The sequence below is a fragment of the Streptomyces daghestanicus genome, assembly GCF_020521275.1.
Taxonomy (GTDB): domain Bacteria; phylum Actinomycetota; class Actinomycetes; order Streptomycetales; family Streptomycetaceae; genus Streptomyces; species Streptomyces griseoviridis.
In genome coordinates this window covers 463,822-577,497 of sequence record NZ_BNDX01000010.1, presented here as the reverse complement: position 1 = coordinate 577,497, position 113,676 = coordinate 463,822, and the positions used below count along the sequence as shown (strand labels likewise).

At 71.3% G+C, this 113,676-nt stretch carries 107 protein-coding genes, 3 tRNA genes and 1 pseudogene (2 of these 111 cut by a window edge); 50 read left to right on the top strand and 61 right to left on the bottom strand.

Annotation, left to right across the window (positions count from 1 at the left end; all coding sequences use genetic code 11):
• The 6 genes from Sdagh_RS21680 to pdhA all read right to left on the bottom strand — a co-directional run.
• On the bottom strand, window positions 1-840 hold the 5' portion of the coding sequence (locus Sdagh_RS21680; RefSeq protein ID WP_189416681.1) for a potassium channel family protein. It extends 258 nt beyond the left edge of the window; 840 of the gene's 1,098 nt are visible here — the first part of the coding sequence; the start codon lies at window positions 838-840; the stop codon falls past the left edge of the window.
• Window positions 837-2,273, bottom strand: coding sequence for a molybdopterin molybdotransferase MoeA (locus tag Sdagh_RS21675; RefSeq protein WP_189416684.1), 1,437 nt, complete (start codon window positions 2,271-2,273; stop codon window positions 837-839). Before Sdagh_RS21675 ends, Sdagh_RS21680 begins: the two co-directional genes overlap by 4 nt.
• Window positions 2,270-3,226 (bottom strand): NTP transferase domain-containing protein, encoded by a 957-nt coding sequence (locus Sdagh_RS21670; RefSeq protein ID WP_189416687.1) that lies wholly within the window; start codon window positions 3,224-3,226, stop codon window positions 2,270-2,272. The genes Sdagh_RS21675 and Sdagh_RS21670 overlap by 4 nt, the downstream gene beginning before the upstream one ends.
• A 79-nt stretch (window positions 3,227-3,305) precedes the next feature.
• Window positions 3,306-4,829 (bottom strand): dihydrolipoamide acetyltransferase family protein, encoded by a 1,524-nt coding sequence (locus Sdagh_RS21665; RefSeq protein WP_189416689.1) that lies wholly within the window; start codon window positions 4,827-4,829, stop codon window positions 3,306-3,308.
• Window positions 4,829-5,854, bottom strand: a complete 1,026-nt coding sequence (locus Sdagh_RS21660) for an alpha-ketoacid dehydrogenase subunit beta (RefSeq protein WP_226535509.1) — start codon at window positions 5,852-5,854, stop codon at window positions 4,829-4,831. Before Sdagh_RS21660 ends, Sdagh_RS21665 begins: the two co-directional genes overlap by 1 nt.
• Window positions 5,851-7,023, bottom strand: a complete 1,173-nt coding sequence (gene pdhA / locus Sdagh_RS21655) for a pyruvate dehydrogenase (acetyl-transferring) E1 component subunit alpha (RefSeq protein ID WP_190076937.1) — start codon at window positions 7,021-7,023, stop codon at window positions 5,851-5,853. Before pdhA ends, Sdagh_RS21660 begins: the two co-directional genes overlap by 4 nt.
• A gap of 174 nt (window positions 7,024-7,197) precedes the next feature.
• Between pdhA and Sdagh_RS21650 the strand changes: the two genes are divergently transcribed.
• Window positions 7,198-7,818, top strand: coding sequence for an Lrp/AsnC family transcriptional regulator (locus Sdagh_RS21650; RefSeq protein WP_226535500.1), 621 nt, complete (start codon window positions 7,198-7,200; stop codon window positions 7,816-7,818).
• A 6-nt stretch (window positions 7,819-7,824) separates the two neighbouring features.
• On the opposite strand, the gene Sdagh_RS21645 is transcribed toward Sdagh_RS21650, so the two are convergent.
• Window positions 7,825-8,415, bottom strand: coding sequence for a TetR/AcrR family transcriptional regulator (locus tag Sdagh_RS21645; RefSeq protein ID WP_189416697.1), 591 nt, complete (start codon window positions 8,413-8,415; stop codon window positions 7,825-7,827).
• Complete coding sequence (locus tag Sdagh_RS21640; RefSeq protein ID WP_190076936.1) at window positions 8,412-9,929, bottom strand: 3-hydroxyacyl-CoA dehydrogenase; 1,518 nt, start codon at window positions 9,927-9,929, stop codon at window positions 8,412-8,414. Before Sdagh_RS21640 ends, Sdagh_RS21645 begins: the two co-directional genes overlap by 4 nt.
• 160 nt (window positions 9,930-10,089) lie before the next feature.
• On the opposite strand from Sdagh_RS21640, the gene paaN reads away from it, so the two are divergent.
• On the top strand, window positions 10,090-11,784 hold the full coding sequence (paaN, locus tag Sdagh_RS21635) for a phenylacetic acid degradation protein PaaN (protein ID WP_190076935.1): 1,695 nt from the start codon (window positions 10,090-10,092) through the stop codon (window positions 11,782-11,784).
• Here paaN and Sdagh_RS21630 read toward each other — a convergent pair.
• From Sdagh_RS21630 to Sdagh_RS21600, 7 genes are all read right to left on the bottom strand, one after another.
• The gene (locus Sdagh_RS21630; RefSeq protein WP_190076934.1) at window positions 11,781-12,533 is read right to left on the bottom strand and encodes a TrmH family RNA methyltransferase; all 753 of its coding nucleotides are present in this window, start codon (window positions 12,531-12,533) and stop codon (window positions 11,781-11,783) included. The genes paaN and Sdagh_RS21630 overlap by 4 nt on opposite strands.
• Before the next feature lie 165 nt (window positions 12,534-12,698).
• Window positions 12,699-13,916 (bottom strand): HTTM domain-containing protein, encoded by a 1,218-nt coding sequence (locus Sdagh_RS21625; protein ID WP_226535499.1) that lies wholly within the window; start codon window positions 13,914-13,916, stop codon window positions 12,699-12,701.
• Window positions 13,913-14,698 carry a DUF5819 family protein gene (locus Sdagh_RS21620; protein ID WP_370594969.1) on the bottom strand — a complete coding sequence of 262 codons (786 nt, stop codon included), beginning with the start codon at window positions 14,696-14,698 and terminating at the stop codon, window positions 13,913-13,915. Before Sdagh_RS21620 ends, Sdagh_RS21625 begins: the two co-directional genes overlap by 4 nt.
• Window positions 14,699-14,725: 27 nt before the next feature.
• A complete protein-coding gene (locus Sdagh_RS21615; RefSeq protein ID WP_189416703.1) occupies window positions 14,726-15,073 on the bottom strand; it encodes a rhodanese-like domain-containing protein in 348 nt (115 codons plus the stop codon).
• Window positions 15,070-15,918 carry a hypothetical protein gene (locus Sdagh_RS21610; RefSeq protein WP_189416705.1) on the bottom strand — a complete coding sequence of 283 codons (849 nt, stop codon included), beginning with the start codon at window positions 15,916-15,918 and terminating at the stop codon, window positions 15,070-15,072. The genes Sdagh_RS21615 and Sdagh_RS21610 overlap by 4 nt, the downstream gene beginning before the upstream one ends.
• 34 nt (window positions 15,919-15,952) lie before the next feature.
• Window positions 15,953-17,368 carry a DUF2252 domain-containing protein gene (locus tag Sdagh_RS21605; protein ID WP_189416707.1) on the bottom strand — a complete coding sequence of 472 codons (1,416 nt, stop codon included), beginning with the start codon at window positions 17,366-17,368 and terminating at the stop codon, window positions 15,953-15,955.
• Between the two features lie 124 nt (window positions 17,369-17,492).
• Window positions 17,493-17,576: transfer RNA gene (locus Sdagh_RS21600), tRNA-Leu, on the bottom strand.
• Window positions 17,577-18,049: 473 nt separating this feature from the next.
• Here Sdagh_RS21600 and Sdagh_RS21595 point away from each other — a divergent pair.
• The 6 genes from Sdagh_RS21595 (at window position 18,050) to pknB (ending at window position 26,245) form a co-directional block, all read left to right on the top strand.
• Entirely contained in the window at window positions 18,050-18,916 is an 867-nt protein-coding gene (locus Sdagh_RS21595; protein ID WP_189416709.1) for an FHA domain-containing protein, read from the top strand.
• A gap of 10 nt (window positions 18,917-18,926) precedes the next feature.
• Window positions 18,927-19,454, top strand: a complete 528-nt coding sequence (locus Sdagh_RS21590; protein ID WP_189416711.1) for an FHA domain-containing protein FhaB/FipA — start codon at window positions 18,927-18,929, stop codon at window positions 19,452-19,454.
• Between the two features lie 143 nt (window positions 19,455-19,597).
• Window positions 19,598-21,127: a Stp1/IreP family PP2C-type Ser/Thr phosphatase gene (locus Sdagh_RS21585; protein WP_189417213.1), complete on the top strand. Its 1,530-nt coding sequence runs from the start codon at window positions 19,598-19,600 to the stop codon at window positions 21,125-21,127.
• 27 nt (window positions 21,128-21,154) lie between these two features.
• Window positions 21,155-22,588, top strand: a complete 1,434-nt coding sequence (locus tag Sdagh_RS21580) for an FtsW/RodA/SpoVE family cell cycle protein (RefSeq protein WP_189416714.1) — start codon at window positions 21,155-21,157, stop codon at window positions 22,586-22,588.
• A complete protein-coding gene (locus Sdagh_RS21575; protein WP_189416717.1) occupies window positions 22,585-24,057 on the top strand; it encodes a peptidoglycan D,D-transpeptidase FtsI family protein in 1,473 nt (490 codons plus the stop codon). Before Sdagh_RS21580 ends, Sdagh_RS21575 begins: the two co-directional genes overlap by 4 nt.
• Window positions 24,058-24,247: 190 nt before the next feature.
• Window positions 24,248-26,245: a Stk1 family PASTA domain-containing Ser/Thr kinase gene (gene pknB / locus Sdagh_RS21570; protein WP_189416720.1), complete on the top strand. Its 1,998-nt coding sequence runs from the start codon at window positions 24,248-24,250 to the stop codon at window positions 26,243-26,245.
• A 76-nt stretch (window positions 26,246-26,321) separates the two neighbouring features.
• On the opposite strand, the gene Sdagh_RS21565 is transcribed toward pknB, so the two are convergent.
• Genes Sdagh_RS21565 through Sdagh_RS21545 form a run of 5 tightly spaced genes read right to left on the bottom strand, consistent with a single transcriptional unit; the run spans window position 26,322 to window position 29,761 of the window.
• The gene (locus Sdagh_RS21565; protein WP_190076933.1) at window positions 26,322-27,083 is read right to left on the bottom strand and encodes a class E sortase; all 762 of its coding nucleotides are present in this window, start codon (window positions 27,081-27,083) and stop codon (window positions 26,322-26,324) included.
• 13 nt (window positions 27,084-27,096) lie between these two features.
• Window positions 27,097-28,107, bottom strand: a complete 1,011-nt coding sequence (locus tag Sdagh_RS21560; RefSeq protein WP_190076932.1) for a class E sortase — start codon at window positions 28,105-28,107, stop codon at window positions 27,097-27,099.
• Window positions 28,104-28,742: an aminodeoxychorismate/anthranilate synthase component II gene (locus Sdagh_RS21555; RefSeq protein ID WP_189416729.1), complete on the bottom strand. Its 639-nt coding sequence runs from the start codon at window positions 28,740-28,742 to the stop codon at window positions 28,104-28,106. The genes Sdagh_RS21560 and Sdagh_RS21555 overlap by 4 nt, the downstream gene beginning before the upstream one ends.
• Window positions 28,739-28,948, bottom strand: coding sequence for a hypothetical protein (locus Sdagh_RS21550; RefSeq protein ID WP_189417299.1), 210 nt, complete (start codon window positions 28,946-28,948; stop codon window positions 28,739-28,741). Before Sdagh_RS21550 ends, Sdagh_RS21555 begins: the two co-directional genes overlap by 4 nt.
• Window positions 28,949-28,981: 33 nt before the next feature.
• On the bottom strand, window positions 28,982-29,761 hold the full coding sequence (locus Sdagh_RS21545; RefSeq protein WP_189416732.1) for a DUF881 domain-containing protein: 780 nt from the start codon (window positions 29,759-29,761) through the stop codon (window positions 28,982-28,984).
• A gap of 101 nt (window positions 29,762-29,862) precedes the next feature.
• On the opposite strand from Sdagh_RS21545, the gene crgA reads away from it, so the two are divergent.
• The gene (gene crgA / locus Sdagh_RS21540) at window positions 29,863-30,117 is read left to right on the top strand and encodes a cell division protein CrgA (protein WP_189416735.1); all 255 of its coding nucleotides are present in this window, start codon (window positions 29,863-29,865) and stop codon (window positions 30,115-30,117) included.
• Between the two features lie 257 nt (window positions 30,118-30,374).
• Here the strand turns inward: crgA and Sdagh_RS21535 are convergent, their stop codons facing one another.
• The gene (locus tag Sdagh_RS21535) at window positions 30,375-31,295 is read right to left on the bottom strand and encodes a rhomboid family intramembrane serine protease (RefSeq protein ID WP_190076931.1); all 921 of its coding nucleotides are present in this window, start codon (window positions 31,293-31,295) and stop codon (window positions 30,375-30,377) included.
• A gap of 114 nt (window positions 31,296-31,409) precedes the next feature.
• On the bottom strand, window positions 31,410-31,943 hold the full coding sequence (locus Sdagh_RS21530; RefSeq protein WP_189416740.1) for a peptidylprolyl isomerase: 534 nt from the start codon (window positions 31,941-31,943) through the stop codon (window positions 31,410-31,412).
• A gap of 356 nt (window positions 31,944-32,299) precedes the next feature.
• On the opposite strand from Sdagh_RS21530, the gene Sdagh_RS21525 reads away from it, so the two are divergent.
• A complete protein-coding gene (locus tag Sdagh_RS21525; RefSeq protein ID WP_189416743.1) occupies window positions 32,300-32,998 on the top strand; it encodes a DUF5324 family protein in 699 nt (232 codons plus the stop codon).
• A gap of 97 nt (window positions 32,999-33,095) precedes the next feature.
• Here the strand turns inward: Sdagh_RS21525 and Sdagh_RS21520 are convergent, their stop codons facing one another.
• Together Sdagh_RS21520 and Sdagh_RS21515 are read right to left on the bottom strand one after the other, a co-directional pair.
• Window positions 33,096-33,872 carry an isoprenyl transferase gene (locus Sdagh_RS21520; RefSeq protein WP_189416745.1) on the bottom strand — a complete coding sequence of 259 codons (777 nt, stop codon included), beginning with the start codon at window positions 33,870-33,872 and terminating at the stop codon, window positions 33,096-33,098.
• A gap of 355 nt (window positions 33,873-34,227) precedes the next feature.
• Window positions 34,228-34,300, bottom strand: a tRNA-Ala gene (locus tag Sdagh_RS21515).
• 180 nt (window positions 34,301-34,480) lie between these two features.
• Between Sdagh_RS21515 and Sdagh_RS21510 the strand changes: the two genes are divergently transcribed.
• Both Sdagh_RS21510 and Sdagh_RS21505 read left to right on the top strand, forming a co-directional pair.
• The gene (locus tag Sdagh_RS21510; RefSeq protein ID WP_189416747.1) at window positions 34,481-35,029 is read left to right on the top strand and encodes a helix-turn-helix domain-containing protein; all 549 of its coding nucleotides are present in this window, start codon (window positions 34,481-34,483) and stop codon (window positions 35,027-35,029) included.
• A 117-nt stretch (window positions 35,030-35,146) separates the two neighbouring features.
• Window positions 35,147-36,532, top strand: coding sequence for a serine/threonine-protein kinase (locus Sdagh_RS21505; RefSeq protein ID WP_189416750.1), 1,386 nt, complete (start codon window positions 35,147-35,149; stop codon window positions 36,530-36,532).
• A gap of 35 nt (window positions 36,533-36,567) precedes the next feature.
• Here Sdagh_RS21505 and Sdagh_RS21500 read toward each other — a convergent pair whose 3' ends face one another.
• The gene (locus tag Sdagh_RS21500; protein WP_226535497.1) at window positions 36,568-37,905 is read right to left on the bottom strand and encodes a hypothetical protein; all 1,338 of its coding nucleotides are present in this window, start codon (window positions 37,903-37,905) and stop codon (window positions 36,568-36,570) included.
• Between the two features lie 222 nt (window positions 37,906-38,127).
• Complete coding sequence (locus Sdagh_RS21495; RefSeq protein ID WP_003999697.1) at window positions 38,128-38,256, bottom strand: DLW-39 family protein; 129 nt, start codon at window positions 38,254-38,256, stop codon at window positions 38,128-38,130.
• Window positions 38,257-38,594: 338 nt separating this feature from the next.
• Between Sdagh_RS21495 and Sdagh_RS21490 the strand changes: the two genes are divergently transcribed.
• Complete coding sequence (locus tag Sdagh_RS21490; RefSeq protein WP_190010029.1) at window positions 38,595-38,966, top strand: DUF6344 domain-containing protein; 372 nt, start codon at window positions 38,595-38,597, stop codon at window positions 38,964-38,966.
• Window positions 38,967-39,040: 74 nt separating this feature from the next.
• On the opposite strand, the gene Sdagh_RS21485 is transcribed toward Sdagh_RS21490, so the two are convergent.
• Window positions 39,041-39,247, bottom strand: a complete 207-nt coding sequence (locus tag Sdagh_RS21485; protein ID WP_190010030.1) for a ferredoxin — start codon at window positions 39,245-39,247, stop codon at window positions 39,041-39,043.
• Window positions 39,248-39,599: 352 nt separating this feature from the next.
• Between Sdagh_RS21485 and Sdagh_RS21480 the strand changes: the two genes are divergently transcribed.
• Window positions 39,600-40,397, top strand: a complete 798-nt coding sequence (locus tag Sdagh_RS21480) for a GntR family transcriptional regulator (RefSeq protein ID WP_189416757.1) — start codon at window positions 39,600-39,602, stop codon at window positions 40,395-40,397.
• Window positions 40,394-41,167: a glycosyltransferase family 2 protein gene (locus tag Sdagh_RS21475; RefSeq protein WP_189416758.1), complete on the top strand. Its 774-nt coding sequence runs from the start codon at window positions 40,394-40,396 to the stop codon at window positions 41,165-41,167. The genes Sdagh_RS21480 and Sdagh_RS21475 overlap by 4 nt, the downstream gene beginning before the upstream one ends.
• Before the next feature lie 60 nt (window positions 41,168-41,227).
• Here the strand turns inward: Sdagh_RS21475 and Sdagh_RS21470 are convergent, their stop codons facing one another.
• Entirely contained in the window at window positions 41,228-42,151 is a 924-nt protein-coding gene (locus tag Sdagh_RS21470) for an FkbM family methyltransferase (RefSeq protein WP_190076930.1), read from the bottom strand.
• Between the two features lie 268 nt (window positions 42,152-42,419).
• Here Sdagh_RS21470 and Sdagh_RS21465 point away from each other — a divergent pair, with 268 nt between their 5' ends.
• Both Sdagh_RS21465 and Sdagh_RS21460 read left to right on the top strand, forming a co-directional pair.
• Window positions 42,420-42,962 carry a hypothetical protein gene (locus tag Sdagh_RS21465; RefSeq protein ID WP_226535495.1) on the top strand — a complete coding sequence of 181 codons (543 nt, stop codon included), beginning with the start codon at window positions 42,420-42,422 and terminating at the stop codon, window positions 42,960-42,962.
• 260 nt (window positions 42,963-43,222) lie between these two features.
• Entirely contained in the window at window positions 43,223-47,218 is a 3,996-nt protein-coding gene (locus Sdagh_RS21460) for an nSTAND1 domain-containing NTPase (protein WP_190076929.1), read from the top strand.
• 252 nt (window positions 47,219-47,470) lie between these two features.
• Here Sdagh_RS21460 and Sdagh_RS21455 read toward each other — a convergent pair whose 3' ends face one another.
• On the bottom strand, window positions 47,471-47,707 hold the full coding sequence (locus Sdagh_RS21455) for a GntR family transcriptional regulator (RefSeq protein ID WP_190076928.1): 237 nt from the start codon (window positions 47,705-47,707) through the stop codon (window positions 47,471-47,473).
• Between the two features lie 156 nt (window positions 47,708-47,863).
• On the opposite strand from Sdagh_RS21455, the gene Sdagh_RS21450 reads away from it, so the two are divergent.
• The 3 genes and pseudogenes from Sdagh_RS21450 (at window position 47,864) to Sdagh_RS21440 (ending at window position 50,265) form a co-directional block, all read left to right on the top strand.
• Window positions 47,864-48,082, top strand: a complete 219-nt coding sequence (locus Sdagh_RS21450) for a hypothetical protein (RefSeq protein ID WP_189416767.1) — start codon at window positions 47,864-47,866, stop codon at window positions 48,080-48,082.
• A gap of 111 nt (window positions 48,083-48,193) precedes the next feature.
• Window positions 48,194-48,784: a hypothetical protein gene (locus tag Sdagh_RS21445; RefSeq protein WP_189416770.1), complete on the top strand. Its 591-nt coding sequence runs from the start codon at window positions 48,194-48,196 to the stop codon at window positions 48,782-48,784.
• A 624-nt stretch (window positions 48,785-49,408) separates the two neighbouring features.
• Window positions 49,409-50,265: pseudogene (locus Sdagh_RS21440) on the top strand (IS5 family transposase).
• A gap of 25 nt (window positions 50,266-50,290) precedes the next feature.
• Here Sdagh_RS21440 and Sdagh_RS21435 read toward each other — a convergent pair.
• The 3 genes from Sdagh_RS21435 to Sdagh_RS21425 form a co-directional block, all read right to left on the bottom strand.
• Window positions 50,291-50,740 carry a DUF6228 family protein gene (locus Sdagh_RS21435; protein ID WP_189416775.1) on the bottom strand — a complete coding sequence of 150 codons (450 nt, stop codon included), beginning with the start codon at window positions 50,738-50,740 and terminating at the stop codon, window positions 50,291-50,293.
• Window positions 50,741-51,292: 552 nt separating this feature from the next.
• Entirely contained in the window at window positions 51,293-51,856 is a 564-nt protein-coding gene (locus Sdagh_RS21430; RefSeq protein WP_189416776.1) for a GNAT family N-acetyltransferase, read from the bottom strand.
• A complete protein-coding gene (locus Sdagh_RS21425; protein WP_189416777.1) occupies window positions 51,853-52,626 on the bottom strand; it encodes a GntR family transcriptional regulator in 774 nt (257 codons plus the stop codon). Before Sdagh_RS21425 ends, Sdagh_RS21430 begins: the two co-directional genes overlap by 4 nt.
• A 157-nt stretch (window positions 52,627-52,783) precedes the next feature.
• On the opposite strand from Sdagh_RS21425, the gene Sdagh_RS21420 reads away from it, so the two are divergent.
• From Sdagh_RS21420 to Sdagh_RS21370, 11 genes are all read left to right on the top strand, one after another.
• Window positions 52,784-53,116, top strand: a complete 333-nt coding sequence (locus tag Sdagh_RS21420) for an SCO3933 family regulatory protein (RefSeq protein ID WP_189416778.1) — start codon at window positions 52,784-52,786, stop codon at window positions 53,114-53,116.
• A gap of 2 nt (window positions 53,117-53,118) precedes the next feature.
• A complete protein-coding gene (locus Sdagh_RS21415) occupies window positions 53,119-54,465 on the top strand; it encodes an FtsK/SpoIIIE domain-containing protein (RefSeq protein ID WP_190076927.1) in 1,347 nt (448 codons plus the stop codon).
• Between the two features lie 14 nt (window positions 54,466-54,479).
• Window positions 54,480-55,169, top strand: coding sequence for a DUF2637 domain-containing protein (locus Sdagh_RS21410; RefSeq protein ID WP_189416780.1), 690 nt, complete (start codon window positions 54,480-54,482; stop codon window positions 55,167-55,169).
• A gap of 21 nt (window positions 55,170-55,190) precedes the next feature.
• On the top strand, window positions 55,191-55,370 hold the full coding sequence (locus Sdagh_RS21405; protein WP_189417304.1) for a hypothetical protein: 180 nt from the start codon (window positions 55,191-55,193) through the stop codon (window positions 55,368-55,370).
• A 5-nt stretch (window positions 55,371-55,375) separates the two neighbouring features.
• A complete protein-coding gene (locus Sdagh_RS21400) occupies window positions 55,376-55,564 on the top strand; it encodes a mobile element transfer protein (protein ID WP_190076926.1) in 189 nt (62 codons plus the stop codon).
• A 12-nt stretch (window positions 55,565-55,576) separates the two neighbouring features.
• Entirely contained in the window at window positions 55,577-55,732 is a 156-nt protein-coding gene (locus Sdagh_RS21395; protein ID WP_189416785.1) for a hypothetical protein, read from the top strand.
• A gap of 24 nt (window positions 55,733-55,756) precedes the next feature.
• Window positions 55,757-56,056, top strand: coding sequence for a SpdD protein (locus tag Sdagh_RS21390; RefSeq protein WP_190076925.1), 300 nt, complete (start codon window positions 55,757-55,759; stop codon window positions 56,054-56,056).
• A gap of 93 nt (window positions 56,057-56,149) precedes the next feature.
• Window positions 56,150-56,332 carry a hypothetical protein gene (locus Sdagh_RS21385; protein ID WP_226535556.1) on the top strand — a complete coding sequence of 61 codons (183 nt, stop codon included), beginning with the start codon at window positions 56,150-56,152 and terminating at the stop codon, window positions 56,330-56,332.
• Complete coding sequence (gene repSA / locus Sdagh_RS21380; RefSeq protein WP_308288756.1) at window positions 56,329-57,720, top strand: replication initiator protein RepSA; 1,392 nt, start codon at window positions 56,329-56,331, stop codon at window positions 57,718-57,720. The genes Sdagh_RS21385 and repSA overlap by 4 nt, the downstream gene beginning before the upstream one ends.
• Window positions 57,717-57,905 carry a helix-turn-helix domain-containing protein gene (locus Sdagh_RS21375; protein WP_190076924.1) on the top strand — a complete coding sequence of 63 codons (189 nt, stop codon included), beginning with the start codon at window positions 57,717-57,719 and terminating at the stop codon, window positions 57,903-57,905. The genes repSA and Sdagh_RS21375 overlap by 4 nt, the downstream gene beginning before the upstream one ends.
• Entirely contained in the window at window positions 57,905-59,062 is a 1,158-nt protein-coding gene (locus tag Sdagh_RS21370; protein WP_190076923.1) for a tyrosine-type recombinase/integrase, read from the top strand. Before Sdagh_RS21375 ends, Sdagh_RS21370 begins: the two co-directional genes overlap by 1 nt.
• A 68-nt stretch (window positions 59,063-59,130) precedes the next feature.
• On the opposite strand, the gene Sdagh_RS21365 is transcribed toward Sdagh_RS21370, so the two are convergent.
• From Sdagh_RS21365 to dnaA, 9 genes are all read right to left on the bottom strand, one after another.
• Window positions 59,131-59,207 (bottom strand) — tRNA-Ile (locus Sdagh_RS21365).
• A 90-nt stretch (window positions 59,208-59,297) separates the two neighbouring features.
• Window positions 59,298-60,041, bottom strand: a complete 744-nt coding sequence (locus Sdagh_RS21360; RefSeq protein WP_189416795.1) for a DUF3566 domain-containing protein — start codon at window positions 60,039-60,041, stop codon at window positions 59,298-59,300.
• An 18-nt stretch (window positions 60,042-60,059) separates the two neighbouring features.
• Window positions 60,060-62,654: a DNA gyrase subunit A gene (gyrA, locus tag Sdagh_RS21355; RefSeq protein WP_189416796.1), complete on the bottom strand. Its 2,595-nt coding sequence runs from the start codon at window positions 62,652-62,654 to the stop codon at window positions 60,060-60,062.
• A gap of 42 nt (window positions 62,655-62,696) precedes the next feature.
• The gene (gene gyrB, locus Sdagh_RS21350) at window positions 62,697-64,745 is read right to left on the bottom strand and encodes a DNA topoisomerase (ATP-hydrolyzing) subunit B (RefSeq protein WP_189416797.1); all 2,049 of its coding nucleotides are present in this window, start codon (window positions 64,743-64,745) and stop codon (window positions 62,697-62,699) included.
• Window positions 64,746-65,200: 455 nt separating this feature from the next.
• Window positions 65,201-65,755, bottom strand: a complete 555-nt coding sequence (locus Sdagh_RS21345; protein WP_189416798.1) for a DciA family protein — start codon at window positions 65,753-65,755, stop codon at window positions 65,201-65,203.
• Window positions 65,752-66,873, bottom strand: coding sequence for a DNA replication/repair protein RecF (gene recF, locus Sdagh_RS21340; protein WP_189416799.1), 1,122 nt, complete (start codon window positions 66,871-66,873; stop codon window positions 65,752-65,754). The genes Sdagh_RS21345 and recF overlap by 4 nt, the downstream gene beginning before the upstream one ends.
• 34 nt (window positions 66,874-66,907) lie before the next feature.
• Window positions 66,908-67,786, bottom strand: a complete 879-nt coding sequence (gene gnd / locus Sdagh_RS21335; protein ID WP_190076922.1) for a phosphogluconate dehydrogenase (NAD(+)-dependent, decarboxylating) — start codon at window positions 67,784-67,786, stop codon at window positions 66,908-66,910.
• A 254-nt stretch (window positions 67,787-68,040) separates the two neighbouring features.
• Entirely contained in the window at window positions 68,041-69,171 is a 1,131-nt protein-coding gene (gene dnaN, locus Sdagh_RS21330) for a DNA polymerase III subunit beta (protein ID WP_189416806.1), read from the bottom strand.
• Window positions 69,172-70,062: 891 nt separating this feature from the next.
• On the bottom strand, window positions 70,063-72,066 hold the full coding sequence (dnaA, locus tag Sdagh_RS21325) for a chromosomal replication initiator protein DnaA (protein WP_189416809.1): 2,004 nt from the start codon (window positions 72,064-72,066) through the stop codon (window positions 70,063-70,065).
• A gap of 396 nt (window positions 72,067-72,462) precedes the next feature.
• On the opposite strand from dnaA, the gene rpmH reads away from it, so the two are divergent.
• The 9 genes from rpmH (at window position 72,463) to Sdagh_RS21280 (ending at window position 79,413) form a co-directional block, all read left to right on the top strand.
• Entirely contained in the window at window positions 72,463-72,600 is a 138-nt protein-coding gene (gene rpmH / locus Sdagh_RS21320; RefSeq protein ID WP_003949374.1) for a 50S ribosomal protein L34, read from the top strand.
• Between the two features lie 21 nt (window positions 72,601-72,621).
• The gene (rnpA, locus tag Sdagh_RS21315; protein WP_189416812.1) at window positions 72,622-72,993 is read left to right on the top strand and encodes a ribonuclease P protein component; all 372 of its coding nucleotides are present in this window, start codon (window positions 72,622-72,624) and stop codon (window positions 72,991-72,993) included.
• Window positions 72,990-73,364, top strand: a complete 375-nt coding sequence (gene yidD / locus Sdagh_RS21310) for a membrane protein insertion efficiency factor YidD (RefSeq protein WP_189416814.1) — start codon at window positions 72,990-72,992, stop codon at window positions 73,362-73,364. The genes rnpA and yidD overlap by 4 nt, the downstream gene beginning before the upstream one ends.
• Window positions 73,365-73,367: 3 nt before the next feature.
• A complete protein-coding gene (gene yidC / locus Sdagh_RS21305) occupies window positions 73,368-74,711 on the top strand; it encodes a membrane protein insertase YidC (RefSeq protein ID WP_189416817.1) in 1,344 nt (447 codons plus the stop codon).
• Window positions 74,712-74,726: 15 nt separating this feature from the next.
• A complete protein-coding gene (locus tag Sdagh_RS21300; protein ID WP_189416819.1) occupies window positions 74,727-75,239 on the top strand; it encodes a Jag family protein in 513 nt (170 codons plus the stop codon).
• 135 nt (window positions 75,240-75,374) lie between these two features.
• The gene (rsmG, locus tag Sdagh_RS21295; protein WP_189416822.1) at window positions 75,375-76,094 is read left to right on the top strand and encodes a 16S rRNA (guanine(527)-N(7))-methyltransferase RsmG; all 720 of its coding nucleotides are present in this window, start codon (window positions 75,375-75,377) and stop codon (window positions 76,092-76,094) included.
• 338 nt (window positions 76,095-76,432) lie between these two features.
• Entirely contained in the window at window positions 76,433-77,506 is a 1,074-nt protein-coding gene (locus tag Sdagh_RS21290; RefSeq protein WP_189417222.1) for a ParA family protein, read from the top strand.
• Window positions 77,503-78,597 (top strand): ParB/RepB/Spo0J family partition protein, encoded by a 1,095-nt coding sequence (locus tag Sdagh_RS21285; RefSeq protein ID WP_189416825.1) that lies wholly within the window; start codon window positions 77,503-77,505, stop codon window positions 78,595-78,597. Before Sdagh_RS21290 ends, Sdagh_RS21285 begins: the two co-directional genes overlap by 4 nt.
• Before the next feature lie 198 nt (window positions 78,598-78,795).
• Complete coding sequence (locus tag Sdagh_RS21280; RefSeq protein WP_189416828.1) at window positions 78,796-79,413, top strand: GNAT family N-acetyltransferase; 618 nt, start codon at window positions 78,796-78,798, stop codon at window positions 79,411-79,413.
• Window positions 79,414-79,492: 79 nt separating this feature from the next.
• Here Sdagh_RS21280 and trxA read toward each other — a convergent pair whose 3' ends face one another.
• The 7 genes from trxA to Sdagh_RS21245 form a co-directional block, all read right to left on the bottom strand.
• Window positions 79,493-79,825, bottom strand: a complete 333-nt coding sequence (trxA, locus tag Sdagh_RS21275; RefSeq protein WP_189416831.1) for a thioredoxin — start codon at window positions 79,823-79,825, stop codon at window positions 79,493-79,495.
• Window positions 79,826-79,867: 42 nt separating this feature from the next.
• Window positions 79,868-80,836: a thioredoxin-disulfide reductase gene (gene trxB, locus Sdagh_RS21270; RefSeq protein ID WP_189416833.1), complete on the bottom strand. Its 969-nt coding sequence runs from the start codon at window positions 80,834-80,836 to the stop codon at window positions 79,868-79,870.
• Between the two features lie 154 nt (window positions 80,837-80,990).
• The gene (locus Sdagh_RS21265) at window positions 80,991-81,854 is read right to left on the bottom strand and encodes an anti-sigma factor family protein (protein WP_190076921.1); all 864 of its coding nucleotides are present in this window, start codon (window positions 81,852-81,854) and stop codon (window positions 80,991-80,993) included.
• Entirely contained in the window at window positions 81,851-82,576 is a 726-nt protein-coding gene (gene sigM / locus Sdagh_RS21260) for an RNA polymerase sigma factor SigM (RefSeq protein WP_189416835.1), read from the bottom strand. Before sigM ends, Sdagh_RS21265 begins: the two co-directional genes overlap by 4 nt.
• A 27-nt stretch (window positions 82,577-82,603) precedes the next feature.
• Window positions 82,604-84,298 (bottom strand): protein kinase family protein, encoded by a 1,695-nt coding sequence (locus tag Sdagh_RS21255; protein ID WP_189416837.1) that lies wholly within the window; start codon window positions 84,296-84,298, stop codon window positions 82,604-82,606.
• Between the two features lie 137 nt (window positions 84,299-84,435).
• Window positions 84,436-86,976, bottom strand: coding sequence for a murein biosynthesis integral membrane protein MurJ (gene murJ, locus Sdagh_RS21250; RefSeq protein WP_189416840.1), 2,541 nt, complete (start codon window positions 86,974-86,976; stop codon window positions 84,436-84,438).
• Between the two features lie 43 nt (window positions 86,977-87,019).
• Window positions 87,020-89,410, bottom strand: coding sequence for a DUF6049 family protein (locus Sdagh_RS21245; RefSeq protein ID WP_189416843.1), 2,391 nt, complete (start codon window positions 89,408-89,410; stop codon window positions 87,020-87,022).
• Window positions 89,411-89,639: 229 nt separating this feature from the next.
• Between Sdagh_RS21245 and Sdagh_RS21240 the strand changes: the two genes are divergently transcribed.
• Window positions 89,640-91,085: a CCA tRNA nucleotidyltransferase gene (locus tag Sdagh_RS21240; protein WP_189416846.1), complete on the top strand. Its 1,446-nt coding sequence runs from the start codon at window positions 89,640-89,642 to the stop codon at window positions 91,083-91,085.
• A gap of 126 nt (window positions 91,086-91,211) precedes the next feature.
• Here the strand turns inward: Sdagh_RS21240 and Sdagh_RS21235 are convergent, their stop codons facing one another.
• The 3 genes from Sdagh_RS21235 to Sdagh_RS21225 form a co-directional block, all read right to left on the bottom strand.
• A complete protein-coding gene (locus Sdagh_RS21235; protein WP_189416849.1) occupies window positions 91,212-92,474 on the bottom strand; it encodes an MFS transporter in 1,263 nt (420 codons plus the stop codon).
• 79 nt (window positions 92,475-92,553) lie between these two features.
• A complete protein-coding gene (locus Sdagh_RS21230) occupies window positions 92,554-93,636 on the bottom strand; it encodes an inositol-3-phosphate synthase (protein ID WP_190076920.1) in 1,083 nt (360 codons plus the stop codon).
• A 44-nt stretch (window positions 93,637-93,680) separates the two neighbouring features.
• Window positions 93,681-94,358, bottom strand: coding sequence for a PadR family transcriptional regulator (locus tag Sdagh_RS21225; RefSeq protein WP_189416855.1), 678 nt, complete (start codon window positions 94,356-94,358; stop codon window positions 93,681-93,683).
• Between the two features lie 361 nt (window positions 94,359-94,719).
• On the opposite strand from Sdagh_RS21225, the gene Sdagh_RS21220 reads away from it, so the two are divergent.
• Window positions 94,720-97,392 (top strand): transglycosylase domain-containing protein, encoded by a 2,673-nt coding sequence (locus tag Sdagh_RS21220; protein WP_189416858.1) that lies wholly within the window; start codon window positions 94,720-94,722, stop codon window positions 97,390-97,392.
• A gap of 131 nt (window positions 97,393-97,523) precedes the next feature.
• Window positions 97,524-99,053 carry a glycosyltransferase family 87 protein gene (locus Sdagh_RS21215; protein ID WP_226535493.1) on the top strand — a complete coding sequence of 510 codons (1,530 nt, stop codon included), beginning with the start codon at window positions 97,524-97,526 and terminating at the stop codon, window positions 99,051-99,053.
• 94 nt (window positions 99,054-99,147) lie between these two features.
• Here the strand turns inward: Sdagh_RS21215 and Sdagh_RS21210 are convergent, their stop codons facing one another.
• From Sdagh_RS21210 to Sdagh_RS21200, 3 genes are all read right to left on the bottom strand, one after another.
• Window positions 99,148-100,179: an alanine racemase gene (locus Sdagh_RS21210; protein ID WP_190010064.1), complete on the bottom strand. Its 1,032-nt coding sequence runs from the start codon at window positions 100,177-100,179 to the stop codon at window positions 99,148-99,150.
• Between the two features lie 49 nt (window positions 100,180-100,228).
• Window positions 100,229-101,350: a peptidoglycan bridge formation glycyltransferase FemX gene (femX, locus tag Sdagh_RS21205; protein ID WP_189416868.1), complete on the bottom strand. Its 1,122-nt coding sequence runs from the start codon at window positions 101,348-101,350 to the stop codon at window positions 100,229-100,231.
• Between the two features lie 177 nt (window positions 101,351-101,527).
• On the bottom strand, window positions 101,528-101,842 hold the full coding sequence (locus Sdagh_RS21200; protein ID WP_189416871.1) for a hypothetical protein: 315 nt from the start codon (window positions 101,840-101,842) through the stop codon (window positions 101,528-101,530).
• A 276-nt stretch (window positions 101,843-102,118) separates the two neighbouring features.
• On the opposite strand from Sdagh_RS21200, the gene rpsF reads away from it, so the two are divergent.
• From rpsF to rplI, 4 genes are all read left to right on the top strand, one after another.
• Window positions 102,119-102,409, top strand: a complete 291-nt coding sequence (rpsF, locus tag Sdagh_RS21195; protein WP_003991486.1) for a 30S ribosomal protein S6 — start codon at window positions 102,119-102,121, stop codon at window positions 102,407-102,409.
• 74 nt (window positions 102,410-102,483) lie between these two features.
• The gene (locus tag Sdagh_RS21190) at window positions 102,484-103,080 is read left to right on the top strand and encodes a single-stranded DNA-binding protein (RefSeq protein WP_189416874.1); all 597 of its coding nucleotides are present in this window, start codon (window positions 102,484-102,486) and stop codon (window positions 103,078-103,080) included.
• 71 nt (window positions 103,081-103,151) lie between these two features.
• On the top strand, window positions 103,152-103,388 hold the full coding sequence (gene rpsR / locus Sdagh_RS21185; protein WP_003949403.1) for a 30S ribosomal protein S18: 237 nt from the start codon (window positions 103,152-103,154) through the stop codon (window positions 103,386-103,388).
• Window positions 103,389-103,406: 18 nt separating this feature from the next.
• The gene (rplI, locus tag Sdagh_RS21180) at window positions 103,407-103,853 is read left to right on the top strand and encodes a 50S ribosomal protein L9 (protein ID WP_189416877.1); all 447 of its coding nucleotides are present in this window, start codon (window positions 103,407-103,409) and stop codon (window positions 103,851-103,853) included.
• A 136-nt stretch (window positions 103,854-103,989) separates the two neighbouring features.
• Here the strand turns inward: rplI and Sdagh_RS21175 are convergent, their stop codons facing one another.
• Entirely contained in the window at window positions 103,990-105,327 is a 1,338-nt protein-coding gene (locus tag Sdagh_RS21175) for an MATE family efflux transporter (RefSeq protein WP_189416879.1), read from the bottom strand.
• 459 nt (window positions 105,328-105,786) lie between these two features.
• Between Sdagh_RS21175 and dnaB the strand changes: the two genes are divergently transcribed.
• Window positions 105,787-107,265 carry a replicative DNA helicase gene (gene dnaB, locus Sdagh_RS21170; RefSeq protein WP_189416882.1) on the top strand — a complete coding sequence of 493 codons (1,479 nt, stop codon included), beginning with the start codon at window positions 105,787-105,789 and terminating at the stop codon, window positions 107,263-107,265.
• A gap of 169 nt (window positions 107,266-107,434) precedes the next feature.
• Here the strand turns inward: dnaB and Sdagh_RS21165 are convergent, their stop codons facing one another.
• From Sdagh_RS21165 to Sdagh_RS21140, 6 genes are all read right to left on the bottom strand, one after another.
• A complete protein-coding gene (locus Sdagh_RS21165; protein ID WP_189416886.1) occupies window positions 107,435-108,235 on the bottom strand; it encodes a MerR family transcriptional regulator in 801 nt (266 codons plus the stop codon).
• A gap of 15 nt (window positions 108,236-108,250) precedes the next feature.
• A complete protein-coding gene (locus tag Sdagh_RS21160; protein ID WP_189416888.1) occupies window positions 108,251-109,012 on the bottom strand; it encodes an ABC transporter permease in 762 nt (253 codons plus the stop codon).
• 9 nt (window positions 109,013-109,021) lie between these two features.
• Window positions 109,022-109,825, bottom strand: a complete 804-nt coding sequence (locus Sdagh_RS21155) for an ABC transporter ATP-binding protein (protein WP_189416893.1) — start codon at window positions 109,823-109,825, stop codon at window positions 109,022-109,024.
• Between the two features lie 127 nt (window positions 109,826-109,952).
• Window positions 109,953-110,360, bottom strand: a complete 408-nt coding sequence (locus Sdagh_RS21150; protein ID WP_189416896.1) for an arsenate reductase ArsC — start codon at window positions 110,358-110,360, stop codon at window positions 109,953-109,955.
• Entirely contained in the window at window positions 110,353-111,450 is a 1,098-nt protein-coding gene (gene arsB, locus Sdagh_RS21145; RefSeq protein ID WP_189416900.1) for an ACR3 family arsenite efflux transporter, read from the bottom strand. The genes Sdagh_RS21150 and arsB overlap by 8 nt, the downstream gene beginning before the upstream one ends.
• A complete protein-coding gene (locus Sdagh_RS21140) occupies window positions 111,447-111,833 on the bottom strand; it encodes an ArsR/SmtB family transcription factor (RefSeq protein WP_189416902.1) in 387 nt (128 codons plus the stop codon). Before Sdagh_RS21140 ends, arsB begins: the two co-directional genes overlap by 4 nt.
• A 94-nt stretch (window positions 111,834-111,927) precedes the next feature.
• Here Sdagh_RS21140 and arsM point away from each other — a divergent pair, with 94 nt between their 5' ends.
• Window positions 111,928-112,692: an arsenite methyltransferase gene (arsM, locus tag Sdagh_RS21135; protein ID WP_189416906.1), complete on the top strand. Its 765-nt coding sequence runs from the start codon at window positions 111,928-111,930 to the stop codon at window positions 112,690-112,692.
• Window positions 112,693-112,750: 58 nt separating this feature from the next.
• A protein-coding gene (locus Sdagh_RS21130; protein WP_190076919.1) for a serine hydrolase domain-containing protein crosses the window boundary here: on the top strand, window positions 112,751-113,676 show its 5' portion. The gene runs 460 nt beyond the window's last position; 926 of the gene's 1,386 nt are visible here — the first part of the coding sequence; the start codon lies at window positions 112,751-112,753; the stop codon falls past the right edge of the window.

The following is a 113,676-nucleotide window of genomic DNA, read 5'->3' as shown; positions in this document are numbered from 1 at the left end:
GGCGGCGGGGCTCAGCACGGAGAGCCCGAGCAGCCGGCCCGCCGCGCTGGCGCTGGTGATCACCGCGTCGGCGCCGGACTGCTTCAGCAGCGGCGCGTTCTCCTCCTCGCGGACCGCCGCCACGATCTTGGCGCCCTTGTTGAGCTGCCGGGCCGTCAGCGCGACCAGCACCGCCGTGTCGTCGCGCTGGGTCGCGATGATGATCTGCCGCGCCCGGTGCACCTCGGCCCGCTTCAGCACCTCGCTGCGGGTGGCATCGCCTATCACCCCGGCGAAACCGTCGGCCGTGGCGGCCTCGATCGCCTTGCCGCTCGGATCGACGACCACCACCTGCTCCTTGCGCAGGCCCGTCGCGCAGACGGTGCGGACCGCCGACCTGCCCTTCGTGCCGAAGCCGACGACGACGGTGTGATCGCGCAAGGTGGACCTCCAGCGGTTCAGTCGCCACTCCTCCCGGGTGCGTTCGGTGAGGGCTTCCAGCGTGGTGCCGACGAGGATGATCAGGAAGAGCACGCGCAGCGGCGTGATGACGAAGATGTTGGTCAGCCGGGCGGCGTCGCTGACCGGGGTGATGTCGCCGTACCCGGTGGTGGAGAGGGTGACGGTCGCGTAGTAGAAGGCGTCCAGGAGATCGACGGACTGATCGGAGTTGTCGGTGTAGCCGTCGCTGTCGGCCCAGACGATGAGCGCGGTCGCCACCAGCACGACGAGCGCCCAGGAGAGCCGTTTGCCGACCTGGCGGATCGGGTGCTCCACCAGCTTCCTGGGCAGCTTCACCTTGTGGGTCACGAGGTGCTCGTCCGCCTGGCGCGCGATCGCGTCGTGGCCGGGAAGTTTCACGTGAAACACGCTCCGGTTCCGCTGGTGGCCCACGGCAGTTCCAGCACCTCGGCCTCCTGACCCGGCCGTGCGCCGCCGGGTGGTACGACCGCCAGGGCGTCGGCGGCCGCGATCCCGCGCAGCATGGCCGGTCCGTTGTAGCGCAGCGGCACGGCGGCGTCCCCGCGCAGGACCACCGGGACGAGCCGGGTGTCGTGCGGGTGCCCGTGCACCTCGCCCCGCAGCGGCAGGGCGTACGGCTCCGGGCCCGGACGGGCCGCCAGGGTCCGCAGCAGCGGCTCGGCGAGCGTGAGCAGCCCGGAGACGGCCGCGAGCGGGTTCCCCGGCAGCCCGACGAGGTGCTGGGCCTCTCCGGTGCGGGCCAGCAGCATGGGGTGGCCGGGCCGCACCCGCACACCGTCCACCAGGAATTCGGCGCCGACGCGGCGCAGCGTGGGGTGGAGGTGGTCGACCGGGCCGGCCGCGGTGCCGCCGGTGGTCACGATCAGGTCGGCGCCGGACGCGGTCACCGCCCGGTGCAGGGCGCCGGCGTCGTCGCCGAGCCGGCGGACCCCGGTGACCTCGGCGCCGCAGGCGCGCAGCCAGGAGGGGAGCATGGGGCCGAGCGCGTCCCGGATGAGGCCGTCGTGCGGCAGGCCCTCGGTGAGGAGTTCGTCGCCGAGGACCAGGACCTCGACGCGGGGGCGGGGCACCGCGGTGAGGGTGTCGTACCCGGCCGCCGCGGCCAGCCCCAGCACGGCCGGGGTCACCGGGGCACCGGCCGGCAGCAACTGGTCGCCGCGCCCGCACTCCTGGCCGCGGGGGCGGATGTCCTGGCCCTGGGTGACCGGACGGGTCGCGTGCAGGCGGTGCTGGGCGTCGGTCCGGCCGTGTTCGCTGCGGAGCACGGCCGTGGTGTCGGCGGGGACCCGGGCGCCGGTGGCGATCCGGACGGCCTCGCCGTCGGCGAGGAGCGGCTGTCCGGCGTGGCCCGCGAGCACGCCCTCCTCCCGTACCGCCCAGGGGCCGGGCCCGGCGACCGCCCAGCCGTCCATCGCGGAGGTGTCGAAGGAGGGCAGGTCGGTGAGGGCGGCGAGCGGCACGGCCAGGGTGAGCCCGAGGGCCGCGTCGAGGGGGACGGAGACGGGGGTCCGGCCGGCCGCGCGGGCGGCGGCCCGCCCGGCCCGGGATGCGGTCGCCCGCGCGTCCGCCCAGGCGGCTGCCCGGTGACGGGGGCGGCCGGGTCCGGCCGGGGTGCCGCCGCCGTCCCGCACGGCCCCCTGGTCCGCGTCCTCCCCGTGCGGGGCGGGGTCCCGGCGGGAGCCGTCCCGGCGGGTGCCGTCCCCGTGCGCGTCGTCCGGGGCGGGGCCGCGGTGGTCGTTCACGAGGGCGAGCGCCTCCTCGACGTCGAGGTCCTCGGCGTCCAGTCCCGTCCCGCCGGGGCGGGGGGTCATCCGGCGTCCGCCGGACGGCCGGCGGGACCGTCACCGGCCGCACCGGGGGCCGCCGTGCCGGAGGCGGTCTCCTCCTGCCAGCGCAGGGCGAGCGCCGCGGCCTTGCGGGCGGCCTCGGCGACGGCCTCGGGGCCGCCGCCCGCCCGGCCGGCCGCGTAGCCGACGAGGAAGGTGGTCAGCGGGGCGGCGGGCCGGGCCACACCGTGGGCGGCGTCGCGGGCGAGGTCGAGCAGGACGGCGGTGTCGACGTCGAGATCGAGACCCAGTTCGTCCTTGGCGGCGGAAATCCAGTCATCCAACACGTGCCCATGCTCCCTGATGCGTGCCCTGGCGGTGGCGATGTCGTCCCAGGTGTCGCAGTCGTAGGACGCGACGGGATCGGGGACGCGGCCGAGCCGCAGTCCCCCGGTCAGCCGGCGCAGCGGCAGCCCCGCGAGGCCCGCGTGCGCGGCGGTCAGTGCGGCGAGTTCCCGGCGGAGCGCGGACGCCCGGTAGGCGGCGACGAGGGGCTGGTCCCGGCCGTCGGCGTCGGTGACCAGCACGCCTTCGGCGGAGCCCGCCGCGAGCGCCGCCACCAGACCGTCCACCGTGGCCGCGGTGAGGAAGGGCAGGTCGGCCGAGAGGACGACGACCCGCTCCGCGGTGGTGTGCCGCAGCCCGGCGGCGAGCGCGGCGACCGGTCCGGTGCCGGGCGGGTCCTCACGGGCCCAGAGGACGGGCCGCGCGGTCGGCCGCGGTCCGGCGACGACGACGGTGGCCGAGGCCCCGGCGCAGGCGGTGAGCACCCGGTCGAGCAGCGCGCGCCCGCCGACCCGGACGCCGGGCTTGTCCGCGCCGCCGAGCCGCCGGGCGCCCCCGCCGGCGAGGACGACGGCGTCGTACCCGGCGGGGGCCGCCCCCGTCGCGGGAGCGGCGCCGTCGCCGGCGGCACCGGGAGACTCGTACGCGGTCACCCTCCGAGTATGGGGGCCCGGCCGATCACAGGGAACGCGGGGGAGCGGGCGCGTGCCGGGCGCGGACCTCGACGCGTGATCACAGGGTGCGCAACAGGACCGCCGGCCGTTCCACGCAGTCCGCGACATACCGCAGGAAACCGCCCGCGGTGCCGCCGTCGCAGACCCGGTGGTCGAAGGTGAGCGTGAGCTGCACGACCTGGCGCAGCGCCAGCTCTCCTTCGTGGGCCCAGGGTCTGGGCACGATCCGGCCGACGCCGAGCATGGCCGCCTCGGGGTGGTTGAGGATGGGCGTGGAGCCGTCGACGCCGAACACCCCGTAGTTGTTCAGCGTGAACGTCGAGCCGGTCAGGTCGGCGGGGGCCAGGGTCCCGGCACGGGCCGCCCCGGTCAGCCGGGACAGCTCGGCGGTGAGGTCCTCCGCGCCCCGGGTGTGCGCGTCCCGGACCACCGGCACCACCAGGCCCCGGTCGGTCTGGGTGGCGAAACCGAGGTGGACGCGGTCGTACCGGACGATCTCCCGGGCCTGCGTGTCGACCGCGGAGTTCAGCTCGGGATGACGGGCCAGGGCGGCGGTGCAGATCCGGGCCAGCAGCGCGAGCAGGGATATCTTCGGCTCCCCCGCCGCGTTCATCGCGGCCCGCGCCCGCATCAGCTCCGTGGCGTCGGCGTCCACCCAGACCGTCGCCTCCGGGATCTCCCGCCGGCTGCGCGAGAGCTTGTCGGCGACGGCACCGCGGATGCCCTTGAGGGGGATGCGGTGACCGTCCCGCACGGCCGGTCCCGGCCCCGCCTGGTCCTCCCGCACGGCCGGTCCCGGCCCCGCGTGGACCTCCGCCCCGCCGCCGTCCCGGACCGGCGCCCCCGTCGCCGCCGCCGTACGGCCCTGTGCCGCGGCGGCGCGCAGCGCGTACTCCACGTCCGCGCGCAGGATCAGCCCGTCCGGCCCGGAACCGGTCAGCTCGCGCAGATCCAGCCCGTTGCTCCGGGCCAGCCGGCGCACCAGCGGGGAGATGACCGGCACGGGACCCTCGGCCGGCTCAGGTCCCCGCTCCGGGCGAGCCCCGCCGTCCGGCTCGGGGACGCGCCCGCCCGCGCCGCCGGCGGCGGCCGCTGCCTCCCCGGCGTCCCGGGCCCGCCCGTTCACCGGCTCCGCCACCGCCGCCGCGGAGACCGGCACCCCGGGCCGCACCCGGCGCCGCCGTGCGGGCGCCCGCGCGGTCCCGTACCCCACGAGCACGTTCCCGGAACCCTCGGTGTCCTCGGCGGCCGGGGTCCCGTCGGCGCCCCCCGGGGACGCGCCCGTCGCGGACGCGCCGTCCGCGGGCGTCCCCCCGGCCGCCGCCCCGCCCGTCTCTCCCACCGCCACCGTCAGCAGCGGCGCGCCCACCGGCACCTCCGTGCCCTCGGCGCCGAAACGGGCGGTGACGACACCGCCGTAGGGGCAGGGCACCTCCACCATCGCCTTGGCCGTCTCGACCTCGACGACGGGCTGGTCGACGGCGACGACCTCCCCGACCTCGACCATCCATCGCACGATCTCCGCCCCGGTGAGCCCCTCGCCGAGGTCGGGGAGCCGGAATTCCCGCACCTGTGCTGCCATCAGCTCTCGGCCTCCCATTGCAGACGCCCCACCGCGTCCAGCACGCGGTCCACCCCGGGCAGGTGGTGGCGCTCCAGCATCGGCGGCGGATACGGGATGTCAAGCCCCGCCACCCGCAGCACCGGCGCCTCCAGGTGGTGGAAGCAGCGCTCCGTGACCCGGGCCGCGATCTCCCCGCCCGGCCCCCCGAAGGAACCCGACTCGTGGACGACGACCGCGCGTCCCGTCCGCCGCACCGAGGCGCACACCGTCTCGTCGTCGAACGGCACCAGCGACCGCAGGTCGACGACCTCCAGGTCCCAGCCCTCGGCGCGGGCCGCCTCAGCCGCCTCCAGGCAGACGGGCAGCGACGGCCCGTACGTGACGAGAGTGGCGCTCCGGCCCGGGCGCCGCACCACCGCGCGGCCCACCGGTTCGACGGGCGTCGGCTCCTCGGGGTCCCAGGCGTCCTTCGACCAGTACAGGCGCTTGGGTTCGAGGAAGACCACCGGGTCGTCGGAGGCGATGGCGGCGCGCAGCAGCCCGTACGCGTCGGCGACGGTCGCGGGCGTGACGACGTGGAGCCCCGGAGTCGCCATGTAGTACGCCTCGGACGAGTCGCTGTGGTGCTCGACGCCGCCGATGCCGCCGCCGTAGGGGATGCGGATCGTGAGCGGCAGGGGCATCGCGCCGCGGGTGCGGTTGCGCATCCGCGCGACGTGCGAGACGAGTTGCTCGAACGCCGGGTAGGCGAACGCGTCGAACTGCATCTCCACGACCGGGCGCAGCCCGTACATGGCCATGCCGACGGCGGTCCCGAGGATGCCGGCCTCGGCGAGCGGCGTGTCGGTGCAGCGGTCCTCGCCGAACTCCGCCGCCAGCCCGTCGGTGACCCGGAACACCCCGCCGAGCGCGCCCACGTCCTCGCCGAGGACGTGCACGGCCGGGTCGGCGGCCATGGCGTCGCGCAGCGCGCGCGTGAGGGCCTGCGCGAGGGTGGCCGGCCGGGCGGCGGTGGCGGCCCCGGCGGCGGTGGCGGCGGTCATCGCGTCGCCCCTTCCGGCGCGGCCTGCGCCTCGGCGTCCGCGTTCGCCTCCGCCTCCGCCGCCAGCTCCGCCCGCAGCAGCTCCCGCTGCTCGCGCAGGTGCGGGGTCGGTTCGGCGTAGACGTACGCGAAGAGGTCCATGGGGTCCAGGACCGGGTCCTCGTGCAGCCGGGCGCGCAGGTCAGCGGCGAGCGCCTCGGACTCCTCGCGGACGGCCCGCCGCGCGTCCTCGTCGAGCAGGCCGCGCCGGGTCAGCTCGCGCTCCAGGAGGTCGACGGGGTCGTGCCCGCGCCAGGTCTCGACCTCGGCGTCACCGCGGTAGCGGGTCGCGTCGTCGGCGTTGGTGTGCGCCTCCAGGCGGTACGTGACCGCCTCCACCAGGACCGGGCCGCCGCCCGCGCGCGCGTGCCGTACGGCGTCGGAGAGCACCTCGTGGACGGCGACCGCGTCGTTGCCGTCCACCAGGCGGCCCGGCATCCCGTAGCCGACGGCCTTGTGGGCCAGCGACGGGGCCGCGGTCTGCTTGGCGAGCGGGACGGAGATCGCGAAGCCGTTGTTCTGCACGAGGAAGACGACCGGCGCCCGCTGGACGGCCGCGAAGTTCAGCGCCTCGTGGAAGTCGCCTTCGCTGGTGCCGCCGTCGCCGACCATCGCCAGCGCGACCACGTCGTCGCCCCGGAGGCGGGCGGCGTGCGCCAGGCCCACGGCGTGCGGGAGCTGCGTGGCGAGCGGCGTGGACAGCGGGGCGACCCGGTGCTCGTAGGGGTCGTAGCCGGTGTGCCAGTCGCCGCGCAGCAGGGTGAGCGCCTGGACGGGGTCGACGCCGCGCGTGATGACGGCGAGGGTGTCGCGGTAACTGGGGAAGAGCCAGTCGCGGTCCGCCAGGACCAGCGCGGCGGCGACCTCGCAGGCCTCCTGCCCGGTGCTGGAGGGGTAGACGGCGAGCCGGCCCTGCCGGGTGAGGGCGGTGGCCTGCGCGTTGTACCGGCGGCCGGTCACCAGGCGGGCGTGGAGCGTGCGCAGCAGTCCGGGGTCGGCCCGGTCCGCCGCCCCGGTGCCGAGGACCCGGTACGGCTCGGCGTCGGGCAGCAGCGGCGCGGGGTCCGTGCGGGGCTGCCAGGCGGGCGGCGGAGCCGGCCGGTACGTGCCCCGCTGCTCCAGGACCGTCATGTCGGAACCTCCTCGTGGGAGCGGTTCACGGCACGCCACGGGTGTGACGGGCCTCACCTACCGATTGTTCGGTCGCCGGCACATTCTGGCTACAGCGGCCCCCAGGCTGTGGACAAACGGTTCTGCACAGCCTGTGATGGACGCAGTACGTCCACGGCGCGAAGGCGGAGGCAGATGGCAGCTGAACAAATGGCCGAGCGCCCCGAATCCGCCCCCGCACGCCCCGAGCACGCCCCCGCACCACCGCTCGGACGCCCGGAGCACCCCGCCACCCCGCCGTCCACGCGCCCCGGGCACCCCACGCCCCCACCGTCCGGGCGCCCGGAGGACACCCACGCCCCGCCGCCCCCGCGCCCCCTGGACGTCATCGACCAGGACATCCTGCGCATCCTCCAGGCGGACGGCCGCGCCTCGATACGGTCGGTCGCCGAACGGGTCCACGTCTCCCGCGCCAACGCCTACGCGCGGATCAACCGCCTCGTCGAGGACGGCGTCATCCGCGGCTTCGGCGCCCGCGTCGACCACGAACGCGCGGGGCAGGGCACCTCGGCGTACATCACCCTGAAGATTGTCCAGAACTCCTGGCGCACGGTGCGCGAGCAGCTCCAAGAGCTGCCCGGGGCGGCCCACATCGCCCTGGTCGGCGGTGACTTCGATGTCCTGCTGCTGGTGCACACCCCCGACAACCGGGCCCTGCGCGAGCTGGTCCTCACCCGGATCCAGGCGATCCCCCAGGTGCTCAGCACCCGCACCCTGCTGGTCTTCGAGGAACAGGACCTGGAGCCGCCGGGCTGAGCCGGGTCAGGACACCTCGCGCAGCCCGCCGAACACCAGCCGCACCACCGCGTCCGCCACCTCGCGCTCGCCCGCGCCCCGCGCGCCGGGCCGGTACCACTCCACGATCGAGTTGATCATCCCGAAGACCAGCCGGGTCGCCAGCCGCCCGTCCACGTCGTCGCGCACGTCCCCCTCGGCCGCCGCCGCCCGCAGCAGGTCGGCCACCCGGTGGTCGAAGTCCCGGCGCCGCTCCAGCGCCCACCGCTCGGTGCCGGTGTTGCCGCGCACCCGCAGCAGCAGCGTCACGTACGGCAGCTCCGCGATGAGCACCTCGACCATGCGCCGCACCACGTACTCCAGCCGGCCGGCGGCGGGCCCCACCCGCGCGTGCTCCTCGTCGAGGATGCCGAACAGCCCGTCCAGCGCCCGGCTGACCGCGCGGCGCAGCAGTTCCTCCTTGCCGGAGACGTGGTGGTAGATCGACGACTTGGAGATGCCGGCCGCCCTCGACAGGTGCTCCATGGAGGTGCCGTCGTAACCGCGCTCGTTGAAGACCCGGACGGCGACGGAGAGCAGCGTCTCGGGCGTGTACGTGTCGCGCTTGGCCGTGGTCATGAGGGGCTGTCCTCCCGCTGGTCGGAGGCGTGGGCGTGACGGTAGAGCGCCAGCGAGGGCGCGTAGCGGCCACAGGGGTCGCGCAGGTGCAGGTCGTCCAGGAGGGCGTACGCCCAGTCCCGGCCCAGCTTGCGGTCCCAGGCGAAGGGGCCCAGCGGGTAGTTGACGCCGAGGCGCATCGCGGTGTCGACGTCCTCCTCGGTGGCCACGCCCTTGGCGACGGCCTCGTGCGCGAGGTCGATGATCCGGGCGACCGTCCGGGCGACGATCATGCCGGGCACGTCACCGATGACGCTGACCTTCTTGCCGAGCGCCTGGAAGAGGCCGGTGGCCTCCGCCAGGGTGCGCGGCGAGGTGTCCTGGGAGGCGGACAGGGCGACGCGGGTGGCCGTGCGGTAGTCCAGGGCGAGGTCGAAGTAGACGACGTCGCGGAACTCCACGGAGGTCTGCCCGTCGGCGAGGGCGAGCTGCCCGCCGCCGGGCAGGACCAGCCGGGTCCTCTTGTCCTCGTCCTCCTCGCGGACCTCGATGCCCGCCTCGCGGGCCATGCCGAGCAGCGCGCCGGCCGGGCCGAGACCGCCCTCCGCGACGACGTACGCGGGCGGCCGGGCCGGTTCGGCGGTGTGCGGCGCGGGGCGCTCGGCGCCGTCCCGGTAGTCGTACCAGCCCTGTCCGCTCTTGCGGCCGAGGCGGCCGGACTCGACCAGGCGGCGCTGGGCGAGCGACGGGGTGAAGCGCGGGTCCTGGAAGAAGGACCGCCACACCGACCGGGTGACGGACTCGTTGACGTCCTGCCCGATGAGGTCGGTCAGCTCGAAGGCGCCCATCCGGAACCCGCCGGACTCGCGCAGCACGGCGTCGATGGTGGCCGGGTCGGCGCCCTGGGCCTCGTACACGGCGAACGCCTCGGCGTAGAAGGGCCGGGCGATGCGGTTGACCAGGAAGCCGGGGGTGTCGGCGCAGGCGACCGGGGTCTTGCCCCAGGCGCGGGCGGTCTCGTAGGCGCGCGTGGCGGAGGAGACGTCGGTGGCGAACCCGGAGACCACCTCCACCAGTGGCAGCAGCGGCGCCGGGTTGAAGAAGTGCAGGCCGACGAAGCGGCCGGGGACGCGCAGGGCGCCGCCGACGGCGGTGACGGACAGGGAGGAGGTGTTGGTGGCGAGCAGGCAGTCGTCGTCGACGACGTCCTCCAGGGCGCGGAAGAGTTCCTGCTTGGCGTCCAGGCGCTCCACCACCGCCTCCACCACCAGCGCGCAGCCGGCCAGCCCGGCCAGGCTCCCGGCGGGCTCCAGCCGGCCGCGGGCGGCGTCCCGGGCGGCGGCGGTGAGCCGGCCTTTCTCCACGAGCCGGTCGAGCCGGGCACCGATCGCGCCGGCCGCCTCCCGGGCGCGTCCGGGGACGGTGTCGTGGAGCCGTACGGGGTGGCCCGCGACCAGTGCGACCTGGGCGATGCCCTGGCCCATGGTGCCGGCGCCGACGACGGCCACGGGGCTGCTGAGGTCGAGTGCTGTCATGGACGCGATCCTCCCGCACACGCTTGTCCACAGATGCGGCGGACCCCCTTGTCCCGACCGATCGTTCGGTTACTCTAGCCGTGTCCGACCCTGCCCGCCCAGGTTTCCCCCAGGCCCCGAGCTCGACGAGGAGCTCCGGAGAACGAGGAGTTGGTCCCGCATGGCCGCCGAACTCACCGCGGACACCCTGATCGCCCGGCACCGGCCCACGCTCGACCAGGCCCTGGAAGCGATCCGCACGCGCGCGTACTGGTCCCCGCACCCCGAGCACCCCAAGGCGTACGGGGAGGAGCACGGCAGCCTGGACCCGGCGGCGGGCAGGGCCGCCTTCGACGCCCTGCTCGGCACCCGCCTCGACCTCGGCCAGCCCGGCACCGACGGCTGGGTGGGCGGCGAGGTCTCCCCGTACGGCATCGAGCTGGGCGTCACCTACCCGCACGCCGACCCGGACGTGCTGCTGCCCGCCATGCGGGCCGGGCAGGGAGCCTGGCGGGACGCGGGCCCCGAGGTCCGGGCCGCGGTCTGCCTGGAGATCCTCAAGCGGATCAACGACCGGTCGCACGAGTTCGCGCACGCGGTGATGCACACCTCCGGGCAGGCCTACCTGATGGCGTTCCAGGCGGGCGGCCCGCACGCCCAGGACCGCGGCCTGGAGGCGGTGGCGTACGCCTACGCGGAGCAGACCCGCGTCCCCGCCACCGCCGGGTGGACCAAGCCCCAGGGCAAGCGCGACCCGCTGACCCTGGCCAAGTCCTTCACCCCGGCCCCGCGCGGCATCGGCCTGGTCATCGGCTGCAACACCTTCCCGACGTGGAACGGCTACCCGGGCCTGTTCGCCTCCCTCGCCACCGGCAACGCGGTCCTGGTCAAGCCCCACCCCCGCGCGGTGCTCCCGCTCGCCCTGACCGTCGCCGTCGCCCGCGAGGTGCTGGCCGCCGCCGGGTTCGCCGCCGACCTGGTCGCGCTGGCCGCCGAGGCCCCCGGCGAGGGCAGTGCCAAGACCCTGGCCACCCGCCCCGAGATCCGGATCATCGACTACACCGGCTCCACCGCCTTCGGCGACTGGCTGGAGACCCACGCCCGCCAGGCCCAGGTCTTCACCGAGAAGGCGGGGGTCAACACGGTCGTGGTCGAGTCCACCGACGACTACCGGGGCATGCTCGCCAACCTGGCCTTCTCCCTCTCCCTGTACAGCGGCCAGATGTGCACCACCCCGCAGAACCTCCTGATCCCCCGCGACGGCATCCGCACCGACCAGGGCCCGAAGACCTACGACGAGGTCACCGCCGACCTCGCCCGCGCCGTCGACGGCCTCCTCGGCGACGACACCCGGGCGAACGCCCTGCTCGGCGCGCTCGTCAACCCGGACGTCAAGGCCCGTCTGGAGGCCGCCGCCGACCTGGGCGAGGTGGCGCTCGCCTCCCGCGCGGTGGAGCACCCCGACTTCCCCGGGGCGGTCGTCCGCACCCCCGCGATCATCAAGCTGGACGGCGCCAAGCCGGACGCCGACGCCGGGTACCTGAGCGAGTGCTTCGGCCCCGTCTCCTTCGCCGTCGCCGTCGACTCGGCGGCCCACTCCCTGACCCTGCTGCGCCGCGGCATCCGGGAGAACGGCGCGATGACGGTCAGCGCCTACACCACCGACCCGGAGACCGAGCGGGCCGTCGAGGAGATCTGCCTGGAGGAGTCCGCCCAGCTCTCCCTGAACCTGACGGGCGGGGTGTACGTCAACCAGACGGCCGCCTTCTCCGACTTCCACGGCTCGGGCGGCAACCCGGCGGCCAACGCGGCCCTCACCGACGCCGCGTTCGTCGCGCCCCGCTTCCGTTTCATCGAGGTCCGCCGGGAGGCCTAGGCGGGCCGGCCGGCCCCGGCGCTCCAGTGGTACAGCGTCATCGCCACGCTGGTGGCGAGGTTGTAGCTGGACACCTGGGGGCGCATCGGCAGCGCCACCAGGTGGTCGGCCCGCGCCCGCACCGCGCCGCTCAGGCCGCCGCGTTCGGAGCCGAAGGCGAGCAGCGCGTCGTCGGGCAGCGTGAGCCCGCGGATGTTTTCGCCCTCCGGGTCCAGCGCGAACAGCGGGCCCGGCGGCAGCTCCGGCACCGCCAGCCGCTCCACGGCGGTCGCGAAGTGCAGCCCCGCCCCGCCGCGCACCACCGTCGGATGCCAGGGGTCGAGGGTGCCGGTGGTGACCACGCCGGTCGCGCCGAAACCGGCGGCCAGCCGGATCACCGCGCCCGCGTTGCCGAGGTTGCGCGGCTCGTCGAGGACCACCACGGGGGCCGTGCGCGGCATCCGGGCCAGCCGCCGCAGCGCCGCCGCGCGGTCCGGGCGTACGGCCAGGGCGGCCACGGCGGTGGGGTGCGGGCGCGGCACCAGGGCGGCGTACTCGGCCGCCGTGACCTCCGTGAGCAGCCCGGCGAGCCGCTCCCGTACGTCCTCGGCCAGTTCGCCGGCGAGGGCGAGCGCGGCGGCGCGGTCGGCGGTGACCGCCACCGGGACGTCCGCCCCGAAGCGCAGCGCGTGCTTGAGGGCGTGGAAGCCGTCCAGCAGGACACAGTCGCCGGCGAGGCCGCGCCAGACGCGCAGGGGATGGTCGGTCATGCGCCGAAGCCTATGTGCGCCGCCCCGGCCCCCGGTACGCCCACCCCGCCGCCCGCTCTCAGCCGACGCGGGCCGCCCCGGCGTCCTCGGCCGCGGCCCCCTGCGCCGGTACGGCCGCCGCCTGCGGCCCCGCCCCGCCGCCCGCACACGCGCCAGCGCCCGCCCTCAGCCGACGCGGGCCGCCCCGGCGTCCTCGGCCGTGCCCTGGGCCGGCACGCCCGGCCCGCCCGGCACGGCCGCCGGCCGTCGCCACCACCGTCCCCGCGCCACCACCCCGCCCAGCCGCCGCAGGAACGGCGTCGGCAGGAACACGGCGTCGGCCACGATCATCGCCAGCGAGAAGAACGGCAGCCCGAGCACCACGGCGATCACCGCGTGCTCGGTCATCATCACGGCCAGCAGGACGTTCTTCACCCGCCGGTTGAACAGGGTGAACGGGAACGCGACCTGCGCCATGACCGTGCCGTAGGTCAGCAGCATCACCAGCGTGCCACTGGCCGCCAGCAGGTCGGCGAGGGCGGGCCAGGGCGAGAAGTAGTCGAGGCGCAGGGGGTAGTAGACGGCCGTGCCGTCCTGCCAGCGCGACCCCTGCACCTTGTACCAGCCGGCCGTCGCGTAGATCAGGCACGCCTCCGCCATGATCACCAGCAGCGCGGCGTTGTGCGTGACGTTGCCGATCACGTCCAGCAGGACGCGCGGCTCCCCGCCGCCCGCCCGGCGCCCCGCGGCCCACCAGAGCGCCTGGACCAGCCACATCCCCCACAACAGCGCCGGAACCGTCCATTCCACGTCGTGTCCTACGAGCCGGCCGGACAGCGTCGCCCCGGCCAGGACCAGCCCCAGCACCGCCCACAGCACCGGCCCCGTCCGGTCCCCGGCCCGCTCCCCGCGCTCCCGTGCCGCCGCCGCGCGCCGCGCCCGGCGGGCGTCCAGCGACCACACCCGGCCGCACCGCGTGAAGACCAGGTAGACGCTCATCAGGTGCAGCACGTTGTCCCCGCCGTCCCCGACCAGGACGCTGCGGTTCTGGAGCGACAGCACCCCGGCCATGAACAGCACCGACAGCGTGCGGGTGCGCCAGCCGAGGACCAGCAGCGTGGCCGAGAGCACCGCCAGCGCGTAGACCGCCTCGAACCACACCCGCCCGTCGGACCACATCAGCGCCGTGAACGCCCCGTTGTCCCCGGTCAGCCGCCGGGCCAGCCCCCAGCTCCACGGCCCGTCGGGGCCGTACAGCTCGTGGCGGTGGGGGAACTCGCGGAGCAGGAACAGCAGCCAGGTCAGCCCGAACCCGATCCGGAGCACCGCCGTCTGGTACGGGCCGAGGGCGGTCTCGGTGACCCGGGCGATACCGCGCGAGACCGACAGCGCGACGCCGTTCACGCGACGCCGCCCTCCGCCTCGCGGGCGGGCACCCGCCACCAGGGCAGCTCCCGGCGCTCGGTGCGGCCGGAGACCCGCTCCCCGCTCCACTCGGGCGGCGGTACCGCGCCGGTCCGCGAGCGGTACTGGACCCGGTCCAGCACATCGCCGTCGCGGGCCGCGCCCGCCCGGTCGAGGCGCAGGACGGCGATCCGGCGCAGATACGCCTCGGCGAGGTCCCCGCGCAGCCCCACCGGGCGGTCGGCGGAGTCATGGGTGGCGAGGTAGAAGTCCCAGGCGCGGCGCAGCTCGTTCTGCTGGGTGTGGCTGGGCAGCGGATTGCCGTCGATGGCCCGGCCGTCCTCGGCGGACAGGTCGTACCAGCCGGTGGTGCGGACGCCGCCGTCCGCCGTCCGCAGCTCCGCGCGGACCTGCACGGAGATGTTCTGCTGGAGCGGATTGGGCGCGAACAGCTTCCAGTTCTGCTCGAACTCCGGGTAGACCCACTCGTCGATGACGTCGCCGTGCTGCTTGGTGACCGTGTTCGCCGGGGCGACGTGCAGGAAGGTCATGCCGAGGTGGACCGAGACCACGACGGCGACGACCGCCAGCGCCACCGCCGCGCCGACCTGGTAGCGCGGGGAGAGCGCCGCGACCCCGGGGCGCGCGCCCCCGGTGTCGTCCGGCCCCGTGTCGTACGCGTCCATCCCGCCCCGCTCCCGCACACCGGCGTCCGTCGTCCCGCGCCCCGTCCGGCGGGACGCGGCACGCGAACGGTACTCACCCCGGCGCGCCCCCCGCAGCCGGACCGGTCGGGCGGTCCGCCGGAGCTATACGACGTGCCCCGGTTCGCCGGCGTCCGTCACGACGGGACGTCCGGCCGCGGCCCACACCTGCATGCCGCCGTCGACGTTCACCGCGTCGATGCCCTGCTGGACCAGGTACATGGTGACCTGCGCCGACCGTCCGCCGGACCGGCAGATCACATGGACCCGGCCGCCGTCCGGCGCCGCCTCGGTCAGCTCCCCGTACCGGGCGGCGAACTCGCTGAGCGGGATGTGCAGCGCCCCCTCGGCGTGCCCCGCGCGCCACTCGTCGTCCTCGCGGACATCCAGCAGGAAGGCGTCGTCCTTCAGCTCCGCGACCTCGACCGCGGGTACACCGGCTCCGAAACTCATGCCCCGACGCTACCCGACCCCGGCCCCGCGTCCGGCGCGGCCGGCCCCAGCAGCGCGGCCAGCTCGGCCTCGCGCTCGGCCACCTGCGCCGTGAGCTGCCCGGCGATCTCCTCCAGCAGCCGGTCGGGATCGTCCGGGGCGAGCCGCAGCATGCCGCCGATGGCGCTCTGCTCCAGCTCGGTGGCAATCCGGGTGAGCAGTTCCTTCCGCTCGGCCAGCCACTCCAGGCGGGCGTACAGCTCCTCGGCGCGGCTCTCGCCCCGCTGCTGCTGCGGCCCGGCGTCCCACTCCTCGGCCAGCCGGCGCAGCTCGCCCGCGTCACCGCGCGCGTAGGCCGCGTTGACCCGGGTGATGAACTCCTCGCGCCGGGCCCGCTCGGCCTCCTCCTGCGCCAGGTCGGGGTGGGCCCGGCGGGCCAGCTCGCGGTAGAGCTTGCGGGCCTCCTCGCTGGGCCGCACCCGCTGCGGGGGCCGTACCTCCTGCCCGGTGAGCATCGCCGTGGCCTCGGGGAACAGCCCGTCGCCGTCCATCCAGCCGTGCAGCAGCTCCTCGACCCCGGGCAGCGGCATCAGCCGGGCCCGCGCCTCGTCGGCGAGCCGCCGGTCCTCGGCGTCACCGCTGCGGGCGGCCTTCGCCTCCAGGACGCGCGCCTCCAGCTCGTCGAGCCGGGCGTAGACCGGGCCGAGCCGCTGGTGGTGCAGCCGGGAGAAGTTGTCGACCTCCACCCGGAAGGTCTCCACCGCGATCTCGTACTCGATGAGCGCCTGCTCGGCGGCCCGTACGGCCTTCTCCAGCCGTTCCTCGGGCCGTGCGGCACCGCCCTGCTCAGCTTCCGGGGTCGTCACACGCCCACCCTAGGCCCTGCGGGCCCCCGCCCCCTCAGGCCCCCGGTTCGGCCGCCACCCGCCCCGACCGCACCGCCGCGACCAGCTCCGCGTGATCGGCCTCCGTACGGTCGGCGTAGGCGACGGCGAAGGCGGCCACCGCCTCGTCCAGCTCCTCGTTCTTGCCGCAGTACCCGGCGAGCAGCCGCGGGTCGGCGCTGTGCGCGTGGGCGCGGGCCAGCAGCGCGCCGGTCATCCGGGCGTAGTCGTCGATCTCGCCGGCGGCGAGCGCGGTCGCGTCGACACTGCCCTTGCGGTTGCGGAACTGCCGTACCTGGTACGGCCGTCCGTCCACCGTCGTCCAGCCCAGCAGCATGTCGCTGACGACCTGCATCCGCTTCTGCCCCAGCACCACCCGGCGTCCCTCGTGCCCCGCCGCGGGCACCTCGAAGCCGGCGGCCGGCAGCTGCGGCGCCAGCGCGGACGGCCGGGCCTCCTTCACCTGGAGCACCAGCGGCTCGCCCCGGTGGTCCAGGAGCAGCACGACGTACGACCGGGTCCCGACGCTGCCCGTGCCGACCACCCGGAACGCCACGTCGTGCACCGCGTACCGGGCGAGCAGCGGCAGCCGGTCCTCGGGCAGCGTGGTCAGGTACTCCGCGAGGGACGCCGCCACCGCCGCCGCCTCCGCGTCCGGCACACGCCGCAGCACCGGCGGCGCGTCCGTGAACCGCCGCCCGCCGTCCCCGGTCTCCTCGGTCGACCGCGCCGCGAACCGCCCGCTGGTGTTGGCCCGCGCCTTCTCCGCCACCCGCTCCAGCGTGCCCAGCAGGTCCTGGGCGTCGGTGTGGGAGACCAGCTCCTCGTCGGCGATCGCGTTCCACGCGTCCAGGGCCGGCAGCCGGGCCAGCAGCCGGGCCGTGCGCCGGTACGCGCCCGCCGCGTCGTGCGCGGCCGTCCGGCAGGTGTCCTCGTCGGCCCCGGCCTCCCGCCCCGCCAGCACCAGCGAGGCCGCCAGCCGCTTCAGGTCCCACTCCCAGGGGCCGTGCACCGTCTCGTCGAAGTCGTTGAGGTCGATGACCAGTTTGCCGCGGGCGTCGCCGTACAGCCCGAAGTTGGCCGCGTGCGCGTCCCCGCAGAGCTGCGCCCCGATCCCGGTCACCGGCGTCCGCGCCAGGTCGTACGCCATCAGGCCGGCCGCGCCGCGCAGGAAGGCGAAGGGCGTCGCCGCCATCCGCCCGGCCCGTAGCGGGGTCAGGCCGGGAATCCGGCCCCGGTTGGACTCCTCGACCGCGCGGACCGCGCCGGGCCGCCCGGCGTCCGCCGCGAACTCCGCGTGCGCGGAGCGCGGCACGCGCCGCCGCAGCGCCTTGCCCGCCGCCTTCACGGACCCGGCCCCGGGCCCCTCCCACCGCGCGAACCCCGGCACCGCGGGCATCCGCACCCCGCCCCCGCCCGACAGCTCCGACATCGCCTCGTCCTCCCCGCACCGCGACCGTGTTCGAAGGCCCCAACCTACTGAGACCTTCCTCACAGCCCCCGGCCGGGGCAACGAGAAAGCCCCGTAGGTCCGAGACCTACGGGGCTTCCGTCTGTGCGCGAGGGGGGAGTTGAACCCCCACGCCCTTGCGGGCACTGGAACCTGAATCCAGCGCGTCTGCCTATTCCGCCACCCGCGCATTGGGTGTGTCCTCCGGCCCCGTTCCTTTCGGCCCGGCGCCTTCCGACACCCAGAACATTAGCACGCCGGCCAGGGTGGATTCACATCCCTTCCCCGGCCCCCCGCCCCCCCGCGCGCGGTGCCGGAGGGCGGGCCGCGCACGTATCAACCTCGTACCGGTCCGGCCCGTCCTCCCGGGAGGGAGAGCAGGCCCACAGTCCGGTGCGGGACACTGGTCGCCGAGCGGCTCTACGATCCTGGGCAGGAGTACGCGCGACAGCGCGCCCCACGGAGTTCGAAGACGCGCTCCAGCGGGAACTCCGAGAGGCAGTCGACACCCTTCGACCGGGCCGCAAGGGGGAACCAGCCGATCGACCCGCGCGTGGATACGATCAGTAAGCAGTACCAGGTAAGCAGTACGCAGGCAGGCAGTCCGCGGGCAAGCAGTACGCGAAGCGGCGAACAGGACGGCAGCGACGGAGGAGGTGCCCCATGGGAGTCCTGAAGAAATTCGAGCAGCGTCTCGAAGGTCTGGTCAACGGCACCTTCGCGAAGGTCTTCAAGTCCGAGGTGCAGCCCGTGGAGATCGCGGGCGCGCTTCAGCGCGAGTGCGACAACAACGCGACCATCTGGAACCGTGACCGCACCGTCGTACCCAACGACTTCATCGTGGAGCTGAGCACGCCCGACTTCGAGCGGCTCAGCCCCTACTCCGGGCAGCTCGGCGACGAACTGGCCGGCATGGTGCGCGACTACGCCAAGCAGCAGCGCTACACCTTCATGGGCCCGATCAAGGTCAACCTGGAGAAGGCGGACGACCTCGACACCGGCCTCTACCGGGTCCGCAGCCGCACCCTCGCCTCCTCCACCTCGCAGGCACCGGCGGCACCCCCCGCCGCGCCCGCCGCACCACCGGCCGGCCGCCCCGGCGGCTACGGCTACCCGCCGGCCGCCGCGCCGGCCCCGCCGATGCCGCCCGTGCCGCCGCCCGGCGCCCGTGGCCCGGCCGGCGGGTACGGCTATCCGCAGCCCGCGAGCGCCACCCCGCAGCCCCCGGCCGCACCCGCGCCCGGCGGTCGCACCCGCCACTGGATCGAGATCAACGGCGCCCGCCACCAGATCTCCCGCGCGACGCTCGTGCTGGGCCGCAGCACCGAGGCCGACGTGCGGATCGACGACCCCGGCGTGAGCCGACGGCACTGCGAGATCCGGACCGGAACGCCCTCGACGATCCAGGATCTCGGCTCCACCAACGGCATCGTGGTGGACGGGCAGCACACCACCCGCGCTACGCTCCGCGACGGCTCGCGGATCGTCGTGGGCAGCACCACCGTTATCTACAGGCAAGCCGAAGGGTGATCCGGGGGCAATGTCAGAGCTGACCCTCACGGTCATGCGGCTGGGTTTTCTCGCCGTACTGTGGCTGTTCGTGATCGTGGCCGTGCAGGTCATCCGCAGCGATCTGTTCGGTACGCGTGTCACCCAGCGCGGGTCGCAACGCGGATCGCGCCGGGACACCGGCCAAGGCCGGCAGCAGGCCGCCCGGCAGGCGCCCGCGCCCGCCGGCCGTCCGTCCGGCGGCGGCCGGGGCCGCGGCCGCAACACCCCCACCAAGCTGGTGGTGACCGAAGGCACCCTCACGGGCACCACCGTCGCCCTCCAGGGCCAGACCATCACGCTCGGCCGGGCCCACGACTCGACGATCGTGCTGGACGACGACTACGCCTCCAGCCGCCACGCCCGGATCTACCCGGACCAGAGCGGCCAGTGGATCGTCGAGGACCTCGGCTCCACCAACGGCACGTACTTGGACAGATCCCGGCTGACGACCCCCACGCCCATCGCGCTGGGCGCGCCGATCCGCATCGGCAAGACCGTCATCGAGCTGCGGAAGTAGTGCTGCATCATGAATGAGCGCGAGCGGAGCGAGCACGCGGCGGCGGCCGGCACCCCGGTTCCCGGCGCGCTCCCGACCGGAGGGTGGGCAGTGTGGCTCGACACGACCGGCTGTACCCGGAGCAGCCGACGGGCGAGGTGCGCATGAGTCTGTCACTGCGCTTCGCCGCCGGATCGCACAAGGGCATGATCCGGGAGGGCAACGAGGACTCCGGTTACGCCGGCCCCCGGCTGCTCGCCATCGCCGACGGCATGGGCGGCCAGGCCGCCGGCGAGGTCGCCTCCTCCGAGGTGATCTCCACCATCGTCGCCCTCGACGACGACGTGCCCGGCTCCGACATCCTCACCTCGCTCGGCACCGCCGTGCAGCGCGCCAACGACCAGCTCCGGCAGATGGTCGAGGAGGACCCCAGCCTCGAAGGCATGGGCACCACCCTGACCGCCCTGCTCTGGACCGGCCAGCGCCTCGGCATGGTGCACGTCGGCGACTCGCGCGCGTACCTGCTCCGCGACGGCGTCCTCACCCAGATCACCCAGGACCACACCTGGGTGCAGCGCCTCGTCGACGAGGGCCGCATCACCGAGGAGGAGGCCGGCACCCACCCGCAGCGCTCCCTCCTCATGCGCGCCCTCGGCAGCGGCGACCACGTCGAACCCGACCTCTCCATCCGCGAGGTGCGGGCCGGCGACCGCTACCTGATCTGCTCCGACGGGCTCTCCGGCGTCGTCTCCCACCAGACGATGGAGGAGACCCTCGCCAGCTACCAGGGCCCGCAGGAGACCGTCCAGGAACTCATCCAGCTCGCCCTGCGCGGCGGCGGCCCGGACAACATCACCGTCATCATCGCGGACGTCCTCGACCTCGACACCGGGGACACCCTCGCCGGACAGCTCTCCGACACCCCCGTCGTGGTCGGCGCCGTCGCCGAGAATCAGGCCCAGTTCGGCGACAACGGCATCATGCAGACCCCCGCGGGCCGCGCCTCCGGGCTCGGCCGGCAGCGCGGCGCCGGCGGCGGCGAGTTCGGCCCGCCCGGCAGCGGCGACACCACCGGCTACATCCCCGCCGAGGGCTTCGACTACGGCGACGAGGACTTCACCAAGCCGCGCAAGAACCGCCGCTGGCTGAAGAGATCCTTCTACTCCGTCCTCGCCCTCGCCGTCATCGGCGGCGGCCTGTACGGCGGCTGGCGCTGGACCCAGACCCAGTACTACGTCGGGACCAAGGACGACCACGTCGCCCTCTACCGCGGCATCAGCCAGGACCTGGCCTGGGTCTCGCTGTCGAAGGTCGAGAAGGACCACCCCGAGATCGAACTCAAGTACCTGCCGCCGTACCAGCGCAAGTCGGTCGAGGAGACCATCGCCGAGGGCGACCTCAGCGACGCCCGGCAGAAGATCGACGAGCTGTCCGTGCAGGCCTCCGCCTGCCAGAAGCAGGCGGAACGGCGCACCACGCAGAACGAGAGCAACGCCAAGACCGGCGAGGGCGAGACCGGAGGCACGGGCACCGACCCCGTCTCCTACACGTCCAAGGCGAGCCCGACGCCCACCGCGTCCGGCACGCCCGAGACGCCCGAGTCGTCCCCGTCCACCACCGCGCCCACCCCCGATGCCGGCCCCACCCTCTCGGAGGAAGAGCAGAAGGTCGTCTCTCGGTGCGGTAAGCAGTAGGCAAGCCGTGAGAGGCCCTGTCACACGATGAGCAGTACTTCCAACTCGCCGACGCACCACACGTCCACGATCGGCGCCATCGGAGCGCCGAGCCGGCGCAACACCGAGCTGGCGCTGCTGGTCTTCGCCGTCGTCATCCCCGTCTTCGCCTACGCCAACGTGGGGCTGGCCGTCAACGACGAGGTCCCCGCCGGCCTGCTGAGCTACGGCCTGGGCCTCGGCCTGCTGGCCGCCGTCGGCCACCTGGTCGTCCGCAAGTTCGCGCCGTACGCCGACCCGCTGCTGCTGCCGCTGGCCACCCTCCTCAACGGCCTGGGCCTGGTCGCCATCTGGCGCCTGGACCAGTCCGAGCTGCTCCAGTCGATCCAGCAGGCCGGCACCGCCGCGCCCCGGCAGCTGATGTACACCGCGATGGGCATCGCCCTCTTCCTCGTGGTCCTGATCTTCCTCAAGGACCACCGCGTCCTGCAGCGCTACACCTACATCTCCATGGTCGGCGCGCTGATCCTGCTCCTGCTGCCGCTGGTCCCGGGCCTCGGCCAGAACATCTACGGCGCCAAGATCTGGATCAAGGTCGGCAGCTTCTCCATCCAGCCCGGTGAGTTCGCCAAGATCGTCCTCGCGATCTTCTTCGCCGGCTACCTGATGGTGAAGCGCGACGCACTCGCCCTGGCCAGCCGTCGTTTCATGGGCCTCTACCTGCCCCGCGGCCGCGACCTCGGCCCGATCCTGGTCGTCTGGATCGTCTCGATCCTGATCCTCGTCTTCGAGACCGACCTCGGCACCTCGCTGCTGTTCTTCGGCATGTTCGTGATCATGCTGTACGTCGCCACCGAGCGGACCAGCTGGATCGTCTTCGGTCTGCTGATGTCCGCCGTCGGCGCGGTCGGCGTGGCCAGCTTCGAGCCCCACATCCAGCAGCGCGTCGACGCCTGGCTCGACCCGCTGCGCGAGTACAAGCTCTCCCAGCAGGGCGTCGGCGGCCACTCCGAGCAGGCGATGCAGGCCCTGTGGGCGTTCGGCTCCGGCGGCACCCTCGGCACCGGCTGGGGCCAGGGCCACTCCGACCTGATCCGGTTCGCCGCCAACTCCGACTTCATCCTCGCCACCTTCGGCGAGGAGCTGGGGCTGGCCGGCCTGATGGCCCTGCTCCTGCTCTACGCCCTCATCGTGGAGCGCGGCGTGCGCACCGCCCTCGCCGCCCGCGACCCCTTCGGCAAGCTGCTGGCCATCGGCCTGTCCGGCGCCTTCGCGCTCCAGGTCTTCATCGTCGCCGGCGGCGTCATGGGCCTCATCCCGCTCACCGGTATGACGATGCCCTTCCTGGCGTACGGAGGGTCCTCCGTCATCGCCAACTGGGCCCTGATCGGCCTGCTGCTGCGGATCAGCGACACCGCCCGCCGGCCGGCTCCCGCCCCCGCCAACCCCGACGCCGAGATGACCCAGGTGGTCCGACCGTGAACAAGCCCCTGCGCCGTATCGCGCTCTTCTGCGGCCTGCTGGTCCTCACCCTCCTCATCCGGGACAACTGGCTCCAGTACGTCAAGGCCGACGAACTGAAGACCGACGACCGCAACCGCCGTGTCCTCATCGAGCGGTACGCCGCTCCGCGCGGCGACATCATCGTCGACGGCAAGGCCATCACCGGCCACGCCACCACCGACGGCGACTTCAAGTACAAGCGCACCTACAAGGACGGCGCCATGTGGGCGCCCGTCACCGGGTACGTCTCCCAGGCCTTCGGCGCCACCCAGCTGGAGGCCATCGACGACGGCATCCTCACCGGCAACGACGACCGCCTCTTCTTCCGCAACACCCTCGACATGCTGACCGGCAAGAAGAGGGAGGGCGGCAACGTCGTCACCACCCTCAACTCCGCCGCCCAGAAGGCCGCCTACGACGGTCTGAAGGCCCAGGGCGGCAAGGGCGCCGTCGCCGCCATCGAGCCCTCCACTGGCAAGATCCTCGCGCTGGCCTCGTACCCCTCGTACGACCCCTCGTCCATCGCGGGCGGCGGCGACTCCGACGCCAAGGCGTGGAAGTCCCTGCTGAAGGAGAACAACAAGGACGACCCGACGCTGAACCGCGCGCTGCGCGAGGTCTACCCGCCCGGCTCCACCTTCAAGGTGCTCACCGCCGCCGCGGCCCTGGAGAACGGCCTCTACAAGAGCGCCGACGAGAAGACCGACTCCCCGCTGCCCTGGACCATGCCGGGCACCACGCAGGAACTGCCCAACGAGGGCGACCTCCCCTGCAAGGACGCGACCCTGCGCGAGGCGCTGCGGGTCTCCTGCAACACCGTCTTCGGCAAGATCGGCTCCGACCTCGGCAACGAGAAGATGCTGGAGATGGCCAAGAAGTTCGGCTTCACCGAGGAGCAGTTCGTGCCGGTCCGCTCCGCCGCGTCGGTCTTCTCCGACGACATGGAGCCCTCGCAGGTCGCGCTCTCCTCCATCGGCCAGTTCAACACCGCCGCCACCCCGCTCCAGATGGCCATGGTCACCTCCGCCATCGCCAACAACGGCACCCTGATGCAGCCGTACATGGTCGACGAGCTCCAGGCGCCGAACCTCGACACCATCGAGAAGACCGAGCCCGAGGAGATGAGCAAGCCGCTCTCCGCGGACAACGCCCAGATCCTCCAGTCGATGATGGAGACCGTCGTCAAGGACGGCACGGGAACCAACGCGCAGCTCTCCGGCGTCACCGTCGGTGGCAAGACCGGTACCGCCCAGCACGGCGTCGACAACAGTGAGAATCCCTACGCGTGGTTCATCTCCTACGCCAAGCAGAGCGACGGCAGCGCGCCGGTGGCCGTCGCCGTGGTGGTCGAGGACGAGAACGCCAGCCGGGACGACATCTCCGGCGGCGGTCTCGCGGCGCCGATCGCGAAGAACGTCATGCGGGCCGTCCTCGACAGCAAGAAGTGACCACGGGGAGAACGGAACGTGACTCCTGTCACGTTCCCTTCGCATCGGCGCACGTTGCGATACCGGTCATGTATCGGCTGTCGGGCTTGGCCAGGGCGCATGGAGCGAGCCGGGTACGGTAGGCCGGACGGCAGCCTCCGACCGTACAAGCAGGCCGGTCGGGACCGACGGAGAGGGCTGGTAGGTAGCTATGGAAGAGCCGCGTCGCCTAGGCGGCCGGTACGAGCTGGGCCCGGTGCTCGGCCGTGGTGGCATGGCGGAGGTCTATCACGCGCATGACACCCGGCTCGGTCGCCAGGTGGCGGTGAAGACGCTCCGCGCCGACATGGCGCGCGACCCGTCCTTCCAGGCCCGGTTCCGCCGGGAGGCCCAGTCGGCCGCCTCGCTCAACCATCCCGCGATCGTGGCGGTCTACGACACGGGCGAGGACTACATCGACGGGGTCTCCATCCCGTACATCGTCATGGAGTACGTCGACGGCTCCACCCTGCGTGAACTGCTCCACAGCGGCCGCAAGCTGCTGCCCGAGCGGACGCTGGAGATGACCATCGGCATCCTCCAGGCCCTGGAGTACTCGCACCGCGCCGGCATCGTCCACCGCGACATCAAGCCGGCCAACGTCATGCTCACCCGCAACGGCCAGGTCAAGGTCATGGACTTCGGCATCGCCCGCGCCATGGGCGACGCCGGCATGACCATGACCCAGACGGCGGCCGTCATCGGTACCGCCCAGTACCTCTCCCCGGAGCAGGCCAAGGGCGAGCAGGTCGACGCCCGCTCCGACCTGTACTCCACCGGCTGCCTGCTCTACGAGCTGCTGACCGTACGCCCGCCCTTCGTAGGCGACTCCCCCGTGGCGGTCGCCTACCAGCACGTACGGGAAGAACCGCAGCCGCCCAGCGTCTTCGACCCCGAGATCACGCCCGAGATGGACGCGATCGTGCTGAAGGCCCTGGTCAAGGACCCGAACTACCGCTACCAGTCGGCCGACGAGATGCGCGCCGACATCGAGGCATGCCTCGACGGCCAGCCCGTCGCCGCCACGGCCGCGATGGGCGCCGTCGGCTACGGCGGCTACCCGGACGACCAGCCGACCACGGCCCTGCGCTCCGACAGCGGCGCCGGCGCCACCTCGATGCTGCCGCCGATGAACCCGGACGACGGCGGCCACGGCTACGACGAGCGCCCCGACCGGCGCCGCCAGCAGCCCCGCAGGAACCACACCTCCACGATCGTCCTGGTCGTCGCCGGCATCCTCGTGCTGATCGGCGCGATCCTGATCGGGCGGGAGCTGTTCAGCGGGGACGGCGGCGACGACGGGACGGTCAGCGCCCCCAACTTCGTCGGGCAGACCAAGGCTGACGCGGAACAGCAGGCCACCAACGCGGATCTCAAGGTGGCGTTCACCGAGGACGCCTGCGAGGACGAGGCCAAGGGCAAGATCTGCTCCCAGGACCCCGAGAGCGGCACCGAGATCGACAAGGACACGACCATCAACCTGGTCGTCTCCACCGGCGCCCCCAAGGTCGACGTCCCCGACGTCAGCGGCCTCAGCTACTCCGACGCGGAGGCGAAGCTGAAGGAGCTGGGCTTCGAGGTCGAGCAGAAGACCGAGGAGTCCACCGAGACGCCGGACACGGTCCTCTCCCAGACCCCCGACGCCGGCACCTCCAAGGAGAAGGGCTCCACCGTCACCCTGACCGTGGCGAAGGAGACCTCCCAGGTCACCGTGCCGGACGTGACGGGCCTGTCCCCGGCGGACGCCAAGTCACGCCTGGAGGCCCAGGGCCTGGTCCTCGGCACCCAGACGACCGAGGAGTCCACCGCCCAGGAAGAGGGCGAGATCTTCGAGCAGAGCCTCGCTCCGGGCAGCGACGCCAACCGCGGCAGCACCGTCAACGTGAAGATCGCCAAGAAGCCGGCCGAGGAGGAGAAGTTCGCGATGCCGAAGGTGACCGACATGACGGTCGCCGAGGCCAAGAACGTCCTCGCGCAGAAGGGCCTCGCGCTCGGGTCGATCGCGGGCGCGCAGGACGACAACGCCAAGGTCATCGCGAGCACCCCGGCCGAGGGAACCGAGGTCAAGAAGGGCGACACCGTCAACCTCATCGCCACTCCGCAGACCGACAACGGCAACGGCGGCGGCAACGGCGGCGGCATCGCCGACTGGTTCCGCAACAACGGCTGACGCCCGTCCGCCCCACGCGGCAACGCGAGAGCCCCGGCCCCTCGGAGGGGGGACCGGGGCTCTCGCGTGCTCCGGCTCAGCGCAGCTCGTCCGGCACCGTCCGCTCGCCGTCCACCTTCTCCGTGCGGACCAGCTCGCCCCAGACGACGTACCGGTAGCGGCTGGTGTACACCGGCGTGCACGTCGTCAGCGTGATGTAATGCCCGGCCTTCTCCTTGCCGGACTCCTCGGGGACCTTCCCGAGGACGTCGACGTTGTACTTCGAGGTCTCCGGGAGGATGCCGTAGACCTTGTAGACGTACCAGGTGTCCTTCGTCTCGAAGACGATCGGGTCACCCTTCTCGATCTTGTCGATGTTGTGGAACTTGGCGCCGTGGCCGTCCCGGTGCGCCGCCAGCGAGAAGTTGCCCTTCTTGCCGGTCATCGGCAGCTCCGCCTTCACGGGGTCGGTGTAGTAGCCGGCCACGCCGTCGTTGAGGACCTTCATCGAGGTGCCCTTCTCGACGAGGACCTCTCCCCTGCTCATCGTCGGCACGTGCAGGAAGCCGATGCCCGCCTTGGTGTCCAGCGCGCCGGGGCCGCCGGAACCGCCCCGGCCCCCGGCCCAGTCGTCCCGGACCTGGTCGCCCTGCCGGTCCGCCGCGCGGTCCGCCATGACGTTCGTCCACCAGAGCGAGTAGACGACGAACAGGCCCGTCACCAGGCCCGCGGTGATGAGGAGTTCACCGAAGACACTGACCGCCAGCGCGATCCGGCCGCGGCCGCGCGGCGGGGGAGCCGGCTGTCCGCCCGGCGCGTCGGTCTGCTCTTCGTGATCGGTGTCGGTGGTCGCTGCCACTGGTCATCCGCCCTTAATTGACGAGCGCATCCGGCTTGCCCTTGCTGCGCGGCCGTTCCTCGACCATCTTGCCCCACACGATCATCCGGTACTTGCTGGTGAACTCGGGAGTGCAGGTGGTGAGCGTGATGTAGCGGCCGGGTCCCGTGAAGCCCGACTGCTGCGGGACCGGGTCCAGCACACTGGTGTTGCTCGGCGACGTCACCGGCAGGATCGACGCCATCTTGTAGACGAAGTACTCGTCCTGGGTCTCGACGACGATCGGGTCGCCGGGCTGGAGCTTGTTGATGTACCGGAACGGCTCGCCGTGCGTGTTCCGGTGCCCGGCGAGCCCGAAGTTGCCCGTCCTGGCGTCCGGCATCGCCGTCTTCAGCGCCCCCTCGCCGTAGTGCCCCACCATGCCCCGGTCGAGCACCTTCTCGTTGCTCACGCCCTCGGCGATCGGGACCACGACGTCCAGTTTCGGGATGTGCAGCAGCGCGAAACCCTGGCCGGGCGCGAAGACGCCCGGGTTCCGCTTGCCGTCCGCCCAGTCGTCCTGGAGACTGCTCGCGGCCTTGTCCGCCTGCGCGTGCGCCCGTACGTTCGTCCACCACAGCTGGTAGGAGACGAACAGCAGCATCAGCACGCCGGTGGTGATGAACAGCTCCCCGACCACCCGGCTGGCCACCGTCGCCGGGCTCGGTCTGCTCGCCCGGGCCAGCCGCCGGGCCTCCACCCGCGTCAGCGGCGCCGCGGGGGCCTCCGGGTCCCGCTGGGGCTCCTGCTGCTGCCCGGCGGCCCGACGGGAGCCTCCACGGCCCCCGTGACGCCCTTTGGCGGCCTTCCTGCGGGCCGCGCGGCCCCCCGGCACCGGAGCGGGCCCCGCAGGCCCCGCCCGGCCCGCCGTCCGCGCCCCGGGGAGGTCCACCACCCGCAGCGCCACGGTCTCGTCGTCCGCGGCCCCCGCGGGCTCCCGGCCGCCGGACGCGTCCGGCCCGTACGCCTGGGCGCCGGACTCGCGCTCGGGGCGCAGCGCGGTCACGCCGTGGCCCTGCCCACCACCGGGGCGAGCCCCGCAGACCTCGCCACGGCACCCTGGTCACCGCACTCCACCAGCCAGTTGGCCAGCATCCGGTGACCGTGTTCGGTCAGCACCGACTCGGGATGGAACTGGACGCCCTCCACCGGGAGTTCGCGGTGCCGCAGGCCCATCACGATCCCGTCCGGCGTGCGCGCCGTCACCTCCAGCTCGGCGGGCACCGTCCCCGGCTCCGCCGCCAGCGAGTGGTAGCGGGTCGCCGTGAAGGGGGACGGCAGGCCCGCGAAGACGCCCTTGCCGGAGTGCTCCACCGGCGAGGTCTTGCCGTGCAGCAGCTCCGGCGCCCGGTCCACCACGCCCCCGTACGCCACCTGCATCGACTGCATGCCGAGGCAGACGCCGAAGACCGGCACCCCGGTCGCCGCGCAGTGCCGCACCATGTCGACGCAGACACCGGCCTGTTCGGGGGCGCCCGGGCCCGGCGAAAGCAGCACCCCGTCGAAGCCGTCCTGGGCGTGCGAGGTCGCCACCTCGTCGTTGCGCAGCACCTCGCACTCGGCGCCGAGCTGGTACAGGTACTGGACCAGGTTGAAGACGAAGCTGTCGTAGTTGTCGACGACGAGAATCCGCGCGCTCACTGGTTGTCCACCGTCACATCGTTGAAGGGAAGCAGCGGCTCGGCCCACGGGAAGACGTACTGGAACAGGACGTAGACCACGGCCACGACGAGCACGAGCGAGAGCAGCGCCTTCACCCACACGTTTCCCGGCAGATGCCGCCAGATCCAGCCGTACATGCCGTCCCTTCCGTCGAACCACGGCACCAGACCCACGCCGTACGCCACCAGACTAACGGCGCGGCGGCCCGGCAGGAGGGGTCATGGGGCGGGCTCGGCGTAGTGCAGGTCCACCGTGCCCGAGTAACCGGGCAGCGTGGCCTTTCCGTCCTCCTCGACCTTCCAGCCGAGGCCGTAGACGTTGACGTACACCATGTAGTTCTGGATCGCCGGGGAGGCGGAGAGCGCCTTCTTCAGCTTCCCCGGATCACCGACGGCCGTGATCTTGTACGGCGGTGAGTAGACGCGGCCCTGGAGGATCAGGGTGTTGCCCACGCAGCGCACCGCGCTGGTCGAGATCAGCCGCTGGTCCATGACCTTGATGCCCTGGGCGCCGCCCTGCCACAGGGCGTTCACCACGGCCTGGAGGTCCTGCTGGTGGATGACCAGGTAGTCGGGTTCCGGCTCGGGGTAGCCGGGCAGCTTGGCGGTGGCGTCCGGCGGGGCGTCGTCCAGGGTGACCGAGAGGGCCTCGCCCTTCAGTTCCTGGGTGCCGGCGCGCTCCTCCAGGGCGGCGAGCCTGTCGTCCTCCGCGCTGGTGCTGCCGTCGTCGCGCTCGGCGAGGGACTCGATGTCGTCGCGCAGGGCGGCGTTGGCCTCGTCCAGCCGCCCGTTGTCCCGGCTGCGCTCCTGGATGAGGTCGGAGAGCTTCAACAGGGAGTCGTCGGTACGGATGTTGGTGCCCTTGGCCGTGTCGAAGCTGGTGAAGAAGATCAGCCCGGCGAGCGCGAAGACGGCCGCGGTCAGCGCCCGCACGGGTCGGAGACGGCGCCGACGGGCAGGGCCGGAGACAGGCTGGGGGGAGTCGGCGGAATTGCTCAACGTACCCTTATCTCCTTCGGCGCCACGGAAGCACTACGCTAACGGACGCCCGGACCCAGTTCCCTGCGCGGCCACGCAGCGCATCGACAGGAGAGACCCTCGTGCCGAAGTCACGTATCCGCAAGAAGGCCGATTTCACGCCGCCGCCGGCGAAGCAGGCGACGAGCATCAAGCTGAACAGCCGTGCCTGGGTCGCCCCCGTCATGCTGGCCATGTTCCTCATCGGCCTCGCCTGGATCGTGGTGTTCTACGTCACCGACGGCTCGCTGCCGGTCGAGAGCCTGGGCAACTGGAACATCGTGGTGGGCTTCGGCTTCATCGCCGCCGGGTTCGGCGTCTCCACCCAGTGGAAGTAGCGCGGCGGCGGCCCGGGGCAGCTCTGCCCACGGCTATCCACTGAGTTATCCACAGATTTTGTCCACACGCTGGGGAAAAGAAACGACGATCTGTGGATAACTCACCGGACGTTGACGCCGGTGTGACAGAAGCACCGGCAACCGAATGCGCGTTCGCCCCCTGCCTGACCTGCGGAAACACGGGTCGGTGACAGGGGGCACAGCTGTTCCCGCACACTGTGCACAAGATCCGCCACCCGCTGTGGACAAACGAGCGCTCAGGTGAGCTGGGCCGTTCTCAACAGGGTCAACCCGACGCAGAGCACAAGGACCAGCGCACAGGTCCCGGACTGGACGAGCGTCCGCCGCTCCCGGGGGGCGTGGACCATGCCGTAGCCGACCACGAGCCCGGCGACCAGGCCGCCGATGTGGGCCTGCCAGGCGATGTCGAACCCCGGGCTGAAGGTGAAGACCAGGTTGATCACCAGCAGGGCGATGACCGGCCGCAGGTCCTGGTTGAGCCGGCGCATCAGCACCGCCGTCGCGCCGAACAGGCCGAAGACGGCACCGGAGGCGCCGAGCGTGGCGGTGGTGGGCGAGGCCAGCAGATAGGTGAGGGCGCTGCCCGCGAGGCCGGAGACCAGGTAGAGCGCGAGGTAGCGGACGCGGCCTAGGACCTGCTCCAGGGGGCCGCCCAGCCACCAGAGGCTGAGCATGTTGAAGGCGATGTGCCAGATCTCCTGGTGCGTGAAGACGGTGGTGACCAGGCGGTACCACTCGCCCTCCGCGACGCCCTCGGTCGGGACGAAGGGCTGGGGCGGCCAGCGGCCGATGAGCACCATGGCGTCCAGGAACGACGGCCAGGCGTGCACGGCGACGAACACCGCCACGTCGATCCCGATGAGGATCTTGGTGAGCAGCCGGGGGTCGGCGGCGACCGTGCCGCCGGCGAGGGTGCGGGGGCGGGCGTCCCCGGCACGGGGAGCGGAACCCCGGCCGCCGCCGCCGCCCGAGCGGGACGCGCCGCCGTGGACGCACTCGGGGCACTGGAACCCGACCGAGGCGTCGATCATGCAGTCGGTGCAGACGGGCCGCTCGCACCGGGTGCAGCGGACGCCGGTCGGGCGGCCGGGGTGGCGGTAGCAGACCGGTGGGGTCCCGGCGTCGTGTGGGCTGGCTCCCGCTGCCTGGCCGTCCATGAGGTCCCCTAGGTCGTCGTGTCCCGTGATGCACCCCGCCCCGCCCGTCCTTACGGACGAGCGGGGCGATTGGTTCCCGCCGGCGTTCCCGTCGGCGGTCCCGGAGGGGCTGGATCAGCCCTCGCGGGTCTCCACGACGACCGACTCGATGACGACGTCCTGGACCGGACGGTCGGTGCGCGGGTTGGTCTGCGCGGTCGCGATGGAGTCCACGACCTTCTGGCTGGCCTCGTCGACGACCTCGCCGAAGATGGTGTGCTTGCGGTTCAGCCAGGTCGTCGGGGCGACGGTGACGAAGAACTGCGAGCCGTTGGTGCCCGGACCGGCGTTGGCCATGGCCAGCAGGTAGGGCTTGTCGAAGGAGAGGTCCGGGTGGAACTCGTCCTCGAACTGGTAGCCGGGGCCGCCGGTGCCGTTGCCCAGCGGGTCACCGCCCTGGATCATGAAACCGCTGATCACCCGGTGGAAGACCGTCCCGTCGTAAAGCTTGTCGGTGGACTTCTGGCCGGTGGCCGGGTGCGTCCACTCGCGCTCGCCCTTGGCGAGCTCGACGAAGTTCTTCACCGTCTTGGGGGCGTGGTTCGGCAGGAGCCGGACGTCGATGTCCCCGAGGTTGGTCTTCAGGGTGGCGTAGAGCTGCTCAGCCACGATCTGCCTTCCGTTGTCTTCCTTGTGACCCCCCGATCCTCGCACGGACCGCTCCGGGCGTCGCCCGGCGGTCGCTTCCCGCGCCCTTTCCGCGTGTGTCGCCCGCGCGGAACCGGCCGAGCCCTCCCGGGCGGAACCGGCCGAGTACACCCGAGACGGGGACACCGCGCGTCATTCCGTGGCATTGTCGGCGACAAGCTCCCGTTGCCCTGGATTCACCCGCTATCACGTTGGATCATCCCCTACGTGTCGTGACCCGGATGCCCGCCCTCGCATGCCCGGCGGTGCCCCGGCAGGCATGATCCGTAAAAGGGTGGAAAGTCGAATTACCGTACGCCACCGAGGAGGAGGAACCCGTGACCCGCATCGACAGCGTGCGCGCCGCGACCGGTTCGGCGAAGGACAGCGTGCTGCACGCCGCGGAAGTGGTGGCGCCCTACGCCGACACGGCCAAGGACAGGGCCGCGCACTACGCACACGAGGCGCGCGTACGGCTGGCGCCCAAGGTGTCTTCCGCCGCCGACCAGGCCCGGCTCCAGTACGGCGCGCTGGTGGCGCCGCGTCTGGAGCAGGCCCGTTCGCATGTGCCACCGAAGGTGGACCAGGCCGCACACGAGGCCGCGGTCCGCGCCCGCCTCGCCGCCCGGCAGGCGGCCGAGTACTCCCGTCCCAAGCTGGAGCAGGCCGTGGCCGCGGCCGCGCCGGTCCGTGACGAGGCGGCGCTGCGCGGTGCCGCCGCGCTGGCGGCGCTGCGCGGTCAGGTCTCGGCCGAGGAGATCCGCAAGCTGGCGCGCAAGCACGAGCGGCGGGCCAGGGCCGGCCGGGTCGTGAAGGCGCTGGCGGTGCTGGGTGTGGTGGCGGGCGGAGCGTTCGCGGCGTGGAAGTGGTGGGACAAGCAGGCCAATCCGGACTGGCTGGTGGAGCCGCCGGAGGCGACGGAGGTCCCCGAGCCGGGCCGGCTGACGTCGGTGGACGGCAGTGGGGCGTCGCTCGATCCGGAGGTGCAGGCGAAGCAGGCCGAGGACGAGGCGACCGACGGCGACGAACGGCGCTGAGCCACACAGCGGTGGGGGCGGGAAAGCCCGGGCTTTCCCGCCCCCACCGCTGTGCCGCACCGCGTTGTTCCCCGTGGAACATCACGGCCCCGCGCGATCACCGTCCGTAACGGCGCTCCCGCAGGGAGTACGAGCGCAGGGCACGCAGGAAGTCGATCTCGCGGAAGTCCGGCCAGTACGTCTCGCAGAAGTACATCTCGGCGTAGGCGGACTGCCAGAGCAGGAATCCGGAGAGCCGCTGCTCGCCTGAGGTGCGGATGATGAGGTCGGACTCGGAGCGCGCCTTGGAGTACAGGTGCTTGGAGATGTGCTCCATGGTGAAGGTCTCGATGAACTCGTCGATGTCCCCGCCGCGCGCGCTGTGCTCGGTGAGCGCGGAGCGCACGGCGTCGACGATCTCGCGTCGTCCGCCGTAGCCGACGGCGACGTCGACCTTGGTGCCGCCCTGGCGGCCCTGGGTGGCGGCGGTGGCGGTCTTGAGCCGGGCGGCGGACTCGGCGGGCAGCAGGTCCAGGGCGCCGACGACCTCGACGGGCCACGGGTTGCCGGGGGCGGCGAGCCGTTCGACGACCTCGGAGATGATGTCGATGAGCGGGGTCAGCTCTTCCTCGGGCCGGTGCAGGTTGTCGTCGGAGAGCATGTAGAGGGTGACGTGCTCGATCTCGGCCGAGTCGCACCAGCGCAGGAAGTCCAGCACCTTGGCGCCGCCCGCCCGGTAGCCCTCCCGGGGGTCGTTGATGCCCGACATCCTGGCCCACCGGCGGTTGCCGTCGAGCATGATGCCGATGTGCTGAGGGCGTGGGCGTCCCTCCAGCTCCCTGACGAGTCGCTTCATGTAGAGCGCGTCGAGAGCGGCCCGTACCTTCGCCCGCATGGTTTACCCCTTCCACCTCGCCGTCGGTGACCGTGCGGCTGCCGTGGCGATGAGTCACGTAGCACCGCCCCGCAGGGGTGGGGGTGCTGGTGCCTTGTGGAGTGACGATATCAAGAGCGGTGGTCCCGGCCCCCGCTCGCGCCGGGTCCGCCCCGCGCGGGTCCCGGACCACGGATTTCCTTGGGGGCAAGGGCAGTTGAGGGCCTGCGGGCGCCGCGTTCCGGGTACCCGTGAAAGCTCCTTTCACCCCCTCTCCGCCCTGTCGTCACGCGCCCCGGAACGCGGCCGGTGGCCGCCCCGCGCGACAGAACCCCCCTGTCCGGCGTTTCCGCCGGTCAGGGGGGTTCTGGGGATGTGGAGCCTAGGGGAGTCGAACCCCTGACATCTGCCATGCAAAGACAGCGCTCTACCAACTGAGCTAAGGCCCCGGAAGCGAGCGTCCGGCCGGGCGGTGGTCGTCCGGCGGGCGCCGGTCACCAGAGTACCGGGTCGTCCCCGGTATCTCCCAAACAGATTGGGGGTCCCGGTGAACGACCACTCTCCGTAAGATGCTCGGCGTGGTTCGCTGGAGCGAACTGCGGTTTTTGGGGAAGCGATGGGGAGACGCAATGGACGCCGCACAGCAGGAAGCCACCGCAAGAGCGCGGGAACTGCAGCGGAACTGGTACGGGGAGCCACTGGGGGCGCTCTTCCGCCGGCTCATAGACGACCTCGGGCTCAACCAGGCCCGGCTCGCGGGGGTGCTGGGGTTGTCGGCGCCGATGCTGTCGCAGCTGATGAGCGGTCAGCGGGCGAAGATCGGCAATCCGGCGGTGGTACAGCGGGTGCAGCTGCTCCAGGACCTGGCGGGGCAGGTCGCGGACGGCAGCGTCAGCGCGGCGGAGGCCACCGAGCGCATGGACGAGATCAAGAAGTCCCAGGGGGGTTCGGTGCTGAGCAACACCACGCACACCACGAGCGGTTCGGGCGCGCCGACGGTGAAGCGCGTGGTGCGTGAGATCCAGTCCCTGCTGCGGTCGGTGGCGGCGGCGGGCGACATCATCGAGGCCGCCGACACTCTCGCCCCGACCCACCCGGAGCTGGCAGAGTTCCTCCGGGTCTACGGCGCCGGCCGCACCTCGGACGCGGTCGCGCACTACCAGTCCCACCAGAGCTGACCGCGCCCGGACCCGGCCGCCGGAGGGGGTACGGCGGCGGGGTCCGGGCGTGCGCCAGGGCCGCACGGCGGCACGGAGGGGCACGGCGGTACGCAGGGGGAGGGGCACGCGGGAACCATGGGTGAGGTCTTCGCCGGCCGGTACGAACTGGTCGACCCGATCGGGCGCGGGGGAGTGGGCGCGGTATGGCGTGCCTGGGACCACCGCCGCAGACGGTACGTGGCCGCCAAGGTGCTCCAGCAGCGCGACGCGCACTCCTTGCTGCGGTTCGTGCGGGAGCAGGCGCTGCGGATCGACCATCCCCATGTGCTGGCGCCCGCGAGCTGGGCCGCGGACGACGACAAGGTCCTGTTCACCATGGACCTGGTCACGGGCGGTTCGCTCGTCCACGTGGTCGGGGACTACGGGCCGCTGCCGCCCGGCTATGTCTGCGTCCTGCTCGACCAGTTGCTGTCCGGGCTGGCGGCGGTGCACGCCGAGCACGTGGTGCACCGGGACATCAAGCCCGCCAACATCCTGCTGGAGGCCACCGGCACGGGACGGCCGCGGCTGCGCCTGTCGGACTTCGGCATCGCGATGCGCCTGGGGGAACCACGGCTGACGGAGACCAACCTGGTGGTCGGGACGCCCGGGTACCTGGCGCCGGAGTCGATGCTGGGCGCGGAGCCGGACTTCCCCGCCGACCTCTTCGCCGTGGGCCTGGTCGCCCTCTACCTGCTGGAGGGGGCCAAGCCGGACGCCAAGGCGCTGGTGCAGTACTTCGCCGAGCACGGGACGCCGCCGGCACCGGCGGGGATCCCGGAGCCGTTGTGGCAGGTGGTGTCGACGCTGCTGCAACCCGATCCGCAGGCCCGGTTCCGTACGGCGACGGGGGCGCGCAAGGCGCTGGCGGCGGCCGTGGAGCTGCTGCCCGAGCCGGGGCCTGACGACGAGCTGATCGAGGTCTTCGACCAGGTGGGCCCGCTGCCGCCCGGCTTCGGCCCGGACGGCCCGGCCGGTACCGTCCAGGAGCCCCCCTCCACGCCGTCCCCACCCCGCATGCCCGGCATGTCGGACACCGGCAGCTTCTATCTTCCTCCCCCCAACGCGACCGTCGCCCTGCTGGCACAGGCCCGGAACGCCCCTCCGCCGATGCCTCCCCCCGCACCCGGGTCGACGCCTTCCCCCACGCCCCCGGTGCCGCGGACGCCCCCGCACACCGGCGGCTCCACCGCGTCGTACACCGCGCCGAACGGGCCGGGGGCGCCGGGGGCGCCGGCCTCGCCCCCGCCCCCGACCCCACCCCCGACCCCGACCCCGACCCCGACCCCGGGGACCCTGACACCAGGGACCCTGACGCCGGGGACGCCGACCCCCGCCTTCCCCCCTCCCGCGCCCCCGGTCGCCCAGCACCGCGCGCCCCGGCGGCGCCGCCCCGGTCCCCCGGCGGCGGTGGCGCTCCCCCTCCTCTTCCTCGCGCTGGCCTGCTACGCGGTGGGCTTCTGGGCCCTGACCCGGATCTGACCCTTCCCCGGGCCCGGGTGTGCCGAGGGCCCCGGTCACGCCCCCCTGCGCCGCGCCACCACCGTCCACACGCCGAGCCCGGCCAGCAGCACGCTCCCGGCGCCGATGCCGGCCACCGCGACGACCCGCATCGCGGGGTCCCCGTCCGCCCCGCCGCCCCCGGCGGCCTCCGGCGCCGCCGCCCGCAGCGCGTCGTCCGTGGCCTCGAAGACGCCGCGCGGCACCGGCTCCCCCGCGTACGCCGGGCCGGTCCGCGCCCGCCCCGAGACCTGGACGCGCAGGACCACCTCGAAGGGGCCGTCGCCGAAGCGCTCGGCGAGCTGTTCCGCGAGGTGGACGACGAGGTAGTAGGAGCCGGCGAACCGCGTCGCGCGCTGCTCGGTGGTGACGGCGTACCGGTTGTCGTGGTCCACCGGCGGTACGGGTCCGATCCCGACGGTGGCGCGGCGTCCGGTGTAGCCGGTGGCGGCGCTGTCGACCTGGCCGCGCACCGGGTTGTGCAGCGCCAGGGAGAGCGCGGCGGTGGCGTAGCCGGAGCGGCCGTCACTGCCGCCGAGTTCGGCGGTGGCGTGCAGTTGCCGGCCCCAGTCGAGGGGGACCTCGTAATAGAGGGTCTGGCCGGGCCGTGCCTCGGCGCGCCAGACGCCCTGGGAGAGGGGGACCGCCCCGGCGAAGCCGGCGCCGGCGCGGCGGGGCACAGGGTCCCCGGTGAGGGGCGCGGGGGTGGCGGAGTCCCAGGTGCCGGGGGCGGTCGTGGCCGCGGTCCGCCGCAGGCCCGGTTCGGACACGGCGGTCAGCTCCAGGTCCCAGGTGCCGGCCGGGGAGTCCTGCGGGCGGGCGCGTTCGACGGTCAGGTAGTAGCGGCCGGGCTCCTGGCAGCGGGTCGCGCCGGGGGTGATCTCGCGCCGGGCCCAGGCGGTGACGGGACGGGGGCTGCGGGCGGCGCCGAAGGTGGCGGTGTCCAGGGAGCAGGAACCGCCGTCGGCGTCCCGCAGGGAGACCCGGACGCCGTCGACGGCGACGACCTCACCGCCGGAGCGGGGCACGGCGGTGACGGAGACGTACGCGTCCGCGGCGCCGTCGAGGTCGATGCCGTAGTAGGCCGTGCGGTCGCGTTCCAGCGAGCTGCGGTAGGTGGCGCCGGCCGTCAGGCGGGCGGCGGCCGCGGTGCCGTCCGCCGCGTCGACGCGGCGCGCGCCTGCGGCGAAGGCGTACCCGTCGGCCGGGCCGGCCGCGCCGGCGGTGCCGGCCGGGAGGACGGCGGTGAGACAGAGGGCGGCGGCCGCGGTGGCGAGGCAGCGGAACAGCGGCCCCGGTGGTGTCCGCGGCCCGGAACCACGCCGGGTCCCCGCCCTCGACGTACGCCACCCCATCGCCGCCACCCCTTCACCGCCGTCGCCGGACCGGACCGTGGCCCATCCTGCCCGGCCGCCCCGGCCGCCATCCGCCGGTCGCGTACGAGCGTCCGAAACGTTCCGCGTGGAAGCACGCGCGCCCGGCGGCTCCCGGTCGCGCCCGACCGCGTTCCGGGCAACACAAAACCCCGACCGTGGGTACGGCCGGGGCGTGTTCTCAGGACCGGTTGCCGGTCGTCCTCACGAACCCGTGGGCACGGAGTCAGTCGCCTCCGTCCACAGATCCTGCTCGGCGCGATCCGCCTGGATCTGGCGGTACACGAGGAGCCCGCCGATGGCGGCCAGTGCGACCAGGAGAAGCTTCTTCACCGCGCGACCTCGTCTTTCCTTGACGTAGGGGACCTCTGCCGCCCGACTATACACACCGACCGATATCGATCGGTGACCTGCGTCCGGCGCCAACTGGCCACCGCCGGAGGCCGGTAGGAGCAGGTCATGGCCGCCCCTGCCGGAGGGTGACCACACCCGCACGGACGGTTGATTTCGACCGCTCTCCTCCTTTCTTCTCATCTTTGGGCGGTCTTGCACCCATCCGTGTGGTGTTGATCTGAAGATCGACGCGCCACGGGCCGAGGTCCACCACTTCGCGGCGCCTCTACACATCATGAGGAAAGTACGCAAATCGCCCGACCCGAAAGTGAGGGGCCATGGCCCGGAACAAGGCCACGCAGCTGTGGACCGCGATCGTCACCGCCTTCCTGGCGCTGTGCACGGCGCTCGGACTGGTCACGACGACCGCCTCGGCCGCGGTAGCGCACACCGAGACCGCACGCAACAGCGAGAGCGCCCCGGCGCCGAGCGCGCCGGAGGCGGCACCGCGCTCCTGGCCCCGGGCCGGCGCCCTGCCCCCGACGATGAAGCAGCGCATCCGGGCCGAGGCCCACGGCACGTCCCCCAGCTGCCGGCACCGCCCCACCACCGACGCGGCCACCGCGGCCCGCACCGCCGCCCTGTGCGAGAGCGCCGGCCGGGCGGAGGCGGAACCCCTCGCCCCGGCCGACCCACCGCTGCAACGCTGAGGCCACCGGCCGTCCCCGCCCCGACCACGCACCACCCCAGGCCCGGCGCCCGACAGGCGCCGGGCCTGTCCGTGTCACCGGGTCCCTTCCCGGCCCTCCGTGATGCTGATCGCCTGCGAGGGGCACTGCTCGGCCGCCTCCCGCACCCGTGGGTCGTCCCCGCTGTCCTCGCGCCCCGGGACGACGGCGCCGAAACCGTCCACCGTGGTGAAGACGGACCCGACCCGGAACACGCAGTCCGCGGAGCCGTAACAGAGGTTCTGGTCGACGGAGACCCTCATCCGCACTCCCGCGTCGCGTCACCGGCAAGGCCGCCGCCCAGGCTAGGGCCTGTCGTTCGGATCAGGTCGCGGGGAATCGGCTGTGCCTTCCTCGCGCCGGTGAGCGGGGCCTGGTGCGTGCGGATGCGAGGCGGAGGAGGGAGTCGACGCGGAGCGTCGGCGAGTGACGACAACGCGGCAGGTGCGCGTGCCAGGCCCCGCGTCCGCGGCGTGATCCGAACGACAGGCCCCTAGTGCGGCTCCACCGCGGGCGGAACGGGCCGTTCGCCGGCCCCGCCCCCACCGGGTCCTCACGTCCTCATGAGGACCCGTAGGGTGAGGCGACGGGTAACGAACACGGGTCGGGAGCGCGGTGGCGAAGGCGTACGAGACGATCGCGGACACCCTGCGCGCGGAGATCCGCTCGGGCCGGCCGGCCCCCGGCGCGCGGCTCCCCTCGGAGGACGAGCTGAGCGACCGGTTCGGCTACAGCGTCCCGACGGTCCGCGAGGGGCTGCGCGTCCTGCAGTCGGAGGGGCTGATCGAGAAGGTCCACGGCCGCGGCAGCTTCGTCCGCGCGCCACGCCCCCGGGTACGCCGCACCAACGCGCGCCACCAGTGGGAGAAGGACCGGGCCCGCGCACCGGAGCCGGTACGCCTGGAGACCGGCGCGACGGAGCACGACACCGGCCTCGACCTCGGTGACCTGCGTTTCAGCGCCGTGTACCGGGAGATCGAGGCACCCCGCGACCTCGCCGGCGCGATGGGCGTCGAACCGGGGACCCCGCTGGTCGAGCGGTCCTACCGCACGCGGTACGAGCGCGAGCGGGTGCCGGTCAACCTGAGTACGTCCTACCTGGTCAGGGCACAGGTCGAAGGCAATCCCGACCTCCTGGACGCGGCCCGGGAACCCTGGCCCGGCGGCACCTGGCACCAACTGGCCACGGTCGGCATCGAGATCGACCGCGTCGAGGAACGCGTCACGGCCCGGCCGCCGACCTCCGAGGAGGCCGCGGAACTCGGCCTCCCGCCCGGCACCAGCGTCCTCGTCCTCCACAAGACCTGCTACGACACCGGGAACCGGGTCGTCGAGACGTCCCGCGTGGTCCTCCCCGGCGACCGCACCGAACTGCTCTTCACGACACCCCTGGAAAGGTGGCGAGCCGAATGAGCCGCCGCATCACCGTCGTCACCGCCGTCCACAGCCCGTCCGCGCCCTTCCTCCGGGACGCGTACCGGTCCCTGTGCGACCAGGAGCTGCCCGCCGGCTGGGACTGGCAGTGGCTGGTCCAGGAGGACGGCCGGACCGACGAGGTCCGCCCGCACGTACCGGACGACCCCCGGGTGGCGTTCCGTCAGGGCCGGCCGGGCGGCCCCGGTGTGGCCCGCACCATCGCGCTCGCCCACGCCGAGGGGGAGTACGTGAAGGTCCTCGACGCCGACGACCGGCTCCCCGCCGGCACCCTCGCCCGCGACCTGGCGGCGCTGGAGGCCGACGCCACCATCGGCTGGACGACCTCCCGTGTGCTGGACCTTCTGCCCGACGGGTCGACGGCCGGTTTCCCCGGCGACCCGGACCACGGGCCCGTCGAGCGCGGTGCCGTCCTGGACTTCTGGAAGGCCAACGGCTTCCGCGCCCCCGTCCACCCGGCGACCCTCTGCGTCCGCCGGGACCTGCTGCTCGCCCTCGGCGGCTGGATGGCCCTGCCCGCCTCGGAGGACACGGGGCTGCTGCTCGCCCTGAGCGCGGTCAGCCGCGGCTGGTTCAGTGAGGAGGTGGGCCTGCTCTACCGCAAGTGGGAGGGGCAGGCGACCGGGCAGGCGGCCCATGTGGACCCGGCGGAGCGGGACGCCCGTATGACGGTCCTGGAGACCCGCGCGCGGGCCCTGGCCGACGCCGGGTGGACCTATCCGGCCGGCCCCCGGCCGCCGTCGGACTGACCGGGCGGTCGCCTGCGGCAGGGTTTCCCTGTCCTGGCCGGGAAGGGGCGCGACCCGGCCCTACGGCAAGGTCTCCGCGTCCACCCGGGAAAAGACCAGTTCCGTCTCCCCCACGAGCGGCCCGCGCCACCGCACCGGCGCGGCCGGACCGTCGCGGAGCGCCCGCAGGATGTCGGCCGGGGCGTAGCCGCCCGCCATCCGGTACGCGTGGAAACCGGCCTCGGCGAAGGTGCCCAGCAGCTCCTCCACGGAGTCCCCGAGCCGGGCCATGCGCTCCGGCGTCACCTCGACGCAGATCTCCGCGTCCGGCCGCAGCGCGCCGAGCAGCGGGGCCAGTCCGCGCACGACGCTTCCCTCGGCGCCCTCCACGTCGATCTTGATGACGCGCGCGGTGGCGACCTCGGCCGGGGTCAGGACCTCCGTCAGCGGCACGGCTTCGGCCACGAAGACCGACTCGGCCGGACCGTCGTACGGGACGATGCTGTTGGCGCCCATGTTGTGCGAACTGGCCAGTACGAACGTGACCTCGCGGGGCCGGTCGGCCACCGCCGTGTTCACCGCGCGGACGTGGGCGCAGCCGTTCAGCCGGAGCTGCCGCAGCAGGTGCCCGTGGAAGACGGGCGAGGCCTCCACGGCCACCACCCGGCCGGCGCTGCCGACGAGCCGGGCCGCGAGCACGCTGAAGACGCCGATGTTGGCTCCGACGTCGACGAATCCGTCCCCCGGCCGCAGCCGGCGCCGGAGCCAGCCCGTCATGTGCGGTTCCCAGACGCCGAAGAGATAGAGGTACCGCTGGATCAGGTCCGTGGTGTCCACCGCGAACCGGGCTCCGGACCGGTCCTCGACGACCCGCCGGCGCGGATGGTCGCGCAGGTAGGGGTTGAGGAGACGGCCGGCCAGCGCCGTCTTGCCGAGGGAGCCCGGGGCGTCGCGCACATACCGGCGCCCGAGGGTCACCAGCGTCTCCGTGATGCCACCGTTCATCCGCCGCATCGACCCCATCGGCCCTGTCAGTCCCATAGGCTCCGCCTCTCGTCCTCACCGGACGCCCGTTGTTTCACGTGAAACAGGCCACCGGCCACGGTGTCATCCCCGCCTCACCCCGTCGGCACACCGGCCGGTGACCGGCCATCACACCCGCCCGTTTCGGCCATCGCCTCCCTCACGCCCCGTCAGCCCCGTAAGATCCCCCGGTCGGCTGCGGGGCCAGGGCTACGGCGGGGAGCGGGACGTGGGGGCGGGGGAGCAGTTCGTGACCGTGGGCGCCGTGCTGCTCGGCGCGGTCACCACGCACGCGGCCAACTATCTGCTGGAGCGATCCAGGACCCGCAACCAGCTCCTCACCCGCTGGGACGACAAGAAGATCGACGCCTACAGCGAGTACGTCGACGCGGTGAAGATGCGCATCGCCGCCTCCGCCCGGCTCTACGAGGTCCGGGAGGGCCTGCGCGAGGACCACCGGCCCGAGGTCGATCTCCGCGAGGAGGTGGCCGAGGTCAGCCGCCGCTGGGGCTCGGCCTTCGAACGCGTGATGCTGCTGGGCGGCGACGACGCCATCGAGGCCGGCCATGAACTCAACACCGTGGTGTCGGAGATCGTCTGGCAGGCCACCGGCCAGATCACCGGCACCCTCCCGGAATGGCGCGAACGGCACCGCACCGCCTTCCGGAGGATCAACGTCTTCCACGAGGCGGCCCGCGCCGACCTCGGCATCCAGGGCAGCGTCACCGGCGAGAAGCATCCGGAGCGGGACCTCCTGCTGCCGCCGTCCCGGCAGCCGTCCCCCGGCCAGTGAACGCCACGGCCACGCCGCACCGTCCGGTACCGGTCCCTCCCCTCGTGCGGACCGGTACCGAACAGTGCGAACGGAATCACCCCGTCCCGTCGAGCGGGCCGGGGAATACGGGCGGGTTCACGGGTCCTGTGATCCTGGCACCGATCCCTCCCGCGGAGGAGGTCCCGGTGCTCGAACGCTCCCGTCGCCGCAGGTCAGACGTATAGAGTGAGTTTTCCGGTCCGGACGTACCGAAGGCGGGGGAGGTAAGGGGTGGGACCTTGAGCGCCGACTCGGGGACACGGACGGCCTTCGCCGAACGCCTCGCGCTGCTGTACACGGAAGCCGGCAATCCGCCCCTCAAGCGGGTCTCCGAGGCGGTCGACCGACTGCGCCGGGTCGACGAGCGCGGACGGCCCGTACGGGTGTCCGCGCAGCGGATCAGCGACTGGCGGCGGGCGCGGAACGTGCCGGCGCAGTTCACCGCCCTCGCCGCGGTCCTGCACGTACTGATCCCCGCGGCCCGGCGGGCCCGGCCGGTCCCCGTCTCCCCGGGCCTGTACGACCTGGCCCAGTGGCAGCGCCTGTGGGAGCAGGCACTGGCCGATCCGGTCGGGGAGCGCGCCGAGGCGGCGGACGGTACGGGGGAGCCGCGTCCCGCCGACCTCGCGGACACCGCCGTCGTCTGCCCCTACCGGGGGCTGGCCGCCTACCGGCCGCAGGACGCCCGGTGGTTCTTCGGCCGGGAGCGCAGCCGGGACGACCTCATCGCCCAGATCCGCGCGGCGGAGCGGACGGGTGGCATCGTGGCTCTCGTCGGCGCGTCGGGAGCGGGCAAGTCCTCCCTGCTGAACGCCGGTCTGGTGCCCGCCGTCCAGGCCGGCGAGGCGGGCCTCGGACCCTCCCGGAAGGTGCTCCACCTCGTACCGGGGAGCACGCCCCTCAAGGAACTGGCCCGCCGTCTCCCCGACCTCGCGGAGGTCCTCACCGGCCCCGAGGACCCGGCGGAGCCCCCGCCGGCGGCGGACACCCCCGGCTTCGCCCGCGCCGTCAGGGAGGCGGTCGCGGCCTGGGCGGAGGCGGACGGGGAACCGTCCCCGGCCCGCCCCCTGATCATCGTCGACCAGTTCGAGGAGACCTTCGCCCTCTGCTCCGACGAGACCGAGCGGCGCGCCTTCCTCCAGGCCCTGCACGCGATGTGCGCCCGCGGCGCCTCGGGCGAACCGCCCGCCGCCTGCGTCCTCATCGGTGTCCGCGCGGACTTCTACGAGCAGTGCCTCGGCCACCCCGAACTCGCCGACGCCCTCCAGCACCGGCACATGGTCCTCGGCCCGCTGACCACGGCCGAGCTGCGCGAGGCGGTGGCCGGCCCGGCGAAGGCCGTGGGTCTGGAGATCGAACCCGGTCTGGTGGAGCTGATCATCCGCGAGGTGAGCGCAGACGGTCCCCGCGGCGTCCACCACGCCGGCGTCCTGCCGCTGCTCTCGCACGCCCTGCTCGCCACCTGGCAGCGGCGCAAGTCGGGCCGGCTGACGCTGGCCGGGTACCGCGCCGCCGGCGGCATCCAGCAGGCCGTGGCGACGACCGCGGAGCACGCCTGGGCCGGCCTCGACCCGGCCGCCCGCACCGCCGCCCGGCAGCTCCTGCTCCGGCTGGTCCGGCTGAGCGAGGACACCCAGACCACCCGCCGGCGAGGCACACGGCGGCGCCTGGCGGAGGAGTCGAAGGACCCCGGCAAGACCGAGGAGTCCCTCGAAGCGCTGGTCCGGGCCCGGCTGGTGACGCTCGACGCGGACACCGTGGAGATCACCCACGAGGCGCTGCTGCACGCCTGGCCCCGGCTGCGCGGCTGGATCGACGAGGACCGCAGCGGCCATCTGCTGCGCCAGCGCCTGGAGGAGGACAGCCGGGCCTGGGAGAGCGGCGGCCGCGACTCCTCGCTGCTCTACCGGGGATCCCGGCTGGAGCAGGCCCACACCTGGGCGAAGTCGGCCGGAGCGGGCTATCTGACGGCCGGCGCGACCGACTTCCTGGCCGCGTCGGTCCGGCTGCGCCGCCGTACCGTCTGGCTCAGCCGCAGCGCGGTGGCGGCCCTGCTGGTGCTGGCGGTCGTCGCGGCGGTCTCGGCGGTGACCGCCTCCCGGCAGCGGGACGACGCCGTGTTCGCCCAGGTGTCCGCCGAGGCCGACCGCTTCCAGTACACGGACCCGTCCCTCTCCGCCCAGCTCGACCTGGTCGCCCACGCCCTGCGCCCCGACGACGAGAGCACCCGGAACCGGCTGATCTCGATCGTCAACGCGCCCCTGGCGACCCCGCTCACCGGCCACACCGGAGCCGTCTACCTGACCTCCTTCAGCCCGGACGGCCGGCTCCTCGCCACCGCCGCCTACGACCGGACGGTCCGGCTGTGGGACGTGGCCGACCCGTCCCGCCCGAAGCCGCTGGGCAAACCGCTCACCGGCCACCGCAGCTGGGTGAGCACCGCCGTCTTCAGCCCGGACGGCCGTACGCTCGCCAGCGCCTCGGACGACGGCACGATCCGCCTCTGGGACGTCCGGGACCCGAGCCGCCCCCGGCCCCTCGGCACGCCCCTGACCGGCCACGCCGGCACCGTCTACCTGCTCGCCTTCCGCCCGGACGGCCGCACGCTCGCCTCCGTCGGCAACGACCGCACCGTCCGCCTGTGGAACGTGGCCGACCCCGGCCACGCCACGCCGCTCACCACCCTGACCGGCCACACCGACGCCGTACGGTCGGTGGCGTTCAGCCCCGACGGCCGCACCCTCGCGGCGGGCGGCGACGACGAGACGGTCCTGCTCTGGGACACGGCCGACCCGCGCCGCCCGCACCGCACGGGCCCCACCCTCACAGGCCACACCGGCACCGTGCACTCGGTGGCGTTCAGCCCCGACGGCCGCACCCTGGCCAGCGGAAGCGCCGACGACACCATCCGCCTCTGGAACCTCACCGACCCCGAGCGCCCCACCGCCCTCGGCACACCCCTCACCGGCCACACCGGCCCCGTCTGGTCCGTCGCCTTCAACTCCGCCGGCACCATGCTCGCCGCGGGCAGCGCCGACTCCACCGCCACCCTGTGGAACGTCAGCAACCCGGCCTACCCCTCCCAGGTCGGTGAGCCGCTCGCGGGCAGCAGCGGGGAGATGTACGCCATCGGCTTCAGCCCGGACGGCCGCACCCTGGCCACCGGGAGCGGCGACAGCACCGTACGGCTGTGGTCGATCCCGACCTCCGACATGGTCGGCCGGACGGGGGCGTTCCGCCCGGACGGCCGGGTGCTCGCCACCGCGGCCCGCGACGGCCGGGTCCGCCTCTGGGACGTCGCCGACGCCGATCACCCCGCGCCCCTGGCCGCGCCGTTCACGCCCGGGGAGGGCGATGTGCGCTCCCTCGTCTTCTCCCCGGACGGCCGCACCCTGGCCGTGCTCACCGGCAGCAGCGCCGTGCAGCTCTGGGACGTCACGGACACCGCGCACCCCGTCGCCCACGCCCCGCCGGTCAGGCTGCGCACCCGATTCGCCGGCCCCGAGGCGCTCGCCTTCTCCCCGGACGGCCGCACCCTGGCCACCGCCCGGGACGACCGCACCGTCCAGCTCTGGGACGCGACCGACCCCGCCCGCCTGCGCCCCGCAGGCGAGCCGCTCACCGGCCCCACCGGTTACGTCAACGCCCTGGCGTTCGCCCCGGACGGCAGGACCCTCGCCGCGGGCAGCGCCGACGGCAGGATCCGCCTGTGGCCGGTACCCGCCCCCTCCCCGGCCGGCCGCGTCCTCGGCGAGCACATCGGCCCGGTGAACGCCCTCGCCTTCAGCCCGGACGGCCACACCCTGGCCAGCGGCAGCGACGACAGCACCGTCCGTCTCTGGGACGTCGTCCACGGCCCCGCCGGGAAACCGGTCGCCTCCCTCACCGGCCACACCGAGGCGGTGGTGTCCCTGACCTTCAGCCCGGACAGCCACACCCTGGCCAGCGGCGGCAACGACAACACGGTCCGCCTCTGGGACATCACCTCCCCGGCCGACGCCTCCCCCATCGGCCAGTCCCTCTCCCCCAACGCCAAGACCGGCAACTTCCTCGCCTTCAACCCCCGCAGCAGCATGCTCGGCGTCTCCAGCGGCGTCGACACCGTCCGCCTCTGGAGCCTCGACGTCGACCAGGCCGTCCACCGCATCTGCTCCGCCACCCGCAACGTCCTCACCCCCACCCGCTGGCACGAATACCTGCCCCGCCTCTCCTACGACCCTCCGTGCGAGGCGTGAGCCCGGGCGAGGCGGAGCCGGGCATACGAAAGACCCCCAGTCACTGTCGACTGGGGGTCTTCTCGCTGGTGGGGCTAACAGGATTTGAACCTGTGGCCTCATCCTTATCAGGTCGATCACGGGACCCCGTCGCCCCTGGCTCTCACCTGCTCGGCGGCCTTCTGCCGGTCGCCTTGGTGCGCCCCGATCCGGCGGTGTACGCGGCTGTTGGTGTCGTCCACTGGTGTCAGACACCAGCGGGCCGCTTGACAACTACCGCTTGGGCAACTCGGTGACGAACGTCCCGATGCCGGGCTGCATCTGCGCCAACCCCGCTTCCCGGAGCTCCGTGAGCACGCGGCGGGCCGTCATCTGCGCGATGCCGAACTCACCCTGGATCGCGAGGACGCCCGGCAGCTGACTCCCCGGCGGGTACTCGCCATCGGCAATCCGCTGCTCGATGACCGCGTACACCTGCTTCCAGCGGGGGATGTCCGGCTTCCCGTCCATGATCCGAAGCTAGGCAGCACGAGCCTGCTCGGCGAGACGAGATTGCCTGACTAGCCTAGCTACCCTAGCTACCTAGGCGTACGCTGCGTGAACACGCAAGCACCCTGGCGGACACGCGAACGCCTCGGGGGCGCGGACGACTGATGAGGAGTCGATGTGGACGAGGGCAAGCAGGACCAGAACGCCGCGACCAGCCAGAGCGCGGCCACGACGGAACCCACGACCTACGGCTACTGCTCATGGCACCGCGGCTACACCGCCGGCATCCGGGTCATCGAGGTGGTGGAACAGGCTTCGGGGCCGGGGGGTGTGCAGTCGGCTTGTGGGCCGTGCCGGGAGCAGTACGGCTTGGTGCCGTATGCCGACCGACCGTGACCTCAGATTAGACAGCGGCCTGCGGGGCGAAGACACCTACGCCACTAGTGCCATGCAGTTGTACTTGTTGGTTCATCTTCACGCTGACACGTCGACTGCATCATGGTCGCCATGGATGCTGGGATAGCCGCCGTGTTGGGGGCGGGCGTGGGAACGATCGGCATGATCGTGACTGGCTGGACCGCGAGGTCAGCCACCAAGATGCAGATGCGCAATGAGTCAATACGTGAACGCAGGGAACCACGAAGAGCCTCCTACGAGGCTTTCTCGTCGGCTGTTGCGGCGCTCCACGACCATCTAGAGCCCTGGGTGAACTTCGGACGGCTTATCAACCGGGTGAAGCCTTCCGGGGACGAAGCCGCACTCGCCGCCTCCTACCTGAAGCACAGTGAGTTCAAGGATGGCTACGTGGCCCACGCCATTGCACTCGCTGACGAGGTAAGTCGTTTCGGTCGGCATGTTGTCCTGGACGGACCCGCCGAACTCGAACCTCTCGTGAGTAAGGTGACGGAGCTGTCGAGTGGCCTCGTAGTCCCGTTCCGGATCTTGCAGAGCTTCGCTCGCATCTCCGACACGGCTGGTGACTCCACCGTTGCCTATGACACCTCAGCGTTTCCCAAGAAGCTTAAGCAACTGGACCAAAGCGTTCGGGAGTTTCTCCAACATGCGAGTGCGGCGCTGGACAGAGATGTCGTGAGTTGACCGAGCGGTTAGGAGCCTCTTGACCCGGCGGCACCTTGCTGCTTAGGTCGTGAGGCTCCAGTCCGGCAGATCGCGTACGGGCTTCCTGTTTGACCTGCCAGGTCTCTGACCAGGTGTTTAGCCTACTGGTCCACGTGGGTCCCCCGACTAGGCGCCGCGTTGCCCTCTGCATTCGGGCACGCAAGGGGCACATCGCGGTTACTTGGTCAGGGCTACCAGTGCCGCCAGTGCGGTGATCACGCTGGCGGCGGATCCGAGCAGCGCTGCCCAGCTCATGGGATGCCTCCACGGGCTGGCGGGGCGGTTCGCCGGCCGCTCGCTGCGATCAACCCCTGTATATGCATTGCGTGGCAATGCATAGGCCGGTACAGTGACTCCGTCTTCAGATTTAAAGTGGGGGTCGTCCCGGTCGGGCACGGCTACCTCCTTGGTGTCAAGAGATACAAAATCTGAAGTGCCTTGACCGTGCGGCCTCCTGCCAAGAATGGTTCGCGCGGTCTTCGGCGTGTCCTGCAGTAAGTAGCGGGTAGCGTACCGTAGATAAGGCATCCCGTGCTGCTGAGGTGAGCACGCCCTCAGCCCACCACTTACAGCGGCTAACACAATGAGGTGGATCGGTCCAGGATGCCGTGTCCGGCACGGGAGTTGAGCGTTCGGTTCGGTGTGGGGACGTCGCCGTGGATCGTGTCGGATGAACTGTGGGACCTTGTGGAGCCGCTGCTGCCGCAACGTGAGCGCAGGTTCCGGCATCCAGGTCGCAAGCCGTTGCCGGACCGGGACGTGCTGTGCGGGATCTTGTACGTGCTGCACACCGGGATCCAGTGGGAGTACCTGCCCAAGGACCTCGGCTTCGGGTCGGGCATGACGTGCTGGCGCAGGCTGCGGGACTGGAACGAGGCCGGCGTCTGGCAACGGCTGCACGAGATCCTGCTGGCCGAACTGAACGCGGCCGCACGTCTGGACTGGTCCCGCTGCGTGGTCGACTCCTCCCACGTCAGGGCGCTAAAAGGGGGCAGCACACGGGCCCATCGCCGGTCGACCGGGGACGAGCCGGTTCCAAGCATCACTTGATCACCGACGGACACGGCACCCCGCTCGCGGTGCTGCTGACCGGCGGCAACCGCAACGACGTCACCCAGCTCCTGCCCCTGATCGACGCAATCCCGCCGGTCCGCGGCCGGGTCGGCCACCCCCGCCGCAAGCCGAACTCCCTGTTCGCCGACCGGGGCTACGACCACGACATCTACCGAGGCCAGGTCCGCGCCCGCGGCATCGTGCCCGCGATCGCCCGCCGCGGCACCCTGCACGGCACCGGACTGGGCACCTACCGCTGGGTCGTGGAGAGGACATTTGCCTGGCTGCACGGCTTCCGACGTCTGCGGATCCGCTGGGAACGGCGAGCCGACATCCACGAAGCATTCCTCAAACTCGCCTGTTGCTTGATCACCTATCGACAACTTGGCGTGCTGTGCCGGCCGTAGACGACTGACGAGCTGCCCTCGCTTACTACAGCGAGTCCGACTCCAGGAAGGTACGCATCTCGATGGCAAGGCGGCGCATATCTTCTCCAGGAGCATGGATGGTCGTCATTTCGAAACGCCACTCGTCGTCGGGGAGACGGTCGTGTAGCCCCCACGTCAACCGGACGTGCGACCCTGCGTGCTCGGCAGCCAGCGTCAAGTCATCCTCGAGAGAGCGCCAGGTCCTGGTGCCGTTCCATCCTCGGAACGCCTCTGCCAGTTCGGCAAGGAAGACGTCGAGGCCGTCACCGTCCCAGGTCCTCACCATGACCTCGATCCGCGCCGACTCACCGTGAGCTGTCACGAGGAAGTCGCGCATCAGGTCATCACGCTCTTCCGGGAAGGAACGTGTCAGCTGGTGGAAGCGCAGGCTGATCGTTCGATACCGGTCACCTCCGACGCGGACAACCGGGTTGGTCTCGTCTTCCTCGATCACGTGTGCAGCCTACGGGCGCGACACCCAGTGCGACCAGGAGTTTTGTCCCCTCCAACCTGACGCCGGTCTTCAGAGGAAGCCAAGCGCAGCCTTGACTCGGTCATTCCGTTAGGAGCTGTTACCCCAAGCTCCCATCCCGTCCGCCGTCGACCCACACACCGTGGAGCGGGCGTGGTTCAGGGCGTCAAGGTGGAGCGCGCCACTGTACGAACGACCTTGACGCCCTGAACCACGTCCGCTCGGCTCTGCCTGGGTCGGCGGTGGACGGGATGGGAGCTCCCCACGCACGCCATCCACGGGCCCGCAGTCGGCGACGGTGCCCCCTCCATCCCGGTGCCGGCCGATCCCCCGCCGGAGGCATTGCCTTGACCGCACGCCCCTCTGCGCGGTGATCGACTCATGACCACCGGCGTCGTGCACACGTGGGCGCGCGGAGGCGCAGCGCGGGCGGAGCGGGCCGGAGGCAGGAGCGGCGCCCGCGGCGGAGCCGGGAGCGCGCCCGGCGAAGCGGAGCGGAGCCGGGCTTGATGAGGTAGAGAAACTCGTAACAGCTCAGGCGCGAAGCGGTTGCGGGCTCGGCGTCTCGTCGGTAAAGGTCGGCTTCGCTGGCTGGGTAGGACGCTGGGCAAGCCATCCCGAGACACGCGGGCCTCCGTTGACGGCGTTGCCTTCGGAGACGGTCCTGACGTGCTGGAAACCCTGGTCCAGGTAGTACCGCTGCAACCGCGCGTTGGTCGTCCAGGCGTCGAGTCGTAGCCACTTGGCGCCAGCCCGGGACGCCCGGTCTCCCGCCCAGTCCAGCAGCTCGCCCCCGAGGTTCCGCCCCGCATAGTCCCTGGACACCGTCAGTTTGTTGACGAACATCGACGGCTCGGACAGCTCCTCATCCGACCACAACCCCTCCTCGGCCTCCGGGGTCAGCGTGATGGTGGCGGCGGTCTGCTCCCCGTCCCTCAGCATGAAGACGGTGCCTGACTCGATCGTCACCAGCAGCCGGTCAGCGGGGTAGGGCCGACTCCACTGGTCATTGCCGAGTGCGCTGATCCAAGACGCTGCTTCCTTCCGGAAGTCGAGCAACTGTTGGAGGTCGGCAGGAGTGGCGGGCGTGATCTTCACTGGGCCTCGTTCTCGTTCCGGGCGGAGAGGTCGCCGATCTCGTAGTTCATGCGGTTCAGGTCGCCTCGGAACGTGGTGACGGTGCAGCGCACGGGGCGCTCGGCCGTGTATCCGGTGCGGGTCCAGAGCAGAGCGGGCACCCCGGGCCCGATCTCCAAGAGCCGTGCTTCCTCAGGGGTAGGCATCCGGGTTGCGATCTCGTCGGCGTATCCCACCTGCTCGACACCGAGGCCGGCCAGATAGCGGGTGGTCCCTTCCGCGATGTCGCCGGGCTCGGCAAGCCGCGGGGCCTCCTGGAGCAGCCAGTCCGGGTAGTACGTCGCCTGCGTCGACCACGGGACATCGTCCACGAACCGGTGGCAGAACCGCAGTACAGCCCGAGATCCGGCCGGCACCTCCAGCCGCTGCGCGATGTACTCGGTCGTGGTCGTCAGCTCGACCCGGAACGTCTGATGCGGTCGGCGGCCCGCGTTCATCACGTCGGTCGAGTAGGCGTCGCCGTTCTGCGGGAACTGCAAGTTCTCGAAGCGGGACGCGTTCAGCTCGAAGACCTCGTGCTTCCGCACCTCGTAGCCGAGACCCTGGCTGGAGGTGATGAGGCCCTGGCTGACCAGGAGATTCAGGCCGGAGCGGACGGTATTACGAGAGGCCTCGAAGCGGGTTGCCAGCTCTGCTTCCGACGGCAGCCGGGCGCCGGGCCCGTAGGTGCCGTTGTCGATCTCGCGGCGGAGCGCGTCGGCCACCTGCTGATACTTCGGATGCTTGCTCATACCGCCCATCATGACGCACTCGGTCAACTTGTTGGTACATGTTCGCCCGAAGATCTTGACGACTCCCTCTCGGTAGGTCACTCTCTACGCATCAGCTTGTACCAACAAGTTGAGCAAGAGGTCCAATGGGCCTGAGATGACCTGCAAGGGGACAGCTATGCCTTCGTTCAAGATCGACCTTTCGACCGCCGTGGTGTTCGTCGCGACCGCGCCCGAACCGAAGATGGCCAACAAGAAGACCGGGGAGCGGGCCGTGGACAGGGAGACCGGTGCGGGTCTGTCGACGGTGGGTCTACTGGTCTCGGATGAGGGGGAGGGCAACCTCTACCAGGTGACGATCCCGGAGACCGGTTTCCCGGAAGGGGGTCTGGTGCCGGGTACACCGGTCAAGGTGGTCGGGCTGAAGGCGCGGGACTGGGAGAACGAGTTCAACGGCCAGAAGCGGCACGGCATCGCCTTCCGCGCCGTCGCGGTCACCCCGGCGGTCTGACCATGACCGACCTGACGGTGTGGCTGGAGGCCACGGTAGCCGTAGCGGGTGCCGGCACTCTCGGCTACGCGAAGGTCCGCGCCCCGCGCGTGTACTGGTCGCTGGTCGGGATGCCGGTCACCTGGGGCCGGTTCGCCCTTTCCTACCGGTCGACGATGGATGTGTGCGGGCTGACGGTGCAGCCTTCGGGCCTGCGGGCGTTCGTAACCCGCAACGTAGCCCGCCGCGAGGTGCAGCCGGTGCCGCCGAAGATCCGCCGGGTGCGGGGCACCTCGACCGGACTGGTCGTCACCCTGCGGCTTCCGGCCGGTCTGGAGCCCGCCGACCTGATCGCATCCTCCGAGCGGCTGCGGCACGCCTGGGGCGTCCACTCGGTCACCGTGAGGGAGACCAGGCCGGGCTACGTCGAGCTGCGCATGACCGGCTATGACGTGCTGCGCCGGGTGCGGATGCCGCGCAAGGCGGTGCCCCGGGACATGGTGGTGCCGGTGGCTCTGCGGGAGGACGGGACCGCCTTCGAGCGGGACTACCGCAAGGCGCCGATGGCGCTGACGCTGGGCGCGAACCACTCGGGCAAGTCGATGTATCAGCGGAACCTGATCAAGGGTCTGGCTCAGTTGCCGGTGGCCTTGGTCGGCATCGACTGCAAGCGCGGCGTAGAGCAGACCGCGTACGCGTCTCGGCTCTCTGCCCTGGTGACCAGCCCTGATGATGCCGCCGCGCTGCTCGGCGTCCTGGTCGCGGAGATGGAAGACCGCTTCGACCTCCTGAGCCAGCAGGGCGTCTCCGACCTGTGGGATCTGCCCGTCTCGGCCCGGCCGGTGCCGGTCGTGGTCCTGGTGGACGAGGTCGCCGAACTGTTCCTGATCTCGTCCAAGAAGGACGAGGACCGCCGCGAGCAGATCGTGACCGCGTTGATCCGGCTGGCGCAGATGGCTCGCGCGGTCGGCATCTACCTGGAGATTTGCGGGCAGCGTTTCGGCTCGGAGCTGGGCAAGGGCGCCACCATGCTCCGCGCTCAGCTCACCGGGCGGGTGGTGCACCGGGTGAACGACAAGCAGACCGCCGAGATGGGGCTGAACGACGTGGCCCCGGACGCGGTGCCGGTGGCCAGTCTGATTCCGATGGAGCGTCCCGGTACGGCGGTCGCCGCGGATTCGTCGGGCGGCTGGTCGAAGATCCGCACCCCGGACACCTCCCGGGAGGAGGTCGCGGCCGTCTGCCGGGCCTTCGCCCACCTGGTCCCCGATCTTCCCGCGCTCAAGCCGTTCCAGCCCGCCGTGCCCGTCGACCCAGCGGCGCCGGCCGCTGGCCCGTCGCTGGTCAAGCCGCGTCCGGTCAACCCCTGAAGGGAGGTACCCCCATGCCCCGCTCGATCCGCCCGGACGCGGTCCTCGTCCAGGCCGTCATCGCCGGTGCGCTGTCCTTCGCCCACCTGCACGACCTGGCTGAAGCCGCCGGACAGTCCGGCTGGAAAGCCTGGGCCTACCCCATCTCCGTGGATCTGCTGCTGGTCGCCGCCTGGCGACGGCTGCGCACCGTCCGCCGGGACCGCTCGGCCTGGACCTGGTTCGTCATCGCCCTGTTCGCCTCGCTGGGCGCCAACATCGCCACCGCCGGACTCCTCGACCTGACCGCTGTACCCGCGTGGCTGTGCATCCTCGTCGCCGGCTGGCCCGCCCTCGCCTTCCTCGGCGGAACCCTCCTGGTCCACTCGCCCGCCGACCAGCCCGCACCCGAGCAGCCCGCCGCCGACGAACCGGCCGCGCCGCATGTCGCCGTGCAGCGCACCGACGCCCCCGAGCCCGAGCCCGAGCCCGCGCCCGTTCCCGAGCCCGACCCGGTCCCGGAGCTGGCCCCGGCCGCACCTGCCCCTGCCCCTGCGGTGGTTGCCCCGGTCGTGCCGGCCGCTCTCCTCGACCACGCCCGCAAGCTCGCCGACGCGCACCAAGCGTCGACCGGTGAGCCGATGCCCGCCGACGTGCTCTCGGCCCGGCTCGGCCTACCCGCCCCGATGGTCAACGCCATCACCGCACAACTCCAGCTCACCTGATCAGCACAAGGAGGCACGATCGTGCAGAGCTTCAACCGCCCGTCCGACTACATGGACGCGGCCCGCGAGATGGCCGACACCGGCCGCCCGACCCTGGCCCGGCTGCTCGCCGAGGAAGCCGCGGACCTCACCCCGGACCCGGACGGCAAGGCGCGCATCCTCGCCGAGTTCCCCGGCGCCAGCCTCCGCCAGGAGGGCTGACCGCCATGAGCGTCTACCGCCGCTTCCGCAACCGCCTCCGTATCGGCCCGGTCGAGGTCGGCACCTACTACGACGGCCGTGGCCGCGAGATGCACACGGCTGCCTGCACGGCCCCGCGCTGCGGTTTCTCCGCCGACTACCACGACCGTTCCGCCGCCGAACTCGCCGCCCGCACCCACCGCTGCTCGGCCTGACAGGAGATCTCCGTGGACGTTCCGCTCTGGCTTGCCCTGCTCGTCGTCGGCTTCCTCGGCATCAAGCTCATCCGCCCGCCGTGGTGGCTGGTCGCCGTGCTGCTCCTCGGTGGCTACCTCGTCGCGGACAGCATCCTCGGCCCCGCCGTCGACACGGTCGTCAAGTAACCCACGCCTGAAGGGACATCTCTCGTGCTCACTCCGAAGTACCCCCGCCCCGACACCGCACCGGCCGCGACCATCCCGGCCACCGAAGTGCCGGCACCCGCCCCCACCGTCCCGGCCCCTGCCGCGCCCCTCGCCAGTCGCCCGGCCGTGCAGCTCACCCCGGGCAGCGCGCTCGCCCTCGCGGCCGGCGGCGGGGCCGTGGTCCTGGTCGTCGGCGCCGTCCTGGTCTCGATGCTCCTCGCCGTGGCCATCACCGGCGTCTCCGTCGCCCTGGTCGCCGTCGTCCTCCGCCTGCTGCTCAAGGACCTCGCTCAGCAGCGCTGACGGCCCCCGGAGCGGCCTCGGTCGCCAAACTTCCGCCGCTCCGGGCGCCTGCACCCCCATCAGATCCCAAGGACCCGAAAGGGACGCTTCATGATGCCCCAGCCCACCCCGGCCCCGCGCCTTTGCGGCGCATGCGACGGCTTTCCGGTCGTCGCCGTCACCACGGGCACCCGGCACCGCGATGGCAGCCGCGTCACCCGCCGCCTGTCCTGCCCGGCCTGCCAGGGCACCAGCCACACCACCCCCACCTGCCGCCGGGCGGTGACCGGCGCGTGACCGACTCCGCCACGATGGCGGGCCTGGACCCGGCCACCCTCGCCGACGTGCTGAGGCTGGCCGGGTCGGACGGCTTCGACCGCGTCCAAGAGCAGATCAGGCGCACGGGCGGCTGCTCCGACCCGATCCACCTGCACGGCTCCGTCGTCGTCCGCGACGCCCAGACCCGGCACGTCCTGCACTCCTACTCCACCGACACCGAACCCGGCGGGCGCCTCCGCATCGCCTGCGGCAACCGCCGCGCCTCCCGCTGCCCGTCCTGCGCCTGGACCTATGCGGGCGACACCTACCACCTCATCCGCGCCGGCCTCGTCGGCGACCAGGCCAAAGGCACCCCCGACACCATCCGCGACCACCCCCGCGTCTTCGCCACCCTCACCGCCCCCTCCTTCGGCCCGGTCCACAACCGCCCCGGCACCCGCCCCTGCCGCTGCGGCAAGAACCACCCCGAGGACACCCCCGAACTCGGCACGCCCCTCGACCCCGACACGTACGACTACGCGGGCTCCGTGCTGTGGAACAACCACGCCTCCGACCTGTGGCGCTACTTCACGATCTACCTCCGCCGGGAGATCGCCCGCCGCGCCGGACTCACGCAGAAAGCCGCCCGCGAGCAGTCCCGGATCGCCTTCGGCAAGGTCGCGGAGTACCAGAAACGCGGCGCCGTCCACTTCCACGCCGTGATCCGCTTCGACGGGCCGGACGGCCCCGACTCCCCGCCCCCGGCCTGGGCCACCCTCGACCTCCTCACCGACGCCATCCGCGCGGCAGCTGCCCGCGTCGCGGTCGATGTCGACCCCGCCGGGGACCAGATCGCCCGCACCCTGCGCTGGGGCACCCAGCTCGACGTGCGCCCCATCCGTGCCTTCGGCGACGGCCAGGACATCACCGAACAGGCCGTGGCCTCCTACGTCGCCAAGTACGCCACCAAGGCCGCCGAGACCACCGGCACCGTAGACCGCCGCATCGGCAACAAAGAGGCTCTCGCCCTGCTCGGCGTCCCCGACCACCCCGCCCGGCTGATCGCCGCGTGCCTCGACCTTCACCTGCTCTACCCCGACCGCAAGCTCCGCGACTGGGCCCACATGCTCGGCTTCCGCGGCCACTTCTCCACCAAGTCCCGCCGCTACTCGACCACCCTCGGCGCCCTCCGCCAGACCCGCGCCGACTACCGCGCCCGCCAGCAACGCGCCGCCCTCGGCCTGCCCGACCCCGACGACGAACAGGCCACCACCCTGACCCTCACCCACTGGACCTACGCCGGCCACGGCCACACCCCCGGCGAATCCTGGCTCGCCACCACCATCCGCCGCGACATCCAGCACAACCGCGAAACCGCCCGCGAGGAACTACCCGCCCTCCTCGACCTGGAAGGAGCCGCCGCATGACCACCGCCACCCCTGAGTTGCTGACCGTCCCCGAGGTCATGGCACGGCTCAAAGTGGGACGGACGAAGGTGTACGACCTGATCCGCACCCATCGCCTCGTCTCCATCAAGGTCGACGGCTGCCGCCGCATCCCGTCCCACGCGCTCGGCGACTTCATCGCCCGTCAGATCGGGGAGGCGGCCTGATGGCGAAGCGCCGCCCCAACGGCGGGGGCACGATCACCAAGCGGTCCGACGGCCGCTACCAGGGCGCCGCGTACGTGACCGACACGGACGGCAACCGGGTCCGCAAGTACGTCTACGGCCGGACCTGGGACGAGACCAACGAGAAGCTCGGCAAGCTCCAAGACCAGGAGCGCAACGGCATCCCGGTGCCATCCCGGTCCTGGACGCTCGGCGAGTGGCTGGCCTACTGGCTGGAGCACATCGTGAAGCCGGAGCGCGAACACAACACATACGTGAAATACGAGTCCAAGGTCCGGCTGTACCTCCATCCCCACCTCGGGAAGAAATCGCTGGTCAAGCTCACCCCGGCTCAGATCCGCGTCTTCATGGCGGCCCTGGCACGGGAGAAGGTCGGCGCCTCGGCCCGCTTCGAGGTTCTCCGCGTCCTGCGCAACGCCCTCAACCGGGCCATGCGCGAGGAGCTGGTCACGCGCAACGTCGCGCTCCTGGTCGACATGCCCAAGGTCACCAAGGACAGGGGCACAGCGTGGAACGCCCGGGAAGCGATCGCCTTCCTGCGGTCGGTCCGTGCCCACCGGCTCTACGCGGCCTGCGTCCTCGTCCTGGTCCTCGGGCTCCGCCGCAGTGAGGTGCTCGGGCTGCGCTGGCAGGACATCGACTTCGAGGCCGGCCGCTTCACCCCGGTCAAGCAGGTCCAGCGGGTCAAGGGCGTCGGCCTGGTCCTCAAGGACCTCAAGACGGAGTCCTCACAGGCCGTGCTTCCCCTGCCCGAGTTCTGCGCCCGGGTCCTGGACGAGCGGCGGGAGCTGCAAGCCCTGGAACGGAAGATCGCCGGTGAGCACTGGTCGCAGGAGCCCGACCATGACCTGATCTTCTCCGCCGAGCACGGTGGCATGATCGATCCGGTGGGCTTCTCCCGCACCTTTGAGCGGCTCGTCAAGCGTGCCGGCGTCCGCCGGATCACGGTCCGCCTGGCCCGGCACACCTGCGGGACCCTGCTCGCCTTCCTGAAGGTGCACCCCAAGGTCGCTCAGGCGATCCTCCGGCACAGCCAGATCAGCATGACCATGGACGTGTACACGCACGTGGTCGGCGACAGCGAGCGGGAAGCGGTCGGCATGCTCGCCGAACTCCTGGAAGATCCGCTCATCGGCTGATCGCCGCCGTTGATGTCAGCCGTAGATGTCAAAGACCCCCAACCATGATCGGTTGGGGGTCTTCTCGCTGGTGGGGCTAACAGGATTTGAACCTGTGGCCTCATCCTTATCAGGGATGCGCTCTAACCAACTGAGCTATAGCCCCGCCGCGCTTTTGCGGTGTGTGTCCCGCGCGCTGACTCCTGAAGATTAGCGCACGAGGGGGGCAGGCCCAAAATCGGTTACCCGCGTGACCTCACTCGTCCTCGGCGAGCGTCAGCTCCACACCGCCGACGAAGCCGGCGGAGAGGTTGTAGATGAACGCGCCGAGCGTGGCCAGGGCCGTCGCGAGGACGACGTCGATGACCGCGATGATCGTCGTGAACAGCAGGACGTTGGGCAGCGACAGGAACGACTGGAGGTCGAAGCCGTTCGACTCGTTCGAGCCGGTGGCCTCGGAGATCGTGCCGCCGACCGTCGAGAAGACGCCCATCGCGTCCATGACCATCCACAGCACGCAGGCCGCGACGATCGTGCACACGCCCAGGGCGATGGAGAGCAGGAAGCTCACCTTCATCACCGACCACGGGTCGGCCTTCGCCACCCGCAGCCGCGCCTTGCGGACGCGGGGTGTGGTGCGGCCCGCGCCGGTGCGCGGACGGCGTACGGCGCCGGCCGCACCGCCCGCGGTACCGGCCGCCGGGGTCTGGTACGCCTGCGGCGGGTGGTAGGGCCCGCCGGGCTGTTGCTGCTGCCGTTCGCCCGGCAGCGGGGAGGCCCCCTGCTGGGGCGCGGCCGGGCCCGCGCCAGCGGCGTACTGCTGGGTCTGCGGACCTCGGGTGTCCGTCACAGTTCCCCCCTGGGATCCATGAGTCTCGTACGAGGATGATGACGCGTGTTCGCGCTGGTCCGTTCCCTGCGCGGCGGAGCCACGGCCGCCGCCGTCCGCTTCCGTACCCCTGGAGGTACCGGCCGATCCGGCGCCCGTGGCTCCGCTCACGATGACTCTCTCCTCGTGCTACTCGGCCGAGGGCGCCTCGCCCTCGTCCGTGCCGGCGGTCGCGGCATCCTCGGCGGTCTCGTCCACGGCCACGTCGCCGTCGACTTCCTCCGCCTCGCGGCCCGCCTCGGCGTTGCGTGCGATGCCGACCACGGCATCGCGCTTGCCAAGATTGATCAGTTGGACGCCCATGGTGTCACGGCCCGTCTCCCTGATCTCGTTGACTCGCGTGCGAATCACACCGCCGGAGAGGGTGATGGCGAGGATCTCGTCGGTCTCCTCGACCACCAGCGCTCCGACGAGCTCTCCGCGGTCCTCGACGATCTTGGCGGCCTTGATGCCGAGGCCGCCGCGGCCCTGGACGCGGTACTCGTCGACGGAGGTGCGCTTCGCGTACCCGCCGTCGGTGGCAGTGAACACGAACGTACCGGCTCGAACAACATTCATCGAGAGCAGCTCGTCGCCGTCACGGAAACTCATGCCCTTGACGCCCGAGGTGGCGCGGCCCATCGGCCGCAGCGTGTCGTCGGAGGCGGTGAACCTGATCGACTGCGCCTTCTTGCTGATCAGCAGCAGATCGTCGTCGGCCGAGACCAACTCGGCTCCGATCAGTTCGTCGTCGCTGCCGTCCTCCCGCTCACGCAGGTTGATGGCGATGACACCGCCCGAGCGCGGGGAGTCGTAGTCCTTCAGGGAGGTCTTCTTCACCAGGCCGCCCTTGGTCGCGAGGACCAGGTAGGGCGCCGCGTCGTAGTCGCGGATGGCGAAGATCTCGGCGATCGCCTCGTCCGGCTGGAAGGCCAGCAGGTTGGCGACGTGCTGGCCGCGCGCGTCGCGTCCGGCGTCGGGCAGCTCGTAGCCCTTGACGCGGTAGACGCGGCCCTTGTTGGTGAAGAACAGCAGCCAGTGGTGGGTGGTGGAGACGAAGAAGTGGTCGACGATGTCGTCTTCCTTGAGCTTCGCTCCCCGTACGCCCTTGCCGCCGCGCTTCTGCGCCCGGTAGTCGTCGGTCTTGGTGCGCTTGATGTAGCCGCCCCGGGTGACCGTGACGACGATGTCCTCCTCGGCGATCAGGTCCTCGATGGACATGTCGCCCTCGTAGGGGATCAGCTTCGTCTTGCGGTCGTCGCCGAACTTGTCGACGATCGCGCCCAGCTCCTCGCTGACGATCTCGCGCTGGCGGACCGGGGAGGCGAGGATCGCGTTGTACTCGCTGATCTTCGCCTGGAGCTCGTCGTGCTCCTGGACGATCTTCTGGCGCTCCAGGGCGGCGAGCCGGCGGAGCTGCATCTCCAGGATCGCGTTGGCCTGGATCTCGTCGATCTCCAGCAGGTCCATCAGGCCGCCGCGCGCGATCTCGACCGTCTGGCTGCCCCGGATCAGCGCGATGACCTCGTCGATCGCGTCCAGCGCCTTGAGCAGGCCGCGCAGGATGTGGGCGCGCTCCTCGGCCTTGCGCAGCCGGAACTTGGTCCGGCGGACGATGACCTCGATCTGGTGGTTCACCCAGTGACGGATGAACGCGTCCAGGGAGAGGGTGCGCGGCACACCGTCGACCAGGGCCAGCATGTTGGCGCCGAAGTTGGTCTGGAGGTCGGTGTGCTTGTAGAGGTTGTTGAGGACGACCTTGGCGACCGCGTCCCGCTTCAGGACGATGACCAGGCGCTGGCCGGTGCGCGAGGACGTCTCGTCGCGGACGTCGGCGATGCCGCCGATCTTGCCGTCCTTCACCAGGTCGGCGATCTTCTGCGCGAGGTTGTCCGGGTTGGTCTGGTACGGCAGCTCGGTGACCACCAGGCACTGGCGGTTCTGGATCTCCTCGACCTCGACCACCGCGCGCATCGTGATGGAGCCGCGGCCGGTGCGGTACGCCTCCTCGATGCCCTTGCGGCCCACCACCAGGGCGCCGGTCGGGAAGTCGGGGCCCTTGATGCGCTCGATGAGGGCGTCGAGCAGTTCCTCGTTGGAGGACTCGTAGTTCTCCAGGTACCACTGGGCGCCGGCCGCGACCTCGCGCAGGTTGTGCGGCGGGATGTTGGTCGCCATGCCGACCGCGATCCCGGCCGAGCCGTTGATCAGCAGGTTCGGGAACCGCGCGGGCAGGACGGTCGGCTCCTGGGAGCGGCCGTCGTAGTTGTCCGTGAAGTCGACGGTCTCCTCGTCGATGTCACGGACCATCTCCATCGACAGCGGCGCCATCTTGCACTCGGTGTACCGCATGGCCGCCGCCGGGTCGTTGCCCGGCGAGCCGAAGTTGCCGTTGGAGTCGACCAGCGGCATGCGCATCGACCAGGGCTGGGCGAGGCGGACCAGGGCGTCGTAGATGGAGGAGTCGCCGTGCGGGTGGTAGTTGCCCATGACGTCGCCGACGACGCGGGCGCACTTGTAGAAGCCGCGCTCGGGGCGGTAGCCGCCGTCGTACATGGCGTACAGGACGCGGCGGTGGACGGGCTTGAGGCCGTCGCGGACGTCCGGCAGCGCGCGCGAGACGATGACGGACATCGCGTAGTCGAGGTAGGAGCGCTGCATCTCCGTCTCGAGCCCGACGGGCTCGACACGCATGGCCAGGGCGTCACCCTCGGGCGTCGTCACAGGGGTGTTCTCGTCGGTCATTGCTGGTGAAGGTCCTTCCTGGTGCGGTCAGCTGAGACCGACTCAGATGTCGAGGAAGCGGACGTCCTTGGCGTTGCGCTGGATGAACGCGCGGCGGGCCTCGACGTCCTCGCCCATCAGCACCGAGAACAGGTCGTCGGCCTGGGCGGCGTCGTCGAGGGTGACCTGGCCGAGGACGCGGTGCTCCTGGTCCATGGTGGTGATGCGCAGTTCCTCGGCGTTCATCTCGCCGAGGCCCTTGAAGCGCTGGACCGAGTCCTCGCGGATGCGCTTGCCGGCCTGGCGGCCCATCTCGATCAGCGCGTCGCGCTCGCGGTCGGAGTACGCGTACTCGAAGTCGTCCCGGCCCCACTTGATCTTGTAGAGCGGCGGACGGGAGAGGTACACGTGCCCGGCCTCGACCAGCGGCCGCATGAAGCGGAACAGGAAGGTCAGCAGCAGGGTGTTGATGTGCTGGCCGTCGACGTCGGCGTCCGCCATCAGGATGATCTTGTGATAGCGGAGCTTCTCGATGTCGAAGTCCTCGTGCACGCCCGTGCCGAACGCGGAGATCATCGCCTGGATCTCCTGGTTCTGCAGGATGCGGTCGATGCGCGCCTTCTCGACATTGAGGATCTTGCCGCGGATCGGGAGGATCGCCTGGTACTGCGGGTTCCGGCCGGACTTGGCGGAGCCGCCGGCGGAGTCGCCCTCGACGATGAAGATCTCGCACTTGGTCGGGTCGTTCGACTGGCAGTCGGAGAGCTTGCCCGGCAGGGACGCCGACTCCAGCAGGCCCTTGCGGCGGGTCAGGTCGCGCGCCTTGCGGGCGGCGACGCGCGCGGTGGCGGCCTGGATGCCCTTGCGGATGATGTCCGCGGCCTCGTTGGGGTTGCGGTCCAGCCAGTCGGCGAGGTGCTCGTAGACCACCTTCTGGACGAAGGTCTTCACCTCGGTGTTGCCCAGCTTGGTCTTGGTCTGGCCCTCGAACTGCGGCTCGCTCAGCTTCACCGAGATGATCGCCGTCAGGCCCTCGCGGATGTCGTCGCCCGTGAGGTTGTCGTCCTTCTCGCGCAGCAGCTTCTTGTCGCGCGCGTACTTGTTGATCAGCGAGGTCAGCGCGGCCCGGAAGCCCTCTTCGTGCGTACCGCCCTCGTGGGTGTGGATGATGTTGGCGAACGAGTACACACCCTCGGTGTAGCCGCCGTTCCACTGCATGGCGACTTCCAGGGACAGGAGCTTGTCCTTGTCCTCGGCCTCCAGGTCGATCACCGTGGGGTGGACGACCTCTCCCTTGCGGGAGTTGAGGTACTTCACGAAGTCGACGATGCCGCCCTCGTAGTAGTACGAGACGGACTTGACCTCCTGCTTCTCGTCCTCGCCCGCCTCGTCCGCGCCGGCCGTGGCCTTCGCCGACTCGCGCTCGTCGGTGAGGTTGATGCGCAGGCCCTTGTTGAGGAACGCCATCTCCTGGAAGCGCCGCGACAGCGTCTCGAAGGAGTAGTCGGTGGTCTCGAAGATGTCCCCGTCGGCCCAGAAGGTGACCGACGTGCCGGTCTCCTCGGTGGCCTCGTGCCGGGCCAGCGGGGCCGTCGGCACACCCAGCTTGTAGTCCTGCGTCCACCGGTGTCCGTCGGTCTTGACCTCGACCGCGACCCTCGTCGACAGGGCGTTGACGACGGAGACGCCCACACCGTGCAGACCGCCGGAGACCGCGTAGCCGCCGCCGCCGAACTTGCCGCCGGCGTGCAGCACCGTCAGCACCACCTCGACGGCGGGCTTGCCCTCGGAGGGGACGATGCCCACCGGGATGCCGCGGCCGTTGTCGACGACGCGGACTCCGCCGTCGGCCAGGATCGTGACGTCGATGGTGTCCGCGTGACCGGCCAGCGCCTCGTCGACGGAGTTGTCGACGACCTCCTGCACGAGGTGGTGGAGCCCCCGCTCGCCGGTCGAACCGATGTACATACCGGGCCGCTTGCGGACCGCGTCCAGGCCCTCGAGCACGGTGATGGCACTGGCGTCGTACGACGGGGAGCCCTCGCCCGGGGACGAGGTCGCCTCGGTGTCGGTGGACGGGATGTTCTCGTTGGGGTTGCCGGAATCGGCCACGAAGCGCCCTTTCTGGCACGGCACGAGCCGGGCTCGTCGGCAGGTTGCCGGAGCGGCTGCGGCATGGTGCGTTGGTAAGCCTTGATCAGCGTTGCTCAGCTTTTCCCGGGCGGTCCCCACGACTGGGGCGGGATTGTCTTCCATTCTACCGGTAGCACTGACACTGATGGGGGTTTGCCGGTACCTGAGTCCGCATGTGCCGCTCTGAGACGCCCGCTCCCGACTCCCGATATACGGATGGGGGCCCCAAGAGGCTCACGGCGGCACTCAGCGCTTCCGGCCGTCAACCCTTGGCTACTTCGGAGTCAGCTCCCGATCCACAGCCGCGCGCGGTTGTACGACAAGAAGATCCACAGCTGTGGAAAACGGCGATCGACCGCCCCTGATGTGATGTCAGTCACTCTTGAGGCGGAAGGAGAAAGGGGGGCGGGAGAAGGGAACGAAACGGGACGAACTCACCCGTAGGTATCGCCGGGGCCGGTGCTCCCGGGCGCCCGCAGCGGACCGTACCGGCGCGGCGCGCCCCCCGGTCCCTGCACCTTGATCACCCGCACCGAGCCATGTCCGAGATCCTCGTTCAGCCGGGCCACCAGCGTCGGCGCCAGCAGGCGCAGATTCGTCGCCCAGGCCGTGGAGTCGCAGCGCACCACCAGGACCCGCTCGTCCTCGTCGTACCGCTCCGGCACGCAGTGCTTGGCCACGTCCTCGCCGACGATCTCCGGCCAGCGACCCATCACCCCGCCCACCGCGGCCGGCGTCTCCCAGCCGCGCTCGGTGATCAGCCGGTTGATCGCCGACCCCAGCGCCATGGGGTCGCGCCCGTCGGCGCGCGCGCCGGAGCGCAGCCCGCCGCGCCGCGCCTGCTTCTTCTGCTGCGCCGCCTCGCCCCGCGCCCGCGCCGCGTCCTTCGCCGCGCGCAGCGCCACCCGCGCCAGGTCCACCCCGGAGGGCTCGGGCGTCTTCCTCGGCGTGTCCTCGGGGGGCTGGGCCCCGGGGCCCTCGACGCTCATACGCGCTCCACCGCCCCGTCGGCCACCGCGAACCGCGCCCCCGCCAGCACCTGCGGAACGTCGTCGTCCACCGCGGCGGTCACCAGCACCTGCTCACCCGGCGCGACCAGCTCCGCCAGCCGCTCCCGGCGGCGCGCGTCCAGCTCCGCGAAGACGTCGTCCAGGACCAGCACCGGCTCGTTGCCCTCGGCCCGCAGCAGGTCGTAGGAGGCCAGCCGCAGCGCCAGCGCGTACGACCAGGACTCGCCGTGCGAGGCGTACCCCTTGGCGGGCAGCTCGCCGAGCTTGAGCAGCAGGTCGTCCCGGTGCGGGCCGACCAGGGTGACGCCCCGCTCGATCTCCTGCTTGCGGGCCTCGCCGAGCGCGGCGGTCAGCTGTTCGTACAGCGCCTCGCGGGTGTGCCCGTCGCCGGGCGCGGAGGGCTTGTACTCCAGGGCGACCGGGCCGCCGCCCGGGGCCAGTTGCTCGTACGCCTTGTCCGCCAGCGGCTGGAGCGCCGCGATCAGGTCGAGGCGCTGGGCGAGCAGTTCCGCGCCCGCGCGCGCGAGATGCTGGTCCCAGACGTCGAGAGTGGACAGGTCGAGCGTGCGCCCCCCGTGCCGGCGGGCCAGCGCGGCCGACTTCAGCAGCGTGTTGCGCTGCTTGAGGACACGGTCGTAGTCGGAGCGGACCCCGGCCATCCGCGGCGACCGGGCGGTGATCAGCTCGTCCAGGAACCGGCGCCGCTCCCCGGGATCGCCCTTGACCAGCGCGAGGTCCTCGGGCGCGAACAGCACGGTCCGTACGATGCCCAGCACGTCCCGCGGTCTGACCTGCGAGGACCTGTTGACGCGGGCGCGGTTGGCCCGGCCCGGGTTCAGCTCCAGCTCGATCAGCTGCTGCCGCTCGCCCTGGCGCACCTGGGCCCGGATCACCGCGCGGTCGGCGCCCATGCGGACCAGGGGCGCGTCGGAGGAGACGCGGTGGCTGCCGAGGGTGGCGAGGTAACCGACGGCCTCGACCAGGTTGGTCTTGCCCTGGCCGTTGGGGCCGACGAAGGCGGTGACGCCCGGGTCCAGCGGGACCTCGACCCGGGCGTACGAGCGGAAGTCGGCCAGCGACAGATGCGTGACGTGCATGGTCGTGCGCCGACCTCCACCCTTCGGGTCCTGCTTACTTCTTCTGCTCCACGGCGTGGCCACCGAACTGGTTGCGCAGCGCCGCGACCATCTTCATCTGCGGCGAGTCCTCCTGGCGGGAGGCGAAGCGCGCGAACAGCGAGGCGGTGATCGCCGGCAGCGGCACCGCGTTGTCGATCGCGGCCTCCACCGTCCAGCGTCCCTCACCGGAGTCCTGGGCGAAACCGCGGAGCTTGTCCAGGTGCTCGTCCTCGTCCAGGGCGTTGACCGCGAGGTCCAGCAGCCAGGACCGGATGACCGTGCCCTCCTGCCAGGAGCGGAAGATCTCCCGGACGTCGGTGACCGAGTCGACCTTCTCCAGCAGCTCCCAGCCCTCGGCGTAGGCCTGCATCATCGCGTACTCGATGCCGTTGTGGACCATCTTGGCGAAGTGGCCGGCGCCGACCTTGCCCGCGTGCACCGAGCCGAAGTCGCCCTCGGGCTTGAGGGCGTCGAAGACCGGCTGCACCTTGGCGACGTGCTCCGCGTCGCCGCCGTACATCAGCGCGTAGCCGTTCTCCAGGCCCCAGACGCCACCGGAGACGCCGCAGTCGACGAAGCCGATGCCCTTGGCCGCCAGCTCCTCCGCGTGCTTCTCGTCGTCCGTCCAGCGCGAGTTGCCGCCGTCCACGACGATGTCGCCGGGCTCCAGCAGCTCGGCCAGCTCGTCGATGGTCGACTGGGTGGCCGCGCCGGCCGGGACCATCACCCAGACCACCCGCGGGCCGCTGAGCCTGTCCACCAGCTCCTTGAGGCTGTGGACGTCGGCGAGGTCCGGGTTGCGGTCGTATCCGACGACGGTGTGGCCCGCGCGGCGGATCCGCTCGCGCATGTTGCCGCCCATCTTGCCGAGGCCGACGAGACCGAGCTCCATCAGTTGCGTTCCTTAGGTCGCTGTGGCGTGTCAGGCGCTTTCGCACCGGCGCCGAGCCTAAACCCGGACGCCCGCGCACAGCTGTGGGCATACGCGCTCATCCGTACACCCACCTGCGGCTTCGTCCACCGGCTGTGGACACCGGCGGCTGAGCGGCCCCCGCTCAGCCGCGCCGGCATACTGCGATCTTGTGGGGGCCGACCCCCACACCCCCAGCCGCCCCGTGCCCCGAGCCGGCCGGCTCACTCAGCCGCTCAGCCGCTCAGCCGCACCGGCATGATCAGGTACTTGTACGCCTCGTCCGCCTCGGCGTCGACCGCGGGCCTGCCGCTGAGCAGCGCCGGCTTGGTGGAGGTCGTGAAGGACAGCTGGGCCACCGGGGAGTCGATGGCGCTCAGGCCGTCCAGCAGGAAGGTCGGGTTGAAGGCGATCGAGATGTCGTCGCCGTCCAACTGGGCGTCGACCCTTTCCACAGCCTGTGCGTCGTCGCTGGAGCCGGCCTCCAGGATGAGCACGCCCTGCTCGAAGCTGAGCCGCACCGGCGTGTTCCGCTCGGCGACCAGGGCGACGCGCTTGACGGCCTCCACGAAGGGGGCGGTCTCGATCACGGCGACGCTGTTGAACTCGGTCGGGAAGAGCGTCTTGTACTTCGGGAGGTCGCCCTCCAGGAGCCGGGTGGTGGTCCGGCGGCCGGCGCCCTCGAAACCGATCAGGCCCTCGCCCGCGCCGGAGCCGGACAGCGCCAGGATCACCTGGTCGCCGCTGGTCAGCGCCTTGGCGGTGTCCTGGAGCGTCTTGGCGGGCACCAGGGCGACCGCGGAGACGTCCGGGTTCTCCGGCTTCCACAGGAACTCGCGGACCGCGAAGCGGTAGCGGTCGGTGGAGGCCAGCGTCACCGTGTCGCCCTCGATCTCGATGCGCACACCGGTGAGGACGGGCAGGGTGTCGTCGCGGCCGGCGGCGATGGCGACCTGCTGCACGGCGGAGGCGAAGACCTCCCCGGGGACGGTGCCCGTCGCGTTCGGCATCTGCGGCAGCGCCGGGTATTCCTCCACCGGCAGGGTGTGGAGGGTGAAGCGGGAGGAGCCGCAGACCACCGTCGCCCGTACACCGTCGGTGGAGATCTCCACCGGCCGGTTGGGCAGGGCGCGGGAGATGTCGGCGAGCAGGCGGCCGGAGACCAGCACCGTGCCCTCCTCCTCGACCTCCGCATCGACCGAGACCCGCGCGGAGACCTCGTAGTCGAAGCTGGACAGGCTCAGCTGCCCTTCCTCCGCCTTCAGCAGCAGGCCCGCGAGGACCGGCGCCGGCGGACGGGCCGGGAGGCTGCGTGCCGCCCAGGCCACTGCCTCCGCGAGTACGTCGCGTTCCACCCGGATCTTCACCGTTGCCGCCTCCTGCTGTTGCCGGCGCTTGTCGCCCTGCTTCGCCTCAGTCGTCTGACTCGGTGTCGTCGGCCCCTGTCCGGGGCAGTACACCGGGGACCAGTCTGACGCACCGCACTGACAGTAGGTGCCCTTCGGGGTCAAGTCGCGCCGAGGAGCGGCCGGGGCCGAGAGAGCGAGTTGTGCACAGGCCCCGCTTCGAAACGAGTTCCTGGCTCTCTCTAGTCGTTGGTAGTAGTAGGGCCTGTGGATACCGTGGATAACCACGTTTGCCCAGGTCAGCCCAGGAATTTTGTCCACGGGGCCTGTGGGCGGAGCCGGTGGACAACCGGGCCCTTCTGTGGAGAACGGAAAGTTCTGCACACTCCGTGCACAGGGAGAGGCGACTTCTCCCCAGGTGCGTCCCCAGGTTTACCCGTCTTTCCCACAGCCCACTCCGGCAACCCGATGTGACGCCTTTCACTCCGAGCGGTGACCGGACGCGTCGGGTTGCCGAACAGTGGACAGCGGTGTGGAGAAGCGGCCGAACACTGGGGACAACCGGCCACAGCCTGTGGGCGACCCGTGGACAACTTTCCGCACAGCCTGTGGACGACGAGTTTGTCCACAGGCTGTGGAGATCCTTCGTCCACGAATCCACAGCCGGGTGACCTGGCCTGATGATCTCTCACCACCCTGGCCTGTGGACAGGATCGGGACAACTTCGCGATCCCCAAGGTGTGGACGGAAAAAAGTCACCGAATCTGTGGAGGACGGCCGTAACCCCGGGGTGGATTCGAACAGGGGTGGACGCCGCCCCGCGGCCGGCCGCCTCCGAAGCCGCCCCCGGGACGACGAAGGGCGCCCCCGGATCTCCTCCGGAGGCGCCCAGAACGTCGTACGAGGCCGCTCTCAGCCGTTCTTGATGCGGTTGGTCAGCTCCGTCACCTGGTTGTAGATGGAGCGCCGCTCGGCCATCAGATTGCGGATCTTGCGGTCGGCGTGCATGACGGTCGTGTGGTCCCGGCCGCCGAACAGCGCGCCGATCTTCGGCAGGGAGAGGTCCGTCAGCTCACGGCAGAGGTACATGGCGATCTGGCGGGCCGTCACCAGCTGCCGCCCGCGCGAACTGCCGCACAGGTCCTCCACGGTGAGACCGAAGTAGTCGGCGGTGGCGCTCATGATGGCCGTGGAGGTGATCTCCGGCGTCGAGTCCTCCCCGCCGGGGATCAGGTCCTTCAGGACGATCTCCGTCAGCCCCAGGTCCACCGGCTGCCGGTTGAGCGACGCGAAGGCCGTCACCCGGATCAGCGCGCCCTCCAGCTCACGGATGTTGCGCGAGATCCGCGAGGCGATGAACTCCAGCACCTCGGGCGGGGCGTTGAGCTGCTCCTGGACCGCCTTCTTGCGCAGGATCGCGATCCGCGTCTCCAGCTCGGGCGGCTGGACGTCGGTGATCAGGCCCCACTCGAAGCGGTTGCGCAGCCGGTCCTCCAGCGTGACCAGCTGCTTGGGCGGCCGGTCGCTGGAGAGCACGATCTGCTTGTTGGCGTTGTGGAGCGTGTTGAAGGTGTGGAAGAACTCCTCCTGCGTCGACTCCTTGTCCGCCAGGAACTGGATGTCGTCGACGAGCAGGATGTCCATCTCCCGGTACCGCTTGCGGAAGCTGTCGCCCTTGCCGTCGCGGATGGAGTTGATGAACTCGTTGGTGAACTCCTCGGAGCTGACGTACCGCACGCGCGTGCCGGGATAGAGGCTCCGCGCGTAGTGCCCGATCGCGTGCAGCAGGTGCGTCTTGCCGAGCCCGGACTCCCCGTAGATGAAGAGGGGGTTGTACGCCTTGGCCGGCGCCTCGGCGACGGCGACCGCGGCGGCGTGCGCGAAGCGGTTGGAGGCGCCGATGACGAAGGTGTCGAAGAGGTACTTGGGATTGAGGCGCGCGGTGGGCTCGCCGGGGCCGGCGGCCGGGGCCGGCTGCGCGGCCAGGGGACCGGGCGCGCCGGTGGCGGGGCCGGGACCGACGGGACCGCCGCGGTGGACGTGGCCGGAGCCGGACGGCGGCTCGGGCGGCTCCCGTCGGCCGCCGCGCTGGTCGTAGTCGCCCCGCGCCTGCTCGTAGTCGGAGCGCTGCTGGTCGTAGGGCGGGCGCTCGGAGTCGTACGGGGGGCGGTCGCTGTCGTAGGAGGGCCGGTCGGAGTCGTACCGGTCCGCGTCGTACCGGTCCGGTTCGTACGGTGCGCGGTCGGGCGCCTTCGGCCGGTAGTCCTGGGAGTAGCCGTCCTGGTAGGGGTTCTTCTGGTACGCGTCCGGGCCGTGCTGCCCGTAGGAGGGCTCCGGCGGGGACGCGTACGGGTCGCGGTCGGGGAAGCCGAGGCGCTGCTGCTGCCAGCCGTAGTCGTCCTGCTGGGACGGGCGCGGCCAGGAGCCGGGCTCGGGGCGCTGGTACTCGGAGGGGTAGGCGGGGCGGGCCGTGGGGAGCTGGTCGGCGCGGTGCCGGCCGTAGCCGCCCTCGTAGTCGTCGCGGGCGTCGCGGGCATCGCGGGTGTCGCGTCCGTCACGGTCACCGCGGCCCTGCTGGCCGGCCGGCGGCAGCTCGGGCTCGTCGTAGCGGGGCCGCGCGGGCGGGGCGGGAGGCTCGCCCGCCGAGTCGTCGACGGTGATCGCGATCCGGATAGGACGGCCGCACTCCCGGCTCAGCGTCTCGCTGACGACCGGGGCCAGCCGGCCCTCCAGGACGCCCTTCGCGAATTCGTTCGGTACGGCGAGCAGGGCGGTGTCGGCGACCAGCGCGAGGGGCTGGCAGCGGCGGATCCAGTGCTCGTCCTTCGACTCGACGCCCTGGCCCCGGCCCTCCCCGAGGAGCTGCTCCAGTACGCGTGGCCACACTGCGGCAAGATCGGCAGGTACGTCAGCCACAGGGCACGCTCTCTCATGTGTCCCTCGAAGGTGTGATCCGAGGGAGGGACGGTCGCTACGGGGGTGGGCGGGTCGGCACGAATCAGATGGGCCGGTGGGAAGGGAACGAATCGGAGTCCGGCCACGGTAGTCAGCGTGGCCGGTAGCATTCAAGTTGTTGTCCCCAGCCTGTGGACAAGTGTCTCCCGGCCGCCGCTGGTTTGACCGATTGGCGTAGCCGCGCGTACCGTGACCAGGTCGAGTTGTCGATGGCTGCTGCCGCCTGCCTCCGATGGGCACAGATCGCGTCAGGTGATCGGAAAGCGGTGCACACGGGCGTAACGCGAGCTACTCGTGGGCGCACGGTGACAGCCAGGACGGCACCCCGCCACCACCGATTCTTTCTGGAGCCCCCGAGTGAGCAAGCGCACCTTCCAGCCGAACAACCGTCGTCGCGCGAAGACCCACGGCTTCCGGCTGCGTATGCGCACCCGTGCCGGCCGCGCGATTCTCGCGTCCCGCCGTGGCAAGGGTCGCGCCCGTCTGTCCGCCTGATCCCGATCAGGTCATGACGTCGTGCTGCCCACCGAGAACCGGCTGAGGCGGCGCGAGGATTTCGCGACCGCGGTACGACGAGGTCGCCGGGCCGGCCGCCCGTCCCTCGTCGTCCACTTTCGTAGCGGTGCAACGGACCCGCACGCGCCTGGGGAGAGCGCTCCCCCGACGCGTGCGGGTTTCGTCGTCAGCAAAGCCGTCGGCGGTGCGGTCGTGCGCAACAAGGTGAAGCGCAGGCTTCGCCACCTGATGCGCGACCGAGTCGATCTGTTGCCTCCCGGTAGCCTGGTAGTCGTACGAGCGCTGCCCGGTGCGGGTGACGCCGACCATGCACAGCTGGCCCGAGACCTGGACGCCGCCCTTCAGCGGCTGCTGGGAGGGGGCGCGCGATGAAGTACCCGCTGCTGGCTCTGATCAAGCTGTACCAGTGGACGATCAGTCCCCTGCTGGGGCCGGTCTGCAAGTACTACCCATCGTGCTCCCACTACGGCTATACGGCCATCGACCGGCACGGCGCCGTCAAGGGCACGGCACTCACCGCCTGGCGCATCCTGCGGTGCAACCCGTGGTCGCTGGGCGGGGTGGACCATGTTCCGCCGCGCAAGCGTCCGCGATGGCACGAAATGCTGCGGAACGCATGGCGGGCACGCAAGGGCGGGCCCTCCGCCGCCGAACCGGCCACCGAGGGACCGGCCGCTCACCCGAGCCCGCCCGGTCCCTCGAGCCCGGCCGCAGAGACCCAGTCCCATGCCCAAGGAGCATGATTAGTGGACACGATTGCCAGCCTCTTCAGCTTCATCACGACACCTGTCTCCTGGGTCATCGTCCAGTTCCACACGGTGTACGGCGCCCTCTTCGGCCCTGACACCGGATGGGCCTGGGGCCTGTCCATCGTGTCCCTGGTGGTCCTGATCCGCATCTGCCTGATCCCGCTCTTCGTGAAGCAGATCAAGTCGACGCGCGCGATGCAGACGCTCCAGCCGGAGATGAAGAAGATCCAGGAGCGCTACAAGAACGACAAGCAGCGCCAGTCCGAAGAGATGATGAAGCTGTACAAGGAGACGGGCACCAACCCGCTCTCCTCGTGCCTTCCCATCCTGGCGCAGTCCCCGTTCTTCTTCGCCCTGTACCACGTGCTCAACGGCATCGCGACCGGGGACACCATCGGTGTCATCAACGACCGGCTGCTGGAGAGCGCGCAGAAGGCCCACATCTTCGGTGCGCCGCTCGCGGCCAAGTTCACCGACGGCGCCTCCAAGGTCGACGCCCTCGGCTCCTCCCTCACCGACGTCCGGGTCGTCACCGCGATCATGATCGTCCTGATGTCGGCGTCGCAGTTCTTCACCCAGCGCCAGCTGATGACGAAGAACGTCGACACCACGGTGAAGACGCCGTTCATGCAGCAGCAGAAGATGCTGATGTACGTCTTCCCGGTCATGTTCGCCGTCTTCGGCATCAACTTCCCGGTCGGTGTCCTCGTCTACTGGCTGACCACCAACGTGTGGACCATGGGCCAGCAGATGTACGTCATCCGCAACAACCCGACGCCGGGTTCCAAGGCGCAGGCGGCCTACCTGGAGCGCCTGTACAAGCACGTCTCCCACACCGGCAAGGTCCGTCGCCGCAGCGAGCGCGCCATCGTCAAGGCCATCGTCACCAAGGGCCGGGACCGCAACGAGTTCGAGCGCAAGTTCATCAACGGGCTGAACAAGGCCGGCTTCTCGGCCCAGGCCGACGGCACCGTCGTGAAGAGCGACACCGCCCTGGCCACGGCCACCGAGGAGGGCACGCCGACCACGGCCGTGCCCAGGCGTCAGCAGCCCAAGCGGCAGACCAAGGCCCAGCGGCAGGCCGCCGCCAGGGCTGCGGCTGAGGAGTCCGCGTCCGAGGACGAGGGCACGGCGTCGGACGCGGCGTCCGCCTCCTCCGGGCCGTCGCCGGCCAAGACGTCGCTGAGCAAGTCCGACCAGCCTCAGGACGCCAAGTCCGCGGGCGCCCAGTCCGCCGCTTCCAAGAAGGCCGCGCAGAAGCCCGGCTCCGGTACCCGCAGCAAGGCCCAGTCCGGGCAGCGCAAGGGACCGCAGCGGCCCAAGTCCCCGTCGAAGAAGTAAGAAGGAGTCCATCCCGTGACGGAAGGCACCATCGCCGCCGCTGCCGAGGGCGCAGACACGCTGACCCGCCTGGAGCAGGAGGGTGAGATCGCGGCGGACTACCTGGAGGGTCTGCTCGACATCGCCGACCTCGACGGCGACATCGACATGGACGTCGAGGCCGACCGTGCCGCTGTCTCGATCGTCAGCGACACCGGTGGCCGCGATCTCCAGAAGCTGGTCGGACGCGACGGTGAGGTCCTGGAGGCTCTCCAGGAGCTGACCCGCCTGGCCGTGCACCGGGAAACCGGCGACCGCAGCCGGCTGATGCTGGACATCGCGGGCTACCGGGCCAGGAAGCGCGCCGAGCTGTCCGAGCTGGGCGCGAAGGCCGCCGCCGAGGCCAAGAGCAGTGGTGAGCCCGTGCGGATGCAGCCGATGACGCCGTTCGAGCGCAAGGTCGTGCACGACGCGGTGAAGTCCGCGGGGCTGCGCAGCGAGTCCGAGGGCGAGGAACCGCAGCGGTTCGTCGTCGTACTGCCCGCCTGATCGTTCCCCGCGATCCCCCGGCCCCGTCTGTCGCGCCAGCCGCGCGGACGGGGCCGAACTTTGTCAGCCTGATAGTTCTGGTGGTTCTGGTGTCGGTGCGCGAAGCGCCGACGCGGTACGGAAGGACGGTCCCCCGTGACGGAGGCAGCGGAGCTTCCCCCCGCGCCCGAGCAGGCACGTGAGGTGTTCGGTGATCGCTACGAGGATGCGGTGCGCTACGCCGAGCTGCTGGCCGAGGCAGGTGTGCAGCGCGGTCTGATCGGGCCGCGCGAGGTGCCCCGGCTGTGGGAGCGGCACCTGCTGAACTGCGCGGTGCTCTCCGAGGTCGTGCCCGCGGGGGTGACGGTCTGCGATGTCGGCTCGGGCGCCGGCCTGCCCGGCATCCCGCTGGCGCTGGTCCGGGAGGACCTGAAGATCACCCTGCTGGAGCCGCTGCTGCGGCGGACGACCTTCCTGACCGAGGTCGTGGAACTGCTCGGCCTCGATCATGTGACGGTCGTGCGCGGCCGGGCCGAGGAGGTCATGGGGAAGCTGCCGCCCGTCCATGTGGTGACCGCCCGCGCCGTGGCGCCGCTGGACCGGCTGGCGACCTGGGGGGTGCCCCTGCTGCGGCCGTACGGGGAGATGCTGGCACTCAAGGGCGACACCGCCGAGGAGGAGCTGAAGAGCGCGGCGACGGCATTGAGCAAGCTGGGGGCCGTCGGGACGTCGATCCTGCACGTCGGAGAGGGCGTGGTGGAGCCCCGGTCCACGGTGGTGCGCGTCGAGGTCGGGGAGAGCCCGGGCGGTGTGCGGTTCGCGGCGAAGCGGGCCAAGGCCGCGCGCACAGGGCGGGCTCGCCGACGGCGCGGGTAGTTTCCCAGGGCCGACTCGGCGGGTCGGCTCACGGGACGTACTCCCGGCTCACGGGACGTACTCCACACAAGGCCCGAACCCGCGCATGACGGAGTGTCGCGACAGTTCGGCGTCGGGCGCTGGGCATCGTGTTTCACGTGAAACGTCGCTCACTGCTGCACGGCATCATCAGTCGCGGCCGCGCTGCGGCCGAACCCCGCGACCGCAAGCCACTCGGCTCGCTCGGCGAAGGAGTCGCCCCGAGGACCGCCAAGTCCCCCGTGAGGGGCACGAAGTTTTCCACAACGGTGGATTTCTCCACAGAAGAGCAGGCCTCACTGGTTCGCGACCCCGCAGGCATGGGAGGCTCTGTTCACTGCGAGCCTGAAGTCGAGGAGAGTGAATCCTTGCGGTCCGACGCCAATATCGCGGGCCCGATGACCGATCCGGTCCCCGGTCCCCGTACCGAGTCGATGGGGGCGGATGTTTCACGTGAAACACCGCCTCCGATGGACGACACCCCGATCGGTCGCGCGGCCCAACTAGCGGTAGAGGCTCTGGGGCGTGCCGGCGAGGGTCTGCCACGGCCCGAGCAGACCCGGATCATCGTCGTCGCCAACCAGAAGGGCGGGGTGGGCAAGACGACGACGACCGTCAACCTCGCCGCCTCGCTGGCCCTGCACGGCAGCCGGGTCCTGGTGGTCGACCTCGACCCCCAGGGGAACGCCTCCACCGCACTGGGTATCGATCATCACGCCGACGTCCCGTCGATCTACGACGTGTTGGTGGAGAGCAAGCCGCTGTCCGAGGTCGTTCAGCCCGTCCCTGACGTCGAGGGTCTGTTCTGCGCCCCGGCCACCATCGATCTCGCCGGTGCGGAGATCGAGCTGGTGTCCATGGTGGCCCGCGAGAGCCGGCTGGAGCGCGCGATCCAGGCGTATGAGCAGCCGCTGGACTACATCCTGATCGACTGCCCTCCCTCCCTCGGCCTGCTGACGCTGAACGCGCTGGTCGCCGGCCAGGAGGTGCTGATCCCGATCCAGTGCGAGTACTACGCGCTGGAAGGGCTGGGGCAGTTGCTGCGGAACGTCGACCTGGTGCGCGGGCACCTCAACCGTGCCCTGCATGTGTCGACCATTCTGCTCACCATGTACGACGGCCGGACGCGCCTCGCGTCCCAGGTCGCGGAAGAGGTCCGGACCCACTTCGGTGACGAGGTGCTGCGGACGAGCATCCCCCGCTCTGTCCGTATCTCCGAGGCGCCGAGCTACGGGCAGACGGTGCTGACCTACGATCCAGGATCGAGCGGTGCCCTGTCCTATCTTGAGGCGGCACGAGAGATCGCACTGAGGGGCGTAGGCGTCAGCTATGACGCGACCCACGCCCCCATCGGTGCCCAGAACGACCCGAGCACGGTGGAGGGGATGCAGTGAACGAGCGACGGAGGGGGTTGGGTCGAGGGCTGGCAGCGTTGATCCCGCCGGCCTCGACGGAGAAGTCGGTGGCGTCGGCCGCCCTGGGCCATGCCGCTCCGGCACCCACGGCGGTCCCGGGACTGACGACCGACCGCGGTGTGGCCGCGGCGAAGGTGGCCACCCTGCCGCCTGTTTCACGTGAAACAGAGGAGCCCTCGGCGTCCGCCCCGGAGCTTCCCATGGCTCCCATGGGCGCCCACTTCGCCGAGATCCCGCTGGACTCCATCAAGCCCAACCCCCGGCAGCCGCGCGAGATCTTCGACGAGGACGCGCTCGCCGAGCTGGTCACCTCCATCAAGGAGGTCGGCCTCCTCCAGCCGGTCGTCGTCCGGCAGCTCGACGCCGACCAGTACGAGCTGATCATGGGTGAGCGGCGCTGGCGGGCCTGCCGCGAGGCCGGTCTGGAGGCCATCCCGGCGATCGTGCGGGCCACGGAGGACGACAAGCTCCTCCTGGACGCGCTGCTGGAGAACCTGCACCGTGCGCAGCTGAACCCGCTGGAAGAGGCCGCCGCCTACGACCAGCTGCTGAAGGACTTCAACTGCACGCACGACCAGCTGGCGGACCGGATCGGCCGTTCCCGTCCACAGGTCTCCAATACCCTGCGGCTGCTGAAGCTCTCGTCGGCGGTGCAGAAGAGGGTGGCGGCCGGGGTTCTCTCCGCGGGACACGCTCGGGCGCTGCTTTCGGTGGAGGACTCGGAGGAGCAGGACCGGCTGGCGCACCGGATCGTTGCCGAGGGGCTGTCGGTGCGGGCCGTCGAGGAGATCGTGACCCTCATGGGGTCCCGGCCGCAGAAGGCTCCTCGGACCAAGGGACCGCGGGCGGGCGCCCGTGTCTCCCCGGCGCTCTCCGAGCTCGCCACGCGGCTCTCGGACCGCTTCGAGACCCGGGTGAAGGTGGACCTGGGCCGTGAGAAGGGGAAGATCACCGTGGAGTTCGCCTCCATGGACGACCTGGGACGGATTCTCGACACGCTGGCCCCGGGCGAGGGCCCCGTGCTCCAGAAGAGCCTGGTGGACGGCGACTCCGACGAGGCCGATTCCTGAGTTCCGGCCGCCGGCGGAGCGCCTGATGGTGTTCCGTCCGGCCAGGAGAGCGGGCCGTTTCCGGCGGGGGCCGGAACACGGTCCGCTCTTTGCTTTCCACCGGTGTCGAGGCCCTGGCATCGTGGATACGCTCAAGGAGCGGAATGTTCTGACAGCCGCCCTGGACGCACAGGGCGAAGGAAGCGAGGAACAGCCTTCATGGGGCGTCGGCTCGTACCGCTCACGCTGGACAACCTTGAGGACCTTCCCCAGCGCTGTCGGTCATGTGTCTTCTGGGAGCTCGATCCCGTCAGCGGCGAGGCCGCGGCAGCGGCGGGCACCACCGCTCTGGAGAAGGAGTCCTGGATCTCCGCCGTCCTGCTGGACTGGGGATCCTGCGGCCGGGTCGTCTACGTCGACGACGTACCGGTCGGCTTCGTCCTCTACGCTCCTCCCGCCTATGTCCCGCGGTCCACGGCGTTCCCCACGAGCCCGGTCTCACCGGACGCGGTACAGCTGATGACCGGGTTCATCATGCCGGGCTACCAGGGGCAGGGGCTGGGCCGGGTGATGGTGCAGACGGTGGCCAAGGATCTCCTGCGCCGGGGATTCAAGGCGATCGAAGCCTTCGGGGACGCCCGCTGGGAGCAGCCGGCGTGTGTCCTGCCAGCCGACCATCTGCTGGCCGTCGGCTTCAAGACGGTACGGCCCCACCCTCGTCATCCCCGGCTCCGGCTGGAGCTGAGGTCCACGTTGTCCTGGAAGGAGGACGTGGAGATGGCACTGGACCGGCTGCTCGGCGCGGTGCAGAAGGAGCCGGCGCTCAGGCCGCTCTGATGGTCGCCGGCCGCGTCTGAGGCGGGAAGCGAAAGGGCCGATCCTTCCGGATCGGCCCTTTCATGTTTCACGTGAAACGTCACTCCGCGATGAAGTCCTCAAGGTCGCGGACGAGCGCGGCCTTCGGCTTGGCACCGACGATCGTCTTGGCGACCTCGCCGCCCTGGTAGACGTTCAGGGTGGGGATCGACATGACGCCGTACTTGGCGGCCGTCTCCGGGTTCTCGTCGATGTTCAGCTTGACGATCTCGATCTTGTCGCCGTACTCGCTGGCGATCGCCTCGAGGGACGGCGCGATCTGGCGGCACGGGCCGCACCAGGCCGCCCAGAAGTCCACCAGAACGGGCTTGTCGCTCTTGAGGACGTCCTCTTCGAAGGATGCGTCGGTCACGTGCTTGAGGGTGCCGGCCACGGCGGGCTCCTTAACTGGTTGATGCGTGGGGCGGATGGGGGGTCAGACAGTGGTCTTCTCGGGCTCGGCCTTGTCCTCGTCGGACAGGGCGGCGAGGAAGCGCTCGGCGTCGAGAGCGGCGGAGCAGCCGGTGCCGGCCGCCGTGATCGCCTGACGGTAGGTGTGGTCGACCACATCACCGGCGGCGAAGACGCCGGTGACATTGGTCCGGGTCGAGGGGGCGTCGACCTTCAGGTAGCCCTCCTCGTCCAGGTCGAGCTGTCCCTTGAAGAGCTCGGTGCGCGGGTCATGACCGATCGCGATGAACAGGCCGGTCACGGCCAGGTCGGACAGCTCACCGGTCTTGAGGTTGCGCAGCTTCAGACCCGACAGCTTCGGGTCGCCCTGGATCTCGGCCACCTCGCTGTCCCAGACGAACGAGATCTTCGGGTCGGCGAAGGCCCGCTCCTGCATGGCCTTGGAGGCACGCAGGGTGTCGCGGCGGTGGACGATCGTCACGGACCTGGCGAAGCGCGAGAGGAAGGTGGCCTCCTCCATCGCGGTGTCGCCACCGCCGATCACGGCGATGTCCTGGTCCTTGAAGAAGAAGCCGTCGCAGGTGGCGCACCAGGAGACGCCACGGCCGGACAGGGCGTCCTCGTTGGGCAGGCCGAGCTTGCGGTGCTGGGAGCCGGTGGTGACGATGACGGCCTTGGCCCGGTGGACCGTGCCCGCCGTGTCGGTGACGGTCTTGATCTCACCGGTCAGGTCGACGGCGACGACGTCGTCGGGGACCAGCTCGGCGCCGAAGCGCTCCGCCTGCGCCCGCATGTTGTCCATGAGTTCGGGGCCCATGATGCCGTCCTGGAAGCCGGGGAAGTTCTCCACCTCGGTGGTGTTCATGAGCGCACCGCCGGCAGTGACAGCACCTTCGAACACCAACGGCTTCAGCGAGGCGCGCGCGGTGTAGAGCGCCGCCGTGTAGCCGGCAGGCCCGGAGCCGATGATGATCACGTTACGGACGTCGCTCACGGCTTGTTTCCTCGTCTCTGGACTGCGTCTTCAGGACCGGTGAAAGCGTTTCTATGAGCTCTCACCCCACCCAACCGATCCTAAGGGGCGGGCATTCCCGCTGTGTCCGGGCACACTGCGGGGGCAGCGGGCGGACCGGGAAGCGAGGTGATCCTCAGGGGCGGGGGAAGGAGTCCTTCAGCAGGACGTCACCCGCGCCGAGCGAGGGCCGCGTGACACAGGCCGCCTCCACCAGATAGACCATGACCCGGTCCGTGTCCGTGGTGTCCGGGAGGACGACCAGCACCACCTCGCGGCCCTGGTAGACGCCTTCCTCCGTGGCCAGCACCGCGTCGTCGCGGCCGATGCCCCGCTGGATGCAGGCGGGCACGGCGGGCTGGGTGAAGACGTGGTTCTGCGCGCCGGTCCCGGACTCCGCGCCGAAGCTCTGCACCGGGGAGGACCCGGCGCCCCGGCCCGGACGGTCGTCGGCCAGGAGAGCGGCCACCTCCGTGTCCAGCTTCTCCTCGGAGTAGGTGTCGGCGCGGGCCGACCGTCCGGGATCGCCGGGCGAGGAGTCCCCGCCGCCCAGGGAGGAGACGACGACGGAGCCGAGGCCGAGTGCGGCCACGGCGACCACGGCACCGAGGGCGGCGGTCCTGCGACGCCCGTTCCGCAGACGCCTCTTGCGGCCCGGCCCGGTGGAGGAGACGGCGGCCCGTCCCCCGGGACGATCGGCCGAAGACGTTGTTTCACGTGAAACACGCGTACGGTCGGACGGTTCCTCCGGCCGGGCTTCCGCGGCGAGCGCGGCGTCGATGCGCCCGGCGATGTCGTCCGGCATTCGCGTAGGCCCCGGCAGGGAGCCGAGCAGTCCCCGGATCTCCTCCAGGGTGGTGTAGACGTCCGCGCACGGCGCGCACCCGTCCAGGTGCCGCCGTACCTCAGAGCTCCGCGACGGCGTGAGCAGTCCTTCGGCGAGGTCGGAGATCTCGGTGACGTCCGGGTGCTCCGCCCTGTCTGTCGTCGACGACGTCACGCTCGTCCACCTCCGCCCTTCACTGCGGCTGAATCGCTCGGCCCGGTCTCCGGCGGGTCCGTCCGGTGCGGGCCCGCCGCGGGTGGGACGGACGCACCCGGCGTCCGGTTCCGTCCCCCGCCCGGTCCGCCGGTGCCGCCACCGCCGTCCGGCCGGAGATGGGTCAGCAGGGGCAGGAGTCTGGCTCTGCCGCGTGCGCAGCGGCTCTTCACCGTGCCGGTCGGCACATCGAGGATGCGCGCGGCCTCGGCCACGGGATAGCCCTGCATGTCCACCAGGACGAGCGCGGCCCGCTGATCGGGTGGCAGGGTCTCCAGGGCCTCCACGAGCTGTCGCTGCAGATCGTTGCGCTCCGCGGGGGCGGACGCCGACTCGTGCGGCTCCAGCAACTGCTCCAGGCGCTCGGTGTCGTCGACCGGTGCGGTCTTCCGGGAAGCCGCCTTGCGGGCCCGGTCCAGACAGGCGTTCACCGTGATCCGGTGCAGCCAGGTGGTGACGGCGGACCGGCCGCGGAAGGTGTGGGCGGCGCGGTACGCGGAGACGAGCGCGTCCTGCACCGCGTCGGCGGCCTCCTCGCGGTCCCCCAGGGTCCGCAGGGCGACGGCCCAGAGCCGGTCCCGGTGCCGGCGGACGAGCTCACCGAAGGCGTCGGGGTCGCCTTCGACGTGGCGGGCCAGGAGGTCGTGGTCGGTCGTGTCGCCGTACGCGGTGCCGTCCGTCATCGGACCCCCTCCCTCACGGCAGACGACTCAGCTGGTCACCTTGACGTCCGCCAGCCTGCCGCGCCACTCCCCGCTGGACTGCATCGGCAGGTCGGTGAGCCACACCAGGAGGTAGCGGCTCTTGAGGGCCTTCCCGGGCTTGAGCTCCACGGTCGTGCCCTTGCCGTCCGCGACCTTGGAGTAGGCGTCGAAGGTGGCGGGCTCCGAGGTGGCGTCGGCGCCGGCGCTGCGCAGTTCGACCGAGGTGTTCCCGACGAAGGTGACGGTCACCTTGCCGACCTGCTGCACCTTGCCGAGGTCGAGGATGACGCCGACGCCGGACTTCAGGCGGCCGAAGTCGCTGCTGAGGTAGAAGTCGGTCTGCCAGTACGTCGACGGGTCGCCGTCGTAGACGTTCCCTATCTGGGAGGGCTTCTCGGACTGGTCGCCGTAGGGGTCGAAGTCACGGGCACCGCTGATCGCGATGGGCTTGCCGGAGGCCGGCTTGCCCGAGCCCTTGTCGCCGTCGTCCGTCGTCTGCGACTGGTGCTGGTCGTCGGCCTTGCCGCCCCGGTTCATCAGGACGTCGGCCAGCTGCCAGCTGCCCAGGCCGAGGGCGGCGATCAGCAGCGCGGAGACGCCCCACTTCAGGGCCTTGCCGGTGCGGCTCTGCAGCGGTGGCGGCGGGGCCGGGACCGGCTGGGTGACACCGGGGTGCGCGGCGGGGCGGCCGTACGGGCTCTGCTGGTAGGACGTGCGCTGGTACTCGGGCGGTGTGGTGAACGCCTGCTCCGGCGGGCGGATGCGGGGCATCTCGCCGATCGCCTTCACCAGTTCCTCGGGCGTGGTGCACGCCGACTCGTGGCGGGAGGCGGTGGCGCCGTCGTTGGCGAGCGCCCGCATGGCCAGTTCCGACAGGCCCCGGTGGACACCGGCGCGGACCTGGTCGGGCGGGATCAGACCGAGGTCCTTGGGCAGGCCGGAGAGCCCATAGGCGTCGTCCTCGTACGGCCAGCGCTGGGTGAGGGAGGCGTAGAGCAGGGCGCCGATGGCCTCGGTGTCGGCGCGCTGCGGGGTGTCGGAGGTGACGCCGCGCAGTGCCGCGTTCACGGCCAGGCCGCGGATGCGCCACTGCCCGGTCGACGTGCGCAGCACGGCGTTGGGGTTGAGGCGGAGGTGGGCGAGGCCCTCGCGGTGGGCGGCGGCCATGGCGGACGAGACCTGGCTGACCATCTGGTAGGCGTCGTAGACCTCCAGCGGACCGGAGGCGAGGAGCGTGGTCAGCTCGGTGGCGTCGGGGAGCCATTCGTGGACGACGTAGACGAGGTCGTTGTCCTCGACGGCGTCCAGCACCTGGACGAAACGGGGGTCGCCCAGCAGCGCGGAGGAGCGGGCGGCGGCCAGGACGGACCGGGCCCGGGCGTGTTCCGCGGGGAGGACGTGGACGCCGACGGCACGGCGGAGTTTCTCGTCGACGGCCCGCCAGCTGCTGAACCCGTCCAGACGGGTCACGCACTCCTCAAGGCGGTACCGTCTGGCGAGCTTGTGACCGCTGTGCAGTTCGGGAGGCGAGGCCTTCCCGGAGCCGTGGGTCTCGGCGCTCACCTGTGCCTCGTCGCTGTCCGTGTCCCGCTCCCGGTTGTTGGCCACCCCGTCGGCCGTGGACTGGTCCGCCTCCGCGGTCGGCGACTCGCCGTCGCCGTTGTCCGCCACGTCGACGGCAGCTGTGCTCCGTTCCGCCACCGTCGTTCCTGCCTCCCCAATCGATGCGCGCCGAACACCCGCTGCGCGCCGTCCGACGCCGAAACCAATTGTGCCCACAGTCCGCCGCTATGCACGACACGCGGCGACGAACGATGGTTGTGCGCCTACCCCCCGTCTCACCGTCCCAGGCGTCCGCGGACCATACCGACCATCGAGTTCAGCTCCTCGATCCGCATCCGCCGGGCGGCGACGTAGAAGACGCCGAGCAGGACCGCCCCGCCCGCCAGGAGGGAGGCGAAGGAGCCCAGCACGCCCTGGCCGAGGGCGTGGCCGATCCCGTAGCAGGCGGCGCCGCTGAGCAGCGCCGCCGGGAGGGAAGCGATGGCCAGCCGGGCGTACGTCCGCACCACCCGGGCGCCGTCCAGGTCCCCGCCGAGCCGTTTGCGCAGCCGGCGCCAGGCGATGCCCACGCCGGTGGCGTAGGCCAGTCCGTAGGCGGCGGCCATGCCGACCACGGCCCAGCGCGAGGGGATCACGAAGTAGCAGACCGCCGAGGCGCCGGCGTTCACGGCCGCCACGATCACGGTGTTGTAGAACGGCGTTCGAGTGTCCTCGTAGGCGTAGAAGGCGCGCAGGACCACGTACTGCACGGAGTACGGGATGAGGCCGAGGGCGAAGGCCATCAGCATGTAGCCCATGTTGGTGGCTTCGCTGGTGCCGGAGGAGCCGAAGATCAGCGTGCACATCGGGATGCCGAGCGCGACGAACCCGAAGGCGATCGGCACGATGGCGACAGCCGTGGTGCGCAGCCCCTGGGAGATGTCGTCGCGGACCGCGCCGGCGTCGTCCTCGGCCGCGGAGCGCGAGATGCGGGGCAGCAGGGCGGCCATCAGGGAGACGGTGATGATCGCCTGCGGGAGGCCCCAGATCAGCTGGGCGTTGGCGTAGGCGGCGAAACCGGTGCCGTCGACGGGCGAGGCCTTGCCGGCGGCCGTGGACAGCTGGGTGACGACGATTGCGCCGGCCTGGTTGGCGAGGACGAACAGGAAGGTCCACTTGGCGAGCGTGATCGCCTTGCCGAGGCCGTGACCCTTCCAGTCGAAGCGCAGCCGCATCCGGAAGCCGGTCTCGCGCAGGTACGGGATCATCGCGAGCGCCTGCACGACGAGGCCGAGCAGCACACCGATGCCGAGCAGCCGCTGCCCCTCCGGCGGGATGGTGGTGACCTTCATCCCGGAGTCGGCGGCGGTGCCGTAGACCCAGATGAACATGCCGAGCGTCACGATGATGACGATGTTGTTCAGGACCGGGGTCCACATCATCGCGCCGAACTTGCCGCGGGCGTTGAGGATCTGCCCCATCACCACGTGGACGCCCATGAAGAAGATCGAGGGCAGGAAGTACTGGACGAAGGTGATGCCGACCTGGTTGGCCGCTGGGTCGCTGGCGACCGGATCGGACAGCAGGCGGATCAGCAGCGGCGCGCCGAAGACCGACAGGACGGTGAGCGCGCCCAGCGCCACCATGACCAGGGTGAGCAGGCGGTTGGCGAAGGCCTCGCCGCCGTCGTCGTCCTCCTTCATGGCGCGGACGAGCTGCGGCACGAAGACGGAGTTGAGTCCGCCGCCGACGGTGAGGATGTAGATCATCGTCGGGAGCTGGTAGGCGACCTGGAAGGTGTCACCGAGGAGGCCGACGCCGAGGGCGGAGACGATCAGGGCCGACCGGATGAAGCCGGTGAGCCGGGAGACCATCGTGCCGGCCGCCATCACGGCGCTGGACTTCAGCAGCCCTGTCGCGCGGCCGCCCTTCTTCGCCGGGGGGGCGGAGGCGGGCGGGGGCACGGCCTCGGTGCCCTGCGCGGGGGTCTCGGCGGCCGGCGGCGGCGCGGTCAGGTACTGGCCGGGCGGGGGCGCGGCGTACTGGTTCTGGTCCGGTCGGCCGGCCGGGTACGGGGCCTGGCCGGGGTGCGGAGCCGCGTACTGGTTCTGGCCGGCCGCGTACGGGTCGTGGGCCGGCGGCTCCGTGCCGTACCGGCCCTGGCCCACGGGGGTGCCGGGGCCGTACTGCTGCTGTCCGGCCGGTGCGCCGGCGACGTACTGCTGCCCGCCCTGCGGTGCCGCGGTGCCGTACGGCTGCTGTCCCGCGGGGGCGGCGTACTGGCCGTAGGGGCCGGCGGCCGTGCCCTGCTGGTGCGGCGCGGGCGACGGGCCGGGCACCGCGGGGCCGTCCTGGTAGGACGGGTGGCCGCCGCCGTGCTGCTGGTCCCGGAAGAGGTGGGCGAAGGCGTCCGGCTCGTGGCGCTCCTCGCCCGCCTGGGTGACCAGGTCGTCCACGCCCACGAACTGGGTGGTCCGGGGGTCGTCGCCGTAGGGCAGGTACTGGGTGGGGCCCTCCGGCTCAGGCGCCGGGGTCTGCGCCCAGATCTGCGGGTCGGGGGCGTACGGCGACCGGGCGGGCGGCCCGTACAGCGGCTGCTGCGGGGGGTATGTGCCCGGGGGCGGCGGGGGGTGCGCGGCACGGTCGTAGAGCGCCTCGTCGACCGGGTCCTGCGCGGAGAGGTCCTGCGCCCGGTAGGGGTCCTGGTCGTAGGCGTCCTGGAGGTACATGTCCGCAGGCGGCTGCGACGGTGTCTGGTCGTGCTCGGGTGGCGGGCCCTCGGGGTGGCCCGAGCTGCCCGCGGCCTGGCCACGGTCACCGTCGTACGGCGCGTTCATGGTTACCCCACCTCATCGTCCCGGGCCCACCGGCCACGACATGTCAACGGTCCACTCTCTCACCCGTCCCGGACGGGTCGGCGCTTTCCGCTGCGGTGTCCGCTCCGGGGTCACTCGCCTGCTCCGGGTCGCCTGCCCGGGGGTGTGCTCCGGACTCCTCGGTGGGACGGTCGGCGGGCCCCTGAGGAACCTCGGGGCCGTTCGCGGGGTCCTCGCCGGTGCCGGGGCCCTCGTCGCCCCCGGCGCGGGCGGCGGCGCGCTTGCGCTGCTGGTACATGCGGTAGCCGGCGAGGACGAGGAGGAGCACGCCGCCGCCGATGACCAGCATCACGGTGGCCGTGATCTCGGTGACCTTCACGTCGAACGTCACCGGGGCGCCGTACTTCCGGCCGTCCGCCGTGTACAGCTGGGCGATGACCGTCGCCCGTCCGTTGGCGTTGGCGGACGTGGTGAACTTCACCGACTGGCTGTGTCCGCCGGAGACCGAGACGGGCTGCTCCTGGTAGGCCTCCCCGCCGATCTCCAGCCGGGTCGGGTTGGTGGAGGTGAGCCGGAGCACCAGGTGGTCGGCGTCCTGCACCAGGTTGTTCTGGACGGTGACGGGGATCGTGGCACTGCGGCCGGAGAGCTTGGTCTCCGACTTGTCGATCAGTCTGACCTGGCCGGTCAGTCCGTCGAGATAGGTCTCCACGCCGTTGCGGAACGTGCGGGCCGCGCCGGCGCGGTCGCGCCAGGACGTGGACATCTCCCGGTTCAGGGCCCGCCCGAAGGGGGTCACCACGCGGGACCGGTCCGACAGGACGGCCTTGAAGTGGTCGAGCTTGTCCTGGGTCCGGGCGAGCTGCTCGAACGCCTCGTGCGGCAGTTCCCGCTCGCGCAGCGCGGAGGGGTACGCGGACCGCGACGGGATCGTCGTCGTGGCGCCCGGGTCCGGCTTGGCCGAGGCGGCGTCCGACAGGTCCTGGGGCTGGGACCAGTCACCGCCCTCCAGGGCGGTGAGCGCCTCGGCCATCGCGCGGGCCTGGCTGCCGGTGGGCATGCGCTGCGGCGCGACGACGACGCTGCGCTGCTCGCCGGTCTGCAGATCCAGGGCGAGGCTCTGCGCGAGGAACTGCTGGACGGCCGCCGTGGAGGTGGCCGCCTTGGTCAGGTCGCCCTCGAACGCGGTGGACAGCCGGGCGTCCGCGACGACCGCGGTCGTCCCTCCCCCGACGGGCCGGGCCGCGGAGGGCGTGTACGACAGGCCGCCGGTCTCCTTCAGGCTGTCGCTGCGGGTGATCACCTTGTCGGCGCCCGCGGAGGTGGCGACCTTGACGATGGCCGGGTCGACGGCGCCTTCCACCGGCCACGCGAAGTCGGTGCTGGGTTTCACGTGGAGGATCGGCTCCACCGTGTTGGCCACGACGTCGGTGGCCTCCTTCAGCTGGCTCAGCGAACCGGTGAAGTCCGTGCCGTTGTGCGCCAGGGAGGCGAGGTCCGGGTCGGCGAACGGCAGCGCGACGACCTCCTTGTCCGCCACCGCCTTCTGGAGGCCGGCGAGCCACTGCTTGGCGACGGCCTGGTGCCGGCCGGCGGTGGTGGTGCCGTCCGCCGCCCGGACCTCGTAGCCGCGCGTCATCGCGTCGACGGAGGCCAGCAGGTCCGGGTCGACGACCCAGGTGACGTCGAGGTCCCCGCCGAGCGTCACCAGCTGGTCGAGGCGCCCTCCCGGGGAGATCTCCTTGGCCAGGTCCTCGTTGCGGAAGACCGGCGTCTGCTGTTCGTTCGAGCCCGTCTCCGCGGTCACGTGGGACGTGGAGACGAGCGGCCACAGGTACGTCGTCCTGGTCTTGGTGCCGGCCTCGTCGGGCTGCCAGGGCAGGAAGGTCCGCTGCACGCCGAGGACCTGCTCCCAGGGCTGCGCGGAGGTCTCCCCGGAGAGGGTCACGGAGAACTCGTAGACGCCGTTGTCGCCGAGGTCCAGCGCGTCGACCGGGACCGAGAGGGCGAAGTGCTCGGCGACCCCGGGGGTGAGCTTGGGGAACTCCGCGGAGTAATCGTCGTCGAGCGGGGTGCCGTACGAACCGTCCAGGTCGGTGCTGTTCCGGGCGACGGTGTCGATCTCCGAGCGGGTGCCGAGCCGCGGACCCACGCGCAGGCCGACCTGGGCGTCGGTGACCGCCTGCTTGCCGTTGTTGGTGACGGTGCCGGAGACCGTGACGGTGTCGCCGTCCGTGGGGGCGGCGGGGCTGAGTGAGTCGACGGCCACCGAGACCCCGTCCGAGCCGGACGCGGCCCGGACCCCGGTCTGCTCCGCCGCGAGGGCCGGACCGACGGCGGACGCCTGCACGAGACCCGCCAGCAGCGGTGCCGAGGCGAGCAGTGCCGCGGTGCGCCGTACCCAGCGGCGGGCAGGTGAGGGATGGGTCCCCTGGATGTCTGCCGCCTCGGCCACGCGCTCGCCCGTCCCTCGTCGTCAGTGGTCGTCGGAATGTGCGTCCACGCATGGTAACGATGCGCGCTGAGGGGAAGTGCCGCGGAGTGCGCCACAAGATCGGATGCGGGACCCGCCAGGTGCTCGGGCCGCCGCGTATATGCCCGTATAAAGGGGAGCGTCCGCACAAGGTGCCCGTCGGAGGAATGGGTGCGCTCGCGCCGCCCTGGGCCACGTACCCTTTTCTGTTGTGCCGAACGCCAACGAAGTCAATCCCAGTGCCCTGAGCCAGGCGCAGCAGCGTGCGGTGAGTGAACTGCTGCGCGTCTCGCCGGTCGCCGACGATCTCGCCCGCCGTTTCCAGGAGGCTGGGTTCTCTCTCGCCCTGGTCGGCGGCTCGGTGCGGGACGCGCTGCTCGGGCGGCTCGGCAACGACCTGGACTTCACGACCGATGCCCGTCCGCAGGACGTCCTGAAGATCGTCCGGCCCTGGGCGGACGCCGTCTGGGAGGTCGGGATCGCCTTCGGCACGGTCGGGGCGCAGAAGGACGGCTATCAGATCGAGGTGACCACGTACCGGTCGGAGGCGTACGACCGGACCTCGCGCAAGCCCGAGGTGGCGTACGGCGACTCCATCGAGCAGGACCTCGTCCGGCGCGACTTCACGGTCAACGCGATGGCCGTGGCCCTGCCCCAGAAGGAGTTCGTCGATCCGCACGGAGGGCTCGGCGATCTCGCCGCCCGGGTGCTGCGCACGCCGGGGACGCCCGAGGAGTCCTTCTCCGACGACCCGCTGCGGATGATGCGGGCCGCGCGGTTCGCCGCGCAGCTCGACTTCGAGGTCGCGCCCGAGGTCGTGAAGGCGATGCGGGAGATGGCCGGCCGCATCGAGATCGTCTCGGCGGAGCGGGTCCGGGACGAGCTGAACAAGCTGATCCTCTCCGCACACCCGCGCAAGGGACTGACGCTCCTGGTGGAGACCGGCCTGGCCGAGTACGTCCTGCCCGAGCTGCCCGCACTGCGCCTGGAGAGCGACGAACACCACCGGCACAAGGACGTCTACGAGCACACGCTGATCGTGCTGGAGCAGGCGATGGCGCTGGAGGAGGACGGGCCCGACCTGACGCTCCGCCTCGCCGCGCTGCTGCACGACATCGGCAAGCCCCGCACGCGCCGCTTCGAGAGCGACGGGCGGGTCTCGTTCCACCACCACGAGGTGGTCGGCGCCAAGATGACGAAGAAGCGCATGCTGGCTCTGAAGTACTCCAACGAGCTGGTGAAGGACGTCTCGCGGCTGGTCGAGCTGCATCTGCGCTTCCACGGGTACGGCACCGGCGAGTGGACCGACTCCGCGGTCCGCCGGTACGTGCGGGACGCGGGGCCGCTGCTCGGCCGCCTGCACAAGCTGACCCGCTCCGACTGCACGACCCGCAACAAGCGCAAGGCAGCAGCGCTCTCCCGGGCCTACGACGGCCTGGAGGAGCGGATCGCCAAGCTCCAGGAGCAGGAGGAGCTGGACTCGATCCGGCCGGACCTCGACGGCAACGAGATCATGCAGATCCTCGGCATCCGGCCCGGCCCGGCCGTCGGACAGGCGTACCAGTACCTGCTGGAGCTGCGGCTGGAGAACGGGCCGATGGAGCGGGAGGCGGCGGTGGCGGCGCTCCAGGAGTGGTGGGCCCGGCAGGAGGGCTGAGGATGCCCGACCGTCTCGGGCGGGGCCATGTTTCACGTGAAACATGGCCCCGTCGGCATCGGCGGGGAGCGGTGTTTCACGTGAAACAGCGGGTCCGCGCGGAACGGAGCAGGGACGCGCCCGTGCTCACTCGCTCGCGCGCCGGGCCATGGCCGCCGCGACCGCCGCGTAGAGGAGGGCCACGGTCACCACGAGCGGTGCGGAGCGGCCGTCCGGCGGCAGCATGAGGGCGGCCACCCCGGCGGCACCGACGAAGGCGATGTTGAACAGGACGTCGTAGACGGAGAAGATCCGGCCCCGGTAGGCGTCGTCGACCGAGGACTGCACGAGGGTGTCGGTCGCGATCTTCGAGCCCTGGGTGACGAGACCCAGGACGAATGCCGCGGCGAGCAGCGGTGCGGTGGCGAACGGCAGCCCCAGGGCGGGCACCAGGACCGCGGCGACCGCGGCGCACAGGGCCATCCAGCGACCGGGGCCGAGCCGCCCCGCCGCCCAGGGAGTGAGGACCGCCGCGACGAAGAAACCGGCGCCCGAGACGCCCAGCGCCAGCCCGAGCAGGGCGAGCCCGTCGTCCGTGCCCGAGGACAGGGCGTACCGGCACAGCATCAGCAGCATCACGAGCAGGGCGCCGTAGCAGAACCGCATCAGCGTCATGGCCGCGAGCGACCAGGCCGCCTCCCGGCGGGCCGGCGCGGCGAGGTGCCGCACCCCCGCCGCCAGGTCGCGGGCGGTACCGGCGAGGGCGGTGGCCAGCCGGGGACGGATCAGCGCCCGGTCGGGTCCCAGCAGGTCCGCCGCCATGCGCAGCGAGGCCAGCGCGCCGCACAGGTAGAGGACGGCGCCCAGCGTCACCACGGCAGCGTCGGTGTCGGCGACCACGAGGCGGACGGCGAAGGCGAGCCCGCCGCCCGCGGTCGCCGCCAGGGTCCCGGCCGTCGGGGAGAGCGAGTTGGCGATCACCAGGCGCTCGGCGTCGACCACCCGGGGCAGGGCGGCGGAGAGCCCGGCCAGGACGAAGCGGTTGACGGCGGTGACGCACAGGGCGGAGACGTAGAAGAGCCAGTCCGGGACCGAGGCGATCATCAGGACGGCCGTCACCGAGGCCATCAGGGCGCGCAGCAGGTTGCCGAAGAGGAAGACCTGGCGGCGGCGCCAGCGGTCGAGGAGGACGCCGGCGAAGGGGCCGACCAGGGAGTACGGAAGCAGCAGCACCGCCATGGCGGAGGCCACCGCGGCCGGCGAGGTCTGTTTCTCCGGGGCGAAGACGACGTAGGTGGCGAGTCCCACCTGGTAGACGCCGTCGGCGCCCTGGGAGAGGAGGCGGACGGCGAGCAGACGCCGGAACCCCTTCAGGCGCAGCAGGACGCGGAGGTCACGGACGACGGCCATGGGGCACAGCCTCACATACGGGGAGGGTCCCCGGGCGCACTGCCTCAGGGACCCTCCTCCGTTCGCGGGGGCAAGCGGCTCAGCGCTCGACCTCGCCCGCGATGAACTTCTCGACGTTCTGCCGGGCCTCGTCGTCGAAGTACTGGACCGGCGGGGACTTCATGAAGTAGCTCGACGCGGAGAGCACGGGGCCGCCGATGCCGCGGTCCTTGGCGATCTTCGCGGCGCGCAGGGCGTCGATGATGACACCCGCGGAGTTCGGGGAGTCCCAGACCTCGAGCTTGTACTCCAGGTTCAGCGGGACGTCACCGAAGGCGCGGCCCTCGAGGCGGACGTAGGCCCACTTGCGGTCGTCGAGCCAGGCGACGTAGTCGGACGGGCCGATGTGGACGTTGTTCTCGCCGAGGTCCCGGTCGGGGATCTGGGAGGTGACGGCCTGGGTCTTGGAGATCTTCTTGGACTCGAGGCGGTCCCGCTCGAGCATGTTCTTGAAGTCCATGTTGCCGCCGACGTTCAGCTGCATGGTGCGGTCCAGGACGACGCCCCGGTCCTCGAACAGCTTCGCCATGACGCGGTGCGTGATGGTGGCGCCGACCTGCGACTTGATGTCGTCGCCGACGATCGGGACACCGGCCTCGGTGAACTTGTCCGCCCACTCCTTGGTGCCGGCGATGAAGACCGGGAGGGCGTTGACGAAGGCGACCTTGGCGTCGATGGCGCACTGGGCGTAGAACTTCGCCGCGTGCTCGGAGCCGACGGGCAGGTAGCAGACGAGCACGTCGACCTGCTTGTCCTTGAGGACCTGGACGATGTCCACCGGCTCCTCGGCGGACTCCTCGATGGTCATGCGGTAGTACTTGCCGAGACCGTCGAGGGTGTGGCCGCGCTGGACCTGGACACCGGTGTTCGGCACGTCGCAGATCTTGATGGTGTTGTTCTCGGAGGCGCCGATGGCGTCCGCGAGGTCCAGGCCGACCTTCTTGGCGTCCACGTCGAAGGCGGCGACGAACGCGATGTCACTGACGTGGTAGTCGCCGAACTGGACGTGCATCAGGCCCGGGACCTTGGCCGCCGGGTCGGCGTCCTTGTAGTACTCGACGCCCTGCACCAGCGATGCGGCGCAGTTGCCCACACCGACGATGGCTACGCGAACCGAACCCATTCCGGTTGCTCCCTGTGTGTACGAGTGAGGCCCTGACCGGGCGCTCACGTGGCGGTGTCGTCGGGCGTATCCGGTCCGGGGTGGTCCCCGCTCCGGGGCAGGCCGCCCGGCGTTCCATGTGTGGTGTCCTGTCGAGCGGACCGCTCGGAATCGGAACCGCGCAGGTCCCGTCCCGCTCGCTCGCTCTCGATGAGCTCGTTCAGCCAGCGCACTTCGCGTTCCACGGACTCCATGCCGTGACGCTGGAGTTCGAGCGTGTAGTCGTCCAGGCGCTCCCGGGTGCGCGCCAGCGAAGCGCGCATCTTCTCCAGGCGCTCCTCCAGCCGGCTGCGGCGGCCCTCCAGCACGCGCATGCGCACGTCGCGCGACGTCTGTCCGAAGAAGGCGAAGCGGGCGGCGAAGGTCTCGTCCTCGTACGCGTCGGGACCCGTCTGGGAGAGGAGCTGCTCGAAGTGCTCCTTACCTTCCGCCGTCAGCCGGTAGACGATCTTGGCTCGGCGTCCCGCCAGTGCGGCGGTGGCCTCGGCCGCGCTGCCCGTCTCCTCGATCAACCAGCCGTTGGCGACCAGCGTCTTGAGGCAGGGGTACAGCGTCCCGTAGCTGAACGCCCGGAACACGCCCAGGGACGTGTTGAGCCGTTTACGCAGCTCATAGCCGTGCATCGGGGACTCGCGGAGCAGGCCGAGGACGGCGAACTCAAGGATGCCGGAACGCCGGCTCATCGTCGCCTCCTCTGTGCCGTCTGGTCTTTATGCCGAGCTGATGTATCGACTCGATACATCCAGACGATAGAACGGCTGCCCGGGCGCGACAAGGGGGAAATTCGTGAACGGGATCACATCACTGATTCATGGGAAGCAAGTTGCCTGATTTGAGGTGAACTTCGGAGCTCGGGGGTTTTGCCGGTGCGTAGTCTGTGCGCCATGCAGACCACCGGGAACCGAGTGATGCACGGGGGCGTCCCTGTCCCCGGTGCGGTACGGGTGAATACGGCAGCGGCCGCATCCGTACTTCGGGGGGACCGGAAACCAGCCGCCGTTGCCAGGCGCGCCAGGGTGCGCCTGCCCGAGGAGTAGTCGTTCGATGAGCGAGCACCGTCGCAAACCGCCGCAGCCGCAGGAAGGCGGACGTGCCGCGGCCCGACGCGGCCAGTCCGGCTCGTCCTCCGGCCGCCGCGCGGCACCGCGGGGCGCCACAGAGTCTCCGTCCGGCTCGCACGCGGGGGGAGGTGAGGACCGCCCGTACGGCGGCCGGGCGGAAGCCCGGCGTGCGGCCCAGCGCAGCGGTGGTGGCCGGCGCCGAGCGGCCGAACCGGGACGCCCCGGCAGGCGCGCGACACCGGCCGGGCGCGGCCGGGCACCGGGCCCCGGCAAGAAGCGGCTCGTCGACTATCCGCGCTTCGACCGGTACGGCTGGCGCCGCTGGGTGCCGTCCTGGAAGCTCGTCTCCGGTCTGTGCGTCGGCTTCTTCGGCGTGATGGTCGCCGCGGCGGGCATCGCCTACGCCATGGTGGGCGTCCCTGACCTGGCCAAGACCGCGACGGCGCAGAACAACGTCTACTACTGGGCCGACGGCACCCAGATGGTCTCCACCGGCGGCGAGCGCAACCGGCAGATCGTCGACCTCTCCCGCATCCCCAAGGAGATGCAGAACGCCGTCATCTCCCAGGAGAACAAGACCTTCTACGACGACAGCGGCATCGACCCCAAGGGCATCGCGCGCGCCGTGTTCAACATGGCCAGGGGCGGCGACACCCAGGGCGGCTCGACCATCACCCAGCAGTACGTCAAGAACGCGATGCTGGACGACCAGTCGCAGACGATCTCCCGCAAGGTCAAGGAGATCTTCGTTTCGATCAAGGTCGGCGCCAACAAGGACAAGAAGGACATCCTCGCCGGCTACCTCAACTCGGCGTACTACGGCCGCGGTGCCTGGGGCATCCAGGCGGCGTCGCGGGCGTACTTCGACAAGGACTCCGAGGACCTGAACCCCGGCGAGTGCGCCTTCCTCGCGGCGATGCTGAAGGGCGCGACCTACTACGACCCGGCCGGGGCGACGTCCATCGACTCGGCGGCCACGCCGGAAGCCAACGCGAAGCGGGCCCTCCTGCAGATGCAGGACACCCTCGACAAGATGGTCGAGTACGGCCACCTCGACGCGGCCGAGCGCGCGAAGTACACGAAGCTGCCCAAGTGGCAGAACCCGCGCTCGAACACCCAGCTCAGCGGGCAGATCGGCTATCTGGTCGACCTGGCCAAGTCGTCCCTGATCAAGAACGACGTGGTCACCTCCAACCAACTGGAGCAGGGCGGGTACTCGATCTACACGACCTTCGACAAGAAGAAGATCGAGGAGCTCGAGAAGGCCGTCACCAAGGTCTACAAGGAGAACATCGACCCGAAGAAGCGCCCGGACACGGACACGGACGTCCAGTTCGGCGGTGCCTCCGTGAACCCGGAGACGGGTGCCATCGAGGCCATCTACGGCGGCGAGGACGCGACCGAGCACTTCACCAACAACGCCGATGTGACCGGTGCGCAGGTCGGTTCGACGTTCAAGCCGTTCGTGCTGGCGGCCGCGATGAAGTGGGGCGTGCGCGACCCGGACGGCCCCGAGGTGCAGGGCGAGGACCAGCGCACCGTGGTGTCGCCCAAGAGCCTGTACACCGGCAAGAACAAGTGGAAGGTCAAGACCTACGACGGGAGCGTCTGGCAGAACGAGAAGGGCGAGGAGTGGCTGCAGACCAATGACGGCAACGCCAACGCCTCCGCCGGCAAGGCCCCGGACTACATGATCGACCTCCGCGAGGCGATGCGGGAGTCGATCAACTCCGCCTTCGTCCAGCTCGGCATGGACGTCGGCCTGGACAAGGTGAAGCAGGCCGCGACCGACTCGGGCCTGCTGGAGGACAGCCTGGCGGGCACCACCTTCCCCTCGTTCTCCATCGGCATCTCCGACCCGAGCGCGATCCGGATGGCCGGCTCCTACGCCACCTTCGCGGCCAGCGGCAAGCAGCGTGACCCCTTCTCCGTGACGAAGGTGACGGACAAGGACGGCACCATCTACACGCACGAGGTCGACACCAAGCAGGCGTGGACCTCCAAGGTCGCCGACAACGTCACCGACGTCCTGAAGACCGTGGTCGAGAAGGGCACGGGCACCAACGCCCAGCTCACGGGCCGCGAGGTGGCCGGCAAGACCGGTACGACCGACGGCAACAAGTCGGCCTGGTTCGTCGGCTACACCCCGCAGCTCTCCACCGCGATCAGCATGTTCCGCTACCCGGACGACGAGAACGCCAAGAACCGGCAGTTCCTGGAGATGTACGGGACGGGCGGCGAGAAGGAGATCCACGGCGCCTCGTTCCCGTCCGAGATCTTCAAGGACTACATGGAGGACGCGCTCAAGGGTGAGCCGGCGGTGAAGTTCCCCAAGCCGGAGCCCATCGGTGAGGTCGTCAACGAGGAGCCCACGCCGTCGGTGACCCCCACGCCCACGGAGACCGAGGAGACGGAGTCGGCGAGCCCCTCTCCGACCCCCACGGAGTCGGAGAGCGAGGAAGAGACGTCACCGACGCCCACGACCAGTGAGACCTGCGGTCCCTGGGACTGGGGCTGCGAGGAGGGGTCGGACGGCGGCACCGAGACGGGCGACGAAGGGGACGGCGACGCGAGCGAGTCGCCCTCGTCATCCCCCTCGGAATCGGAAGAGACCGGGAACACACGAGGCAATCAGAACGGCGGCATCTTCGGATGACCGGCAGATAGCCGCCGTATCACCCCGCATGGGTGTTTCACGTGAAACACCCCTATGTTCCACGTGAAACAGGGCCGTCGCACCGACCTGGTGCGGCGGCCCTCGGTGTTTTCCGAGGTACGTACGGCAGGATGTGCCCCATGCCCAGTGCAGAATCCACGCAAGCGAGCGCCCAGCCGGCGCCGGTGGCGCCGACCCACGAGGATCAGGTCGCGGCGGCCGGCAGTGAGCTGATCGGCGGACCCCTCGGCCGACGCGCCCTGCTCGGCACCTCCTGGTGGACCCCGGTCCGGGTGATCGCGCTCGTGGCGATCGGCATGTTCGCCCTCGGCCTGGTCCAGAAGGCGCCCTGCTACAACGGCGGCTGGTTCTTCGGTGCCGGTTCGCAGTACACGCACGCCTGCTACTCGGACATCCCGCACCTCTTCACCGGCCGCGGGTTCGCGGACGGGCTCGTCCCGTACTTCGACAAGCTCCCCGGTGACATGCAGTACCTCGAATACCCGGTACTGACCGGCGTGTTCATGGAGGTCGCCTCCTGGCTCACGCCGGGCGGCGGCAGCGTCCAGGACCAGCAGCAGTGGTACTGGGTGGCCAACGCGGGCATGCTGATGATCTGCGCGGCGGTCATCGCGGTCTGCGTGACCCGCACCCACGCCCGGCGCCCGTGGGACGGCCTGCTGGTCGCTCTCGCGCCCGCCTTCGCCCTCACCGCCACCATCAACTGGGACCTCCTGGCCGTCGCCCTGACGGCCGCGGCGATGCTGATGTGGTCCCGGGGCCGCTCGCTCGCCTTCGGCGTCCTCCTGGGCCTCGCCACGGCCGCCAAGCTCTACCCGTTCCTGATCCTCGGTCCGCTGCTCGTCCTGTGCTGGCGGGCGGGCAAGTGGCGGGAGTACGGCACCGCCCTCGCCGGTGCCGCGGTGGCCTGGCTCGTGGTGAACCTGCCGGTGATGCTCTTCGCCTTCGACGGGTGGTCGAAGTTCTACACGTTCAGCCAGGAGCGGGGCGTCGACTTCGGGTCCTTCTGGCTGGTACTGGCCCAGAACTCGGACGACCCGCTCGGCACCGAGACGGTCAACACCCTCGCCATGGTGCTGATGCTGCTGTGCTGCGCCGCCATCGCGGCCCTCGCGCTGACCGCACCCCGCCGGCCGCGCCTCGCCCAGCTCGCCTTCCTGATCATCGCGGCGTTCATCCTCACCAACAAGGTCTACTCACCGCAGTACGTGCTGTGGCTGGTGCCGCTGGCCGTACTGGCCCGGCCGAAGTGGCGGGACTTCCTGATCTGGCAGGCGTGTGAGGTGGCCTACTTCCTCGGCATCTGGATGTACCTCGCGTACACGACCAGCGGGGACGCCCACAAGGGGCTGCCCACCGACGGCTACCACTGGGCGATCGGGGCGCATCTGCTGGGCACGCTCTACCTCTGCGTCATGGTCGTCCGCGACGTCCTCCTGCCCGACCGGGACCCGGTGCGCCGGTCCGGGGAGGACCGCCGGTCCGGGGAGGACGACCCCTCCGGCGGCGTGCTCGACGGCGCGGAGGACGTCTTCGCCCTCGGCCGCGGCGCGCGCCCGTCGTGGCCCGCCGAGGACCACGACGGGCCCCAGGTGAAGTGGGGCGCCGGGCGCCAGGACGACAGCGCGGATCCGCTCTGAGCGAACGCCCCGGCACAGCGTCCCGTTCCGGACACGCGGAAGGCCGTACACGGTGATCGTGTACGGCCTTCCGCGTGTCCCGCCGGAGCTGCCCTCAGCGGTCGAGGATGCGGTCGAACTGCGTGGTGGTGTGGCGCAGGTGGGCCACCAGCTCGTCACCCACCTGCGGCTCCGGGGCGTCCGAGGGCACGAACAGGATGGAGACCTGCATGTGCGGCGGCTCGGCGAACCAGCGCTGCTTGCCGCCCCAGACGAACGGCGACAGGTTCCGGTTCACCGTGGCCAGGCCGGCCCGGGCGACGCCCTTGGCGCGCGGCATCACGCCGTGCAGCGCCTTCGGCGCCTCCAGACCCACACCGTGCGAGGTGCCGCCGGCCACGACCACCAGGAAGCCGTCGGAGGCCGCCTTCTGCTGCCGGTAACCGAATCGCTCCCCCTTGGCGACCCGGGTGACGTCCAGCACCGCTCCGCGGTACTCGGTCGCCTCGTGGTCCCCCAGCCACAGCCGGGTGCCGATCCGGGCCCGGAACCGGGTCTGCGGGAACTGCTGCTGGAGACGGGCGAGTTCATCGGCCTTGAGGTGACTGACGAACATGGTGTGCAGCGGCAGCCGGGCCGCGCGCAGCCGGTCCATCCAGCCGATGACCTCCTCGACGGCGTCCGAGCCGTCGGTGCGGTCCAGCGGCAGGTGGATGGCGAAGCCCTCCAGGCGGACGTTCTCTATGGCGGCGTGCAGCTGGGGCAGGTCCTGCTCGGAGATGCCGTGCCGCTTCATCGAGGACATCACCTCGATGACCACCCGCGCGCCGACCAGCCCGTAGACGCCGTCGATGGACGACACCGAGCGGATCACCCGGTCGGGCAGCGGCACGGGCTCCTCGCCGCGCCGGTACGGCGTGAGGACCAGCAGGTCACCACCGAAGAAGTCCTTGATCCGGGCGGCCTCGTACGTCGTGCCGACGGCCAGCACGTCGGAGCCCAGCCGGGTCGCCTCCTCCGCGAGCCGCTCGTGCCCGAAGCCGTAGCCGTTGCCCTTGCAGACCGGGACCAGTCCGGGGAACTGCTCCTGCACGTGCTTGTGGTGCGCCCGCCAGCGCGCGGTGTCGACGTAGAGCGTGAGCGCCATGGCCGGACCTGGAACCTTTCTCGTGGCTGCGTGTGTAGGGGGTGGGGTGTCAGCGACGCGACATGTAGAGGTCGAGAGCCTTGTGGAGCAGCTTGTTCAGCGGGAAGTCCCACTCGCCGAGGTACTCGGCCGCCTGGCCGCCCGTGCCGACCTTGAACTGGATCAGGCCGAAGAGATGGTCGGTCTCGTCCAGGGAGTCGGAGATGCCCCGCAGGTCGTAGACGGTGGCACCGAGCGCGTAGGCGTCGCGCAGCATCGTCCACTGCATCGCGTTCGACGGCCGGAACTCACGGCCGATGTTGTCGGAGGCGCCGTAGGAGTACCAGACGTGCCCGCCGACGATCAGCATGGTCGCCGCGGACAGGTTCACGCCGTTGTGCCGGGCGAAGTACAGCCGCATGCGGTTGGGGTCCTCGGTGTTGAGGGCCGACCACATGCGCTGGAAGTAGGAGAGCGGGCGCGGCCGGAAGTGGTCGCGCACGGCGGTGATCTCGTACAGCCGCTGCCACTCCTCCAGATCGTGGTAGCCGCCCTGGACGACCTCGACACCGGCCTTCTCGGCCTTCTTGATGTTGCGGCGCCACAGCTGGTTGAAGTTCTTGTGGACCTCTTCCAGGGAGCGGTTGGCCAGCGGCACCTGGAAGACGTAACGGGGCTGTACGTCGCCGAAGCCGGCGCCGCCGTCCTCGCCCTGCTGCCAGCCCATCTTGCGCAGCTTGTCGGCCACCTCGAAGGCGCGCGGCTCGATGAAGTCGGCCTCGATGTCGCGCAGACGCTTGACGTCGGGGTCCTGGATGCCCTTCTTGATGGAGGTCGCGTCCCAGCGCCGGATGATCACCGGCGGGCCCATCTTGACCGAAAAGGCACCCTGGCGCTTGAGGTGCGCCAGCATCGGCTCCAGCCACTCCTGGAGGTTCGGCGCGAACCAGTTGATGACCGGGCCTTCGGGAAGGTAGGCGAGGTAGCGCTTGATCTTGGGCAGCTGCCGGTACAGGACCAGGCCCGCGCCGACCAGCTCACCGGTCCGGTCGTCGAACCAGCCGAGGTTCTCCGAACGCCACTCCGCCTTGACGTCAGCCCACGCCGGGACCTGCATGTGACTCGCCGACGGCAGGCTCTGGATGTACGCCAGATGCTGCTCGCGACTGATGGTCCTCAGGGTCAGGCTCATTAGGGGCGCTCCTCGGGCTGGTTCGTCCCCATGGGTACAGGGGCTCCGGCTCTCGCGCGAAGCCTACTGCGCCCGCGGGACGCCCCGACTGGGCGCACGGCACGTTCGCCGCGGCCGGACCCCGGGCCCGGCCGCGGCCGGAGCGTCACCCGCCGTTCGGACGGGGTGCCCCCGGCGTCAGTCGATGACCCCGCCGAAGAGACCGCCGTGCGCCATACCCAGGAGGAGGCCGACGCCCGCCGCTCCCATGCCCACGATCAGGCCGAAGCGTTCCCGGGTGGTCACCGAGACCCACTGGCCGTAGGCGCCGGCGAGGAGGCCGAGCAGGCCGGCCCAGGAGCTGAGCAGGTGCAGATGGTGGAAGAAGCCGGTGATGAAGGCCAGGACGCCCAGCACCAGGGTCACGGCCATCAGGGCGTCCTGGAGCGGGTGGGGCTTGCCGTCCGTGGCGAAGAGGCCGCCGGCGGTGTCGGTCCGCATTGCCTGTGCCATGGGCACCTCCTGCGAGAAGCGGCGCATCGTAGCGCCTGACGCACCCGTTGTGTACAGATTGTCTGCCTCTGCGGCCGGATTTCAACCGGAAGCGGGGGTGCGGGTAGTGTGTACCGTCTGCACCGGTGTCTGCCCAGTGACAGCCCTGTGAGCCCTGACGGTCGACCCCGATTGTCAGTGGCCGCTGTTCTACTGACAGGTACCGAGGCGAACGCATCACAACCCTCCTGCCACGGAACGACCGTGGCCGCTGAGTCCAAAGGAGGTGGGTTCCACATGCGTCACTACGAGGTGATGGTCATCCTCGACCCCGATGTCGAGGAGCGCGCTGTCTCTCCGCTGATCGAGAACTTCCTGTCCGTCGTCCGTGACGGTGGCGGAAAGGTCGAGAAGGTCGACACCTGGGGCCGTCGTCGTCTCGCGTACGAGATCAAGAAGAAGCCCGAGGGCATCTACTCGGTCATCGACCTGCAGGCCGAGCCTGCGGTCGTCAAGGAGCTCGACCGCCAGATGAACCTGAACGAGTCGGTCCTCCGGACCAAGGTCCTCCGTCCCGAGACCCACTGAGCTCCCGCTCAGCCGGTCCGGGATTCGAGTAGCAGCACAAGCAGCCAGCAGCAAACCCGCCGAGAGGTTCCCCCATGGCAGGCGAGACCGTCATCACGGTCGTCGGCAATCTTGTCGACGACCCCGAGCTGCGCTTCACCCCCTCCGGTGCGGCCGTCGCGAAGTTCCGTGTCGCGTCCACTCCCCGCACCTTCGACCGTCAGACCAACGAGTGGAAGGACGGCGAGAGCCTGTTCCTGACCTGCTCGGTCTGGCGCCAGGCGGCGGAGAACGTTGCCGAGTCGCTCCAGCGAGGCATGCGCGTCATCGTGCAGGGCCGGCTGAAGCAGCGGTCCTACGAGGACCGTGAGGGCGTCAAGCGCACGGTCTACGAGCTGGACGTCGACGAGGTCGGCGCCAGCCTGCGCAACGCCACGGCCAAGGTCACCAAGACCTCGGGCCAGGGCCGCGGAGGCCAGGGCGGCTACGGCGGCGGTGGCGGCGGCGCCCAGGGTGGCGGCGGCTGGGGCGGCGGCCCCGGCGGTGGCCAGCAGGGCGGCGGCGCTCCGGCCGACGACCCGTGGGCGACCGGCGCTCCCGCCGGTGGCCAGCAGGGCGGCGGCGGTGGCGGCTGGGGTGGAAACTCCGGCGGCGGCGGTGGCGGCGGCTACTCGGACGAGCCCCCCTTCTAGGGCGCCCCTTCAGGGACGCCCTCCGGGGTCGGGTTCGTACCCACACTTCTTGATCACACAGGAGAATCACCATGGCGAAGCCGCCTGTGCGCAAGCCGAAGAAGAAGGTCTGCGCTTTCTGCAAGGACAAGGTCACGTACGTGGACTACAAGGACACGAACATGCTGCGGAAGTTCATTTCCGACCGCGGCAAGATCCGTGCCCGCCGCGTGACCGGCAACTGCACGCAGCACCAGCGTGACGTCGCCACGGCCGTGAAGAACAGCCGTGAGATGGCGCTGCTGCCCTACACCTCCACCGCGCGATAAGGGAAGGGTGACCGAAACATGAAGATCATCCTCACCCACGAGGTCTCCGGCCTCGGTGCCGCGGGCGACGTCGTCGACGTCAAGGACGGTTACGCTCGCAACTACCTGATCCCGCGGAAGTTCGCTATCCGCTGGACCAAGGGCGGCGAGAAGGACGTCGAGCAGATCCGTCGTGCTCGCAAGATCCACGAGATCCAGACCATCGAGCAGGCCAACCAGGTGAAGGCCCAGCTCGAGGGCGTCAAGGTCCGCCTGGCCGTCCGCGCCGGCGACGCGGGCCGGCTCTTCGGTTCCGTCACGCAGGCCGACATCGCCTCGGCGATCAAGGCTGCCGGTGGCCCCGAGGTCGACAAGCGCCGCATCGAGGTCGGCTCGCCGATCAAGACGCTGGGCGCCCACGAGACGTCCGTGCGTCTGCACCCCGAGGTCGACGCCAAGGTCAACCTCGAGGTCGTCGCGGCCTGAGTGCCGTACTGCCGCTGAGCGGTGAGTGAAGGGGCCGTGTCCTCCGAAACGCGGCCCCTTTCTCATGCACCGGTGACCTTTCCGTCAGGGCGTTTCGCACGAGAAGGGCGTAGGCGGATGTTTCACGTGAAACGCGTCAGCGCGTCGCACCCGTCACGACCCAGCGGCCGGAACGGGTCCGTACCCACAGCGTCACCAGGCGGACGGTCATCATCAGTGCCATGGCCGCCCAGAGGGCGGTGAGTCCGCCGCCCAGGGCGGGCACGAGCAGGGCCACCGGGGTGAAGACCGCCAGGGTGAGCAGCATCGCCCGAGCCAGATAGGGGCCGTCGCCCGCGCCCATCAGCACCCCGTCCAGGACGTAGACCACGCCGCAGACCGGTTGCGACAGCGCCACGACCACCAGGGCGGGCAGGGCCGAGTCCTTGACCGTGGCGTCGCCGGTGAACAGGGGCAGGAAGGCCGGGCGGGTGATCACGACCAGCACACCGAGCACCACCCCGACGGCGATGCCCCACCCCACCATGCGTCGGCAGACGTCCCGGGCGCCCCGGTCGTCGCCGGCTCCCAGATACCGGCCGATGATGGCCTGCCCGGCGATGGCGATGGCGTCGAGGGCGAAGGCGAGCAGGCTCCACAGGGACAGGACGATCTGGTGGGCCGCGATGTCGGCGTCCCCGAGCCGGGCCGCGACCGCCGTGGTGATCATGAGGATCGCCCGCAGGGAGAGGGTGCGGACCAGCAGTGGTACGCCGGCCTGGGCGGAGGCCCTGATGCCGGCGAGGTCCGGGCGCAGCGAGGCGCCGTGCCGGCGGGCGCCGCGGACGACGACCACGAGGTAGACGGCGGCCATGCCGCACTGGGCGATGACCGTGCCCCAGGCCGAGCCGGCGATGCCGAGGCCGGCGCCGTAGACCAGCCCGGCGTTGAGGGCGGCGTTCGCGACGAAGCCCGCGACGGCTACGTACAGCGGTGTCCTGGTGTCCTGGAGGCCCCGCAGGACGCCGGTCGCCGCCAGGACGACGAGCATGGCGGGGATGCCGAGCGAGGAGATGCGCAGATAGGTGATGGCATAGGGGGCCGCGGTGTCGGAGGCGCCGAAGAGGTCCACGAGGAACGGCGCGGTGGGCAGGACGACGGCGATGACCGCGGCGCCGAGCAGCAGGGCCAGCCAGATGCCGTCCATGCCCTGGCGGATGGCGGACTGGAGGTCGTCCGCGCCGACGCGCCGGGAGACGGCGGCGGTGGTGGCGTAGGCGAGGAAGACGAAGACGCTGACGGCGGTGGTCAGCAGGGCCGAGGCGACGCCGAGGCCGGCGAGTTGCGCGGTGCCGAGGTGGCCGACGATCGCGCTGTCGGCCATGACGAAGAGGGGCTCGGCGACGAGCGCGCCGAAGGCCGGGACGGCCAAGGCGATGATCTCTCGGTCGTGCCGGCCGCGGGGGGACCGGGAGCGCGCGGGGGCCTGTGTCATGGGTACCAATCTAAACTTCCACAGGTAAGAGATGCAAAGCGCTTTCAACCCTTACCTTTTGTCCGGTGGCGCAGATATCCGGGCGTGTCCCGTAACGATCTCGACCTGGCGGGGAAAGTTTTTCTTCTGCACAGCCGGTGGACGGTGAAGGCGCAGGTCAGCGGGGTGCGGTGGGAAGGGGCGAGGGCTTGTTCACAGGGCTGTCCACCGGGTCGTGCACAGGTTTCGGGAAGTTCTCCACAACATCTGGCCGCTCGTCCACATGGCCTGTGGATAACCAGATTGGCTGACGGTGCCGACGGGCCTACGGTGGTCCGGCGCCCGCTCCGTCCACCGGTTCGCGAAACGGGATGAATCCATCGCGCCGCATGTGGAGTTGGGCCTCTGATTTGTCAGTGCCGTGCCGTAGAAATGAGGGGCACGGCGAGGTCCGCGCGGCGGACGGGAGGAGGTGGCTCGGTGAGTATTTCCGAGCCCTTGGACGAGCCGTGGGCCGACAGTGGTCCAAGCGATCGTCTGCCCGCTTCCCGCCGCCGCGGGGACGGCCCGCGAGGCCGCGACGAGCAGCACGAACGGGGCCGGGACAGCGGGGTCTGGGACGGCGCGGGCCCGGCGTTCGAGCGGGTGCCGCCGCAGGACCTGGATGCCGAGCAGTCGGTGCTCGGCGGCATGCTGCTGTCCAAGGACGCCATCGCCGACGTCGTGGAGATCCTCAAGGGCCACGACTTCTACAAGCCGGCCCACGAGACGATCTACCAGGCGATCCTCGACGTCTACGCCAAGGGCGAGCCGGCCGACCCCATCACGATCTCCGCCGAGCTGACCAAGCGCGGCGAGATCAACAAGGTCGGCGGGGCGTCGTATCTGCACACCCTCGTCCAGACCGTGCCCACGGCGGCGAACGCCCCGCACTACGCGGAGATCGTCCACGAACGCGCGGTCCTGCGGCGGCTGGTCGAGGCGGGCACGCGGATCACGCAGATGGGATACGCGGCCGACGACGACGTCGACGAGATCGTCAACCGGGCACAGGCCGAGATCTACGCCGTCACCGAGCAGCGGACCAGTGAGGACTACCTGCCGCTCGGCGACATCATGGAGGGCGCGCTCGACGAGATCGAGGCGATCGGTTCGCGCAGCGGCGAGATGACCGGGGTGCCGACCGGCTTCACGGACTTCGACTCGCTGACCAACGGGCTGCACCCCGGTCAGATGATCGTCATCGCGGCGCGTCCCGCCATGGGCAAGTCGACGCTCGCGCTGGACTTCGCGCGGGCGGCGTCGATCAAGCACAACCTGCCCAGCGTCGTCTTCTCCCTGGAGATGGGGCGCAACGAGATCGCGATGCGCCTGCTGTCCGCCGAGGCGCGGGTCGCCCTGCACCACATGCGCTCGGGCACCATGACCGACGACGACTGGACGCGGCTGGCCCGCCGGATGCCGGACGTCTCGGCCGCGCCGCTCTACATCGACGACTCCCCGAACCTGTCGATGATGGAGATCCGCGCCAAGTGCCGCCGTCTGAAGCAGCGCAACGACCTGAAGCTGGTCGTCATCGACTACCTCCAGCTCATGCAGTCCGGCGGGTCCAAGCGGGCCGAGAGCCGGCAGCAGGAGGTGTCGGACATGTCCCGTAACCTCAAGCTGCTGGCCAAGGAGCTGGAGATCCCCGTCATCGCGCTCTCCCAGCTCAACCGCGGCCCCGAGCAGCGCACCGACAAGAAGCCGATGGTCTCCGACCTGCGTGAGTCCGGCTCCATCGAGCAGGACGCGGACATGGTCATCCTGCTGCACCGCGAGGACGCCTACGAGAAGGAGTCGCCGCGCGCGGGCGAGGCCGACCTGATCGTGGCCAAGCACCGAAACGGCCCCACGGCGACGATCACCGTGGCGTTCCAGGGGCACTACTCGCGATTCGTGGACATGGCGCAGACCTGACCGTCACTCCCGGGCGGAATCCCGGATTCCCCGGCCGGCGGGGCCGCCTCCAAAAGCGCGGGGCCGGTGGTCCCGAAGGGAGTGCCGTTTCGGCTGGGCGAGCCAGACAGACGAGCCAGACAGACGGCGCGGCACCGGGGATCCGGCAGATGACACGGGTCGCGGGAACCTACCCGTCCGTGGGCGGCGTGTGGTCCGTGTCGAGCCGGTCGGCCGGCACCCGTTCGATGCGGGTCCAGCCCTTCCAGCCCCGCTCCTCCAGGATCGCCAGCACCCGCTCGGCGCCCGGCGAGGAGTCGACCATGGTGGAGTCCAGCAGGTCGACGAACTGGTCGTCGAAGCCCTCGGCACCCACCTCGCCGGCCTGCACGGCGCGGATCATCACGCGCTCCACGAGATCGGCGATCTCGACGAACCGCGGGTCGTCGGCCGTCCAGTCCAGGGCCTCTCTGAAAAAGCCGTAGAGCTTCACCATGTCGGGGTCGTCCAGCTGCCGGTGCTTCTCGGCGATCACGGAGTCGATCAGGTGTGGCACCTGGGCGGCGACCAGGATCCAGGCGTCCCGCTCCAACTCGATGTACCGTTCCCCCACGCCGAGGCCCCGCAGCCGGTCGAGGTAGTCGACGACGCTCTGGGGGAGCGCCAGGTGTTCTCCGGCGGCGAGCCGGGCGAGCCGGTCGCGGGTGCCCTGGAGCCGTCGGATCTCGGCGCGCAGCTCCTTGTCGATCTCCCGGACGCCGTCGGCGAACTCCTCCGGGCGGGCGTCGAGGAGTTCCTGGACGCGGGACAGCGGAACGCCGGCGTCCGCCAGGGTGCGGATGCGGATCAGCCGTACGACCGCGGTGGCGTCGTAGACGCGGTACCCGGAGCGGTCGCGTTCGGGCTCCGGCAGCAGGCCGATCTTGTGGTAGTGGCGTACCGCCCGCACCGTGACCCCGGCGTACGCGGCGAGCCGGCTGATGGTGAGCATGGATCTCAGGGTGCCTCAGGCGATCTTCCGGCGATAGGCGGCCATCGCGAAGGCGTACGCCACGACGAGGATGCCGGCGCACCACAGGAGGGCGGTCCAGATGTCGTCACCGACCGGCCGCTGGGCGAAGAGGTCGCGGACCGTGTCGACGATGGACGTCACCGGCTGGTGCTCGGCGAACCAGCGCACCGGACCGGGCATGGTCTCGGTGGGGACGAACGCCGAGCTGACGAACGGCAGGAAGATGAGCGGGTAGGCGAAGGCGCCCGCGCCCTCGACCGAGCCCGCCGACAGCCCGGGGATCACGGCGATCCAGGTCAGGGCCAGGGTGAACAGCAGCAGGATGCCGGCGACCGCGAGCCAGGCCGGCAGACCCGCCCCCGTGCGGAAGCCCATGAGCAGCGCGATGCCGACGACGATCACGAGCGAGAGCACGTTGGCGACCAGCGAGGTGACCACGTGCGCCCACAGCACGCCCGACCGGGCGATCGGCATGGACTGGAAGCGTTCGAAGAGGCCGCTCTTCATGTCGGTGTACAGCCGGTAGGCGGTGTAGGAGACGCCGGACGCGATGGTGATGAGCAGGATGCCGGGCAGCATGTAGGTCACGTAGGCGACCGACCCGGTGTCGATCGCGCCGCCGAACACGTAGACGAACATCAGCATCATGGCGACCGGTGTGATGACGGTCGTGATGACGGTGTCGACGCTGCGGGTGACATGGCGCAGGGTCCGCCCCGTGAGAACGGCGGTGTCGCGGAGGAAGTAGGCGGTCATGTCCGTCTCCTAGCTCTTCGTGCCGGTGGTGTCGCGCTTGTCGGAGCCGCCGGTGATCGCGAGGAAGATCTCCTCCAGGCTCGGCTGCTTCTCGACGTACTCGACCGTGGCGGGCGGGAAGAGCCGCTTCAGCTCGGCGAGGGTGCCGTCCACGATGATCCGGCCCTGGTGCAGGATCGCGATCCGGTCGGCCATCTGTTCGGCCTCCTCCAGGTACTGCGTGGTGAGCAGCACCGTCGTCCCGTGCCCGGCCAGCTCCTCGACGGCCTGCCACACCTCGATGCGCGCCTCGGGGTCGAGGCCGGCCGTCGGCTCGTCCAGGAAGATCACCGGCGGGTTCCCGATGAGACTCATCGCGATGTCCAGCCGGCGGCGCATCCCGCCCGAGTACGCCGACACCCTGCGGGCGCCCGCCTCGGTCAGCGAGAAACGCCTCAGCAGGCCGTCCGCGATCGCGCCCGGGTCGTCGAGGTGGCGCAGCCTGGCGACGAGCACGAGGTTCTCCCGGCCGCTGAGGACCTCGTCGACGGCGGCGAACTGCCCGGTGAGGCTGATGGACTCCCGTACCTTCGCCGCCTGCGTGGCGACGTCGAAGCCGTGGACGACGGCCGTCCCCGCGTCGGCCTTCAGGAGCGTGGCGAGGATCCGGACGGTCGTGGTCTTGCCGGCCCCGTTGGAGCCGAGCAGGGCGAAGATGCTGCCCCGCGCCACGTCGAAGTCCACCCCGCGCAGCACGTCGAGCTTTCCGTACGACTTCTCCAGCCCCCGTACACGCATCGCCGGACCGGCACTCGATGGGGTCACCACGGTCATCCGCCTCCTTCGCGGAGCCGCGCCGGCCGACTGCCGGGCAGCTCCTGCCGGAAGGATGGAGGGTTGACCCGGCGTCAGGGTCAAGCCGCCCCTGACCACGGGTTCCGGACCGGGCGGACCGGGCGGCTCAGGGCAGCAGCTCGGCGAGCAGCGCCTCCACCCTGGCCCTGATCTCGTCCCGGATGCGGCGTACGGCGGCGAGGTCCTGCCCGGCGGGATCGTCGAGCCGCCAGTCGAGGTACGTCCTGCCGGGGAAGACCGGGCAGGCGTCGCCGCACCCCATGGTGACCACGTAGTCGGACGCCTGGACGGCCTCGGGCGTGAGGACCCGGGGCGTGGCGGTGGTGAGGTCGATGCCGACCTCCCGCATGGCCTCGACCGCGGCCGGGTTGACCCGGTCGGCGGGCAGGGAGCCGGCGGAGCGGACCTCGACCCGGCCGGCCGCGAGACGGGTGAGGAATCCCGCGGCCATCTGCGAGCGTCCGGCGTTGTGGACGCAGACGAACAGGACCGAGGGCTTGTCGGTGTCAGGCACGGGTGGCCCCTTCGGGAGCGGTGGTGGCGTCGGCCGGGGCGGGGAACCAGCGGCGGGCGGCGAGCGCGACGTGGACGAGCCCGATGAGGACGGGGACCTCGATGAGGGGGCCGACGACCCCGGCCAGCGCCTGGCCCGAGGTGGCGCCGAAGGTGGCGACGGCGACCGCGATGGCCAGCTCGAAGTTGTTGCCCGCGGCGGTGAACGCGAGGGTCGTCGCCTTCGGACGGGTGAGGCCGACCGCCCTGCCCAGGGCCATGGACCCGGTCCACATGAGGGCGAAGTACACCAGCAGCGGCAGGGCGATCCGGGCGACGTCCAGGGGCCGCGCGGTGATGGCGTCGCCTTGCAGCGCGAACAGCACGACGATGGTGAAGAGCAGCCCGTACAGGGCGAACGGGCCGATCCGCGGGACCAGTTCCCGCTCGTACCAGGCGCGGCCCTTGGCCTTCTCCCCGAGCCGGCGGGTCAGGAAGCCCGCGGCCAGCGGGATGCCGAGGAAGATCAGGACGCTGCGGGTGATCTCCCAGACCGATACGTCGAGCGTGGTCCGCCCCAGGCCCAGCCAGCCGGGCAGCACGGACAGGTAGAACCAGCCGAGGAGGCTGAACGCGAGCACCTGGAAGACGGAGTTGAGGGCGACCAGCACGGCGGCGGCCTCGCGGTCGCCGCGGGCCAGGTCGTTCCAGATGATGACCATGGCGATGCAGCGGGCCAGGCCCACGATGATCAGGCCGGTGCGGTACTCGGGCAGGTCCGGCAGGAAGACCCAGGCCAGCGCGAACATCAGCGCCGGGCCGAGCACCCAGTTCAGGAGCAGGGACGGGAGGAGCAGGCGGCGGTCGCGGGTGACGGTGCCGAGGCGGTCGTAGCGGACCTTGGCCAGGACCGGGTACATCATCACCAGCAGCCCGAGCGCGATCGGCAGGGAGACCCCGGTGACGGTGACCTCGGCCAGCGCGTCGCCGAGACCGGGGACGAGCCGGCCCAGGCCCAGGCCGGCGGCCATCGCGACGAGGATCCACACGGCCAGGAAGCGGTCCGTGAAGGAGAGCCGCCCCGCCGCACCTGCCGCCGGACCGGGGCTCACGCGGAGGTCTCCGCCGGGAGGGGCCGTCCGGGCCGGGTGAGAAGCCCGGCGAGCCGGTCGGTCGCCTCCGGCAGCAGCCAGTAGTACACCCAGGTGCCGCGCCGCTCGCAGTCGATCAGGCCGGCCTGCCGCAGCTGCTTCAGGTGGTGCGAGATCGTCGGCTGCGAGAGGTCGAAGGCCGGGGTCAGATCGCAGACGCAGATCTCGCCGCCCTCGCGCGAGGCGATCATCGACAGCAGCCGCAGTCGGACCGGATCACCGAGGGCCTTGAACACCCTGGCCAGCTCGACGGCCTGTTCCTCACCCAGCGGCGCGGCCAGCAGCCCCGGACAGCAGTCGTCGACGGCCACGTGACCGAGTGGCCCGACCTCTTGTTTCGACATTCCTCTATGTTGACGAACTTCGATACAGGACGCAAGCTGGCATCGAGGGATATCGATACAGCTCTCGATCCCGTCGTCCTCCAGGAGGCACACCATGAGCGCCACGTCCGACGCGCTGCGCGAGACCGTACGGGCCCGCTACGCGTCCGCCGCCGTCCAGGCCACCGAGGGTGGCACCGGCTGCTGCGGTTCGCAGGCCATCGAGGCCGGCGACACCTTCGGTGCCGCGCTGTACGGGGCCGACGAGCGCGACACCCTGCCCGCCGAGGCCGTCGCCGCCTCCCTCGGCTGCGGCAACCCGACCGCCGTCGCCGACCTCCGCGAGGGCGAGCGCGTGCTCGACCTCGGTTCCGGCGGTGGCATCGACGTCCTGCTCTCCGCCCGGCGTGTCGGCCCCACCGGCACGGTGTACGGCCTGGACATGACCGAGGAGATGCTCGCCCTCGCCCTGGCCAACCGGGACCGGGCCGGGGCCACCAACGCCGAGTTCCTCAAGGGGACCGTCGAGGCCGTCCCACTGCCCGCGAACACCGTCGACGTCGTCATCTCCAACTGTGTGATCAACCTGTCCGTCGACAAGAGCGCGGTGTTCGCCGAGATGTTCCGCGTCCTCGTGCCGGGCGGCCGGATCGGCGTCTCCGACGTGGTCGCCGACGACGGCCTCACTCCCGCGCAGCGCGCGGAGCGCGGCGACTACGCGGGGTGCGTCGCGGGTGCCCTCTCCTTCGCCGAGTACCGCGCGGGGCTGGCGGCAGCGGGCTTCACCGGCATCGAACTGACGCCCACGCACGCGGTGGCCGACGGCATGCACGCGGCGATCGTACGCGCGGTCAAGCCCGCCGCCGGTTCCCGCGGGTAGCCACCCGTCCCGGGGAAATCGGCTCGACGCGCGGCGCCGGCACGGATGGACTGGGGGCATGACGTCATCTGATGAACACCTGCTCCCCGGCACCCGCCGCGCGCTGCTGCACCGGATCGCCGTCGCCCAGGCCGAAGGCCGCGCACCGTCCCTGACCGCGGCGGTGGTCCGCGGGGGGAGGACCGTCTGGCACGGTGCGCGGACGTCGGCGGACGGCCAGGTCCCGGACGAGGAGACGCAGTACCGGATCGGCTCGATCACCAAGACCTTCACCGCTGTCCTCGTCCTGCGCCTGCGCGACCAGGGGCTGCTCGACCTGGGGGACGCGCTGGAGAAACACCTCCCGGGCACCGGCGTGGGCGAGGTCACCATCGCCGAACTGCTCGCGCACACCGGGGGCCTCGCGGCCGAGTCCCCGGCACCGTGGTGGGAGCGGACACCCGGCTCACTCCGCCCGGAACTCGCCGATGTGCTGGGCGAACGGCCCCGGCTGCACCCGGCGGGCCGCCGCCACCACTACTCCAACCCGGGGTACACCCTGCTCGGCGCGCTGGTCGAGGAGGTGCGCGGGGCGCCCTGGGCGGAGGTGCTGCGGCGCGAGGTGCTCGTACCGCTCGGGTTGCGCCGGACGAGCCCGAGTCCCGAGCCGCCGCACGCGGGGGGCTGGGCGGTGCACCCGTGGGCGGACGTGATGCTGCCCGAGCCCGCCGTGGACCTCGGCCGGATGGCCCCGGCAGGCCAGCTCTGGTCCACGACCGGGGACCTGGCGCGGTTCGCCGCGTTCCTGACGCACGGGGACGACACGGTGCTGAGCGCGGAGAGCGTACGGGAGATGCGGGCGCCCGCGGCCCCCGCCGAACTGACGGACGTGGCCGACGGGGTGACGTACGGGCTCGGGCTCCAGATCCAGCACCGGGACGGGAGGGTGCTGGTGGGTCACTCCGGTTCGCTGCCGGGGTTCCTGGCCGGCCTCACCATCGCGGT

Excerpts from the sequence above, each read along its gene's own strand:
- Sdagh_RS21280 (WP_189416828.1), top strand. The coding sequence starts at position 78,796 with ATGGGGCGTCGGCTCGTACCGCTCACGCTGGACAACCTTGAGGACCTT.
- Sdagh_RS21290 (WP_189417222.1), top strand. The coding sequence starts at position 76,433 with ATGGGAGGCTCTGTTCACTGCGAGCCTGAAGTCGAGGAGAGTGAATCC.
- Sdagh_RS21470 (WP_190076930.1), bottom strand. The coding sequence starts at position 42,151 with ATGAACGGTGGCATCACGGAGACGCTGGTGACCCTCGGGCGCCGGTAT.
- Sdagh_RS21155 (WP_189416893.1), bottom strand. The coding sequence starts at position 109,825 with ATGACCGTGGTGACCCCATCGAGTGCCGGTCCGGCGATGCGTGTACGG.
- Sdagh_RS21190 (WP_189416874.1), top strand. The coding sequence starts at position 102,484 with ATGGCAGGCGAGACCGTCATCACGGTCGTCGGCAATCTTGTCGACGAC.
- Sdagh_RS21225 (WP_189416855.1), bottom strand. The coding sequence starts at position 94,358 with ATGAGCCGGCGTTCCGGCATCCTTGAGTTCGCCGTCCTCGGCCTGCTC.
- recF (WP_189416799.1), bottom strand. The coding sequence starts at position 66,873 with ATGCACGTCACGCATCTGTCGCTGGCCGACTTCCGCTCGTACGCCCGG.
- Sdagh_RS21665 (WP_189416689.1), bottom strand. The coding sequence starts at position 4,829 with ATGGCAGCACAGGTGCGGGAATTCCGGCTCCCCGACCTCGGCGAGGGG.
- Sdagh_RS21235 (WP_189416849.1), bottom strand. The coding sequence starts at position 92,474 with ATGGCCGTCGTCCGTGACCTCCGCGTCCTGCTGCGCCTGAAGGGGTTC.
- Sdagh_RS21425 (WP_189416777.1), bottom strand. The coding sequence starts at position 52,626 with ATGAGCAAGCATCCGAAGTATCAGCAGGTGGCCGACGCGCTCCGCCGC.
- Sdagh_RS21505 (WP_189416750.1), top strand. The coding sequence starts at position 35,147 with ATGGGTGAGGTCTTCGCCGGCCGGTACGAACTGGTCGACCCGATCGGG.
- yidD (WP_189416814.1), top strand. The coding sequence starts at position 72,990 with ATGAAGTACCCGCTGCTGGCTCTGATCAAGCTGTACCAGTGGACGATC.
- Sdagh_RS21140 (WP_189416902.1), bottom strand. The coding sequence starts at position 111,833 with ATGTCGAAACAAGAGGTCGGGCCACTCGGTCACGTGGCCGTCGACGAC.
- gyrA (WP_189416796.1), bottom strand. The coding sequence starts at position 62,654 with ATGACCGACGAGAACACCCCTGTGACGACGCCCGAGGGTGACGCCCTG.
- Sdagh_RS21175 (WP_189416879.1), bottom strand. The coding sequence starts at position 105,327 with ATGACACAGGCCCCCGCGCGCTCCCGGTCCCCCCGCGGCCGGCACGAC.
- Sdagh_RS21415 (WP_190076927.1), top strand. The coding sequence starts at position 53,119 with ATGACCGACCTGACGGTGTGGCTGGAGGCCACGGTAGCCGTAGCGGGT.
- Sdagh_RS21650 (WP_226535500.1), top strand. The coding sequence starts at position 7,198 with ATGGCAGCTGAACAAATGGCCGAGCGCCCCGAATCCGCCCCCGCACGC.
- pknB (WP_189416720.1), top strand. The coding sequence starts at position 24,248 with ATGGAAGAGCCGCGTCGCCTAGGCGGCCGGTACGAGCTGGGCCCGGTG.
- Sdagh_RS21605 (WP_189416707.1), bottom strand. The coding sequence starts at position 17,368 with ATGTCGGAGCTGTCGGGCGGGGGCGGGGTGCGGATGCCCGCGGTGCCG.
- Sdagh_RS21160 (WP_189416888.1), bottom strand. The coding sequence starts at position 109,012 with ATGACCGCCTACTTCCTCCGCGACACCGCCGTTCTCACGGGGCGGACC.
- Sdagh_RS21370 (WP_190076923.1), top strand. The coding sequence starts at position 57,905 with ATGGCGAAGCGCCGCCCCAACGGCGGGGGCACGATCACCAAGCGGTCC.
- Sdagh_RS21510 (WP_189416747.1), top strand. The coding sequence starts at position 34,481 with ATGGACGCCGCACAGCAGGAAGCCACCGCAAGAGCGCGGGAACTGCAG.
- Sdagh_RS21230 (WP_190076920.1), bottom strand. The coding sequence starts at position 93,636 with ATGGGTTCGGTTCGCGTAGCCATCGTCGGTGTGGGCAACTGCGCCGCA.
- Sdagh_RS21200 (WP_189416871.1), bottom strand. The coding sequence starts at position 101,842 with ATGGCACAGGCAATGCGGACCGACACCGCCGGCGGCCTCTTCGCCACG.
- paaN (WP_190076935.1), top strand. The coding sequence starts at position 10,090 with ATGGCCGCCGAACTCACCGCGGACACCCTGATCGCCCGGCACCGGCCC.
- rpsR (WP_003949403.1), top strand. The coding sequence starts at position 103,152 with ATGGCGAAGCCGCCTGTGCGCAAGCCGAAGAAGAAGGTCTGCGCTTTC.
- Sdagh_RS21420 (WP_189416778.1), top strand. The coding sequence starts at position 52,784 with ATGCCTTCGTTCAAGATCGACCTTTCGACCGCCGTGGTGTTCGTCGCG.
- Sdagh_RS21215 (WP_226535493.1), top strand. The coding sequence starts at position 97,524 with ATGTGCCCCATGCCCAGTGCAGAATCCACGCAAGCGAGCGCCCAGCCG.
- femX (WP_189416868.1), bottom strand. The coding sequence starts at position 101,350 with ATGAGCCTGACCCTGAGGACCATCAGTCGCGAGCAGCATCTGGCGTAC.
- Sdagh_RS21475 (WP_189416758.1), top strand. The coding sequence starts at position 40,394 with ATGAGCCGCCGCATCACCGTCGTCACCGCCGTCCACAGCCCGTCCGCG.
- Sdagh_RS21445 (WP_189416770.1), top strand. The coding sequence starts at position 48,194 with ATGGATGCTGGGATAGCCGCCGTGTTGGGGGCGGGCGTGGGAACGATC.
- Sdagh_RS21585 (WP_189417213.1), top strand. The coding sequence starts at position 19,598 with ATGAGTCTGTCACTGCGCTTCGCCGCCGGATCGCACAAGGGCATGATC.
- arsM (WP_189416906.1), top strand. The coding sequence starts at position 111,928 with ATGAGCGCCACGTCCGACGCGCTGCGCGAGACCGTACGGGCCCGCTAC.
- Sdagh_RS21410 (WP_189416780.1), top strand. The coding sequence starts at position 54,480 with ATGCCCCGCTCGATCCGCCCGGACGCGGTCCTCGTCCAGGCCGTCATC.
- Sdagh_RS21345 (WP_189416798.1), bottom strand. The coding sequence starts at position 65,755 with ATGAGCGTCGAGGGCCCCGGGGCCCAGCCCCCCGAGGACACGCCGAGG.
- Sdagh_RS21400 (WP_190076926.1), top strand. The coding sequence starts at position 55,376 with ATGAGCGTCTACCGCCGCTTCCGCAACCGCCTCCGTATCGGCCCGGTC.
- Sdagh_RS21590 (WP_189416711.1), top strand. The coding sequence starts at position 18,927 with ATGTCAGAGCTGACCCTCACGGTCATGCGGCTGGGTTTTCTCGCCGTA.
- Sdagh_RS21500 (WP_226535497.1), bottom strand. The coding sequence starts at position 37,905 with ATGGGGTGGCGTACGTCGAGGGCGGGGACCCGGCGTGGTTCCGGGCCG.
- Sdagh_RS21640 (WP_190076936.1), bottom strand. The coding sequence starts at position 9,929 with ATGACAGCACTCGACCTCAGCAGCCCCGTGGCCGTCGTCGGCGCCGGC.
- Sdagh_RS21675 (WP_189416684.1), bottom strand. The coding sequence starts at position 2,273 with ATGACCCCCCGCCCCGGCGGGACGGGACTGGACGCCGAGGACCTCGAC.
- Sdagh_RS21520 (WP_189416745.1), bottom strand. The coding sequence starts at position 33,872 with ATGCGGGCGAAGGTACGGGCCGCTCTCGACGCGCTCTACATGAAGCGA.
- pdhA (WP_190076937.1), bottom strand. The coding sequence starts at position 7,023 with ATGACGGTCCTGGAGCAGCGGGGCACGTACCGGCCGGCTCCGCCGCCC.
- gnd (WP_190076922.1), bottom strand. The coding sequence starts at position 67,786 with ATGGAGCTCGGTCTCGTCGGCCTCGGCAAGATGGGCGGCAACATGCGC.
- sigM (WP_189416835.1), bottom strand. The coding sequence starts at position 82,576 with ATGACGGACGGCACCGCGTACGGCGACACGACCGACCACGACCTCCTG.
- Sdagh_RS21455 (WP_190076928.1), bottom strand. The coding sequence starts at position 47,707 with ATGGACGGGAAGCCGGACATCCCCCGCTGGAAGCAGGTGTACGCGGTC.
- rpsF (WP_003991486.1), top strand. The coding sequence starts at position 102,119 with ATGCGTCACTACGAGGTGATGGTCATCCTCGACCCCGATGTCGAGGAG.
- Sdagh_RS21595 (WP_189416709.1), top strand. The coding sequence starts at position 18,050 with ATGGGAGTCCTGAAGAAATTCGAGCAGCGTCTCGAAGGTCTGGTCAAC.
- Sdagh_RS21485 (WP_190010030.1), bottom strand. The coding sequence starts at position 39,247 with ATGAGGGTCTCCGTCGACCAGAACCTCTGTTACGGCTCCGCGGACTGC.
- Sdagh_RS21220 (WP_189416858.1), top strand. The coding sequence starts at position 94,720 with ATGAGCGAGCACCGTCGCAAACCGCCGCAGCCGCAGGAAGGCGGACGT.
- Sdagh_RS21385 (WP_226535556.1), top strand. The coding sequence starts at position 56,150 with ATGCCCCAGCCCACCCCGGCCCCGCGCCTTTGCGGCGCATGCGACGGC.
- Sdagh_RS21165 (WP_189416886.1), bottom strand. The coding sequence starts at position 108,235 with ATGCTCACCATCAGCCGGCTCGCCGCGTACGCCGGGGTCACGGTGCGG.
- Sdagh_RS21490 (WP_190010029.1), top strand. The coding sequence starts at position 38,595 with ATGGCCCGGAACAAGGCCACGCAGCTGTGGACCGCGATCGTCACCGCC.
- Sdagh_RS21660 (WP_226535509.1), bottom strand. The coding sequence starts at position 5,854 with ATGACCGCCGCCACCGCCGCCGGGGCCGCCACCGCCGCCCGGCCGGCC.
- Sdagh_RS21535 (WP_190076931.1), bottom strand. The coding sequence starts at position 31,295 with ATGGACGGCCAGGCAGCGGGAGCCAGCCCACACGACGCCGGGACCCCA.
- murJ (WP_189416840.1), bottom strand. The coding sequence starts at position 86,976 with ATGAACGCGCCGTACGACGGTGACCGTGGCCAGGCCGCGGGCAGCTCG.
- Sdagh_RS21615 (WP_189416703.1), bottom strand. The coding sequence starts at position 15,073 with ATGAGTTTCGGAGCCGGTGTACCCGCGGTCGAGGTCGCGGAGCTGAAG.
- Sdagh_RS21580 (WP_189416714.1), top strand. The coding sequence starts at position 21,155 with ATGAGCAGTACTTCCAACTCGCCGACGCACCACACGTCCACGATCGGC.
- rplI (WP_189416877.1), top strand. The coding sequence starts at position 103,407 with ATGAAGATCATCCTCACCCACGAGGTCTCCGGCCTCGGTGCCGCGGGC.
- Sdagh_RS21375 (WP_190076924.1), top strand. The coding sequence starts at position 57,717 with ATGACCACCGCCACCCCTGAGTTGCTGACCGTCCCCGAGGTCATGGCA.
- Sdagh_RS21630 (WP_190076934.1), bottom strand. The coding sequence starts at position 12,533 with ATGACCGACCATCCCCTGCGCGTCTGGCGCGGCCTCGCCGGCGACTGT.
- Sdagh_RS21645 (WP_189416697.1), bottom strand. The coding sequence starts at position 8,415 with ATGACCACGGCCAAGCGCGACACGTACACGCCCGAGACGCTGCTCTCC.
- Sdagh_RS21210 (WP_190010064.1), bottom strand. The coding sequence starts at position 100,179 with ATGGCGCTCACGCTCTACGTCGACACCGCGCGCTGGCGGGCGCACCAC.